General features: G+C 72.7%; 106 protein-coding genes and 3 pseudogenes (1 of these 109 running past the window's edge). 80 read left to right on the top strand and 29 right to left on the bottom strand.

What is annotated here, in order from left to right; translation table 11 throughout:
- From ABD332_RS27200 to ABD332_RS27180, 5 genes are all read left to right on the top strand, one after another.
- On the top strand, positions 1 to 387 hold the end of the coding sequence (locus ABD332_RS27200; protein WP_344504977.1) for an SDR family NAD(P)-dependent oxidoreductase. 516 nt of this gene lie to the left of the window's left edge; 387 of the gene's 903 nt are visible here — the last part of the coding sequence; its start codon lies beyond the left edge, outside the window; its stop codon occupies positions 385 to 387.
- 7 nt (positions 388 to 394) lie between these two features.
- On the top strand, positions 395 to 889 hold the full coding sequence (locus ABD332_RS27195; protein ID WP_344504976.1) for a VOC family protein: 495 nt from the start codon (positions 395 to 397) through the stop codon (positions 887 to 889).
- A complete protein-coding gene (locus tag ABD332_RS27190; protein WP_344504975.1) occupies positions 889 to 2,400 on the top strand; it encodes a class I adenylate-forming enzyme family protein in 1,512 nt (503 codons plus the stop codon). Before ABD332_RS27195 ends, ABD332_RS27190 begins: the two co-directional genes overlap by 1 nt.
- A 168-nt stretch (positions 2,401 to 2,568) precedes the next feature.
- Complete coding sequence (locus tag ABD332_RS27185; protein WP_344504973.1) at positions 2,569 to 4,113, top strand: class I adenylate-forming enzyme family protein; 1,545 nt, start codon at positions 2,569 to 2,571, stop codon at positions 4,111 to 4,113.
- 402 nt (positions 4,114 to 4,515) lie between these two features.
- Positions 4,516 to 7,167: a discoidin domain-containing protein gene (locus ABD332_RS27180; RefSeq protein WP_344504971.1), complete on the top strand. Its 2,652-nt coding sequence runs from the start codon at positions 4,516 to 4,518 to the stop codon at positions 7,165 to 7,167.
- Positions 7,168 to 7,438: 271 nt separating this feature from the next.
- Here ABD332_RS27180 and ABD332_RS27175 read toward each other — a convergent pair whose 3' ends face one another.
- A complete protein-coding gene (locus ABD332_RS27175; protein ID WP_344504970.1) occupies positions 7,439 to 8,776 on the bottom strand; it encodes a tetratricopeptide repeat protein in 1,338 nt (445 codons plus the stop codon).
- Between the two features lie 216 nt (positions 8,777 to 8,992).
- Here ABD332_RS27175 and ABD332_RS27170 point away from each other — a divergent pair, with 216 nt between their 5' ends.
- From ABD332_RS27170 to ABD332_RS27145, 6 genes are all read left to right on the top strand, one after another.
- Positions 8,993 to 10,195, top strand: coding sequence for an FAD-dependent monooxygenase (locus tag ABD332_RS27170; protein ID WP_344504969.1), 1,203 nt, complete (start codon positions 8,993 to 8,995; stop codon positions 10,193 to 10,195).
- Between the two features lie 117 nt (positions 10,196 to 10,312).
- A complete protein-coding gene (locus tag ABD332_RS27165) occupies positions 10,313 to 12,967 on the top strand; it encodes a hypothetical protein (RefSeq protein WP_344504968.1) in 2,655 nt (884 codons plus the stop codon).
- On the top strand, positions 12,954 to 13,637 hold the full coding sequence (locus ABD332_RS27160; RefSeq protein WP_344504967.1) for an ABC transporter ATP-binding protein: 684 nt from the start codon (positions 12,954 to 12,956) through the stop codon (positions 13,635 to 13,637). The genes ABD332_RS27165 and ABD332_RS27160 overlap by 14 nt, the downstream gene beginning before the upstream one ends.
- Positions 13,634 to 14,296 (top strand): ABC transporter ATP-binding protein, encoded by a 663-nt coding sequence (locus tag ABD332_RS27155; protein WP_344504966.1) that lies wholly within the window; start codon positions 13,634 to 13,636, stop codon positions 14,294 to 14,296. The genes ABD332_RS27160 and ABD332_RS27155 overlap by 4 nt, the downstream gene beginning before the upstream one ends.
- Before the next feature lie 77 nt (positions 14,297 to 14,373).
- A complete protein-coding gene (locus ABD332_RS27150; protein WP_344504964.1) occupies positions 14,374 to 15,270 on the top strand; it encodes a hypothetical protein in 897 nt (298 codons plus the stop codon).
- A 153-nt stretch (positions 15,271 to 15,423) separates the two neighbouring features.
- A complete protein-coding gene (locus tag ABD332_RS27145) occupies positions 15,424 to 17,916 on the top strand; it encodes a trypsin-like serine protease (protein WP_344504963.1) in 2,493 nt (830 codons plus the stop codon).
- Positions 17,917 to 17,956: 40 nt separating this feature from the next.
- Here the strand turns inward: ABD332_RS27145 and ABD332_RS27140 are convergent, their stop codons facing one another.
- Positions 17,957 to 18,928 (bottom strand): MBL fold metallo-hydrolase, encoded by a 972-nt coding sequence (locus ABD332_RS27140; RefSeq protein ID WP_344504962.1) that lies wholly within the window; start codon positions 18,926 to 18,928, stop codon positions 17,957 to 17,959.
- Positions 18,929 to 18,995: 67 nt separating this feature from the next.
- Between ABD332_RS27140 and ABD332_RS27135 the strand changes: the two genes are divergently transcribed.
- From ABD332_RS27135 to ABD332_RS27080, 12 genes are all read left to right on the top strand, one after another.
- A complete protein-coding gene (locus tag ABD332_RS27135; RefSeq protein WP_344504961.1) occupies positions 18,996 to 20,528 on the top strand; it encodes an AMP-binding protein in 1,533 nt (510 codons plus the stop codon).
- Complete coding sequence (locus ABD332_RS27130) at positions 20,515 to 21,666, top strand: acyl-CoA dehydrogenase family protein (protein ID WP_344504959.1); 1,152 nt, start codon at positions 20,515 to 20,517, stop codon at positions 21,664 to 21,666. The genes ABD332_RS27135 and ABD332_RS27130 overlap by 14 nt, the downstream gene beginning before the upstream one ends.
- A 12-nt stretch (positions 21,667 to 21,678) precedes the next feature.
- Entirely contained in the window at positions 21,679 to 22,650 is a 972-nt protein-coding gene (locus ABD332_RS27125) for an acyl-CoA dehydrogenase family protein (RefSeq protein ID WP_344504958.1), read from the top strand.
- Between the two features lie 97 nt (positions 22,651 to 22,747).
- Entirely contained in the window at positions 22,748 to 23,872 is a 1,125-nt protein-coding gene (locus ABD332_RS27120; RefSeq protein WP_344504957.1) for an LLM class flavin-dependent oxidoreductase, read from the top strand.
- On the top strand, positions 23,869 to 24,867 hold the full coding sequence (locus ABD332_RS27115) for an LLM class flavin-dependent oxidoreductase (protein ID WP_344504956.1): 999 nt from the start codon (positions 23,869 to 23,871) through the stop codon (positions 24,865 to 24,867). The genes ABD332_RS27120 and ABD332_RS27115 overlap by 4 nt, the downstream gene beginning before the upstream one ends.
- A complete protein-coding gene (locus tag ABD332_RS27110; protein ID WP_344504954.1) occupies positions 24,864 to 26,396 on the top strand; it encodes a class I adenylate-forming enzyme family protein in 1,533 nt (510 codons plus the stop codon). The genes ABD332_RS27115 and ABD332_RS27110 overlap by 4 nt, the downstream gene beginning before the upstream one ends.
- Positions 26,393 to 27,382 (top strand): LLM class flavin-dependent oxidoreductase, encoded by a 990-nt coding sequence (locus tag ABD332_RS27105; protein ID WP_344504952.1) that lies wholly within the window; start codon positions 26,393 to 26,395, stop codon positions 27,380 to 27,382. The genes ABD332_RS27110 and ABD332_RS27105 overlap by 4 nt, the downstream gene beginning before the upstream one ends.
- 10 nt (positions 27,383 to 27,392) lie before the next feature.
- Complete coding sequence (locus ABD332_RS27100) at positions 27,393 to 28,370, top strand: enoyl-CoA hydratase/isomerase family protein (RefSeq protein ID WP_344504951.1); 978 nt, start codon at positions 27,393 to 27,395, stop codon at positions 28,368 to 28,370.
- Entirely contained in the window at positions 28,367 to 29,350 is a 984-nt protein-coding gene (locus ABD332_RS27095) for an LLM class flavin-dependent oxidoreductase (protein WP_344504950.1), read from the top strand. Before ABD332_RS27100 ends, ABD332_RS27095 begins: the two co-directional genes overlap by 4 nt.
- Positions 29,347 to 29,661, top strand: coding sequence for a VOC family protein (locus ABD332_RS27090; RefSeq protein WP_344504948.1), 315 nt, complete (start codon positions 29,347 to 29,349; stop codon positions 29,659 to 29,661). Before ABD332_RS27095 ends, ABD332_RS27090 begins: the two co-directional genes overlap by 4 nt.
- The gene (locus ABD332_RS27085) at positions 29,658 to 29,789 is read left to right on the top strand and encodes a hypothetical protein (RefSeq protein ID WP_344504946.1); all 132 of its coding nucleotides are present in this window, start codon (positions 29,658 to 29,660) and stop codon (positions 29,787 to 29,789) included. The genes ABD332_RS27090 and ABD332_RS27085 overlap by 4 nt, the downstream gene beginning before the upstream one ends.
- A gap of 19 nt (positions 29,790 to 29,808) precedes the next feature.
- A complete protein-coding gene (locus tag ABD332_RS27080) occupies positions 29,809 to 30,537 on the top strand; it encodes an SDR family NAD(P)-dependent oxidoreductase (protein ID WP_344504945.1) in 729 nt (242 codons plus the stop codon).
- A gap of 255 nt (positions 30,538 to 30,792) precedes the next feature.
- Here the strand turns inward: ABD332_RS27080 and ABD332_RS27075 are convergent, their stop codons facing one another.
- Positions 30,793 to 31,254 carry a hypothetical protein gene (locus ABD332_RS27075; protein ID WP_344504944.1) on the bottom strand — a complete coding sequence of 154 codons (462 nt, stop codon included), beginning with the start codon at positions 31,252 to 31,254 and terminating at the stop codon, positions 30,793 to 30,795.
- Positions 31,255 to 32,658: a KamA family radical SAM protein gene (locus ABD332_RS27070; protein ID WP_344505254.1), complete on the bottom strand. Its 1,404-nt coding sequence runs from the start codon at positions 32,656 to 32,658 to the stop codon at positions 31,255 to 31,257. It abuts the gene before it with no gap.
- Positions 32,659 to 32,802: 144 nt separating this feature from the next.
- Between ABD332_RS27070 and ABD332_RS27065 the strand changes: the two genes are divergently transcribed.
- From ABD332_RS27065 to ABD332_RS26970, 20 genes and pseudogenes are all read left to right on the top strand, one after another.
- Complete coding sequence (locus ABD332_RS27065) at positions 32,803 to 35,301, top strand: sensor histidine kinase (RefSeq protein WP_344504943.1); 2,499 nt, start codon at positions 32,803 to 32,805, stop codon at positions 35,299 to 35,301.
- The gene (locus tag ABD332_RS27060; RefSeq protein ID WP_344504941.1) at positions 35,298 to 35,708 is read left to right on the top strand and encodes a roadblock/LC7 domain-containing protein; all 411 of its coding nucleotides are present in this window, start codon (positions 35,298 to 35,300) and stop codon (positions 35,706 to 35,708) included. Before ABD332_RS27065 ends, ABD332_RS27060 begins: the two co-directional genes overlap by 4 nt.
- 281 nt (positions 35,709 to 35,989) lie before the next feature.
- A complete protein-coding gene (locus ABD332_RS27055; protein ID WP_425552299.1) occupies positions 35,990 to 36,376 on the top strand; it encodes a DUF742 domain-containing protein in 387 nt (128 codons plus the stop codon).
- Complete coding sequence (locus ABD332_RS27050; RefSeq protein WP_344504939.1) at positions 36,357 to 36,938, top strand: GTP-binding protein; 582 nt, start codon at positions 36,357 to 36,359, stop codon at positions 36,936 to 36,938. Before ABD332_RS27055 ends, ABD332_RS27050 begins: the two co-directional genes overlap by 20 nt.
- Positions 36,939 to 37,000: 62 nt before the next feature.
- A pseudogene (gene kdd, locus ABD332_RS60475) lies at positions 37,001 to 37,541 on the top strand (L-erythro-3,5-diaminohexanoate dehydrogenase); the annotation flags it as partial.
- 832 nt (positions 37,542 to 38,373) lie between these two features.
- Positions 38,374 to 39,930 carry an amidohydrolase gene (locus ABD332_RS27040; protein ID WP_344505252.1) on the top strand — a complete coding sequence of 519 codons (1,557 nt, stop codon included), beginning with the start codon at positions 38,374 to 38,376 and terminating at the stop codon, positions 39,928 to 39,930.
- Between the two features lie 34 nt (positions 39,931 to 39,964).
- Positions 39,965 to 41,527 (top strand): lysine 5,6-aminomutase subunit alpha, encoded by a 1,563-nt coding sequence (kamD, locus tag ABD332_RS27035; RefSeq protein ID WP_344504937.1) that lies wholly within the window; start codon positions 39,965 to 39,967, stop codon positions 41,525 to 41,527.
- A gap of 8 nt (positions 41,528 to 41,535) precedes the next feature.
- Positions 41,536 to 42,258 (top strand): lysine 5,6-aminomutase subunit beta, encoded by a 723-nt coding sequence (gene kamE / locus ABD332_RS27030; RefSeq protein ID WP_425552291.1) that lies wholly within the window; start codon positions 41,536 to 41,538, stop codon positions 42,256 to 42,258.
- A 20-nt stretch (positions 42,259 to 42,278) separates the two neighbouring features.
- Entirely contained in the window at positions 42,279 to 42,668 is a 390-nt protein-coding gene (kal, locus tag ABD332_RS27025; RefSeq protein WP_344505251.1) for a 3-aminobutyryl-CoA ammonia lyase, read from the top strand.
- An 11-nt stretch (positions 42,669 to 42,679) separates the two neighbouring features.
- Positions 42,680 to 43,885 carry a glutamate mutase L gene (locus ABD332_RS27020; protein ID WP_344504934.1) on the top strand — a complete coding sequence of 402 codons (1,206 nt, stop codon included), beginning with the start codon at positions 42,680 to 42,682 and terminating at the stop codon, positions 43,883 to 43,885.
- Between the two features lie 745 nt (positions 43,886 to 44,630).
- Positions 44,631 to 46,328: an apolipoprotein N-acyltransferase gene (gene lnt, locus ABD332_RS27015; protein WP_425552290.1), complete on the top strand. Its 1,698-nt coding sequence runs from the start codon at positions 44,631 to 44,633 to the stop codon at positions 46,326 to 46,328.
- Positions 46,325 to 47,119 carry a polyprenol monophosphomannose synthase gene (locus ABD332_RS27010; protein WP_344504933.1) on the top strand — a complete coding sequence of 265 codons (795 nt, stop codon included), beginning with the start codon at positions 46,325 to 46,327 and terminating at the stop codon, positions 47,117 to 47,119. Before lnt ends, ABD332_RS27010 begins: the two co-directional genes overlap by 4 nt.
- Positions 47,120 to 47,128: 9 nt before the next feature.
- On the top strand, positions 47,129 to 47,656 hold the full coding sequence (locus ABD332_RS27005; RefSeq protein ID WP_344504932.1) for an FxsA family protein: 528 nt from the start codon (positions 47,129 to 47,131) through the stop codon (positions 47,654 to 47,656).
- Positions 47,657 to 47,687: 31 nt separating this feature from the next.
- Positions 47,688 to 48,302 (top strand): nucleoside/nucleotide kinase family protein, encoded by a 615-nt coding sequence (locus ABD332_RS27000; protein ID WP_344504931.1) that lies wholly within the window; start codon positions 47,688 to 47,690, stop codon positions 48,300 to 48,302.
- A 5-nt stretch (positions 48,303 to 48,307) separates the two neighbouring features.
- Entirely contained in the window at positions 48,308 to 48,460 is a 153-nt protein-coding gene (locus ABD332_RS26995) for a hypothetical protein (RefSeq protein WP_344504930.1), read from the top strand.
- Positions 48,457 to 48,627 carry a hypothetical protein gene (locus ABD332_RS26990; protein ID WP_344504929.1) on the top strand — a complete coding sequence of 57 codons (171 nt, stop codon included), beginning with the start codon at positions 48,457 to 48,459 and terminating at the stop codon, positions 48,625 to 48,627. Before ABD332_RS26995 ends, ABD332_RS26990 begins: the two co-directional genes overlap by 4 nt.
- A gap of 49 nt (positions 48,628 to 48,676) precedes the next feature.
- A complete protein-coding gene (locus tag ABD332_RS26985; RefSeq protein ID WP_344504927.1) occupies positions 48,677 to 49,222 on the top strand; it encodes a hypothetical protein in 546 nt (181 codons plus the stop codon).
- A gap of 44 nt (positions 49,223 to 49,266) precedes the next feature.
- Positions 49,267 to 49,743: a GNAT family N-acetyltransferase gene (locus ABD332_RS26980; RefSeq protein WP_344504926.1), complete on the top strand. Its 477-nt coding sequence runs from the start codon at positions 49,267 to 49,269 to the stop codon at positions 49,741 to 49,743.
- A 184-nt stretch (positions 49,744 to 49,927) separates the two neighbouring features.
- Positions 49,928 to 50,434, top strand: a complete 507-nt coding sequence (locus ABD332_RS26975) for a hypothetical protein (protein ID WP_344504925.1) — start codon at positions 49,928 to 49,930, stop codon at positions 50,432 to 50,434.
- Between the two features lie 164 nt (positions 50,435 to 50,598).
- A complete protein-coding gene (locus ABD332_RS26970) occupies positions 50,599 to 51,840 on the top strand; it encodes an amidase (RefSeq protein ID WP_344505249.1) in 1,242 nt (413 codons plus the stop codon).
- Between the two features lie 65 nt (positions 51,841 to 51,905).
- Here ABD332_RS26970 and ABD332_RS26965 read toward each other — a convergent pair whose 3' ends face one another.
- Positions 51,906 to 53,234 (bottom strand): MFS transporter, encoded by a 1,329-nt coding sequence (locus ABD332_RS26965; RefSeq protein ID WP_344504924.1) that lies wholly within the window; start codon positions 53,232 to 53,234, stop codon positions 51,906 to 51,908.
- 129 nt (positions 53,235 to 53,363) lie between these two features.
- On the opposite strand from ABD332_RS26965, the gene ABD332_RS26960 reads away from it, so the two are divergent.
- Positions 53,364 to 53,756 (top strand): STAS domain-containing protein, encoded by a 393-nt coding sequence (locus tag ABD332_RS26960; RefSeq protein WP_344504923.1) that lies wholly within the window; start codon positions 53,364 to 53,366, stop codon positions 53,754 to 53,756.
- Here ABD332_RS26960 and ABD332_RS26955 read toward each other — a convergent pair.
- The 3 genes from ABD332_RS26955 to ABD332_RS26945 all read right to left on the bottom strand — a co-directional run bounded on the left by ABD332_RS26955 (position 53,674) and on the right by ABD332_RS26945 (position 56,265).
- The gene (locus ABD332_RS26955; RefSeq protein ID WP_344505248.1) at positions 53,674 to 54,519 is read right to left on the bottom strand and encodes a pentapeptide repeat-containing protein; all 846 of its coding nucleotides are present in this window, start codon (positions 54,517 to 54,519) and stop codon (positions 53,674 to 53,676) included. The two genes, ABD332_RS26960 and ABD332_RS26955, sit on opposite strands and share 83 nt — an antisense overlap.
- A gap of 65 nt (positions 54,520 to 54,584) precedes the next feature.
- The gene (locus ABD332_RS26950) at positions 54,585 to 54,929 is read right to left on the bottom strand and encodes an RNA polymerase-binding protein RbpA (RefSeq protein ID WP_033364323.1); all 345 of its coding nucleotides are present in this window, start codon (positions 54,927 to 54,929) and stop codon (positions 54,585 to 54,587) included.
- Between the two features lie 154 nt (positions 54,930 to 55,083).
- Complete coding sequence (locus ABD332_RS26945; RefSeq protein ID WP_344504922.1) at positions 55,084 to 56,265, bottom strand: coiled-coil domain-containing protein; 1,182 nt, start codon at positions 56,263 to 56,265, stop codon at positions 55,084 to 55,086.
- A 496-nt stretch (positions 56,266 to 56,761) separates the two neighbouring features.
- On the opposite strand from ABD332_RS26945, the gene ABD332_RS26940 reads away from it, so the two are divergent.
- Entirely contained in the window at positions 56,762 to 58,513 is a 1,752-nt protein-coding gene (locus ABD332_RS26940) for an ABC-F family ATP-binding cassette domain-containing protein (RefSeq protein WP_425552298.1), read from the top strand.
- Between the two features lie 10 nt (positions 58,514 to 58,523).
- A complete protein-coding gene (locus tag ABD332_RS26935) occupies positions 58,524 to 59,261 on the top strand; it encodes a VOC family protein (protein WP_344504920.1) in 738 nt (245 codons plus the stop codon).
- 8 nt (positions 59,262 to 59,269) lie between these two features.
- On the opposite strand, the gene ABD332_RS26930 is transcribed toward ABD332_RS26935, so the two are convergent.
- On the bottom strand, positions 59,270 to 60,403 hold the full coding sequence (locus ABD332_RS26930; protein WP_344504918.1) for a hypothetical protein: 1,134 nt from the start codon (positions 60,401 to 60,403) through the stop codon (positions 59,270 to 59,272).
- A gap of 205 nt (positions 60,404 to 60,608) precedes the next feature.
- Between ABD332_RS26930 and ABD332_RS26925 the strand changes: the two genes are divergently transcribed.
- Positions 60,609 to 60,977, top strand: coding sequence for an integrase (locus tag ABD332_RS26925; protein ID WP_344504917.1), 369 nt, complete (start codon positions 60,609 to 60,611; stop codon positions 60,975 to 60,977).
- An 82-nt stretch (positions 60,978 to 61,059) separates the two neighbouring features.
- Complete coding sequence (locus ABD332_RS26920) at positions 61,060 to 61,449, top strand: tautomerase family protein (RefSeq protein WP_344504916.1); 390 nt, start codon at positions 61,060 to 61,062, stop codon at positions 61,447 to 61,449.
- A gap of 73 nt (positions 61,450 to 61,522) precedes the next feature.
- Here the strand turns inward: ABD332_RS26920 and ABD332_RS26915 are convergent, their stop codons facing one another.
- Positions 61,523 to 61,924, bottom strand: a complete 402-nt coding sequence (locus ABD332_RS26915; protein WP_344504915.1) for a RidA family protein — start codon at positions 61,922 to 61,924, stop codon at positions 61,523 to 61,525.
- Positions 61,925 to 62,026: 102 nt separating this feature from the next.
- On the opposite strand from ABD332_RS26915, the gene ABD332_RS26910 reads away from it, so the two are divergent.
- From ABD332_RS26910 to ABD332_RS26885, 6 genes are all read left to right on the top strand, one after another.
- Positions 62,027 to 63,001, top strand: a complete 975-nt coding sequence (locus ABD332_RS26910; RefSeq protein WP_344504914.1) for a helix-turn-helix transcriptional regulator — start codon at positions 62,027 to 62,029, stop codon at positions 62,999 to 63,001.
- A gap of 126 nt (positions 63,002 to 63,127) precedes the next feature.
- Positions 63,128 to 63,646: a GNAT family N-acetyltransferase gene (locus ABD332_RS26905; RefSeq protein WP_344504913.1), complete on the top strand. Its 519-nt coding sequence runs from the start codon at positions 63,128 to 63,130 to the stop codon at positions 63,644 to 63,646.
- Between the two features lie 21 nt (positions 63,647 to 63,667).
- Positions 63,668 to 63,967: a nucleoside triphosphate pyrophosphohydrolase family protein gene (locus ABD332_RS26900; RefSeq protein WP_344504912.1), complete on the top strand. Its 300-nt coding sequence runs from the start codon at positions 63,668 to 63,670 to the stop codon at positions 63,965 to 63,967.
- 154 nt (positions 63,968 to 64,121) lie between these two features.
- The gene (gene rox, locus ABD332_RS26895) at positions 64,122 to 65,546 is read left to right on the top strand and encodes a rifampin monooxygenase (RefSeq protein WP_344504911.1); all 1,425 of its coding nucleotides are present in this window, start codon (positions 64,122 to 64,124) and stop codon (positions 65,544 to 65,546) included.
- 86 nt (positions 65,547 to 65,632) lie between these two features.
- Positions 65,633 to 66,490, top strand: a complete 858-nt coding sequence (locus tag ABD332_RS26890; protein WP_344504910.1) for a sugar nucleotide-binding protein — start codon at positions 65,633 to 65,635, stop codon at positions 66,488 to 66,490.
- A 117-nt stretch (positions 66,491 to 66,607) separates the two neighbouring features.
- On the top strand, positions 66,608 to 67,294 hold the full coding sequence (locus ABD332_RS26885; protein ID WP_425552289.1) for an alpha/beta hydrolase: 687 nt from the start codon (positions 66,608 to 66,610) through the stop codon (positions 67,292 to 67,294).
- Here the strand turns inward: ABD332_RS26885 and ABD332_RS26880 are convergent.
- Positions 67,250 to 67,837, bottom strand: a complete 588-nt coding sequence (locus ABD332_RS26880; RefSeq protein WP_344504909.1) for a GNAT family N-acetyltransferase — start codon at positions 67,835 to 67,837, stop codon at positions 67,250 to 67,252. The genes ABD332_RS26885 and ABD332_RS26880 overlap by 45 nt on opposite strands.
- Before the next feature lie 118 nt (positions 67,838 to 67,955).
- Positions 67,956 to 68,330: a MerR family transcriptional regulator gene (locus ABD332_RS26875; RefSeq protein ID WP_344504907.1), complete on the bottom strand. Its 375-nt coding sequence runs from the start codon at positions 68,328 to 68,330 to the stop codon at positions 67,956 to 67,958.
- A gap of 66 nt (positions 68,331 to 68,396) precedes the next feature.
- Between ABD332_RS26875 and ABD332_RS26870 the strand changes: the two genes are divergently transcribed.
- A complete protein-coding gene (locus ABD332_RS26870; RefSeq protein ID WP_344504906.1) occupies positions 68,397 to 69,065 on the top strand; it encodes an SDR family oxidoreductase in 669 nt (222 codons plus the stop codon).
- 79 nt (positions 69,066 to 69,144) lie between these two features.
- On the opposite strand, the gene ABD332_RS26865 is transcribed toward ABD332_RS26870, so the two are convergent.
- From ABD332_RS26865 to ABD332_RS26855, 3 genes are all read right to left on the bottom strand, one after another.
- Positions 69,145 to 70,323 (bottom strand): tetratricopeptide repeat protein, encoded by a 1,179-nt coding sequence (locus tag ABD332_RS26865; RefSeq protein ID WP_344504904.1) that lies wholly within the window; start codon positions 70,321 to 70,323, stop codon positions 69,145 to 69,147.
- Positions 70,324 to 70,444: 121 nt separating this feature from the next.
- Positions 70,445 to 71,038, bottom strand: a complete 594-nt coding sequence (locus ABD332_RS26860; protein WP_344504903.1) for a LysE/ArgO family amino acid transporter — start codon at positions 71,036 to 71,038, stop codon at positions 70,445 to 70,447.
- A 5-nt stretch (positions 71,039 to 71,043) separates the two neighbouring features.
- The gene (locus ABD332_RS26855; protein WP_344504902.1) at positions 71,044 to 71,412 is read right to left on the bottom strand and encodes a MerR family transcriptional regulator; all 369 of its coding nucleotides are present in this window, start codon (positions 71,410 to 71,412) and stop codon (positions 71,044 to 71,046) included.
- 49 nt (positions 71,413 to 71,461) lie between these two features.
- Between ABD332_RS26855 and ABD332_RS26850 the strand changes: the two genes are divergently transcribed.
- The 5 genes and pseudogenes from ABD332_RS26850 to ABD332_RS26825 all read left to right on the top strand — a co-directional run bounded on the left by ABD332_RS26850 (position 71,462) and on the right by ABD332_RS26825 (position 73,659).
- Complete coding sequence (locus ABD332_RS26850; protein ID WP_344504901.1) at positions 71,462 to 71,884, top strand: PPOX class F420-dependent oxidoreductase; 423 nt, start codon at positions 71,462 to 71,464, stop codon at positions 71,882 to 71,884.
- A 196-nt stretch (positions 71,885 to 72,080) separates the two neighbouring features.
- Positions 72,081 to 72,555 (top strand): annotated as a pseudogene (locus ABD332_RS60100) (fluoride efflux transporter FluC).
- Positions 72,552 to 72,650, top strand: a pseudogene (locus ABD332_RS26835) (fluoride efflux transporter CrcB); the annotation flags it as partial. The pseudogenes ABD332_RS60100 and ABD332_RS26835, both read left to right, overlap by 4 nt.
- Positions 72,651 to 72,764: 114 nt before the next feature.
- A complete protein-coding gene (locus ABD332_RS26830) occupies positions 72,765 to 73,496 on the top strand; it encodes a sulfite exporter TauE/SafE family protein (protein ID WP_344505246.1) in 732 nt (243 codons plus the stop codon).
- Positions 73,471 to 73,659: a pyridoxamine 5'-phosphate oxidase family protein gene (locus ABD332_RS26825; RefSeq protein WP_344504898.1), complete on the top strand. Its 189-nt coding sequence runs from the start codon at positions 73,471 to 73,473 to the stop codon at positions 73,657 to 73,659. The genes ABD332_RS26830 and ABD332_RS26825 overlap by 26 nt, the downstream gene beginning before the upstream one ends.
- A gap of 136 nt (positions 73,660 to 73,795) precedes the next feature.
- Here the strand turns inward: ABD332_RS26825 and ABD332_RS26820 are convergent, their stop codons facing one another.
- Entirely contained in the window at positions 73,796 to 75,091 is a 1,296-nt protein-coding gene (locus ABD332_RS26820) for a GNAT family N-acetyltransferase (protein ID WP_344504897.1), read from the bottom strand.
- Between the two features lie 177 nt (positions 75,092 to 75,268).
- On the opposite strand from ABD332_RS26820, the gene ABD332_RS26815 reads away from it, so the two are divergent.
- From ABD332_RS26815 to ABD332_RS26805, 3 genes are read left to right on the top strand one after another with little or no spacing between them, the layout of a single operon-like run.
- Positions 75,269 to 75,616 (top strand): molybdopterin oxidoreductase, encoded by a 348-nt coding sequence (locus ABD332_RS26815; RefSeq protein ID WP_344504896.1) that lies wholly within the window; start codon positions 75,269 to 75,271, stop codon positions 75,614 to 75,616.
- Complete coding sequence (gene nirB / locus ABD332_RS26810) at positions 75,616 to 78,066, top strand: nitrite reductase large subunit NirB (RefSeq protein ID WP_344504895.1); 2,451 nt, start codon at positions 75,616 to 75,618, stop codon at positions 78,064 to 78,066. The genes ABD332_RS26815 and nirB overlap by 1 nt, the downstream gene beginning before the upstream one ends.
- On the top strand, positions 78,063 to 78,395 hold the full coding sequence (locus ABD332_RS26805) for a Rieske (2Fe-2S) protein (protein WP_344504894.1): 333 nt from the start codon (positions 78,063 to 78,065) through the stop codon (positions 78,393 to 78,395). The genes nirB and ABD332_RS26805 overlap by 4 nt, the downstream gene beginning before the upstream one ends.
- Positions 78,396 to 78,474: 79 nt before the next feature.
- On the opposite strand, the gene ABD332_RS26800 is transcribed toward ABD332_RS26805, so the two are convergent.
- Positions 78,475 to 79,362, bottom strand: a complete 888-nt coding sequence (locus ABD332_RS26800) for a hypothetical protein (protein ID WP_344504893.1) — start codon at positions 79,360 to 79,362, stop codon at positions 78,475 to 78,477.
- A complete protein-coding gene (locus ABD332_RS26795) occupies positions 79,359 to 80,249 on the bottom strand; it encodes an aminoglycoside phosphotransferase family protein (protein ID WP_344504892.1) in 891 nt (296 codons plus the stop codon). The genes ABD332_RS26800 and ABD332_RS26795 overlap by 4 nt, the downstream gene beginning before the upstream one ends.
- A 78-nt stretch (positions 80,250 to 80,327) precedes the next feature.
- On the opposite strand from ABD332_RS26795, the gene ABD332_RS26790 reads away from it, so the two are divergent.
- Positions 80,328 to 81,287, top strand: a complete 960-nt coding sequence (locus tag ABD332_RS26790; RefSeq protein ID WP_344504891.1) for a hypothetical protein — start codon at positions 80,328 to 80,330, stop codon at positions 81,285 to 81,287.
- On the opposite strand, the gene ABD332_RS26785 is transcribed toward ABD332_RS26790, so the two are convergent.
- Entirely contained in the window at positions 81,279 to 81,872 is a 594-nt protein-coding gene (locus ABD332_RS26785; protein ID WP_344504890.1) for a TetR/AcrR family transcriptional regulator, read from the bottom strand. The genes ABD332_RS26790 and ABD332_RS26785 overlap by 9 nt on opposite strands.
- Before the next feature lie 58 nt (positions 81,873 to 81,930).
- Here ABD332_RS26785 and ABD332_RS26780 point away from each other — a divergent pair, with 58 nt between their 5' ends.
- The 3 genes from ABD332_RS26780 to ABD332_RS26770 are packed head-to-tail and all read left to right on the top strand — an operon-like array spanning position 81,931 to position 85,010.
- Positions 81,931 to 83,454 carry a cation:proton antiporter gene (locus tag ABD332_RS26780; protein WP_344504889.1) on the top strand — a complete coding sequence of 508 codons (1,524 nt, stop codon included), beginning with the start codon at positions 81,931 to 81,933 and terminating at the stop codon, positions 83,452 to 83,454.
- Positions 83,455 to 83,508: 54 nt separating this feature from the next.
- On the top strand, positions 83,509 to 84,444 hold the full coding sequence (locus ABD332_RS26775) for a ketopantoate reductase family protein (protein ID WP_344504888.1): 936 nt from the start codon (positions 83,509 to 83,511) through the stop codon (positions 84,442 to 84,444).
- A gap of 47 nt (positions 84,445 to 84,491) precedes the next feature.
- Complete coding sequence (locus ABD332_RS26770) at positions 84,492 to 85,010, top strand: DUF6882 domain-containing protein (protein ID WP_344504887.1); 519 nt, start codon at positions 84,492 to 84,494, stop codon at positions 85,008 to 85,010.
- 35 nt (positions 85,011 to 85,045) lie between these two features.
- Here the strand turns inward: ABD332_RS26770 and ABD332_RS26765 are convergent, their stop codons facing one another.
- Positions 85,046 to 85,603 (bottom strand): hypothetical protein, encoded by a 558-nt coding sequence (locus tag ABD332_RS26765; protein ID WP_344504886.1) that lies wholly within the window; start codon positions 85,601 to 85,603, stop codon positions 85,046 to 85,048.
- Between the two features lie 106 nt (positions 85,604 to 85,709).
- Here ABD332_RS26765 and ABD332_RS26760 point away from each other — a divergent pair, with 106 nt between their 5' ends.
- Positions 85,710 to 86,201, top strand: a complete 492-nt coding sequence (locus tag ABD332_RS26760; protein WP_344504885.1) for a nuclear transport factor 2 family protein — start codon at positions 85,710 to 85,712, stop codon at positions 86,199 to 86,201.
- A gap of 69 nt (positions 86,202 to 86,270) precedes the next feature.
- Here the strand turns inward: ABD332_RS26760 and ABD332_RS26755 are convergent, their stop codons facing one another.
- Positions 86,271 to 86,708 carry a nuclear transport factor 2 family protein gene (locus ABD332_RS26755; protein WP_344504884.1) on the bottom strand — a complete coding sequence of 146 codons (438 nt, stop codon included), beginning with the start codon at positions 86,706 to 86,708 and terminating at the stop codon, positions 86,271 to 86,273.
- 69 nt (positions 86,709 to 86,777) lie between these two features.
- Here ABD332_RS26755 and ABD332_RS26750 point away from each other — a divergent pair, with 69 nt between their 5' ends.
- A complete protein-coding gene (locus tag ABD332_RS26750; protein ID WP_344504883.1) occupies positions 86,778 to 87,317 on the top strand; it encodes a TetR/AcrR family transcriptional regulator in 540 nt (179 codons plus the stop codon).
- A 12-nt stretch (positions 87,318 to 87,329) separates the two neighbouring features.
- Here the strand turns inward: ABD332_RS26750 and ABD332_RS26745 are convergent, their stop codons facing one another.
- Positions 87,330 to 88,490, bottom strand: a complete 1,161-nt coding sequence (locus tag ABD332_RS26745) for a serine hydrolase domain-containing protein (protein ID WP_344504882.1) — start codon at positions 88,488 to 88,490, stop codon at positions 87,330 to 87,332.
- Between the two features lie 83 nt (positions 88,491 to 88,573).
- On the opposite strand from ABD332_RS26745, the gene ABD332_RS26740 reads away from it, so the two are divergent.
- A complete protein-coding gene (locus tag ABD332_RS26740) occupies positions 88,574 to 89,674 on the top strand; it encodes a CaiB/BaiF CoA transferase family protein (protein ID WP_344504881.1) in 1,101 nt (366 codons plus the stop codon).
- On the opposite strand, the gene ABD332_RS26735 is transcribed toward ABD332_RS26740, so the two are convergent.
- Entirely contained in the window at positions 89,662 to 90,279 is a 618-nt protein-coding gene (locus ABD332_RS26735; protein WP_344504880.1) for a hypothetical protein, read from the bottom strand. The genes ABD332_RS26740 and ABD332_RS26735 overlap by 13 nt on opposite strands.
- A gap of 72 nt (positions 90,280 to 90,351) precedes the next feature.
- On the opposite strand from ABD332_RS26735, the gene ABD332_RS26730 reads away from it, so the two are divergent.
- The 3 genes from ABD332_RS26730 to ABD332_RS26720 all read left to right on the top strand — a co-directional run bounded on the left by ABD332_RS26730 (position 90,352) and on the right by ABD332_RS26720 (position 96,936).
- The gene (locus tag ABD332_RS26730; protein WP_344504879.1) at positions 90,352 to 91,563 is read left to right on the top strand and encodes an acetyl-CoA C-acetyltransferase; all 1,212 of its coding nucleotides are present in this window, start codon (positions 90,352 to 90,354) and stop codon (positions 91,561 to 91,563) included.
- Positions 91,564 to 91,577: 14 nt separating this feature from the next.
- Complete coding sequence (locus ABD332_RS26725) at positions 91,578 to 93,680, top strand: 3-hydroxyacyl-CoA dehydrogenase NAD-binding domain-containing protein (RefSeq protein WP_344504878.1); 2,103 nt, start codon at positions 91,578 to 91,580, stop codon at positions 93,678 to 93,680.
- Positions 93,681 to 93,795: 115 nt separating this feature from the next.
- Positions 93,796 to 96,936, top strand: coding sequence for a hypothetical protein (locus tag ABD332_RS26720; protein WP_344504877.1), 3,141 nt, complete (start codon positions 93,796 to 93,798; stop codon positions 96,934 to 96,936).
- A 136-nt stretch (positions 96,937 to 97,072) separates the two neighbouring features.
- Here ABD332_RS26720 and ABD332_RS26715 read toward each other — a convergent pair whose 3' ends face one another.
- The gene (locus ABD332_RS26715) at positions 97,073 to 99,667 is read right to left on the bottom strand and encodes an Hsp70 family protein (RefSeq protein ID WP_344504876.1); all 2,595 of its coding nucleotides are present in this window, start codon (positions 99,665 to 99,667) and stop codon (positions 97,073 to 97,075) included.
- Positions 99,668 to 99,763: 96 nt separating this feature from the next.
- On the opposite strand from ABD332_RS26715, the gene ABD332_RS26710 reads away from it, so the two are divergent.
- Complete coding sequence (locus tag ABD332_RS26710; RefSeq protein WP_344504875.1) at positions 99,764 to 100,234, top strand: MarR family winged helix-turn-helix transcriptional regulator; 471 nt, start codon at positions 99,764 to 99,766, stop codon at positions 100,232 to 100,234.
- A gap of 47 nt (positions 100,235 to 100,281) precedes the next feature.
- Entirely contained in the window at positions 100,282 to 101,757 is a 1,476-nt protein-coding gene (locus tag ABD332_RS26705; protein ID WP_344504874.1) for an MFS transporter, read from the top strand.
- 217 nt (positions 101,758 to 101,974) lie between these two features.
- Here the strand turns inward: ABD332_RS26705 and ABD332_RS26700 are convergent, their stop codons facing one another.
- The gene (locus ABD332_RS26700; RefSeq protein ID WP_344504873.1) at positions 101,975 to 102,916 is read right to left on the bottom strand and encodes a phosphotransferase; all 942 of its coding nucleotides are present in this window, start codon (positions 102,914 to 102,916) and stop codon (positions 101,975 to 101,977) included.
- Between the two features lie 21 nt (positions 102,917 to 102,937).
- On the opposite strand from ABD332_RS26700, the gene ABD332_RS26695 reads away from it, so the two are divergent.
- The 3 genes from ABD332_RS26695 to ABD332_RS26685 all read left to right on the top strand — a co-directional run bounded on the left by ABD332_RS26695 (position 102,938) and on the right by ABD332_RS26685 (position 107,454).
- Positions 102,938 to 103,828: an ATP-binding cassette domain-containing protein gene (locus tag ABD332_RS26695; protein ID WP_425552297.1), complete on the top strand. Its 891-nt coding sequence runs from the start codon at positions 102,938 to 102,940 to the stop codon at positions 103,826 to 103,828.
- Complete coding sequence (locus ABD332_RS26690) at positions 103,825 to 104,583, top strand: ABC transporter permease (RefSeq protein ID WP_344504871.1); 759 nt, start codon at positions 103,825 to 103,827, stop codon at positions 104,581 to 104,583. Before ABD332_RS26695 ends, ABD332_RS26690 begins: the two co-directional genes overlap by 4 nt.
- A gap of 483 nt (positions 104,584 to 105,066) precedes the next feature.
- Positions 105,067 to 107,454 carry a HelD family protein gene (locus ABD332_RS26685; protein WP_344504870.1) on the top strand — a complete coding sequence of 796 codons (2,388 nt, stop codon included), beginning with the start codon at positions 105,067 to 105,069 and terminating at the stop codon, positions 107,452 to 107,454.
- Positions 107,455 to 107,541: 87 nt separating this feature from the next.
- Here the strand turns inward: ABD332_RS26685 and ABD332_RS26680 are convergent, their stop codons facing one another.
- Entirely contained in the window at positions 107,542 to 108,210 is a 669-nt protein-coding gene (locus ABD332_RS26680; protein ID WP_344504869.1) for a class I SAM-dependent methyltransferase, read from the bottom strand.
- Positions 108,210 to 108,860, bottom strand: a complete 651-nt coding sequence (locus ABD332_RS26675) for a response regulator transcription factor (protein ID WP_344504868.1) — start codon at positions 108,858 to 108,860, stop codon at positions 108,210 to 108,212. Before ABD332_RS26675 ends, ABD332_RS26680 begins: the two co-directional genes overlap by 1 nt.
- A 41-nt stretch (positions 108,861 to 108,901) precedes the next feature.
- On the opposite strand from ABD332_RS26675, the gene ABD332_RS26670 reads away from it, so the two are divergent.
- Entirely contained in the window at positions 108,902 to 110,692 is a 1,791-nt protein-coding gene (locus ABD332_RS26670; RefSeq protein ID WP_344504867.1) for a sensor histidine kinase, read from the top strand.
- Here the strand turns inward: ABD332_RS26670 and ABD332_RS26665 are convergent.
- Positions 110,679 to 111,383 (bottom strand): TioE family transcriptional regulator, encoded by a 705-nt coding sequence (locus ABD332_RS26665; RefSeq protein ID WP_344504866.1) that lies wholly within the window; start codon positions 111,381 to 111,383, stop codon positions 110,679 to 110,681. The two genes, ABD332_RS26670 and ABD332_RS26665, sit on opposite strands and share 14 nt — an antisense overlap.
- Positions 111,384 to 111,435: 52 nt before the next feature.
- Between ABD332_RS26665 and ABD332_RS26660 the strand changes: the two genes are divergently transcribed.
- Positions 111,436 to 112,629 carry an erythromycin esterase family protein gene (locus ABD332_RS26660; RefSeq protein ID WP_344504865.1) on the top strand — a complete coding sequence of 398 codons (1,194 nt, stop codon included), beginning with the start codon at positions 111,436 to 111,438 and terminating at the stop codon, positions 112,627 to 112,629.
- Positions 112,630 to 112,961: 332 nt separating this feature from the next.
- Here the strand turns inward: ABD332_RS26660 and ABD332_RS26655 are convergent, their stop codons facing one another.
- The gene (locus tag ABD332_RS26655; RefSeq protein ID WP_344504864.1) at positions 112,962 to 113,777 is read right to left on the bottom strand and encodes a transglutaminase domain-containing protein; all 816 of its coding nucleotides are present in this window, start codon (positions 113,775 to 113,777) and stop codon (positions 112,962 to 112,964) included.
- Positions 113,778 to 114,070 lie beyond the last annotated feature (293 nt).

The following is a 114,070-nucleotide window of genomic DNA, read 5'->3' as shown; positions in this document are numbered from 1 at the left end:
GCCGGGCTGATGCAGGTGCTGTCCCTGGAAGGCGCCCGCCGTGGCATCCTGGTCAACACCATCGCCCCGACCGCCGCGACCCGGATGACCGACGGCCTGCTCGGCGAGCTCGCCGACCGGTTCGACCCGCGGCACGTCGCCGCCGTCGGCACGTTCCTCGCCTCGGAGCAGTGCACCCTGACCCGGCACATCCTCACCGTCGGCGGCGGCCGCGTCGGCCGGATCTTCCTGGGCGTCACCCCCGGCTGGTACGGCGGCGAAACCCCGGCGACCCCCGACGACATCCTCGGCGCCCTCGACGAGATCTGCTCCCTGGACGGCTTCATCGTCCCGGACAGCGGCGCCGACGAGGTCGAACTGATCCAGCAGGTACTTTCCGGAAAGTGAGCGATTGATGCCGGTCAGCGAAGTGCATCACGTGGCCATGACCGTGTCCGACGTGGACCGGGCCGCCGACTTCTACGAGAAGGCCCTCGGCTACCGCAGGACCCTGCGCAGCGACGTCGGCGGGCCGGGGATCGAGGTGTCCCTCGGCCTGCCGCCCGGCACCACCGGCAAGGTGCAGTACATGCAGGGCCCCAGCAAGATCGGGCAGCTCGAGCTCATCGAGTGGAACGGCACCAAGACCCGGACCGCGACCGGCGGGCACCTGGAGCTCGGCACGTTCCTGCTCAGCTTCGAGGTGCCCGTCGAGGAGATCGGCGACCTGCACCGGAAGATGACGGAGCTCGGCGCGGAATGCCTCGGCGAACCCAACCGGGTGCTGCTGGAGAACTACGGCTACATCACCGCGTTCGCGGCCCGCGACCTCGACGGCAACCTCCTCGAGTTCGTGTCGCTGCCCAGCCGGGAGGAGATCCTGGCGTACCGGAACGGCACCGCGAACTGATGGGCGCCGCGAACTTCGCCGAGACCCTGCGGCTGCAGGCGCTGCGGCGCGCGGACCGGGAAGCCCTCGTCGACGGCGCCGACCGCTGGACCTACGCCCAGCTCGACGCCGACGTCGACCGGCACGCCGCGGCCCTGCTGTCCGCCGGCATCGGTGCTTCGGACCTGGTCGGGGTGCTCGGCCGCAACACCGCCACCTACGTCCTGGAGCTGCTCGCCATCGCCCGGATCGGCGCGATCTCGGTGCCGCTGAACTGGCGGCTGCACGTCACCGAGCAGGCCTACGTCATCAACCAGGCCGGCATCACCTGCCTGCTCTACGACGACGACTTCGCCGACACCGCCGCGGAGCTCTGCGCCAAGACCGGGATCGCGACCGCGGTCGCCAACGGCGCGCAGGTGGTCGGCGACGCGCAGCCGCTGTCCGCGCTCCTCGACCGGCAGCCGGCCGGGATCCGGGTCCCCGACGCGGAGAAGGCACCCGAGGACATCCACCGGCTGCTGTACACCTCCGGCACCACCGCACACCCGAAGGGCGTCATCCACACCTGCGGGAACCTCACCGCCAACCACCTCGCCCAGGTCCTCGAACTGGAGCTGACCCAGCACGACCGGATCCTGATCTCGGCGCCGCTCTTCCACGTCAGCGGGCTGGAAGCACCCGGGCTGGCGATCTTCACCGCTGGCGCGACGATGGTGCTCACGCCGACGTTCAAGGCCGCCGACATCGCCCGGATCGCGACCGGGGAACGCATCACCGGCATGGTCCTCGCCGCGCAGATCCTGTTCGGCCTGCTCGACCTGCCGGAGCCGCCGGACCTGTCGGCGCTGCGGTACCTGCTGTTCGCCGGGGTCGCGCCCACCGTGCGGCGCGACGTGAAGCGGCGCCTGCCGCACGTCCGGCTCATCGACACGTTCGGGATGACCGAACTGTGCAACGGCGTCTGCTACATGGACGCCGCGCACGAGGAGAGCAAGATGGGCGCGCTCGGCGCCCCGTTCCCCGGCGTGCACATCAGGATCGTCGACGAACAGTTCCGGCAGGTCCCGCCCGGCACCGAAGGGGAGATCATCATCCGTGGCGCGAAGATCTCACCCGGGTACTGGAACGATGAGGAGACCAACCGGCGCACCCGCCGCGACGGCTGGTTCCTGACCGGCGACGTCGGCCGGATCGACGAGGACGGCTACCTGTGGTTCGTCGACCGGCGCACCGACCTCATCAAGTCCGGCGGGGAGAACGTCGCCGGCGCCGAGATCGAGCGGGTCATCGCGCAGCACCCGGACGTCGCCGAGGTCGCCGTCATCGGCGTCCCCGACCCGCAGTGGGACGAGGTGCCGAAGGCGTTCGTCATCCTCCGCGACGGCGCCACGGCCACCGGCGCCGACATCCGCGAGCACTGCCGCGCCAACCTCGCCGGGTTCAAGGTGCCCAAGTACGTCGACGTGGTGGAGTCGCTGCCGCGCAACGACTCCGGCAAGGTCCTCAAGCGCGAGCTGAGGTCGGCATGAGTGGCCAGCGGAGCGTCTCGGGCCGCTCATCATGTGGCAGGTTTGGCTCAGGCCGGCGCCGGAGCGCAGCGGAGGTGACGGTATGAGTGGCCAGCGGAGCGTCTCGGGCCGCTCATCATGTGGCAGGTTTGGCTCAGGCCGGCGCCGGAGCGCAGCGGAGGTGACGGCGTGAGCACCGCGAACATCGCCGCGATGCTGGGCGGCAACGCGCTGCGGTTCGGCGACGCCGACGCGCTCGTCTTCGAGGGCCGGCGGTGGACCCACCGGCAGCTGAACGAGGACGTCAACGCCCTCGCCGCGGGCCTGACCGCCGAGGGCGTCGGGCACGGCAGCCGGGTCGCGATCGTGGCCAACAACGTGCCCGAGTTCCTCATCCTGTCCCTCGCCCTGTCGAAGCTCGGCGCCGTGTTCGTCCCGCTCAACTACCGGCTCACCGCGGGCGAGCTCGCCCAGCTGCTCGGCCACGCCCGGGTGCAGTCGGTCGCGACCGTGCCGGAGTTCGCCGAGCTGACCGCCGCCGCGATCACCGACCTGCCCGGCGTGCGGAAGCTCGCGCTGGAGCCGATCGACGGGTGGATCGACCTGCGGGCGCTCGTCGAGGCGCACCGCGGCGCACGGGTCGCCGACGCCGAGCTGGCCGACGACGCCCTGCAGCGCATCATCTACACGTCCGGCACGACGAGCCTGCCCAAGGGTGTCATGCTCACCCACGGCAACGTGAACATGAACATGCACGCCCAGATCGTCGAGCTCGGCCTTCGCCCGACCGACCGGATCCTCAACTTCGCGCCGCTGTACCACGTCGGCGGCACCGACCTGCCCGGCTACGGCATCTGGCACGTCGGCGGCTGCATGGTGCTGCAACGCCGCTTCGACCCCGCCGCGGTGCGGCAGGCCATCGAGGCCGAGCGCATCACCGGCATGGTCATGGCCGCCACGATGCTCGACATGGTGCGCCGCTCGGACACGCCCGCGGACCTTTCGTCGGTGCGGTGGCTCATCTACTCGCAGGTGACCTCGGCGCTGTACGCGGTGGCGCGGGAACTGTTCCCCAACGCCCGGCTGATCGAGGGCTACGGCCTGACCGAGACGTGCAGCGGCCTCACGTACCTCGACCGCGCCCACATGGAGTCCAAGCAGGGCTCCGTCGGCATCCCGGTGCCTTGGGTCCAGGTCCGGGTCGTGGACGCCGACGACAACGACGTGCCGGTGGGGGAGAACGGCGAGGTCGTCGCCCGCGGCCCGAAGGTGAGCCCCGGCTACCTCGACGACCCGGAGGCCACCGCGCACGCGTTCCGCGGCGGCTGGTTCCACACCGGCGACGTCGGCTGCTTCGACGCCGACGGCTACCTGTACATCCGCGACCGCCTCAAGGACATGATCCGCAGCGGCGGCGAGAACATGGCAAGCGCCGAGATCGAGAACGTCCTCGCCGACCACCCGCTCGTCCTCGCCGTCTCGGTGATCGGCGCGCCGCACCCGAAGTGGCAGGAGGTCCCGGTCGCGTTCGTCATCGGCCGGCCCGGCCTGACCGCGGAGTCGCTCATCGAACACGCCCGGCAGCGCCTCGGCAAGTTCAAGGTCCCGAAGGAGCTCTACCTCGTCGACGAGTTCCCGACCAACCCGTCCGGCAAGGTACTGAAGCGAACCCTGCGCGACCAGCGCCCCACGCTGCGTCCCGACTGGACCTACGAGTCGCTGCCGCACGACTGACGGCCATCAGCTCCCGTGGCAACTCGCCGGCAGAAGGCGGAGATCCTGGGCCTGCCGGCGCTTCGGCCTGGGGGTGTGCGGCCCAGTTCGGCTCGCATTGAACCCGGACGCGTCCGGTCGTGGCCAAGCATTTCAGAGAGCGCTCCCAGGTGCCGGGCGGGCGGCGGGTGTTGCTGGTCAGGGTTCCTTGCGGTGCCCTGGCCTGCGCGTGGGGCAGCAGTGTTCAGAGGTCGTTCGTTCCTCGCGAGGCATTGACACCCATCCAGGGTTGGTTCAAAGTGACGTCTGCGAGAGCGCTCTCTCACACCCCTGACACACCGCCGACACCCGAGCGTCACGAAGGAGTCCCCTATGGAGTGGTCGGAACCCGCCCCCGGCCATCGACGCCCATCCCGATCACCGATGAGCCGGCGCACCCTGCGCATGGCCGCCATCGTGATCGCGGTGGCGGCCATCCTGGTCACCTACATCACCGTCGTCACGACCCGTAACGCCGACGCCGCCGAGACCCTGCTGTCGCAGGGCAAGCCGACGACCGCCTCGTCGACCGAGAACGCCGGCACCCCCGCCAGTGCCGCGACTGACGGCAACACCGGCACCCGCTGGTCCAGCGCCTTCAGCGTCCCGCAGTGGATCCAGGTCGACCTCGGCTCCTCCCAGTCGATCACCCGGGTCGCGCTGAACTGGGAGGGCGCGTACGCCACCGCGTACCAGATCCAGACCTCCGCTGACGGCAACACCTGGACGAACGTCTACACCACTACGACCAGCACCGGCGGCCAGCAGAGCCTGCCGGTCACCGGCACCGGCCGCTACGTGCGGGTCAACGCGACCGCGAAGGCCACCCAGTGGGGCGTGTCGCTGTGGGAGTTCCAGGTCTTCGGCGGTACCCCTGACAACCCCGGCACCTGCGGCACCACCAACGCGGCCCAGGGCAAGCCGGCCACCGCGTCGTCGACGGAGAACGCCGGTACCCCGGCCTCGGCCGCGTTCGACGGCAACACCGGCACCCGCTGGTCCAGCGCGGCCGCTGACCCGCAGTGGCTCCAGGTCGACCTGGGCTCGGCCGTGTCCGTCTGTGGCGTCTCGCTGAACTGGGAGGCCGCGTACGCGACCGCCTACCAGATCCAGGTGTCCACCAACGGCACGAGCTGGACGAACATCTACAGCACGACCGCCGGCACCGGTGGCGTGCAGACCCCGGCCGTCACCACGACGACCGGTCGCTACGTGCGCGTGAACGGCACCGCCCGGGCCACGGTCTACGGCTACTCGCTGTGGGAGTTCCAGGTCTTCACCGGTTCCGGCCCGTCGAACCCGACGTCGCCCTCGCCCTCGACGTCGTCCAGCGGACCGACGCTGCCGACCTCCGACACGCCGGACTTCGGCCCGAACGTGCGGATCTTCGACGGGTCCTCGTCGGCGGCGACCATCCAGGCGGCCGTTGACGCGGCCTTCAACGCGCAGCTGCGCAGCCCGACCGCGCAGTTCGGCACCCAGCGCCACGTGTTCCTGTTCAAGCCCGGCACGTACGGGCGGGTCTGGGCCAACGTCGGCTTCTACACCACGGTCGCCGGTCTCGGCATCAACCCCGACGACGTGACGATCAACGGCGCGGTGAACGTCGACTCCGGCTGGAACTACGGCGACGAGTCCAACGCGACGCAGAACTTCTGGCGCAGCATGGAGAACCTGTCGATCGTGCCGGAGGGCGGCATCAACCGGTGGGCCGTCTCCCAGGCCGCCCCGATGCGCCGCGTGCACATCAAGGGCAACCTGACCCTGGCCCCGTCCAACCAGGACAACGGGCAGGGCTACTCCAGTGGTGGCTACCTCGCCGACTCCGTCGTCGACGGCTACGTGACCTCCGGCTCGCAGCAGCAGTGGTACACCCGCGACAGCCGGATCCAGCGCTGGGACGGCGGCGTCTGGAACATGGTCTACTCCGGCGTGCAGGGCGCCCCGCCCAACGCGTTCCCGAACCCGCCGCACACCACCCTCGCCACCACCCCGGTCACCCGCGAGAAGCCGTACCTGTACGTCGACAGCGCCGGCCTGTACCGCGTCTTCGTGCCGAACATCCGGCGCAACTCCGCGGGCGCCACCTGGCCGAACACGCCCGGCACCTCGATCCCGATGCGGAACTTCTACGTCGCCAAGCCCGGTGACAGCGCCGCCCGGATCAACACCGCCCTCGCCCAGGGCCTGAACCTGTTCTTCACCCCGGGCACCTACTCCCTCGACCAGACGATCCGGGTCACCCGGGCCGACACGGTGGTCACCGGCATCGGCTACCCGACCCTGATCCCGGTCAACGGCGTCGAGGCGCTGAACGTCGCCGACGTCAACGGGGTCAAGGTCAGCGGCCTGACCTTCGACGCCGGCACGACCAACAGCCCCACGCTGATGACGGTCGGCACGGCCGGTGCGCACACCGACCACGCGGCGAACCCGATCAGCATCCAGGACGTGTTCTTCCGCATCGGCAGCAGCGTCCAGGGCAAGGCCACCACCACCCTCGCCGTGCACAGCGATGACACGATCATCGACCACATCTGGGCATGGCGGGCCGACCACGGCGGCGCACCCACCGGCTGGACGGTGAACACCGGCGACACCGGCCTCCTCGTGAACGGCGACGACGTCCTCGCCACCGGCCTGTTCGTCGAGCACTACCAGAAGTACGAAGTGATCTGGAACGGCAACCGCGGCAAGACGATCTTCTTCCAGAACGAGAAGCCGTACGACGTGCCCAACCAGGCAGCCTGGATCGGCCCCCGGGGCAACGGTTACGCCGCCTACAAGGTCGCCGACACCGTCACCGACCACGAACTGTGGGGCGGCGGCGTGTACTGCTACTTCAACGTCAACCCCGCCGTCCGCGTGGACCGAGGCTTCGAGGTGCCCAACCGGACCGGCGTCCGGCTGCACAGCGTCATCACGGTCTCCCTCGGTGACGTCGGCACCATCGCCAACGTCGTCAACGACACCGGCGGCGCCGTCCCCAACCCGGCCGGCAACACCACCCCGCGCCAGGTCGTGAACTACCCCTAACCCTCCAACCCCAACGCAACACTGACGTGAACCAGGCGGCCACCGGTGCAACCCGCACCGGTGGCCGCTCGGCCGCAGGACACCCTTGCACCGAATACCCTGCTTCACTGCCCTTGGCATCCGGACATGCCGCGAGGCGCTCGTCGCCCAACCTGTGGCATGCCCCGGCGGCTGGCGCATGCTTGATCACGTTCCGCGCTGTGCCGTCGACCAACATGTCAGCGGCCGGAACAGCCGTCGCTCGCCGTAGGCCGCACGGACCCAGTCGCGCTCAGACCTGCTCTGGCGCCGGTCTGGCGCGGGTCGCCGCGATCGCCTCCTCGGCTCGGCCCGCGCGGATCAACGCCTTCGCCAACAGCATGCGGGACCATCTTTCGGTGGCCGGGCTGAGCATGGCGATGGCCTCGTCCGGTGGACCGTGGTCGGTCAGCAGGGCGGCCAGGCGTTCGCGGGCGTACCCGCTGCCCGCCTCGGGATCCGCTCGCAGCTCGGCGATCGCCTGCTCGTAGCGGCCGCATTCGACCAACGCCTCGATCCATTCCAGGCGCAGTCTGACCGGGTCCGGCCAGACCTCGGCGACGACCTCGGCCACAGCGGCCCGTGCCTCGTCCAGGCGGTCGTGCTCGATCAGCAGCACGCACAGCGGGCGCAGCACGGCCGGCTTCGCGACGGCCGCCGTCCGCAGCACGGTGACCGCCTCGTCGACCCGACCGTGCCGGGCCAGCAGGTCGGCGAGAAGGCACGGCTCGTCCTGGCGGACAACCCGCCCCAGTTCCGCCGCCGCGGCGTAGTGGGGCAGGCCGTGCTGCTCGTGAGTGCGGCGCACCCGTGCGGCGCGGGGCGCCAGCACCGCCACCGCGTTGTCGATGCGGCCCTGTTCCTCGTACCAGCGAGCGAGTCGATGCGCGCCGTACCTACGTCCGCTACGGCCGTCACCGGCGGCGAACTGCGCGAGCGCCGCGGGGTCGTGACGGGCGAGCAGATCGGCCAGGTGTTCGGCGTCCGCGATGTTGTACGGCCCTTCGCGGCGAAGGCCGTCGGACAGCGCGGCAATCGCCTCCTCCAGCCGGCCGCCGCGTTCCAGCACGGAGGCCAGCAGGCTCTCCAGGCCGAGCCGCCCGGCGTCGATCCGCGACCGCAGCAGCTCGATCACCTCGTCGTCGCGGCCCAGGCCGCGGGTCAGTTCGACCGGCACGTCGATCGGGTACATGTAGTCATCGAGGCCCTGCCGCAGCAAAGCGAGCACGTCGTCGGCACGGCCCCGTTGGATCAGCAGCGTCCCGAGGCGTTCCACGGCCTCGGGATGGCCCTCGTCGGCGTACGGGCGCAGCATCACCATCGCCGCGTCGACGTCGCCGGACTCCGCGAGGTACCCGGCGTAGTCGTCCACGACCCGCGCTGCCCAGTCCGTACCGACGAAGGGCCGCAGCAACGTCAGGGCTGCCGCCGGCGGCTCGCCGCGGGCCCGCAGCAGCCGTGCCAGCATTTCGGCGCATTCGTAGTCGCCGTCGTCAGCCTCGCGGCGCAGCAGGTCCAGATGTCCGTGCTCCGCGAGCAGCCGCACGACCGATTGCGGCAGCCCATCCCATGGGGACTTGGCAGCGTCCATGGGAGGCACCCTAACCTCGCGCCTTCCGTCAAGGATGCAGCGGTGCCGTGGCCGGGAACGGGGACCGTGCCGCGGCCGAGCGAAGCCGATCAGTCCGGCTGGCAGTCCCGGCGGAACGATCGGGTGGCTGGTCGACGATTGACGTCGACCGCGTGGCCACCCAGTCCTGTCAACCAAGGTTGACGGAGGCTCGTGTGTCAAGTTAGGTTGACAGGCATGTCGATCCTGGCTGACGCATCGGTGCTTGACGTGGTCGTTGTCGGGGCCGGGCCGACGGGGCTGCTGCTCGCCGGTGACCTTGCCGGTGCAGGCGTCCGTGCGGTCGTTCTCGACCGAATCGCCGAGCCGGTCCAGATCCCGAAAGGGAACGGCGTTGTCGGTCGGGCCGCGCTGGAGTTGCGGCGGCGCAAGCTCCTGCGGGGCACCGGGCTGCGGGTGGTGCGGCCACCGCGGTTTCGCTTCGGCCCGCTCACCCTCAAGCTCGGCCTGCTGCGCGGTCCGCTGCACGTGCTCCCGGTGCCACAGCACCGCCTGGAGAGCCTGCTGGCGGAGCGCGCCGTGCGCCTCGGTGCCACAGTACTGCGTGGGCGCGAGGTCACCGGGTTCGAGCAGGACGGCAACGGGGTGACCGTCCAGGCCACCGCCGAAGGCTCGTCCGTCGAGCTGCGCGCCCGGTACCTCGTAGGTTGCGACGGCGCACACAGCTTTGTGCGCAAGAGCCTCGGCATCGGCTTCCCCGGCAGCACGAGCACCAACATCTCCCGGCTGGCCCGGGTCACCATCCCGGCGGGAGCCGTGGCCCGGGTCGGCGATCGCATCGACCTGCGCGGCATCGGCCGGCTCGTGCCCTTCCAGCCCAACCGGACCGCACACGGGTCGATCACCATTGCCCCCGCCGATGTGCTCGACCGCGCTGCCCCGGATGACCTGTACATCGTCAGCACGCACGAACCGCGCGGTGACAGCGAGCCGACCAACGAGCTGAGCGACGACGAGCTGCGGGCGAGCCTTCGCCGCGTCCTGGGTGCCGATCTGCCGTACACGACGGCCTCTGCCGCGAGGAGCGTCGTCGCGAACAGCCGGCACGCGGAACGGTACCGCGACGGCAGGGTCTTCCTCGCCGGCGACGCCGCGCACATCTTCAGCGCCGGCGGCTCCGCCATCAACGCCGGCCTGCTCGACGCCGTCGCCCTCGGCAAGACCCTCGCCGCGGTACTGCGCGGCGCAGCGCCGCAGACCCAGCTCGATGCCTACGAGTCGGAGCGGCACCCCGCCGCGCGACGCACCCTCGCGCTCACGCGCCTGCAGGTCGCGCTCGAAGCCGGCGACGAGACCGGCGAGGCACTGCGCGACGTGCTCGGCGGGCTGATGCAGGACCGCGCCACCGCGCGCCGGATCGCGACGCTCATCGAAGGCTGAGCGGCCGTCTCCGCGCGGCGCCGCACGGACGGTGGGGCGGGGCAACCTTGAGCGGGTGGTGCGGGTCTATCTCTCCGATGGTCATGTACGTTGCGGGCCGGAGGATGGATGCGCGGGATGGCTCGTGGCGGGTGGCTGTCGCTGGCGCCGTGGCGGCGGGCGCCGTTGTTGCTGCTGCGGCGGCCCAGTGTGGCCGTCGCGATCGCGGTCGCGACGGCGGTGGCGGTCCTGCCGGCGGCGGCCGGTCCGCTGTTCCTGTCGTCGGCCGGCAGCGCGACGCTGCGGGCGAGGACCGCCGCGGTGTGCCCGGCGGCCCTGGGATCGCAGGTGATCGCGCCGGAGCGGGCCGTCGACCCCGCCGTGCTGGCGGCGGCGGTGACGCAGGAGGCGCAGGCTGCGGCGGACGGGCTCGGCGACCCCGCCGTGACCCTGGTCAGCGCGCAGGTGGCGGTCGGCGACAACAGGGTCAACATCGCCGGGCGGAGCGGCTTCGAGGGGCACGTCCAGCGGATCGCCGGCGGTCCCGGCCACGGACTGTGGCTGCCTGACCGGTTCGCGGCCGAGCACGGGCTGCGGCCCGGGGACACCCTCACGATCTCCCCGAACGTCGAGGCGTGGACCGCCGACGGCCGGCGGCAGGTCTGGCAGCCGACGGCGGTGCCGGTCGTGGCGATCTACCGGGACCTGCGCGACCGGTCCGGCGACGACCCGTTCTGGTGCGGCATCTCAACGCTGTACCGCGGCGACCCGGCCCAGCAGGCGGGCGGCCTCGGCAGCGACGTGCCGGTGCTCGACCTGCTCCTCGCCGACCGGGCGACCATGCTGGCGGTCGCGAGCGGCGCGCACATCCAGACCGCCCAGCGCATCGAGCGGGCCCCGGCGACGATCGACCTGACCGCGTCCGAGGCGACCCGGCTCGCCGCCGGCATCACCGCCATGCACGACCGCCTGCGCACCACCGCGTACGACGGCCGGATCCTGTACCGCACCGCCCTGCCGCCGCTGGCGGGCCGGGCGGCGCTGGTCGAGCGGGAGCTGCGCGGGACGGTGCTGCCGATCAGCGCCGGCGGCCTGCTGGTCGGCCTGTCGGTCGTGATGGCGGCCGGCGCGTTCTGGGTCCGCCGCCGCGAACGGGAGCTCGTCGTCCTCGCCACGTTCGGCGCGACCGCGCGCTGGCTGGGGGTCAAGGCCGCCCTGGAGGCGTTGCCCGCCCTCGCCGCCGGCGCCGCGGGCGGCTGGGCACTGGCCCGGCTCCTGGTCACGCAGGTGGGGCCGAGCAGCGACGTGTCGGGCGCGGCGCTGGCGCAGTCGCTGACCGCCGCGGTGTCCGGGTTCCTCGTCGCGACGGCGGTGCTGGGCGTGACCGCGGGCGTCGCCTGCCGGCCCCTGACCGGCGCGCCCAGCCCCGAAGCACGTGCCCGGCGCCGGCTGGCCGCGGCGCCGTGGGAGCTGCTGCTGCTCGCCGCCGCGGCCGGGTACTGGTCGACCGGCGGCGACCGCTCCATGGTGCGGCTCGGCAGCCAGTACGGGACCATGGTGCAGATCCCGGCGAAGCTGCTCGTCGTGCCGATGCTGGCGATCCTGTGCCTCTGCGTCCTCGGCGCGCGCCTGGCGACGGCGGCCGTCAGGCGCCGGACCCGCACGACGACGGCGGCGCGGTCGGCGGTGCGGCTGCTGTACCGGCGGCGGCTGCGACACTCCGCCGCGGCGGCGGTGACCCTCGCCCTCATCACCGCGGTGCCCGTCGCGGTGGCCGTCTACGGCGCGACGGCGACCGGGACCGTCAGCGCCACGCTCGCCGCGCAGGCCAGGCTCGGCGCCGGCAGCGACGTGGTGATCACCCTCGCCGAGCCGGGTGCGGTCCCCGCGGCCCTCGCCGGCCGGGCCACGCCGGTGCTGCGCCTGGACTACGTGCAGCTCGACGACCAGCAGGTGTCGCTGCTGGCGGTCGACCCGGCGACGTTCGCCCGCGACGCGTACTGGGACGACCGCCTCGACGACACCACCCTCGCCGAGGCGACCCGCGCCCTGCGCGCGCCACCCGGCGGCGGTCTCGCGGCGGTCGCGTCCGCGCCGGTGCCGGACGGCGCGGCCACGATGACGTTCGGCGGCGACGCGCCCGTCGAGCTGGACGTCACGTCCCTGGCGGCGCTGCCCGCCCCGCGCGGCGGGTATCCGGTCCTGCTCGTCGACCGGGCGGCGCTCGGCGAGGAGGCGCTCGCTCGGGCCGTGCCGCAGCTGTGGGTGCGCGGCGACCCGGCCCCGATCCGCGCGGCCGTCGACGCGGCGGGCCTGCGGGTCGCGGTGTTCTCCGTCGCCGACGACCGCCACGCGAGCACGTTCTACCAGCCGGTGACGTACACGTTCGCCTACCTGTCCGCGCTGTCGCTGCTCACCGCGACGGTGGCGATGGTGGGGTTCCTGCTGTACCTGGAGTCGCGGCTGCGGGTGCTGCGGCGCGGCTACGTAATGCTCCGGCTGATGGGGCTGCGCTCCGCGGTGCAGGGGTGGCTGCTGCTGGCGGAGTTCGCGGGCTCCCTCGTCGCCGGGTGCGCGGCCGGGCTCGGCCTGGCGGTCACCGCCGCCGTGACGGTCCGCGACCAGCTCAACGTCGACCCGGCCGCGGCGCCGGGCACCGTGCTGTCCTTCCCCTGGTCGGTGATGGCCGGCCTGCTCACGGCGGTCAGCTGCTTCGCCGTCCTGGTGGCGGCGGTGACCCACTGGCGGCTCACCCGCAGCCGGACCTCGGAGGTGCTGCGTGACATCGACTGAACAGGGCGCCGGCTGCGTCGGGGTCTCCCGCTCGTACCGTGTCGACGGTCATCTGGTGCCCGCCCTGGTGGACGTGGACGTCAGCGCCCCCGCCGGCATGATCACCGCGGTGATCGGCCCGTCGGGCTCCGGCAAGTCGACCCTGCTGCGCCTGCTGACCGGCATGGACAGCCCCGACGAGGGCACGGTCACGATCGCCGGGCAGGACCTCGGCACGCTGCCGGCGGCCGGCCGCGCCCGGCTGCGCCGTGAGCGGCTGGGGCTGGTGCGCCAGGACCCCGGCGACAACCTCCTCGCCTATCTGACGGTCCGCCAGCATCTGCGGCTCGCCGCGCAGATCCGTGGCGTGCCCGAGGCGACCGGCGAGGCGCTGCTGGAGCCGCTCGGCATCGCCGGCAGGGCGGACCACCTGCCGCACCAGCTGTCCGGCGGAGAGCGGCAACGGGTCGCGATCGCGTTCGCCGCCGTCGGCCCGCCGTCGGTGCTGGTGGCGGACGAGCCGACCGGCCAGCTCGACCACGGCAACGTCGACGCGGTCGTCACCGCCCTGCGGGTCATCGCCGACGCCGGCGTGGCGGTCATCGCGGCCACCCACGACCCCGCCGTCTGGCAGCGCGCCGACCGGGTGGTCCGGCTCCAGGCCGGCCGGGTCGTACGGGGGATGCTGTGACGACGCCGGTGGTGACGACCCACTCGGTCACGCGCCGCTACCCGGGCGCGGGAAGGGTCACCGCGCTCGACGGGGTCTCGGTGGAGATCCACGCCGGCGAGCTGACCGTCGTGGCGGGCCCGTCCGGCTCGGGCAAGACCACCCTCATCAGCGTCCTGGCCGGGCACGAGCGGCCGGACGCCGGCACGGTGCAGACGCGGCTCGGCAGCCGGTGGCACGAGACGAGCTTCGTGCCGCAGTCCCTCGCCCTCCTGCCGGAGCTGAGCATCCGGGAGAACGTCGAGCTGCCCGCGCTGCTGTCGGACCGCACCGGGTCCGACACCGACGAGCTGCTGCGGACGCTGGACCTCGCCCACCTCGCGGACCGGCTGCCCGCGCAGGTGTCCGGCGGGGAGCAGCAGCGCGCGTCCCTGGCCCGGGCCCTGCGGCTGTCCCCGGCGCTCCTGCTGGCCGACGAGCCGACCGGACACCAGGATCCCGCCCGCGTCCAGCTGCTCCTGGACGTGCTGCGGGCACACGCCCACGCGGGCAACGCCGTGGTCGTCGCCAGCCACGACGAGCAGGTGATCGCCGGCGCCGACCGGGTCCTGACCCTGCGCGACGGCCGGCTCGCCGCGGACACCCGCCCCGCCGCCGGGAGTCCTGCCCCGCGCGGCTGACGGCGGCTTCGCCAAGGGCGGTCCGGGGCAGAAGTCCCGGGCTGGACAGGCCCGCCGGGCGGCGCAACGATCGGGGGATGGTCGAGCCGGATGTCTCGCAGGCGCTGCGGACCGGGCCCTTTGCCGTGGCGTTGGACGTGGCGGTCGAGGCGAGCGGGCTGACCCTGGAGCGGCTCGCCGTGTTGCTGGGGGACCGTGGTGTCGGGCTGTCGCGGGCCACGCTGTCGTACTGGCGGTCCGGCCGGTCGCGGCCCGAACGCGCCGGGTCGCTCGCCGCGTTGCCGGTGCTCGAGGACATCCTCGCGGTGCCGGCCGGGTCGCTGACGGCGCTGCTGCGGGCGCGGGGGAGTGAGCCCCGCTGGGCGCACCGGCCGCGGGGGTCGGTGTCGCGGCGGCGGTTGTGGCCGGGGCGGCCGGCGCTGCTGGTGGACATCGACGCGCCGCCGGACGGGCAACTGGAGTTCCTCGCCATCGACGACCTGTTCGTCGTCGAGAGCGGCGCGACGCGGCTGCTGCAGGTGCGGCTGGTGGTCCGGGCCATGCGCGACAACGTGACCCGGGCCGTCGTGTTCTACGAGGCGGACCACGACGGGCCGCCACCGCAGTGGACCGGCTTCTCGCACTGCCGGCCCGGCCGGGTCCGCACCGAGGGCCGGGTCAGCGTGGCCGAGCTGATCCTCGGGCACCGGCTGCACGTCGGCGAGCACGCCGTGCTGAAGTACGAGCTCCGGTTCGCGGTCGGGCCCGAGGCCACCGACCGGTACTACCGCACGTTCACCCGGCCGTGCCGGCTGTGGGCCTGCCAGGTGGTCTTCACCGGTGCCCTGCCGGCGCGGGTCCTCGGCTACCGGCAGCGCCACCTCGGCGACGACCCGGCCGACGTGACGGAGCTGTGGACCGGCGACGACCGCACCGCGGTGACGGTGGTCGAGGACGTCCGGCCCGGCATCGTCGGCTTGTACTGGCGCACGTAACAGTCGTAACAGTTGCGCGTAACACCGGAAAAGCCTGGTCCGCGCCGTGTCAAGGCGGCGTAACTTACGCGGGACAAAGACCTTCTCCATCGACGTGCGCCGTTCTTAGGGTGTCGGCACCATCCGAGCCACCCGAAGGACGTGACGATCACCATGCGAACCCGTCGCCTGCTCACGGCGGCCGTCGTGACAGTGCTGAGCCTGGCACTGACACCCGGCACCGCCTGGGCCGAACCCGAAGGGACCGTGCGGCACAACGCCAGCAGACCGGTCCCCGGCGCCTATCTGATCTCGTTGAAGACCGGGGCCGTCGCGGCCGCCGACACGCAGGCCGTCGCCGAGGCGGCCGTCGCCCGGTACGGCGGCCGGCTGCACTCCGTCTACCGCAGGACGATGTCCGGCTACGCCGTGGAAGGGCTGTCCGAGCAGGCGGCCCGCCGGATCGCGGCCCGGCCCGAGGTCGCCCGGGTCACCCAGTCCGGCACCGCCGGGATCGGCGCGACCCAGCAGAACCCGCCGAACTGGGGCGTGGACCGCATCGACCAGCGCGACCTGCCGCTGAGCCGCTCGTACACGTACGACGACGCGGCCGCCGGCCAGGGCGTGACCATCTACGTCGTGGACACCGGCATCCGCTTCAGCCACAGCGAGTTCGAGGGCCGCGCGAAGCTCGGCGTGGACTTCGTGTCCCCGTCCACCAACGGCGGCGACTGCCACGGTCACGGCACGCACGTCTCCGGCATCGCGGCCGGCAAGACCTACGGCGTGGCGAAGAAGGCGAACCTGGTCTCGGTGCGGATCCTCGGCTGCCAGGGCACGGGCCAGGACATCGACGTCACCCGCGCCGCCGAGTGGATCACCGCGAACGCGGTCAAGCCCGCCGTGGTGAACCTGTCCGTCTACACCGACGACCCCGACATCGCCGCGGACGGCATCCGCGCCTCGATCGCCTCCGGCGTCCAGTGGTCGCTGATCACCGGCAACAACGGCGGCAACGCGTGCAACTACGGGCCGGGCGGGCAGATCCCGGAAGGGGTCCAGGTCGGCAACGCCACCTCCAGCGACACGAAGGCCGGCGACTCCAACTACGGCACCTGCATGGACCTGTTCGCGCCCGGCAGCAACGTGCTGTCCGCGTACCACACGTCCGACACCGCCAGCACCACGATGTCGGGCACGTCGATGGCGGCGCCGCACGTCGCCGGCGCGGTCGCGACCTACCTGACCGGTCACCCGTCCGCCACGCCGGCGCAGGTCCACGCGTGGGTGACGGACAACGCCAGCACCGGCAAGATGTCCGGGCTGCCGGCGGGCACGCCGAACAAGCTGCTGTACGTCCCGGCCGCCGGCGGCCCGCCGCCGACCGGCGACTACACGCTGTCGGCGAGCCCGGCGTCGGCGACGGTGCAGGCCGGCGGCTCGGCCACCAGTACCATCGCCGCGACCGCGACCGGCACCGCCGTCCCCTCCGTGGTCGGCGGGCAGCCCACCACGGTCGAGCAGTACCCCTACATGGTCTCGCAGCGCCGCGAGGGCAGCAGCTTCCCCGGCCAGCAGTCGTGCTCGTCGACGCTCATGGGGCCGCACACCGTCCTCACCGCAGCGCACTGCCTGATGGAGAACCCGGGCCGCAAGTGGTACGTGTACGGCGCCACCAACGTCAACGACCCGGGGTTCGTCGCGGAGATCGCGTCGTCCTGGGTGCATCCGCAGTACACCGGATGGCAGCAGGGCTATGACGTCGCCGTCGTGACCCTCGACCGGGACGTGCCGGTGCCGGCCGGCATGACCTACCCGACGCTGAACACCTCCACGTCCAACAACACCCCCGGCGCGATGGGCATGGCGATCGGCTGGGGCAGGACCGGCGCCGACACCTACTCGGAGGTGCTGCGCAAGGCCGACGTGCCGGTCGCGCCGGACTCCGGCTGCCAGGGCCGCTACACCGGCCAGTACAAGACGCCGGCGATGCTGTGCACCGGCTACGCCGACGGCCACGCGGGGGCCTGCGTCGGCGACTCCGGCGGCCCGTACATGGTCGGCAACACCGTGGTCGGCGTGTTCTCGTGGATGTCGACCGCCTGCGACTGGTACGCCGTCTACACCAGGGTGTCCACCTACGCCGCCGAGGTTGCGGCCCAGCTGCCCGGTGGCAACCCGCCCCCTGGCGGCGACATCACCCTGTCGGCGACCGGGCTGCCCAGCGGCGCCACCGCGTCGTTCAACCCCGGGAGCGTCAGCACCGGCGGCACGGCCACGCTGACCGTCACCACGTCCGCCGGCACGCCCGCCGGCACCTACCCGATCAGGGTCACCGGGACGAAGGGCGCCACCACCGTCCAGACCACCTTCACCCTCACCGTGCAGGGCGGCGGCACCCCCGGCCCGCTCACGCTGACCAACCCGGGCACGCAGAACTCCGTCGTGGGCAGGCCGGCCACGCTGACCCTGCGGGCCCAGGGCGGCACCACCCCCTACCGCTTCACCGCGTCCGGGCTGCCCACCGGCCTCACCCTGAACCCGTCCACCGGTGTCGTCAGCGGCACCCCGACGACGTTCCAGACCGCGAACGTCACCGTCACGGTGACCGACGCGGCCGGCCGCACCGCGCGGGCGACCTTCTTCTGGTTCGTCATGCCCTTCTGAACCACGCCGGCGCGCCCGGCCACCCCGGGCGCGCCGGCGGTCAGCGGGCGTTGCGGAGCAGGGCCAGGGTGTGCACGAGGGAGAAGCGGCGGGTGCCGCCGCCGAGCTCGTCCCACGGCTTCTTCCACGGCATGCGGCGGGCCACGTCCCAGGCGGTGTCGCCGGGGCCGGCGATGGTCCGGGCCTGGTCGACCTCGGCCTGGTGGAAGGCCTTGAGCTCCTCGGCGCGTCCGCCGACCTCACGGTACGGGAACTGGTGGGCCGGGCAGGCGATCGCGGCGCCGAGGTCCCGGATGCGGTCCAGGGAGCGGAACAGGTCCCCGGCGGGGTCGTCGCCGGGGCGGTTCACGATGGCGAGCTGGGTCGGGCCCTCGGCCATCATCGTGTCGCCGGTGAAGACCAGCCCGCGGGTGTCGAAGTACACGGTGTGCCCGTACGTGTGGCCGGGGGCGTGCAGGGCGCGGATCGTCACGTCGCCGAAGCGGAGCTCGGTGTCGCCGGTCAGCGCGGTGTCCAGGCGCAGCGACTCGTGGTGCTCGGCGACCTTCACCGCGTCGGCGTACATGCCGTCGATGACGTCGCGCGGCGCGCCGGTCAGGTCCAGGGCGGTGCGCAGCTGCTCGAGGAAGCCGCCGCGGACGCCGTGCATCGCGGCGAAGTCGTCGGCGGCGCCCATCATCACCCGGGCACCGGACACGGCGCGGACCTGGTCGGCGAACCCGACGTGGTCGGGGTGGTTGTGGGTGATGAGGACGGTGCAGATCGCCTCGACGGAGTGCCCGATCGCGGTCAGGGACCGCCGGAACGACGCCCAGCAGGACGGGTGGTCGTAGCCGGCGTCGATGAGGACCAGCCCCGCCCGGGTCTCGATGAGGAACACGGTGACGGCCCGCAGCGCGCTGCCGTGCAGGGGCACCGGGACGGCCCACACACCGTCGATGACCTGGGCGGGAGTGGGGACCTCACGGGCGCGGTAGCTGGCGGCGTGCGCCTCGCTCACGGGTATGGACATCGCGGGGGCCCTCCCTTACTGTTGGCAAGAACATACCGGATGGTCGGAATTTAGTTCAAGGAGTCCGATGACCGAGGACCGGACCGGTTTCCGGCTGTGGGCAGCCGCCGAACCGGACTTGTGCGCGATCGTGACCGCCGACGACCGGCGGATCTCCTACGGTGCGCTGTTCGCCGAGGTCAACCGGATCTCGCACGGCCTGCGCACCCGCGCGGGGCTGCGGGTCGGCGACACCGTCGCGGCGGTGATGACCAACAGCCCCGGCATGGTCGCGCTGTACCTCGCGGCGATGCAGTCCGGGCTGTACCTGGTGACCCTCAACTACCACCTGACCGAGCCCGAGGTCGCCCACATCCTCGCCGACAGCGGGGCCAAGGTCGTCGTCGCCTCCGAGCGGGTCGAGACGGTGGTGCGAGCCGCCGCTCCGGACGACACCAAGGTCTACATCGACGGTACGACGATGCACGAGCTCACCGACGGGATGCCGGACACCAGCCCGCAGGACACCCCGGCCGGCTCGCTGATGATGTACACCTCCGGCACCACCGGCCGCTCCAAGGGGGTGAAGCGCCCGCTCAGCGGCATCGACGCGGACACCGGCGCGCGCACCTACGTGTGGCTGTTCGCCGAGTTCGGGATGCAGCGCGCCGCGTTCGGGTCGTGGCTGGTGTCGGCGCCGCTCTACCACTCCGCCAACATCACCCCGGCGATGGGCGCGCTGCACGCCGGCGGCACCCTGGTCCTGATGGACGGCTGGACCCCGGAGGGGTTCCTGCGCCGGGTCCAGGCGCAGCGGGTCACCGGCACCAGCATGGTGCCGACGCACTTCTACCGGCTGCTGCAGCTGCCCCGCGAGGTGCGCGACGGCTACGACGTCTCCTCCCTCGCCTACGTGCTGCACGGCGCGGCGCCGTGCCCGCGGGAGGTGAAGCAGCGGATCCTCGACTGGTTCGGCCCGGTGGTGTACGAGTACTACGGCTCGACGGAGGTCGGCACCACCGTCGCCCGGCCGCACGAGTGGCTCGCCCACCCCGGCACCGTCGGCCGGCCCGCCTCGATCTCCACCCTGAAGATCCTCGACGAGCAGGGCGCCGAGGTCCCCGTCGGGCAGACCGGCATCGTGTACATGCGCCAGGGCAACGACAAGGTCGAATACCACAACGACCCGGGCAAGACCGACGGCGCCCGCCGCGACGGCCTCATGACGGTCTGGGACGTCGGGCACGTCGACGAGGACGGCTTCCTGTACATCACGGGCCGGGCCGCCGAGCTGATCCTGGTCGGCGGGGTCAACGTCTACCCGGCCGAGATCGAGGCGGCGCTGCTCACCCACGAGTGGGTCGCCGACGCCGCCGTCATCGGCGCGCCCGACCCCGAGTTCGGCGAGGTCCCGCAGGCGCACCTCGTCCTGCGCGACGGCGCCCCCGACGGGGACACGGTCGTCGCGGCGCTGCGGGCGCACCTGGAGACCCTGCTGGCGAAGCCGAAACGCCCGCGCGACTACGTCGTGCACGACGCGCTGCCGCGGGACCCGAACGGGAAGTTGTACAAGCAGCGGCTCAGGCCGGTAGGGGAGGTCACCGCCCATGGACTTCGATGACAGCGACACCGACCTGGCGTTCCGCCGGGAGGCCGGCGCCTGGCTCGACGAGGCGCTGCGGGACGTGCCCGACCAGGAGGAGCTGACCCAGGAGCAGCGCGAGCACTGGTCCCGGGTCTGGCAGGACCGGCTGTGCGCCGGCAACTGGGCCGGGCTGTCGTGGCCGGCCGAGCACGGCGGCCGCGGCCTGGACTCCCTCGCCCAGGCGATCTTCAACGAGGAGGCGGCCGTCCGAGGCGCCCCCTACCCGCTCAACGGCGTCGGCATGATGCTGGCCGGGCCGACGATCATCGCCCACGGCACCCGCGAGCAGCAGGCCCGGCACCTGCCCGGCATCCTGCGCGGCGACGAGTACTGGTGCCAGGGCTTCAGCGAGCCCGGCTCCGGGTCGGACCTGGCCAGCCTGCGCACCGCCGCGACGAAGGTGGACGGCGGCTGGCTCGTCAACGGGTCGAAGATCTGGACGTCCAACGCGCACAACGCCTCCAAGTGCCTGCTGCTCGCCCGTACCGACGCCGCCGCACCGAAACATCAGGGCATCAGCTACCTGCTGGCCCCGATGGACCGGTTCACGGTCCGGTCCCTGGTGATGATCAACGGGGACACCGAGTTCAACGAGATGTTCCTCGACGACGTGTTCGTGCCCGACGAGGACGTGCTCGGCGGGGTCGGCAACGGGTGGAAGGTCGCCCTCACCACCCTCGCGTTCGAACGCGGCAGCATGGCCCTGAACCTGTGGGTGTGGGCCCGGCAGGCCGTCGACCGGGTCATCGACGTCGCGGTCGAGCGCGGCGTCGCCGGCGACAGCGCGTTCCTCGACGCGGTCGGCCAGCTGCAGTGCGACGCCGAGGCGGTCCGGATCGGCTCGATGCGGATGCTCGGCGAGACCCAGGCCGGCGGGGTGCCCGGACCCGAGACCTCGGCGCTCAAGAGCCTGTGGGCCGGGGTCGTGCAGACCGCCAACCGGCTCGCGGTGCAGCTCGACGACGGCGGCGGGGTGCTGCTGGACGGCGCGGGCGCCGCCGCCCGGATGCGCCGCTACCTGCGCGCCCGCGCGCACACCATCGAGGGCGGCACCGAAGAAGTCCAGAAGTCGATCCTCGCGGAGCGGGTCCTGCACCTGCCCCGTTCACGCTGAGCGGAGCCCGGCATGCGCGCGACATTCACCCAGGAGCAACTGGAGATCGCCAAGACCGTCCGGTCCCTCGCGGAGGGGGAGGGGGTCACCGCCAGGGACGCCCTCGAGAGCGGCTGGCAGGCCCCGGCGTGTGACGGCCCGTTGCTGGACGACTTCGGTCTCCTCGGGGTGTCGGAGCAAGCCGGCGGCATCGGCTCGGACCTCGTCGACCTGCTCGTCGCCGTCGAGGTCCTCGGCGAGCACCTGGTGCCGAGCCGGTTCCCGGCGCACGCCGCCGCGGTGCAGCTGCTCAGCGGCGCCGGCGGCCCGCTGCCCGAGGACGTCCTCGCGGGGGAGCGGGTCCTCACGCCGGCGATGGACGGCGCGGGTCTGGTCCGGTACGCGGCACAGGCCGACGGCCTCGCCGTGCTGTTGCCGGGCCGGGTCGGGATCGCCCCGGTCGAGGGGGTCGTCGCGCGGCAGTCCCTCGACCCGTCGGTGCCGCTGTCCGACGTCACCCTCACCGAACCGGTGAAGGTCACCCCGGCCGGCACCGGGCCGTGGCGGGCCACCCTGGTCGTCGCCGCCGAGCTGTGCGGGGTCGCGCAGGGCGCCATCGACCTCGCCGCCGAGCAGGCCCGCACCCGCGAGCAGTTCGGCCGGGTGATCGGCTCCTACCAGGGGGTCGCGTTCCAGCTCGCCGACGCCGCGACGGTCCGCAAGGCCGCCTGGGACCTCACCCTGTACGCCGCGTGGGCGGTCGACAACGGCCGGCCCGACGCGGAGATCCAGGTGCACGCCGCGAAGGCCGCGGCGGGCCGGGCCGCGGTCTTCGCCGCCGAACGCTGCATCCAGGTGCACGGCGGCATGGGCATCACCATGGAGGCCGATCCGCACCTGTTCCTGCGCCGCGCGCTCGTGCTCGACGCGGTGCTCGGCGCCGGCTCCTGGCACCGCCGCCGCGTCGGAACCCTGCGGGTGCGGGCCCGTCAGGCGCAGTCCTGACAGCAGTCCTGACATAGGCGCTGGCCTGCGAACATCTTGCGAATGCCGGCGCGGTACCAGTAACATACCGGCTGGTCGGAATAAACGAGGAGAGATCGTGAAGTTCGGCATCATGAACCTGTTCCCGGTGAACGAAGGCACATCGGACCACCAGGTGCTGCGGGAGACGCTCGACGAGATCCAGCTGGCCGACGAGCTCGGCTTCGACTCGATCTGGCTGGCCGAGCATCACTTCTCCAAGTACGGCATCCTCGGCAGCCCGATCAACTTCGGCATGGCCGTCGCGGAGCGGACCAAGCGCATCACCATCGGCACCGCCGTCCTCGTCCTGCCGCTGCACCACCCGCTGCGCCTGGCCGAGGACATCGCCGCCCTCGACGTGCTCAGCGGCGGACGGGTGTCGATCGGCGTCGGCCGCGGCTACCAGCCGTCGGAGTTCGCCGGGTTCGGCGTGCCGCTGGAGGAGTCGAAGCAGCGCTACCAGGAGACCCTGGAGATCCTGCGGCTCGCCCTGTCGCAGGAGAACTTCTCCTACCACGGTGAGATCTTCCACTACGACAACGTCACCACCTACCCGCGGCCGTTCACCCCCGGCGGGCCGCCGATTCTGCAGGGCACCGTCTCCCCGGACAGCTTCCGCGAACGCGGCGCCGTCGGCGAGTCGATCATCACCTCGCCCAACTTCACGCCGCTGGGCATCATGCAGAAGAACTTCAGCCTGTACCAGCAGGCCATGCGCGACAATGGCTTCGACATCACCACCTACGACCTGCCGTTCATGCAGCAGGTCTGGTGCGGCGACGGCGAGGCCGGGCTGCGCCAGGCCGCGCAGGCCGCGATGCAGTACTACAAGTCGGTCGGCAAGGTCATCCCCGGCTCGGAGGAGGCGATCGAGAAGGAGCGCTCCTACTACGCGGCCGTCGCCAAGAACATCGAGCTGCTGACCCTGGAGCAGACGCTGACCCACGGCGGCAACTTCGGCTCGGCGCAGCAGGTCATCGACACCATCGAGATGCTCCGCGAGCAGCTCGGGATCAACCACTACATCGGCTGGCTGCGGATCCCGACGCTGGACCGCGCGGCCGCGCTGCGTTCCATGGAGGAGTTCGCCGGCAAGGTGATCCCGCACTTCCGTGCTCAGGCCCAGGCCCAGCGCCAGGCCCAGCAGCAGTCCCCGTCCCCGTCCCAGTCTCAGGACAAGGCCGCGGCGGTCGTCGGGTGAGGATCAGCTGCTTCCTCAGCGCCCAGTTCGACCCGTCGGCCTCCGCCGCCGACGGCATCGACGACGTGCTCGCCCAGGCGGCCGCGGCCGAGGCGGCCGGGTTCCACGCCGTCTACCTCGGCCACCACTACCTGGCCAAGTCCGCGTTCGTCCAGCCGGTCCCGCTCGCCGGCTATCTCGCCAGCGCCACCACCCGGGTCCGGATCGGCTTCGGCGTCCTGCTCGCCCCGCTGCTCAACCCGATCGCGCTCGCCGAGGACCTCGCGTCGCTGGACGTGCTGTCCCGCGGCCGGCTCACCGTCGGCCTCGGCGCCGGCTACCGCAAGCGCGAGACCGCCGCCTTCGGTGTCGCGTGGGACGACCGGCTGCGCCGGCTCAGCGACTACGTCCCGCTGCTGCGGGCCCTGTGGAGCGGCGCCACCGTCGACGCGCACGGCAGCTGGGGCGAGGTCCCCGGCGCCTCCCTGGCGCTGCGGCCCGTGCAGCCCGGCGGGCCGCCGCTGTGGATCGGCGCGTTCGCCGAGGCCGCCGTGCGCCGCGCCGCCCGCCTCGACGCCCCGTGGCTGATCGGCCCGAAGGGCGACGACACGGAGCTCGCCCGGCTGCTCGGCGTTTACCGCGACGTCCTCGCCGAACACGGCCACAGCCTGGACCGGGAGTACCCGATGAGCCGTGAGGCGTGCGTCGGCGACACCTACGCGACGGCCGTCGCCGCCGTCCGGCCGCACCTGCAGCGCCAGTACGCCGGCTACAAGTCGTGGGACGACGCCCAGGCCATCGACGTCGACCGGTACCTTGCCGAGGACTGCCTGGTCGGGTCCGCGGACGAGATCGTGGCGAAGCTGCGCCGCTGGGAGACCGAGCTCGGCATCACCGAGGTGTCACTGCGGCACCAGTTCGTCGGCGCCGGCCAGGACGAGGCCATGGAGCAGCTCGCCCGCTTCGGCGCCGAGATCATCCCGCGGGTCGCCACCCCGGCGGAGGTGACGACGTGAGCAACCTTGCCCGCATCCTGGAGCACCGCGCCGCCGACCGGCCGCGGGTGCCCGCACTGTACGGCGACGACGGCCGGTCCTGGACGTTCGAGGAGGTCGACCGGCTCGCCGGGGGCGTCGCCACGGCCCTGCGCGCCGAGGGGATCGGCGCGGGCGACCGGGTCGCCTGCTACCTCACCAACGGCCCCGAGATCGTGTTCTTCCTGTTCGGCGCCTGGAAGATCGGCGCCGTCCCGGTCACCGTCAGCAGCCTGTACAACGCCGCCGAACTCGCCGAGTCCCTCACCAAGACCGCGCCCCGGCTGCTGGTCGTGGACGACCGGCGCCCGGACGTCATCGCGGGGCTGCTCGCCGGCGGCCCGGACATCGAGGTCCGGTCCGCCGGCGGGACGGTCGCCGGGGTGCCCGACCTGGACTGGCGGCAGCAGGTCACCGTGCCCGCCGTGGACGTCGCCGGCGACGCCGAGGCCTGCATCCTGTCCACCGGCGGCACCACCGGCCGGCCGAAGTCGGTCAGCGTCACCCACGGCGGCACCCGCGCCTCCCTCGAACGCCTCGCCCGGGTCTCCACCGGCAGCGACGCCGAAGGCACCGCCGCCACCGACGCCAAGGCCAACCTCATCGCCCTGCCGCTGTTCCACAGCGGGGGCCAGCACTCGCTGCTCTTCGCGTTCTTCGTCGGCCGGCCCGCGGTCGTCTGGGAGCGGTTCGGCGTCGACCGGCTCGCCGAGCTGATGGACCGGTTCGCGTTCGACAACTTCTTCTTCCTGCCCACCATGGTCTTCGACATCGTGCACTCCGACCGGGACCTGCCCTTCGCAGGGGTCAAGTCCGTCCTGGTCGCCGGGCAGGCGATCTCGTGGTCGGTCCGGCGCGCCTTCGAGGAGCGCTACCACGTGCCGATCCTGGTCAACTACGGCTCGACCGAGGCCGGCCACATCGCCGGCTGGAACGGCCGTGACATGAAGGCCGGCCGGTGGAAACCCGGCTCAGCCGGCCGGGTCTACCCCGGCGTGGAGCTGGAGATCCGCGACGGCGACGGCACGGCCCTGCCGACCGGCGCCGAGGGCGAGGTCGTCGTGCGGTCCGAGCTGACCAAGGGCTACGTCGACGACGCCGAGGCGTCCCGCGAACTGGTCCAGGACGGCTGGGTCCACACCGGCGACATGGGGTACGTCGACGCGGACGGCGTGCTGTTCCTCGTCGGACGCAAGCGCGACATGATCAAGTGCGGCGGGTTCCAGGTGTGGCCCGAGGAGATCGAGGACGAGCTGCGGGAGCACCCGCTCGTCCGCGACGTGCGGGTGCTCGGCCGGCCCGACGACCGGCTCGGCGAGATCCCGGTGGCGCTCGTCGTGCGCGCCGCCGACGACACCGTCGCCGACGGCGAGCTCGCCGACCGGATCGTCGCGTTCGCCCGGGACCGGCTCGCGCACTTCAAGACACCGCGGCGGATCGAGTTCGTGCCCGAGCTGGAACGCAGCAGCACCGGCAAGATCAGCCGGGCCGCCGGAGAGGGGCACCGATGAAGTTTGGGATCATGGCGTCGCACCAGTACCCGCACGGCGACGACCTCGGCAAACACCTCAGCGACCTGTTCGGCACCGTCGAACTGGCCGCCGAGCTCGGCTACGACTCGGTCTGGACGATCAACCACTTCCAGTCCAACCTCAACACCCCGCAGCCGATCTCGATGACGGCGAGCCTCATCCCGCGCTCCGGGAACATGCTCATCGGCACCGGCATCCTGCTGCTGCCGATGTTCCACCCGGTGCACATCGCCGAGGAGTTCGCCACCCTCGACCATCTGTCTGGCGGCCGGGTGATCCTCGGTGTCGGCGCCGGCTACCGGGAGAACGAGTTCGCCGCGTTCGGCATCGACCCCGAGACCCGCTTCCGCCGCCTCGACGAGAGCCTGCGGCTCATCCGGGCGCTGTGGGGCGGCGAACCGGTCACCACCGACGGCGAGTTCTACCCGCAGAAGGACGCGACCATCGGCATCCGGCCGCTGACCCCGGGCGGGCCGCCGATCTGGATCGGCGCCGGCGGCAAGAAGGCGGTCCGGCGGGCCGCCCGGCTCGGCGACGCCTGGTACGCGCCCGGCAACTCGCCGAGCCGCCGGTTCCTGCCCGAGCACCTCGCCGTCTACAACGACGCCCTCACCGAGTACGGCCGCGACACGTCCCGGATCTCCCGGCCCGTCGGCGTCGAGCTGTACTGCGCCCCGACCACCGAACGGGCCGTCGAGGAGGCGCTGCCGCACGCCCGGGTCGAGTACTCCACCTACGCGGAGTACCCGGCGCTGCGCTGGCAGCGCGACCGCTTCGACGAGCTGGTCCGCAACACCCTGCTGCTCGGCTCGCCCGAGTTCCTCATCGAACGCATCAGCGCGCTGCGCGACCTGGGCTTCGACCATCTCATCTTCCGGCCCGGCTGGCTCGGCATGCCCACCGAGCAGGTCCGTGCCTCCCTGCGCCTGTTCGCCTCCGAAGTGTTCCCCGCCTTCCGTCAGTAAGGAATCCGCCGTGAAGAAGACCGAAGCCGAGCTGCTGGAAAACCAGTGGGACGTCGAGAACATGGAGGTCGACCCGGAGGTCCTCGCCAAGTACGTCCGCTACGACGTCGACGAGGCGCGATCCGTCGCCACCATCACCTTCGACCGCCCGGACCGGCTCAACGCGATCCCGGTCGCCGCGTTCGAACGGGTCGGCGACCTGGTCCGGGAGGCCGAGGCCGACGACCGGGTCAAGGTGATCGTGTTCAAGGGCGAGGGTGAGCACTTCGGCACCGGCGCCGACGCGGCCGAGCTCGGCCACTACATCGGCTACAAGTCCGGCACCGACAAGGCCTCGCGGCGCCGCCCGGCGCAGCGGCAGCGGATCCTGCCGGACCGCAACGTGCTCAGCTCCGGCTTCACCCGGCCCATCATCGAGTCGCTGAAGGCCACCATCTGCCAGGTCCAGGGGTACTGCTACGGCGGCCACTTCCAGATCGCGCTGTCCGCCGACATCGTCATCGCCGCGCCCAACGCCCGCTTCACCCACCCGGCGTTCCGCTACCTCGGCCCGGCCCCGCAGGACATGTACCACTGGATCGAGAAGGTCGGCCTGACCACGATGAAGGACGTCATGCTCACCATGCGCGCCATCGGCGCCGAGGAGGGTGAGCGCAAGGGCCTCGTCACGAAGGTCGTGCCGCTCGAAGACCTGCAGCGCTGGACCGACGACTACGCCGACGCGATCGCCGTCATGCCGCTGGACTCGCTGATGATGGGCAAGTCGATGATGCAGGTCGTCATGGAGGCCCGCGGCAAGGGTCTCGGCGCGATGACCGGCTGGGTCGGGCACGGCTGGGCCACCAACGTCAGCTTCGAAGACGGCGACTGGAACTTCCTCAAGGAGCGCCGCGAGAAGGGCATCCGGCAGGCGCTCGAGGACCGGGACCGGATGGTCGCGCCGTACTTCCGGCTCAGCGAGTCCCGTTCGCAAGAGGAACCCGCGTGAAGTTCGGCATCCTGCTCGACCACCAGTACGAGCCCGGCGACGACCTGCACCGGCGGACCGGCGAGATCGTCGAGTACGTCCAGCACGTCCGCGACCTCGGCTACGACTCGGTCTTCGGCATCCACCACTACCTGTCGTCGCTGTCGACGCCGCAGCCGCTGCCGCTGCTGTCCCGGCTCATCGACCACTCCGGGACGATGGAGCTCGGCACCGGCATCCTCATCCTGCCGCTCGGGCACCCCGTGCACTGGGCCGAGGAGATCGCCACCATCGACCAGATGTCCGGCGGCCGGTTCGTCCTCGGCATCGGCTCCGGCTACCGCGACGACGAGTTCGCCTCGTTCGGCATCGAACGCCGCACCCGGGTGTCCCGGATGAACGAGTCCCTCGACGTGATGCGGCAGCTGTGGACCGGTTCGCCGGTGAACCACAAAGGGCAGCACTTCTCGTTGGACGGCGTGCGGTGCAGCGTGCTGCCGGTGCAGCGGCCACACCCACCGGTGTGGGTCGGCGCCAACGGGCCGATCGGCATCGCCCGGATCGCCCGGCAGGGGCTGCCGTGGCTCGCCCCGTCCAACGTGCGGCGCAACTGGGCCGTCGGCAACCTCGCCGACTACCGCGCCGCGCGCCTGGAGGCCGGGTTCACCGAGGACGGCGCGGTCTTCCCCATCCACCGGGACCTGTGCGTCGCGGACTCGTTCGACGACGCCTACGCCATCGCCGGCGACGCCGTCCAGCGCTCCTACGGCGAGTACGTCCAGTACGGCATGGACTACTTCGAGACCCAGTGGGAAGGCATCAAGGAGAAGGCGCTGTTCTTCGGCTCGCCCGACGACATCGCCGCGAAGGTACGGGACTTCGCCGACGCCGGCTTCAACCACTTCGTGTTCCGGGCCCAGTGGCTCGGGCTGCCGATCGCCCGCTCGATCGAGATCGTCGAACGCTTCGCCCGCGAGGTCATGCCGAGGTTCCGCCCATGAAGATCGGTCACGTCATCGTCCCCGCCGACGCGCTCGACGCGCAGCTGGCGTTCTACACCGCGCTCGGGCTGACGACCCGGTTCCGCGACGGCGACCGGTACGCCGCGGTCACCGACGGCACGGTCACCATCGGCCTCGCCGACGCGTCGCAGCAGCCGGTGCCCGGCCGGACGGTGCTGAGCATCCAGGTCGACGACCTCGCCGCGCTGGGCTACTCCGGCGACGACGTGGTGACCGGGCCGCACGAGCGGCGCGTGCTGGTCACGGACCCGGGCGGCAACCCGGTCGTGCTGTACGAGCGGCTGCCGTGACCGGGGTCCGCGGCGGGCGCGCCGGCCGGCTGGGCGATGATCATCAGGTCGAGGCGGTCACCGCCGACCTCAGCTCGGTCAACCGACCGTACGAGGCCCACGCGGGCCTGCGTATCACCGACATCTGAACTCACGACAGGAGCCTTGGTGGATCTCACCAACACCGCCGCCATCGTCACCGGCGCCGCGTCCGGCCTCGGCGCGGCCACCGCCGCCGCGCTGACCGCGGCGGGCGCGACCGTGCACGGCTTCGACCTGGCCGACTTCGACGGCATCCAGGTCGACGTGACGGACCCGGACGCGGTCCGGGAGGCGGTCGCGGTCGCCGCGGGCGGCCCCGAACCGCTGCGGGTCGTCGTCAACTGCGCCGGGATCGCCCCGTCGGCCCGGATCCTCGGCCGCGGCGGGGTGCACGACCTCGCGATGTACGCCAAGGTGGTGCAGGTCAACCTGATCGGCACATTCAACGTCATGGCCCTCGCGGCGGAGCGGATCGCGGCGACCGAGCCGGACGCGCACGGCCAGCGGGGTGTCATCGTGAACACGGCGTCGGTCGCCGCGTACGAGGGGCAGATCGGGCAGGCGGCGTACTCGTCGTCGAAGGGCGGCATCGTCGGTCTCACCCTGCCCGCCGCCCGCGACCTTGCCCAGCACGGCATCCGGGTCATGACGATCGCGCCGGGGATCATGTTCACCCCGATGCTGGAGACCGTGTCGGAGGAGTACCGGGCCGGTCTCGCCGCCGGCGTGCCCTTCCCGGCCCGGCTCGGCACCCCGGCCGAGTACGCGGCGCTGGCCCTGTCCATCGTCGCCAACGACTACCTCAACGGTGAGGTCATCCGCCTGGACGGCGCCCTGCGGATGGCGCCCCGCTGACTGGTTGCCGCGGCGCTGGGATCGCGCCGCGGCAACCTGGCCGGGTCGGGCGCGGTTCGACCGCCGCACCCTTCACGGCCGTCGATCGTGGTCCGGTCGGGTTGCGCGCCTGGCCGGACCACCGTCGTCTTACTCATCGGGTACACCCAGCTCAACACTCAATTCCTAGCATCCTAGGACGCACTAGGCGACGTGGCTGTCGCCACGCCAGAACAAAGACATGCCGCTGCGCGGCAGACTTCCGTTTTTCCTTGCTCAGGGACCGCTGCTCGGCGCCGTCTGTGGGCCCTGGGGGCTCTGTGGGCTCTGTGGGCCGGAGCGTTGCGTGAGCGGGGACTGGCAGGCGACGACCGCTTCGAGGTGCCAGCCGAGGGGCTCGTGGGAGCGGAACGTGAGCACGGCGACGGTGTGGGCCTTGGCGTCGAACGCGATGTCGATGCGGTCGGGCTGTTCGTACACCGTGTGGAGGCCGGCGAGGAGGGCCTTGGAGCGGACGGTGGCCCAGGCGGTCGCGAGCTGTTCGGGGGTGCGGGTTTCGCGGCTGGTGGGGGCGGCGGTCGCGTAGGCGGCGGCGACGTGGGTGCCGGATGCGCACTGGAGGCGGCTCGCGGGGTCGGGGCCGGTGTCGCCGGAGCCGCCGTCGATCGAGTTGATGAACAGGATGACGGCGGCCGCGGCGAGGCTTACTCCGAGCAGGCGCAGGAGGTTACGGCGCACTCACCCAGCGTAGGCGACGAGGGGGAGTTGTGCTTCGGCTCGCCATTTGGCGATGCCGGAGGCGGGGAGGGTGTCGATGGGGTCGTAGTACGGGTAGGTGCGGTCGAGGTCCATGGAGGAGTCCTCGATGCTGGTGCGGTAGTTCTTGGTCCAGTAGGTGATGCCGCGTTCGCGGTCGTAGTCGGTGACCATGTGGACCCAGCGTTTGCCGACGAAGGGGACGTCGCAGACGATGCGGGGGGTGGCGTAGCCGGGGAGGTAGCCCATGATGTCGTGCTGGAGCTGCTGGGCCTGCCAGACGGCGACGCGCCAGTGTTCGGCGTTGGGGATCATGTCGCACATGTAGAAGTAGTAGGGCAGGATGCCGGCTTCGCCTTGGAGGGCGAAGCAGAGGTCGAGCAGGTCGGCGGCGGTGGCGTTGACGCCGCGCATGAGGACGCCCTGGTTGCGGACGTCGCGGACGCCGACCTCGAGGGCGGTGTGGGCGGCGCGGGCGACGAGTGGGGTGAGGGATTGGGCGTGGTTGACGTGGGTGTGGATGGCGAGGTTGACGCCGCGGCGGGCGGCGGTGCGGGCGACGCGTTCGAGGCCTTCGACGACGGTGGGTTGCAGCCAGTGCTGGGGGAGGCCGGCGAGGGCTTTGGTGGCGAGGCGGATGTCGCGGATGGTGTCGATGTTGAGCAGTCGCATGAGGAAGGTTTCGAGCTGGGGCCAGGGGACGTTGGCGACGTCGCCGCCGGAGACGACGACGTCGCGGACGCCGGGTTGCCCCTTGAGGTAGTTGATCATTGCGTCGTAGCGGTCGACGGGTTTGAGGGTGAGTTTGAGTTTCGCGACTGATGGGGTGCTGTTGCCGACGAGGTCCATGCGGGTGCAGTGGCCGCAGTACTGGGGGCAGGTGGACAGCAGTTCGGCGAGGACTTTGGTGGGGTAGCGGTGGGTGAGGCCTTCGGCGACCCACATGTCGTGTTCGTGGAGTGAGTCGCGGGTGGCGTGGGGGTGGGAGGGGAAGTCGGTGAGCCGGTCGGAGGCGACGGGGAGCATGTAGCGGCGGACGGGGTCTGCGCGCAGGGTTTTGTCGGTGATCTCGCCGGTGGGGACCATGGTGTTGATCATGTGGGGTGGGACGAGCATCGACATGGTGGCCTGGGTGGCCTGGTCGAGTGCGAGGTCGTCGTAGAAGTCGGCGGTGATGAGGTCGCCGTAGACGGTGCGGAGCTGGTTGATGTTCTTGACGCAGTGGGCCCGCTGCCATTGGGCGGATTCCCATTCGTCGCGGGTGACGTCTCGCCAGCCGGGGAGGCGTCGCCAGTCCGGCTCGACGAGCTCGTGGCGTTGATACGCGTACGGCTGCACGACACACCTCCAGAAATCCTGCGCTAGAACTGTCACAGTAGCGAAAATTCTCCGGCTTTTCGAGTCTGGGCGGGAGGATCTTCTGTCTGTCATCCGGCTGGTCGGAAAACGGGACCCGCGGACATGACGGTCGGTTACGTCGCGACCCGCTTACGGTGGCGGTCCGCAACCGAACCGCACCCGAGGTCCTTGATGATTAACCGTTGGTCCATCCGCGCGAAGATCACGGCGATGCTGGCGATCCCGATCGTCATGCTCATCGCGATCTGGTTGTTCGCGGTGAGTTTCACCCTGCAGCCGGCACTCGACCTGCGGAACTCGAAGCTGGTCAGTGACAAGGTCACGGAGCCGGCCGAGGCGATGGTCGAGGAGCTGCAGGTCGAGCGGCAGCTGACGACGGTGTTCATCGCCGGCGGCCGCAAGAACAGCGTGGCGCTGCGGGAGCAGCGGGCGAAGACGGACGTGGAGGTCCAGGAGTTCCGTGACCTGAGCTCCGACAAGGACTTCCTGGCGGTGGCGAGCGACGAGACGAAGGCGGCGATCGCGACGTCGGTGAAGGCCGTGGACGGGCTGGCGGCGCTGCGGCAGCTCGCGGACGGCTCGGGGCAGTCGAGTCAGGTGCGGCAGGCGTACTCGCAGGTCATCACCGGCACGTACGGCATCCCGGAGTCGGTGACGAACCACCAGTCGTCGGAGGTGACGGAGGAGGCGACGGGTGTGTTCGTGCTCGGCCTGTCCCGTGACCTGTTCTCGCAGGAGGACGCGCTGGTCACGGAGGCGGCGGTGAGCGGCGCGTACACGGCGCAGGCGCACACGGAGCTGGTGGCGTTGATCGGTCAGAAGCGGCTGATCCTGCCGTACGGTGTGACGCTGCTGCCGGCGGCGACGCAGCAGCGGTTCGGTGCGATCTCCGGTGGTCAGGCGATGTCGAAGCTGACGCAGCTGGAGAACCAGCTGCTGGGGACGGCGCCGGGGTCGGCGGAGTCGGCGGGGATCGACCTGCAGGCGTGGCGGTCGGCGTTCGACCCGGTGAACGTGGAGCTGAAGAACTTCCGGGCGCAGGTGCAGCGGCACAACGTGCAGGCGGCGCAGGACGCGGCCGACGCGATCTTCTGGCGGCTGGGTGTCGCCGGTGTGCTGGGTCTGCTGGCGGTGGTGCTGTCGCTGCTGCTGTCGGTGCGGATCGGCCGGTCCCTGGCGAGGCGTCTGGACGGGCTGCGGGTCGCGGCGCTGGAGCTGGCGGACGAGCGGCTGCCGTCGGTGGTGTCGCGGCTGCGGCGGGGTGTGCAGGTGGACGTGGCGGTGGAGGCGCCGCCGTTGCGGCTGGGCACGGACGAGATCGGTCAGGTGGGTGAGGCGTTCAACTCGGTGCAGCGCACGGCGGTCGCGTCGGCGGTCGAGGAGTCGTCGGTGCGGCAGGGGATGAACGAGGTGTTCCTGAACATCGCCCGCAGGTCGCAGACGCTGTTGCACCGGCAGTTGTCGCTGCTGGACGGGATGGAGCGGCGGACGTCGGAGCCGGATGACCTGGCGGACCTGTTCCGGGTCGACCATCTGGCGACGCGGATGCGGCGGCACGCGGAGGACCTGGTGATCCTGGCGGGTGCGACGCCCGGCCGGGGTTGGCGGAACCCGGTGTCGGTGATCGACGTGGTGCGTGGCGCGGTGTCGGAGGTCGAGGACTACGCGCGGGTGCAGGTGCAGCAGATCGGTGAGGGCGCGGTCGTCGGCCGGGCGGTCGGTGACGTGATCCACCTGCTGGCTGAGCTGATCGAGAACGCGACGGCGTACTCGCCGCCGCACACGCGGGTGAACGTGACGGGTCAGCTGGTCCCGAACGGTTTCGTGATCGAGATCGAGGACCGCGGGCTGGGGATGTCGGTGGAGGCGATCGCGGAGGCGAACCGGCGTCTGGTGGAGCCGCCGGAGTTCGACCCGGCGAACAGTGCCCGGCTCGGGTTGTTCGTGGTGGCGCAGCTGGCGGTGCGGCACGGGGTGCGGGTGGTGCTGCGGTCCTCGCCGTTCGGTGGGGTGACGGCGGTGGCGTTGCTGCCGACGGACCTCGTGGTGGCGCAGCCGTCGATGGTGCCGTCGCCGTTGCCGCCGGGTGCGCCGGCGGACCTGTCGAACACGCATGAGTTGCGGGTGGTGGCGCGGGAGCCGTTCTCGTGGTTGCCGCACGACGGTGCCGGTGAGGGTGGGGAGCACACGCAGGTGCTGCCGGCGTCGTCGATCGGGCAGCGGCCCGCCCTGTCGGTGGTGCAGTCGGTGGTGCAGTCGGCGGTGCGGGACGATGAGGCGGCGGCGGGTGGTGTACCGGATGGGCGGCGGTCTGGTCCGGGGCCGTTGCCGCGGCAGCGGCCGGCCGGCCGGGACGGTGGTGTGGGTGCGCCGGGTCCGCGGGCGGCGGCGGCCGCGGGTGGGGCGTCCGACGGGCCGCGGCCGGGGGGTCCGCGGGGGTTGCCGAAGCGGGTGCGGCAGCAGAGCCTGGCGCCGCAGTTGCAGCAGGACTCGACGGCGGCGGCTGACGTCGAGGACGTGGAGGCGCCGGAGGCGGGCCGGTCGCCGGAGCAGTTGCGGCGGATGATGTCGTCGTTCCAGGCGGGGACGGCGCGGGGCCGGCATGCGAGTGCCGGTGACGGTGACAGCGATGACCAGAGCAGCACGGGCCGTGACGGGGTGGCGGGATGACGGCGGCGCAGGGAAGCAACATCGGGCTGAACTGGCTGCTTGACGACCTGGTGGATCGGGTGCCGTCGGTGCAGCGGTCGGTGGTGTTGTCGGTGGACGGGTTGATGATGGGCGCGTCGAAGGGCCTGTCGCAGGAGGATGCGGAGCATCTGTCGGCGGTCGCGGCGGGGTTCCAGAGTCTGGCGCGGGGTGCGGGGCGGCATTTCGGTGGTGGCCCGGTCCGGCAGACGATCATCGAGATGGAGTCGGCGTTCCTGTTCGTGACGGCGGCTGGTCGTGGTGCGTGTCTGGCGGTGCTCGCGGAGGCGGACGCGGACATCGGTCTGATCGCGTATGAGATGGCGATGCTGGTGCAGCGGGTGGGGCAGAACCTGTCGACGTCGGTGCGTCCGGCGGCCGGCGGATGACGACGCCGCCGGGCCGGCATGCGGCCGGTCAGCCGGACCGTGGTGATCCTGGCCGTGATCCTGGCCGTGACCCGGGCCGGGAGCTGGGTCTTGAGGTGGGCCGGGAGGTGCCGGGGCGGGCCGAGCAGCAGTGGGTCGAGCAGCAGTGGGCGGAGCAGCAGCGCGCCGACCAGTACCGGGCGACCTGGTCCGCGCAGGGCGCGCAGGGTGGGCCGGACGGGCAGTTCGAGCACGGCGGCGGGTCGGGGGAGCACACGTGGCCGGAGCAGCGGCGCGGTGACCTGTCGGCGGAGCCGTGGACGGACCACACGTGGGTGGACCGGGACGCGGGTCCGGTGGTCCGCCCGTACGCGATGACCGGTGGGCGGGTGACGCCGGTGTCGGGGTCGTTCGACGTGGTCGCGATGGTCGTGGCGAACCGGGCCGCGCTCGCCGACGTCGGGTACGGGCTGCAGCCGGAGCACCGGGCGATCCTCGCGTACGCGCGGGACCCCTTGGCGGTGGCGGAGCTGGCGTCGCACCTGGATCTGGCGTTGGGTGTCGTGCGGGTGCTGCTGGGTGACCTGCTGGGGCAGGGCCTGATCGAGATGTACCACCCTCCGGCGGCGGGCGAGTTGCCGAGCGAGAGCATCCTCAAGGCGGTGATCAATGGACTACGGGCGCTCTAGCCGGCCGGTTCCGACGGCGATCAAGATTCTGGTCGCGGGTGGGTTCGGGGCCGGGAAGACGACCCTCGTGGGTGCGGTGAGCGAGATTCGGCCGTTGCAGACGGAGGAGTCGCTGACGGCGGCCGGGGTCGGCACCGATGACCTGACCGGGGTGGAACGCAAGTCGACGACGACGGTCGCGATGGACTTCGGGCGGATCACGATCGGGCAGGACGTGGTGCTGTACCTGTTCGGGACGCCGGGTCAGGACCGGTTCTGGTTCCTGTGGGACGAGCTGGCGTTGGGTGCGTTGGGTGCGGTGGTGCTCGCGGACACGCGCCGGTTGGCGGACTGCTTCCCGTCGATCGACTACTTCGAGCGGCGGGGGACGCCGTTCGTGGTGGCGGTGAACTGTTTCGACGACGCGTCGTCGTACACGGAGGCGGAGGTGCGGGAGGCGCTGGATCTGGACGGGCATGTGCCGTTGCTGTTGTGTGATGCGCGGGACCGGGAGTCGAGCAAGGCGGTCCTGATCGGTCTGGTGGAGCATGTCCTGACCCTGTCCACAGCCCGTTCACGGTAGTATTTCCCGCACTGCGGCTGGTGCGCCGGAAAATCTTCGGCTAACTTGTGGCAGTGCGGGAAATGACTTCGCCTATCGGGTTGCATCGGGTTCTGGCACCGGCCGGGGTGCTGCCGCAGGCCGCCGACCGTCTCGACCCGGACCCGGTCATCGGCGCCGACGAGGTCCGCATCCGCGTCGAACGTCTCAACCTCGACGCCGCCTCGTTTCACCAGCTGCGCTCCGAGCACGGCGGCGACGGCGGCAAGGTCCGCGCCGCGGTCCTGGACATCGTCCGTAGCCGCGGCAAGATGCACAACCCGGTCACCGGCTCCGGCGGCATGCTCATCGGCACCGTCGACGCCGCCGGCCCCGCGTCGCCGCTCGGGCTGCGACCGGGTGACCGGGTCGCGACGCTCGTGTCGCTGACCCTGACCCCGCTGCACATCGCCGACGACCTCACCCGGTGGGACGGCCTGTCGGAGCAGGTCCCCTGCGACGGCCACGCCATCCTGTTCGCCCGTTCGATCGCCGCCGTCCTGCCCGCCGACCTGGACCCGCAGCTGTCCCTCGCCGTCCTCGACGTGTGCGGCGCCCCCGCCCTCGTCGCCCGCGTCGTCACCCAGGCCCTGCACGCCCGCACCGGGTCCGCTGCCGGGCCTGCTGCCGGGCCTGCTGCCGGGGGGCTCGCCGCGCGGCCGTTGACGGTCGCGGTCCTCGGCGCCGCCGGCAAGAGCGGCTCCCTGTCCCTCGCCGCCGCCCACGACGCCGCCCGCACCTTCACCCACAACCCCACCGCCGGCGCGACGAACACGACCCGACAGGCCACCCCCTCCGTCCTGCCCGCCGTCAGCGGCGGAGCCGCCCCCACCGGACCGTCGGACGCCGCGAGCGCGACGGCCACCGCGACAACCTCCGACGCTGCCGGCGTTGCGGCGAGCGAAACCGGCGCACACTCCCCGGCAGGCGGTCACACCACGGTGGCCGGCAACGGCGGCAGGTCGTACACCGGCGGCGGCGGACAACCCGCGGCGCTGGTGCGGACCGTCGGGGTGGTCCGGGACGCGGCGGAACGGGACCGGCTCGCCGGCACAGGACTCGCCGACGCCATCGTCATCGCCGACGCCCGCGACGCCGTCGGGCTCGCCGCGGCCCTCGACGGAGCCGGTGGCGCGGCGGACGTCACCGTCGTGTGTGTCGACGTCCCCGGGTGTGAGCACGCCGCGGTCCTCGCCACCGCGGCCGGCGGGACCGTCGTGTTCTTCTCCATGGCGACGTCGTTCCCCGCGGCGGCGCTCGGCGCGGAAGGTCTCGCCGCGGACGTGACGATGCTCATCGGCAACGGTTACGTCCCGGGACATGCCGACTACGCACTGCGGCTGCTGCGATCCGACAGCGGTGTCCGGAACCTGTTCCAGGCGCGGTTGCGGGCCGAAGCACCGCCCGGGTTGGCAGACTGAGCCGCATGCGAACCCTCTTCCGTGGCGGCCGCGTCCACACCCCCGCCGACCCGTCCGCGACCGCGTTGCTCGTCGACGGTGCCACGATCGCCTGGCTCGGCCCCGACGCGGACGCGCCGACCCGGGCCGGGGGCGGCGTGGACCGGGTCGTGGACCTCGACGGTGCGCTCGTCACCCCGGCGTTCGTCGACGCGCACGTGCACACCACCGCGACCGGGCTCACCCTGCGCGGCCTGAACCTCGCCCGGACCAGGTCCAGGCAGCAGGTCCTCGACGCGGTCGCCGCGCACGCCGCGACCCTCCCCGCCGACGCGATCGTGATCGGGCACGGGTGGGACGAGTCAGGGTGGGCAGACCAGACGACGCCGTCGGCGGCGGAGCTCGACCGGGCCGGCGGAGGCCGGGCCGTCTACCTGTCCCGGACGTGTGTGCACGCTGCCCTCGTCTCGTCGAAGCTGCTCACCGACGCCGTGAAGGTAACAGCGGGGTATGACAGTTCCGGGTGGCTGCGCCGCGACGCCCACCACCTCGTGCGGGAGGTCGCGTACGGGTCGGTGAGCCGGGCGCAGATCGTGGACGCGCAGCGGGCGGCGCTCACGCACGCGGCGTCGCTGGGGATCGCGTCGGTGCACGAGTGCGGCGGGCCCGGGACGTCCGGTGAGGACGACTTCGTCGCCGCGATGTCGCACGGGTTGTGGCTGCCGGAGGTGTACGGGCTGTGGGGTGAGCCGAACGCGGCGGCGAAGGCGAAGGAGCTGGGTGCGGTCGGCGCCGCCGGTGACCTGTACGCCGACGGTGCGCTCGGCGCCCGGACGGCGCATCTGAGCAGTGCGTACCTGGACGGGCGGGACGAGCACGGGCAGCGGGTGGATGAGCACGGGCACGGGTACCTGACGGCGGGGCAGGTGACGGAGCACGTCGTGGACTGTGTGCGGCACGGGATGCAGGGCGGGTTCCACGCGATCGGCGACCAGGCGATCGTGACGGTCCTGGACGGGTTCGCGGGTGCGGCGAAGCAGGTCGGGGTGGAGCGGATCCGGGCCGGCCGGCACCGGATCGAGCACGTGGAGCTGCTGGACAAGCAGGCGATCGCGCGGCTGGTGGACTTCGGGATCGTGGCGAGCGTCCAGCCGGCGTTCGACCGGTTGTGGGGTGGGGAACGCGGCATGTACGCGCAGCGGCTCGGGAAGGCGCGGTCGCTTGCTTCGAACCCGATCGGTGCGCTCGCCGGGGTGGGGGTGCTGCTGGCGTTCGGGTCGGACTCGCCGGTGACGGACCTGGACCCGTGGGGGTCGTGTCGGGCGGCGATGCGGCACCACAACCCGGTGCAGCGGATCGGGGCGAAGGCGGCGTTCGCGGCGCACACCCGCGGCGGGTGGCGGGCCGTCGGCATCGACGACGAAGGGGTCCTGAACCCCGGCTGGTCGGCGACGTTCGCGGTGTGGGACACAGCCGACGACATCAGTGAGGTGCTGCACACCGACAGCAACCCGCAGGCGCGGGTGACGGTGCTGCGGGGCCGGCCGATCCACTCCCGGCAGGAGCCGCGATGAGCAGGATGAGCAGCAGGAAGGTGAGCGCGCAGCGATGAGCGGCGGGAAACTGAAGCTCGACCAGCGGACCGTGAAGACGGCGCGCCGGCTGGCGGCGGCCGCGGGCCGGCCGGTCGTGGACCTGGCGCGCGGCCACACGACCGTGTCCGTGGAACGGGCCACGCTCAGGTTGGCGGGGATCACGGGCGCGGACCCGGACGGGATCCCGTGGGTGAACCGTCTCGTCGACGTCGTCCGGGACCAGGTCGGGCTCGGCGGTGGCGTGACGGGGCCGGTGTTCCAGGCGCTGACCGACGACGGGCACCAGGACCTGACGCTGCTCGCGCAGAAAGCCGCCGCCGGCAGCGTCACGTTCCGGGGCACGTTCCGGGCGGGGCCCGCCGGTACGGTGGCGAAACGGGCAGCGGTGAAAGCGGTGAGGACCGGGCTGACGCGGATCGACCGGCGGCGGGCGGAACGGGAACGGCTCATCCGGCGGCACGGGGACCCGAAGCAGCGGCCGTGGATCTACCTGATCGTCGCGACCGGTGACATCTACGAGGACATCCCGCAGGCGCAGGCGGCGGCGCGGGCCGGCGCGGACGTCATCGCCGTCATCCGGTCCACCGGGCAGTCGCTGCTGGACTACGTGCCGGAAGGCGCGACCCGGGAAGGGTTCGCCGGGACGTACGCGACGCAGGAGAACTTCAAGCTGATGCGGGCGGCGCTCGACGAGACGTCGAAGCAGGTCGGGCGGTACGTGCGGCTGACGAACTACGCGTCCGGGCTGTGCATGCCGGAGATCGCGGCGCTCGCCGGCCTGGAGCGGCTCGACATGATGCTGAACGACTCCATGTACGGGATCCTGTTCCGGGACATCAACCCGATCCGGACGTTCGTCGACCAGCGGTTCTCCCGGCAGATCCACGCCCGGGCCGGGATCATCATCAACACCGGTGAGGACAACTACCTGACGACCGCGGACGCGGTCGACGCCGCGCACACGGTGACGGTGTCGCAGCTGCTGAACGAGTACTTCGCGCACGAGGCGGGGCTGCAGGACTGGCAGCTGGGGCTCGGGCACGCGTTCGAGATCAACCCGGAGGTGCCGGAGTCGTTCCGGCTGGAGCTCGCGCACGCGCTGCTGGCGCGGGAGCTGTTCCCGGACGCGCCGCTGAAGTGGATGCCGCCGACGAAACACATGACCGGGGACGTGTTCCGCGGGAACCTCCTCGACGGGTTCTTCAACCTCGCCGGTGCGCTCACCGGGCAGGGGATCCTCCTCGTCGGGATGATGACGGAGGCGGTGGTGACGCCGTGGCTGTCGGACCGGGACATCGCGTTGCAGAACGTGCGGTACGTGCTGAACGCCGCCGGGAACCTGCACGAGGACTTCACGCCGGGCGCGTTCATCCGCGGCCGCGCGCACACGGTCCTCGATGAGGCGGTGACGTTGCTGCGGCAGATCGGGGAACAGGGGCTCCTGGACGCGATCGGTGCCGGCACGTTCGGGATCATGCGGCGGCCCGCCGACCGCGGGAAAGGCCTCGACGGGGTCGCGGCCCGGGAGGCCGGGTACTGGAACCCGGCGATCGACCTGCTGGACGGGGGTGTGTGATGGGTGCGGTGATCCGCCCGTACGGCGACACGACCGGCGACGGGATGGTGCAGGTCAGTTTCACGCTGCCGCTGATCGCGGACAAGCGCGGCGAGGGCGCGGCGCTGCAGCTGGCGGGGAAGATGGGGATCGACCCGGCGATGGTCGTGCACGCGAAGCAGATCGGTGACGGGCACACGTTCTTCGTCGTGTACGGGCGGGTCAACCACCTCGTCGAACCCGGGAAGGTCGTCGTCGCCGAACGGGACTATCCGCTGCTGTCGGCGAAGGAGGTCAACGCCGGGATCCGGGCGAAGCTGCGCCGGAAACTCGTCGTCGTCGGTGCGTGCATCGGCACGGACGCGCACACCGTCGGGATCGACGCCATCCTCAACGTGAAAGGGATCGCCGGTGAGAAGGGCCTCGAGTACTACCGGGAGTGCCGGGTGGTGAACCTCGGCGCGCAGGTCGCCGTCCCCGCCCTGGTGGAGCAGGCGCGGGCGGAGAAGGCCGACGCGGTCCTCGTCAGTCAGGTCGTCACGCAACGCGACGCGCACCTGCACAACACGCGGGAGATGTCGGCGGCGTTCCGTGAGGCGTTCCCCGCGGCGCGGCGGCCGCTGCTGGTCGTCGGCGGGCCCAGGTTCGACGAGCTGCAGACCGCGGACCTCGGCGTCGACCGGATCTTCGGGCGGGGCACGACCCCGCGGGAGGTCGCGTCGTATCTCGTCCACGCGGTCGGTGCCCGGTGACCGGCCCGGTGACCGGCCCGGTGACCGGCGCGGCGGTCGGGGTGACGGTGCAGCACCGCCGGTACGTGCCGTACTCGCACGCGCACTACGCGGGGAACCTCGTCGACGGCGCGTACAGCCTCGCGTTGTTCGGTGACGTCGCCACCGAACTGTGCATCCGCACCGACGGCGACGAGGGGTTGTTCGCCGGGTACAGCACGGTCGCGTTCCACGCGCCGGTCCGAGCCGGTGACGTCCTCGAGGTGACGGCGACGGTCGTCAGGGTCGGGACCCGGTCCCGGACCGTCGACTTCACGTGTCACGTCGTCTGCCGCGGTACCCCGGAAGCCGGCGCGTCGGCAGCGGCCGTGGTCGACCCGCCGCTGCTGGCGGTGTCGGCGACCGGCACCGTGGTCGTCCCCGGCAGCTGAAGACGCCCGACATGACGCTCGTCGCTTGCCTGGACGTGGGGTCGACGGACACGAAACTCGCCGTCGTCGACGTCACCGACGGGACCCTGGTACGGACCGGGACGCACCCGACGACCCGTGGTGACGTCCTCGACGGCGTCGACGCGCTCCTCGCCGACGCCGGACCTGTGCAGGACGTGTACTGCTGCTCGTCGGCGGGTGGTGGGTTGCGGCTCGCCGTCGTCGGCTACGAGCACCTCGTGTCCGCCGACGCCGCGCACCGGGTCGCGTTGTCCGCCGGGGCGCGGGTCGTGCACGTCGCCGCCGGGCCGCAGACCCCGGCCGGGATCCGGCAGGTGCGGGCGGCGGCGCCGGACGTGGTGCTGGTCGTCGGCGGAACCGACGGCGGCGACAGCGACGTGCTGCTGCACAACGCGCGCCGGCTCGCCGCCGCCAGATGGCGGGTGCCGGTCGTCGTCGCCGGGAACGCCGACGTCCGCGACACCGCCGTCGACCTGCTCACGGCGCGCAGGGTGCCGGCGGTCGGCGCCGGGAACGTCCTGCCGCGCATCGGTGTCGTCGACCCGGTCCCGGCCCGCGCCGCGATCCGGGACGTGTTCCTGCGGCACGTCATCGGCGGCAAACACCTGTCCCGCGGCCCCCGGTTCGGGCGGCTGGTGCGGATGGCGACCCCGGACGCGGTCCTCACCGGGGTGTCGCTGCACGCCGACACCACCGGCGGGGACCTGCTCGTCGTCGACGTCGGCGGGGCGACGACGGACGTGTACTCGGCGCTCGTCCCCGACGGTGCCGGGACCGCGGTCGCCGGCACCCTGTGGCGGGCCAGGACCGTCGAAGGGGACCTGGGGGTGCGGTGGAACGTCGACGGTGTCCACACCGCCGCCGCCCGGGAACACGTCGCCGTCGGTGACGGGCCGCTCGGCGTCGCCGCCGCCGCGACCGTGATCGCGGTGCGGCGGCACGCGCGCAGCGGACGGGACCTGCGTGACGTCGTGTCGGTCGTCGCGTCCGGCGGCGTGTTCCGGCACGCGGCACGGGCGGCGGCGGTCGCGGCGCTGCGGCCGGTGCTGACCGACCACGCCGGCGGGTGGGCGCTGCCACGGCACCCGACGGTGACCGTCGACGACCGGTACGTCCTCGCCGCCGCCGGGCTCCTCGCCGCCGATCACCCCGGCGCGGCGGCGTCGCTGCTCCGCGAGCACATACACAATGGGTGACGAAGAGCCGGTCGGTGGTCCTTCATCCGCGGCGGGTGAACTTCGGTGGGCGCCGTCCGACACACCGCGACCGACACACCCGACACGCCGACCGCGATGAATTACATCGCGTGCGACGGTTGACAGTCCCCCCGGGACAGCGCGTAACGTCTTTGCGTCCTACTTCGGCGCGGGTGACCACGGTTCGCTACTCCCCAACGCCCACTGATCGGACGTCCCCGCCAACCGGCGGGACGCCACCTGATCCAGCGGGCGGGGGTCGGCGGGGGCCGCGGGCCGGGCATCCACCGGTGTCAGGGCAGGGGGGTCACGCGACCAGTAGACAACGACACGGCCCGGGCAGCCAGCCCGCGCCGCGCCGGAACGAAGGCCGCGCCGTACCCGACCTGCCCACCGGCCGGACAAAGGGCCTGGGAGCGCGGGGCGCGACTCCGGTCGCGCCCCGATTCAGCCCCTGCCGCGCAGCCCGGCACGACGCCCGTCAGGGCGCCGACAGCGCCCCCGTACGGGGTGGGTCAGGGCCGGCGGTCACCGGCAACGGTCGCGAGGGTGTGGTGACGGCCGGTTCGGTTTCGGTCCGGACACAGTCCAGCCACATCCCAGCACATTCACAGCCGCCCGCGCCGCTGCGATGCCGTGTCCGGGGGCAGGTGGCCGCATAATTGGCGCCGCAGGCCGCGACGGCCCTGCACGCCCGCGCACCGGCGGCGGGCGCGGGCGACGACGGCCAGGAGAGTTGGCGCAGGTGACGTTGGTCAGCACCAGCAGCGCAGCGGACGGTTCCGACGAGGCGCCCGCCGCGCGTGTCCCCGCGGACCCGGACCCCGCCCGCACCGCCCGGCCCCTGCCGTTGTGGGCCGCGGTGCTCCTCGCCGCGGTCGCCGGGCCTGTGATGCTCGTCGCGTTCCCGCCGTACGGGTGGTGGTGGGCGGCGCCGGTCGCGGTCGCGCTCGCCGCCGTGTCCGTCCACGGCCGTCGGCTGCGGGCTGGGTTCGGGCTCGGGACCCTCACCGGCGCGTTGTTCTTCACGCCGCTGCTGGAATGGACGAACCTGCACACCGGGATGGTCCCGTGGCTGCTGCTGTCGACGCTGCAGGCGCTGTTCATCGGGCTGCTCGGCGCGGCGACCGCATGGGTCAGCGGGCTGCGGGCCCGGCCGTGGGTGTGGGCGGGAGCGGTCGCGGCGTTGTGGACGGCGCAGGAAGCGTTGCGGGACCGGGCACCGTTCGGTGGGTTCCCGTGGGGGCGGCTCGCGTTCTCGCAGGACACGTCGCCGCTGCTGCGGCTCGCCGCGGTCGGCGGGGCGCCGCTGGTCACGTTCGCGGTCGCGGTCACCGGAGCCCTCCTCGCCGTCCCGTTCGTCAAGACCGTCAGTACATCCCGCACCGCCGGTGAGGACACTGTCACCCGCGGGTGGTTCGAGCGGGTGAAACCAGCCGCCGGGCCGGTCGCCGCCGTGGTCGTCGTCGCCGGGGCGCTGCTCGTGCCCGTCCACCGGGCCACGGGCGCCGGCGTGTACGTGGCGGTCGTGCAGGGCAACGTGCCGCGGCTCGGCCTCGACTTCAACGAGCAACGCCGCGCCGTCCTCGACAACCACGTCCGGGCCACCGTCGAGCTCGGCCGGGAGGTCACCGAAGGCGGGGCACGGCGGCCCGACCTGGTCGTGTGGCCGGAGAACTCATCCGACATCGACCCGCTGCGCAACGCCGACGCCGCCGCCGCGATCGCGACCGCCGCGAGGGCCGTCGGGGTGCCGATCCTCGTCGGAGCCGTCCTCACCGACCCGGCCGTCGGGGTCGAGAACGCGGGGCTCGTGTGGGAGCCGGACGTCGACGCGGCCGGGAACCCGCGGCAGGGCGGCGTGTCCGCCCGGTACACGAAACGGCACCCGGTGCCGTTCGCGGAGACGATGCCGCTGCGGGACATCGCCCGGATGGTGAGCAAAGAGGTCGACCGGGTCTCCGACATGACCCCCGGCGACACGCCAGGCGTCCTGCGGGTCGGGCCCGCCGTCGTCGGTGACGTCATCTGCTTCGAGGTCGCCTACGACGGGCTCGTCCGTGACACCGTCACCGGCGGCGCGCAGCTGCTCGCCGTGCAGACGAACAACGCGACGTTCGACGAGGCAGAGGCCCGGCAGCAGCTGGCGATGGTCCGGTTGCGGGCGGTGGAGCACGGCCGGGACGCGTTGATGGCGTCAACCGTCGGGATCTCCGCGTTCGCGGACCCGTCCGGCGGGACCAGCGACGAGACCCGGTTCAACGAAGGTGCCGTCATCCTGCGGGAGCTGCACCTCGGGTCGGGCAGGACCGTCGCGACCACGGTCGGCGCCGGACCCGAATATGTGATCGTGATGCTGGGTATCGGGGCGTTGGTGGCCGCCGCCGCCGTCCGCAGACGCACCCGTCAGCACCCGGCAGCACCGACCGAGGAGGACGCGTGAACGAATACCCTGGGGTCGGTAGGGTCCTCGTCATCATCCCCACCTACAACGAGGCCGACAACATCCGGCCGATCGTGGACCGGGTCCGGACCGCCAACCCCGCCGTCGACGTGCTGATCGCCGACGACAACAGCCCCGACGGGACCGGCCGGATCGCCGACGAGCTCGCCGCCGCCGACCCGGGCGTGCACGTGCTGCACCGGCCGGGGAAGCAGGGGCTCGGCGCCGCGTACCTGGCGGGGTTCGCGTGGGGCACCGACCACGGGTATGACGCCGTCGTGGAGATGGACGCCGACGGCTCCCACGCGCCGGAGGAGCTGCCGCGGCTGCTGGACGCGCTGAAGGACGCGGACGTCGTCCTCGGCTCCCGGTACGTGAAAGGCGGCAAGACGGTCGGGTGGCCGTGGCACCGGCACCTGATCTCCCGCAGCGGCAACCTGTACGTGCGGATGGCGTTGGGGATGGCGTTGCGGGACGCGACCGGCGGATACCGCGCCTACCGTGTCCCCGTCCTCGACAAGATCGACATCGGGTCGATCGCGTCGCAGGGGTACTGCTTCCAGGTCGACCTCGCGTGGCGGTCCCACCGCAACGGGTTCCGCGTCCAGGAAGTCCCGATCACGTTCGCGGAACGGCAGCGCGGGCACTCGAAGATGAGCTCCAACATCGTCCGGGAAGCGTTGTGGCGGGTCACCGTGTGGGGGGCGTCGCACCGGTGGGCGGCGCTGCGCCGCGGCGTCGCCGGCGGCGGACCCCGCGACGCCCGCGCCGACGCCCGGCAAGGCGGCTGAGGAGCGTTCATGCGGAAACTGGGGTTCGCCGCCGCCGGAGCGTTCCTGCTGGTGATCGCCGAGATCGTCGTGTTCGTGCTGGTCGCGCACGCCATCGGCTGGTGGGTCGCGGTCCTCGCCGGGGTCGCCACCACGATCCTCGGTGGGGTGCTGCTGAAACGCGAAGGGGTCCGGGCGTGGCAGCGGCTGCGGACCGCGGTGAACGAGGGCCGGCCACCCGGCGGCGACGCCGGGACCGGCGTCGCCGGGCTCGCCGCGGCGCTGCTGCTGCTCGCCCCCGGGTTCATCACCGACACCGTCGGGCTGCTGCTGCTGATCCCGCCGGTCCGGACGTTCACCGGCCGGCGGATCCGGCAGGCGACCGAGTCACGGATCTCCGCCGCCGCGGCCGGTGACCTGTTCGGGCCCAGGATCGTGAAAGCGACCCGCGCCGACAACGGCACCGTCCCGACCCAGCCGGGTAGCGGGGAGGTGCTGCAGGGCGAGGTCATCGAAGGTGACGTGATCGACCCGCAGCACCGCCACCACACGCCGTGACCGCCGTCCGCTGGTTCCCCGGGCCGGTTCGGTGAAGGCGCGGCCGGTCACCCTCGGAGGGCTCGCGTCCGACATCGCCGCACGGATCGTCAAGGTGGGTGCGACCCGGGTCGCGGTCGACGGTGCGCCCACCGCCGCCCCCGAGAACCTCGCCGGGCGGATCGTCGACGCCGTCCACGGCGACGGCGGGCACGCCGTCCACATCCCCGCCGGCGGGTTCCTGCGGCAGGCGTCGCTGCGCCTCGAACGGGGCCGGACGAACCCCGACGCGTACTACGAGGACTGGCTCGACCTGCGCGCCATCACCCGGGAAGTCCTCACCCCCGCCGCCCCCGGCGGGACCGGGCGGGTGCTGCCGTCACTGTGGGACCCCGTCACCGACCGGGCGACCCGCGCCCCCTACCTGGACCTGCCCGCCGGGACGGTCGTCGTCGTGTCCGGCACGATGCTGCTCGGCGCCGGCCTCGACTTCGACGTCACCGTCCACCTCACGCAGACCGCGGCCGCGATCGCCCGCCGCACCCCACCCGAGCTGCAGTGGACGCTGCCGGCGTTCCAGCGGTACCACGACGAGGCGATGCCGCACGAGTACGCCGACGTCGTCGTCCGCGCCGACGACCCCCGGCACCCGGCCGTCGTCCTGTGACCCCTGTGACCCCTGTGACTCCTGCGTTCCTGCCGGGGGTGCGGTTGTGCGAGGTGTTCTACACCGACGCGGTCCGGCCGCTGCTGGACGCGCACTACCCGGGGCTGCCGCACGCCGCGGCGAGGACCGGAAGTACCACGACCGGCCGTACGACGTGATCGACGCCGGACGGTACGCGGCGGCGCTCCACGACGCGATCAGCGACCCGGCGCTGCGGAAGCTGCCACCCGTCGGCGGGATCGACCAGTACGTCGACAACACCGACCTGCTGTGCACGCCGGCGCTGCGCCGGGCCGTCGCCGCCGCCGTCCTCGGGTCCCGCTGAACGTCCGGTCGGGGCACGGGCCGGACGCGGACGGGCTACCGTCGGCTACGTGAAGACGTTCTGGCTCGACCGCGACCGGGACCGGTACCTCACCGCCGTCCGGGACCGGGCCGCCGACTTCGCCGACACCATCGGCGACATCGCCCCCGTCGGGTTCGCGTGCGCCGCCTGGGCCGCCGCCACGCCGCCGCTGCTGGACCCCGGGTACGTGCGATGGCACCGGCGGGTCCTGTCCGCGATGTGCGTGCGGAACCCGTTCGACGGTGGGCTCACCGCCCGCGTCGAGCTGGTGTCGCCGCTGCCGGCGCCGCTGACCGTGTCCCGGACGTGGTGGCGGGACCGCGGGTGGCGCGGCTGGCCGGAACTGTTCGGGCAGTTCGTGCAGCCGTCCGCGCAGGACCTGTCCCGGCACCCGCACCTACGCGGCACCCTGCTGCTGGAGACGCCGCTCCCACTGGACGGGCTGCCGGTCCCGACGGAGAACCGGCACATCGACGCCGCCGCCGAACGGGCCGTCGCCGTCCTCGTCCGGCACCTCGACGACGTCGTCCGGCCCGTCGTCGAACAACTCGACACCGACCGCGCGGCACGCTAAAAATCCCAGTTGTGTCCCGGCGGGCGAATCGGCATGGTCCAGTGATGCCCCGCCGCTTCGACACCCGGCAGCTCACCGGCGACGACTGGCAGCTGAAGCGGCAACTGCGGCTCGCGGCGCTGCTGGACAGCCCGGACGCGTTCGCCAGCAGCCACCTGCGGGAAGCGGCCCGGTCCGAGGCCGAATGGCGGGACTGGCCACGGCACGGCAGCTACTTCGCGGCGTTCGACGGCCCCGACCCCGTCGGGATCGCGTGCGGGTGGATCACGCCCGGCGCGCCGGACGTCGCGCACCTGATCAGCATGTGGGTGTGCCCCGCCGCGCGGGGTCGTGGGGCCGCCGGGCGGCTCGTCGCCGCCGTCACCGGATGGGCGCGCGGGCAGGGCACCTGCCGAGTCGAGCTGGAGGTCGCCGGCGGGAACACCGCGGCGCTGCGCACGTATGCGCGGGCCGGGTTCACCATCACCGGCCGGGACCCGTTCACCGCCGGCGGGGCCGTCCTGGAACTCCCGTTCGCGTAGGACTTCCGCTTCCCGCGTGTCGCTCTTGTACTGGTTCGTCCGGTTAACGAGCCACGCCGGCGGGCGTCACGGGCTGCCCTAAAGTCGTCCAGCCTTTGGCTGAAAGGCTGACGCGTTTTGCGCATTTTGTGGCTTTCAACTACATAGTGTTACCGCGTCATCACGACATGAGGGGGAGTCAGAGATGCGCAACACCACACAACGGTTCCTGGCCCTGGCAGGCATGACGTTGGCCGCCGGTGCGGTCCTCGGCATGGGCGCCACCGCCGCTTCGGCCGCACCGTCCGCCGACAGCAACACCACCGCCGTCCAGCCCGGCCCCGGCGGCGGACCCGGCGGTGGCCCCGGCGGGAACAACGGCGGCGGCAACAACCAGGGCGGGAACAACAACCCGGGCGGCAACAACGGCCCCGGCGGGAACAACAACGGCAACCACCACGGGCCCGGCGGCTGGGGCAACGGCAACAACAACGGCAGCTGGAACGGCAACTGGGACGGCCACCGCCGCGACAACCGGTGGGTCCGCTCCTGGGCCGTGAAGACCTACCCGAACAAGAAGGCCTGCAACTTCGCGGGCTGGATCGGCGAGGTCCGCGACCGCTGGGACGACAGCGACTGCTACCGCGTCGGCTCCAACGGCAAGTACCTGCTCGTCGCCCACGTCTACGGCGGCCGGCACCACCACCGCTGACCCAGGCGGCACAACACGGCGGGCGGCACCCCATCACCCGGGGCGCCGCCCGCCGGCGTTTCCGCCCCGCCGCTCAGGCGGCGTGCGACCCCGGCTCTGGCAGTCTGGGCCGCGTGCAAACGACAACGTTTGAGGCGAGCGGTTCGCCGTCCGCGACCGTCGACATGTTGTGCGACCGGATCGACGAGACAGACCGTGCCATCCACGCCTTCGTTGCCGAGTCAGAGACAAGCGCCGCCCGGCGGGAACGCCTTCGCCGGGAGCTCCGCTCGATCCACGAGCGCTGGCCGGTCGCCGCGTCGCGACCGCCGTTGTTCGGCGTCCCGGTAGCGGTGAAGGACATCGTGCGCGTGGACGGACTGCCCACGCGAGGTGGCTCCGCGCTGCCCCCGGAGGTGTTCGAGGGCAGCCAGGCAGGAGCCGTGGACCGGCTCCGGAACGCCGGAGCCCTGATCGCGGGAAAGACCGTGACGGCGGAGTTCGCCATGACCGCGCCGGGCCCGACACGCAATCCACGCGCCCACGACCACACGCCCGGTGGCTCCAGCAGCGGGTCGGCAGCAGCTGTCGCAGCGAGCATGGTGCCGCTGGCCATCGGCACCCAGACGGTCGGGTCGATGATCCGTCCCGCGGCGTACTGCGGCGTCGTGGGGTTCAAGCCGACCGCCCGCCGGATCCCGGTCGACGGCGTGATCGCCAACGCGCCGACCCTCGACACCATCGGGGTCTTCGCCGCGACGACCGCCGCGGCGGCGATCGCGGCAGCCGTGCTGTGCGATGGCTGGCAACCGGTGCGGGACGCCGAGGTGAAGCGCACAGTGCTCGGCGTGCCCGACGGGCCCTACCTGGAGCAGGCCGGAACGGAGGCCCGTGCGGCATTCGAAGCGCAGGTGGCGGCCCTGTCGAACGCCGGGTTCCCCGTGCACCGCGTCCCCATGTTCGCGGACCTCGCACATGACGCTGAAGACCTGCACACGGTGAACCGCTATGAGGCCGCGCAGAGCCACGCTGCGTGGTTCCCCCGGTACGGGGCCCTCTACCGGCAGCAATCCGTGGCCACGGTCCGTCAAGGACAGGCGATCTCACGGGAGCAGTACGAGCGCGGGCTGCGCCGACGGGAAGCCTTCCGGACCAGCCTGGCACAGACGACCGATGAGGCAGACGTCGATGTGTGGATCAGTCCCGCCGCCACCGGTCCCGCACCGAACGGTCTGGCCAGCACGGGCAGCTCTGTCATGTGCCTGCCATGGAGCTACGCCGGCTGGCCTTCCCTCTCCATCCCCGCTGGGCGGGCCGGGAACGGCCTGCCGCTCGGGTTGCAGTGTGTCAGCGTCGCAGGAAGCGACGAGCGGCTGCTGGACTGGTCACAGGCCATCGAAGCGCTGTTCGGCCCGGCGGACTGCTGACAGCCGATCGGTGGTGCTCGACGAGCGGGACCGGCAGCTCTTCCATCGCGGGCCATGGCGGCGTCTCAAGGGCCATCAGGGGCTATCGCCGGTCCAACAGCGGCGGCACGACGGGTCCGCAGCAGCACCACGCCGAGCGCCGCGGCCGCCACGTGCCCCGCGGACAGCACACCGACCAGCGCCGCCGGCGGTGCGTCGGCCAGCAGCGTGAACGTCCCCGCGCCCGCCGACGCCGCCGTCAGCTTGATCCCCGCTCCCAGCGTGAACACCTGCGTCCGGGTCCCCGGCGGTGCCTCCCGCGACCGGACCTCCAACACCGACGACAGCAGCGGCCCGTCGAGCACACCCGTCACCGCGAACAGTCCGACCAGCACCGCCCACGGCGCCCCGGCCGCCACGCCGGCCGCCGCGCAGGCGAGCGCCAACCCGACCGCGACGAGGCACCCCAGCACCACCCGGTGCGCCGGCACCCGCGCCGGGAACCGCGCCACCAGCAGCGACCCGCACAACGCCCCCACACCTAATGCCGTTACCAGCAATCCACCACCCGCCGGACGCCCGGCCGCCACCCCGAGCACCACCGCCACCGGCGTGATCATCCCCGCCGCGTAGGAGGCGACCGCGGTCGCCGCAGTCACCGCCAGCAGCGGCCGGCTGCGTACCATCGCCGCCAACCCGTCCCGGAGCCCCGGCTTCTCCTCACCGGAACGCACGCGGTGAGGGCCGGCGTCGCTTGCCTTGGGACCGTCCGCATCCGCACCGACCGGTGCCGCGTGCATTGTGGACGCGGGCTCCGTCAGTACAGACGCCGTGGCTGCGAGATCCGTCGGTTCGGGCGCGGTGGGCGCGGCGGTTGGGGTGACGGTCAGCAGTGCGCCCGCCGCGAGCAGGCACGCCGCCGACAGGGTCACCGCGGCGACCGGGACACCGAACGCCGCCACCAGCAACGCGCCCGCCGCCGGGCCCGCGATCTCCGCCACGTTGTACGTCGCCGCGTCCAGGCCACGGGCGTGCGAGCGGCGCGGTGCCGGTACCACATCATCGACACGACTCGACAGCCCGCCGAAGATCATCGGACCGCAGGTGCCGGCGACGACGGCCAACGCGAGGACGACCGGTAGCGGCGCCACGCCCGTGAGCAGCAGCACACCGCCGAGGGCAAGGCCGAACACCGCCGCGAACCCCGCGTGGACGAGCCGCGGGCGGCGGGCCCGGTCGGTGACGAGACCGACGACCGGGCCGGCGACGACGTGCGGTCCCAGCAGCGCCGCGAGGACCGACGCGCCGGTCGCCGGGCCGCCGAAGTGCTGGACGGACGCGAGGAGCAGCACGACCGTGGCGCCCGCCTCGGCGGTCCGCGCCAGGACCGCGGCGGTGAGGAGCCGGGCGAGCACCGGGTGACGGTACCCGCCGGGGTGAGCCACGGCAGTACCAGGCCGGACAGCAACCGGGTCGCCGCCGGGTGTGACGGGTGACGCACTCGCTGTCCTGCGCGCCGGGGCGTTCCGGTGCAGGATCGAATCATGGATGTTGCAGTGACGGACTGTGCCGGTGGTGTCGTACTCCTCACGCTGCGCGGGGCCCTGGACATCGACTCCGCCCCGCAGCTGCGTGAGGCGATGCACGGGGCGCTGGACCGCGGCAGGTTCCGGATCGTGGTGGACCTCGGCGACGTCGACTTCTGCGACTCGGTCGGGCTCGGCACGTTCGCGTACAGCCACAACCGGTGCGTCGCCGAGGGTGGTCACCTGCGGTTGGCGGCGCCGTCGCCGTTCCTGGCGCGGTTGCTGGACACGGTCGGGCTCACCGGCCGGATCCCGGTCCACGCAACGGTCAGCGACGCCCTAACCGCGGACCTGCCTGCCGGGCCGCCCGGGGACGCGGGGGCGGCTCCGTCCAGTGCCCCGGACGGGTGAGGGCCGCCGGGAGCCGGGTCGTGGCGTCACCGCGGGCGGCGTCCAGCTGCGACTGGATCAGGAACAGCGCCCGCCGCAGGTCAGCGCCGCGCAGGTCGGCGCCACGCAGATCCGCGCCGGTCACGTCCGCACCGCTCAGATCCGACCCACGCAGGTCGGCGCCGACGGCGACGGCCCCACGCAGGTCAGCGCCGCGCAGGTCGGTGCGGCGCAGGTCCTTGCCGACGAGGTGCCGGCCCTGGAACGGCTGCCGCCCACGCTGATGCTCGGCCCTGGCGAGCTCGCCGGCCCGGCGCAGCAACGGCACGACCCGGGTCCGGTGGGCGTCGACGTCGACGGCGGCGAGGTCGGCGGCCGGCAGGTCCGTGAGCCCGCGGATCGTGGTGAGGGCGGCGTCGAGGTCCGCGTGCACGGGCGCCGCGGCGGGCAGGTCCCGCGCCTCCGACAGGTACCACAGCAGCTCATGCAAATGGCGCATGGTCGCGAACACGTCGAACATGAGCGGCGCGGACCCCGGGTCCTGCCGCCAGTCACGGCCGGCGAACGTCACCTGCGCGACCTTCTGCCCGGCGCCGAAGCAGTCGTAGACGGTGCAGCCGGCGAACCCGCGCTGCCGCAGGTCGGTGTGGATGCCGCAGCCGAACGTGGCACCGAGGTTGGGGCAGGCGTGCCCGGCGGGTTTGTCGATCGCGAAGTCCACGGACCTGGCGAACGCCGGCGCGACGCAGCACAGCCCGAAACAGTTCGCGCAGTCCGCACGCAGAGCGCCCCGGCGGTCGTCGACCGCCGGGGCGTGCGTGCTATCCGGTGTGCTGATGCGGCTGTCGCTTACGCGGAACGGCCGCGGCGGTGGCGGACCTCTTCGAGGCGCTCGTTGAGGATGTCCTCGAGCTCCGCGATCGAGCGCCGCTCCAGCAGCATGTCCCAGTGGGTCCGCGGCGGCTTCGCCTTCTTCGCCTCCGGCTCGTTGCCGTCGACGAGCCGGGCGACACTACCGTCGAACTTGCACTCCCAGGTCATCGGGACCTCAGCGTCGACGGCGAACGGCACCTCGAACTGGTGCCCCTTGGCGCACAGGTATTCTCGGGTCTGACGCGGAGCCAGCTCGGTGTTGCGGTCGGACTCGTAGCTGACGGCTCCGAGACGGCTGCCGCGCAGCATGCGCTCGCCCATGGTCGGTCTTCCCCTTCGAATCGTGTTGCGCTTCGTTGTAACCAACGACACCAGGTGGTCTGACGATTCCCACTGCGGGCGGGCAGATTACACGACCTTCCGGGTCTGGCGGTAGTCCAGTCGCCGGGTCGGTACGGTTATTTTACGTTGGGTTTCAATGATCGACCAGTTTGGCGTCACCGTGGCGCGTCTCACCACCCGTAGTTTCGGCAGGTGACGTCACCGGTTGACGGGAACCGGTCAGTTGCGCCAGCGCGCCGCTGAGCGTCGCCAGCTGCGCCTCCAGCTGCTTCTGGGCGGTGACCTCGCGTTCCACGGCCCGGGTGAGCTGCCCGCGGAGGTCTTCGGCGCGGTCCCTCGCCCGGTCCAGTTCACCCTCGAGCCGGCGGATCTCACCCTGCGAGACGATGGTTTCCTCCTGCAGCCGCTCGGCGCGTTCGTGTGCCGAGTCGAGGCGCCGCCGTAGCCGGGTCGTTTCCTCGGCGCGGCTGTCGAGGGTCCGTTCGAGGGCCTCCCGGTCCCGGACGGCGGTCGCGGCGGCGGCGCGGGCAGTGTCCCGTTCCCGGTACGCCTCCGCGCGCAGCGCCGCCTCGGTCGCCGCTTCCCGGCGGGCGGTGTCACGTTCGACGGCGGCGACCCCGGCTGCGGCGTCGGCGTCGCGAGCGACCCGTTCCGCGGCCTCGACCTGCCGCGCCGCGGCGGCGTTGGCCTCCGCGACCTGCACCCTGGCCTCCTCGGCGACGGCGCGGGCCGCTGCCGCGGCCTGTTCGGCGTCGCTCCTGGCGGCGGCGGTCTCCCGTCTGGCGTTTTCGGCGTCGGTACGGGCGGCGTCACGCTCGGCGTGCGCGGCGCTGACGGCGGCGTCGGCCTGGTCCTGGACCGTCTTCGCGTGCTGTCCGGCGGTGGTGGCGGCCGCCTGGGCGTGCTGCGCGGCGGCGCGGGCGTCGTCGCGTTCGGCGTGCGCGGTCAGGACCGTCGCGGCGGCGTCGGCTCTGGCCTGGGCGATCTGCCGTTCCACGCCGGTCGGGGACACCTCGGCGTGCAGGGCGTCCACGAGCGCCTCCACCACCTGGTCGAGGCGTTCGGCGACCTCGAACGCCCGCGCGACCTGCCCGCTCAGGCCGGGGGAGGACCGGTGCCGCAGCCGGGCGTTGCGTGCCGCTTTCTGGCACGCGTTGTCGTTGTCGCGGCAGTACCGGAACGGCCGGCCGACCGAGTTGCGTTGCGGCACCGGCCGGTGACAGTGCGCGCAGGGCCGTTCTTCGGCGTCGAGCGCCTGCTCGTCCAGCGTTACGTTCCCCGTGTCGCCGGCTGGTTCCTGCACCGCTCTGCTCACGCGACCCTCCCCGGTCTCACCGCGCTGCGTTCGTACACCGATGAGCGTAGGGGTAGTCCAGAACTTCCCCACTCGCAACACGCCGGATTACCGAATTGTTGTTACCGATAATTCGATAATTAGCCACTGGAGGCGTACACCATAATCACCGTTATGTGCGCGACAGCGGTCGATGGGCGGGCGCGGGCAGTGGTTGTCGCGCCGGTTGGCTTGCGCGCCCCTGGGGCGGCGCCTGCCCGTAATTCGCGGGCGTGGCTCGGGCCCGCTGGGTAGCCTCGTCGTCGTGGGTTCACTGTTCCTCTAGTACGGGACACCGCGTTGAGGCTTTCTCCGCGGTGAGTCCCTTGCGCGCTCGCCAGCCACTGCGCCGGCCGCGCGAGGTCCCCGTCCATCCATGTGCCCGACAGCGGCACGTGTTCCGCGACGGCAGGTCCTGATCACCTGCGTGTCGCGGGGAGGAGTTCCCGTGACCCATTCCCCGAGTTCCCTGTCCCCGATGCAGCCGACCGCGCCGCGGCCGCACCGGGTGTGCGCGATCCGCGGCGGGACCGTCCGGTTCGCCGAACGGGTCGTCCTGGCCGGGATCGACCTCGTGGTCGGTCCGGCCGAGCGGATCGCCGTGATCGGTGACAACGGCGCCGGCAAGTCGACGCTGCTGCGCGTGCTCGCCGGGACCGTGGAGCTGACCGCCGGCGAGCGGGCGGTCGAACTGCCCGGCGGTGTCGCGTTCGCCGAACAACAACCCCGGATCCGGCCCGATGCGACCGTCACGGACGCGCTCGACGACCTGCTCGGCGACATCCGTGCACTCGAGGCCGAGACCCAGCGCGCCGCCGAACGACTGGCGGCGGCCGGCCCCGACGAGCGCGGCGGACTGCTCGCGCAGCTCAGCGCCGCCGTCGACCGGTTCGAGGCCCGCGACGGGTATCGGCTCGACCAGCGGGTGGACGCGGGCCTCGACCGGCTGGGGCTCGGCGGCCTCGACCGGTCCCGGCCCGTGCACACACTCTCCGGCGGCGAACGGGCCCGGCTTGCGCTCGCCGCCGCGCTGGCGTCCGAGGCGGAGCTGCTGCTGCTCGACGAGCCGACCAACGACCTCGACGACGCCGGCATCGCCTGGCTGGAGGACCGCCTGGACGCACACCGCGGCGCGCTGGTGGTCGTCACCCACGACCGCGCGCTACTGGACCGGCTCGCGACCGACATCGTGCACGTCGAGGACGGCACGCTGCGCCGATACGGCGACGGCTACACCGGATACCTCACCGCACGGGCGAGCGAACGCCGCCGGCTCCTCGACGAGTACGAGGCATGGCGGCAGGACCTCGCCCGTCAGCAGGCAATCGTCGCCGCCAACGCGTTCCGGCTCGACGCGATACCGCGGAAGGCGGAACGTGCGGTCTTCGGCCACGGCGCGTTCCGGGCCCGCGGCCGGGACCACGGCGCGATGGGACGGATCCGGATGGCGAAGGAGCGGCTCGCGCGGCTGCGCGGCGACCCCGCACCACGGCCCGCCGACCCGCTCCGGTTCACACCCGCCTTCACCTCCATTCCGACCTCCACCTTGACCTCCACCGCGGCCTTCAACGGACCGGCCGCCGCGTCCGCCGGTGCCGCCGAGGAGAAGGCCGTGCTGATCCGGGCGGACGGTGTCCGCCTGGACGACGGCGGGCCGAGGCTGCGGCTGGACGCGCTCGAGGTGGCGCCCGGCGACCGGCTGCTGATCTCCGGACCCAACGGCGCCGGGAAGACGACGCTGCTGAACGTCCTGGCGGGCGAGCTCACACCCCGGCTGGGGACCGTCTGGCGGCGAACCGGCATCCGCGTCGCCTGGCTGCGGCAGGACGTCACAACCGGTACACCGGCGACGCTCCTCGACGCGTTCGCCGACGCCACCGCCGCCTACCGGGACGACGCCGCCGGCGCACTGCTGCGGCTCGGCCTGTTCCACCCCGACGACCTGCACCGGCAGGTGGCGCAGCTGTCGGTCGGGCAGCGCCGGCGCCTCGAGGTCGCGCTCGCCGTCACCCGCCCCAGCGACGTGCTGCTGCTCGACGAGCCGACCAACCACCTGGCCCCCGAACTGCTCGAACAGCTGGAGGACGCATTGCGTGACTACCCCGGCGCCGTACTCACCGTCACCCACGACCGGCGGTGGCGCTCGCGGGCCGGCGCCTCGGCCGCGACACGGCAGGTCCACGTCGCGCCGGGCGGCCTGGTTCGTATGTCCGGCTCCGCGCTTGCATAGGGTGGGCGGCGTGGCGCTGCGACTGGTCCAGGTGAACCTCAAAGCCCGCGACGACGCGGCACTCGGCCGGTTCTGGGCGGCGGCGCTCGGCTGGGTCGCCCGCGGTGGGCACGGCGCGACCAGCGCCGCACCCGAAGGGTTCGACTGGACCGACCCCGACGCGCCCGTCTGCGTCGACGCCATTGCCGTCCCGGACCCCTCGACGGTGCACTACCGCGCGCACCTCGAACTCGCCACCACCTCCGGTGCCCATTACCTGCAACTGGTCGCACGCCTGCAGGAAATCGGTGCGACGCTCGCCGACGTGGGGCAGGGGGACGGCCGGCGGACGGTGCTGGCGGACCCGGAGGGCAACGAGTTCTGCGTCCTGGAGCCTCGGGAGCTGTACCGGGGCACCGGGCCGATCGGCGCGGTCGCCGTCGACTGCGCCGACCCGCAGATCATGGCCCGCTTCTGGGGCGAGGCGATGGGCTGGACCGTGCACGAGGCGACCGGCGACCGTGCGCTGCTGCGATCGGCGAACGGCACCGGACCGTTCCTGGAGTTCGCTCGCACACCCCACCTGCCAGGCGCACGGCACCGGGCGCACCTCGACGTCGTGCCGTACTGCGGCGACACCCAGCAGGCGGAGGTGGCCCGCCTGCTGGGCCTGGGCGCCTCTCCCGCGGACGTCGGGCAGGGCGATGTCTCGTGGGTCGTTCTCACCGACCCGGAAGGCAACGAGTTCTGCGTCCTCGCCCCCGCGTGACGTTCAGCTCACACCCGTGGCCCCGGGACGTAGTGGGCGAGGTACGCGAGCAGCTCCGGGTCGAGGTCACCGGCGCGGCGCTGCTCATCGATCGCGGTAGCGAGCCGCGCCTCGATCAGGAACCGGTACGCGAACAGCCCCACTGTCGGCGCGCACCAGTACACGGTGTCGCGTCCGTAGTGCGGCCCTGGTTCATAGGTGAAGTCGTCGGCGGAGCACACCACGCAGCTGCCGCCGTCGCGGTGCAGGTACAGGTACCACACGATGCAGCTCTGCTGGTCACGGAGGAACAGGACCATCCGGTCATCCGGATGCACGGGGCTTGGCAGCGGCCCGGTCACGTCGGTCCAGCAGGCGTGGTGCCCTTCGCGGTCCAGGAGGCGGTGCAGGTTCGCGCGGGTGATGAGCGCGACGAAGTCCGCCGGCAGCGTCAGACCGTCCGCGGCCAGGTCCGCCGCGATCGGGTCGGTCACCGCGGTGCGGTAGTCCAGTGGTTCGCCGACGTCGCCGAACCAGGAGAAGTCGCCGGTGAACGACGCCTCGTCCAGTCGCGGCAGCGTGTGCAGCGGGTACGCCTGGAACCAGGCGAAGGTCCGCTGCCGCCTGTCGTACGGCCGGTACTGGCCGAGACCGACCCCCGGCCAGAACGCCTCAAGACGCACCGCGGCCGCCCCGGCACCGACCTGACGGAACCCGTCGTCCACGTCACCGGCGTCACCGGCGTCACCGGCCGGCTGGCCGGTGTCGTCCGCGGCGCGGATGGGGCGGGGAACGACCTGCCCGTTCCGCTGCGGCAGCTCCGGCAACCGCAGGTCCGGGAGGCCGAGCTCATCGGGCGGGCTGACGTGGCCGGGCACGTCCCGGGGGAGCGGCAGGGGAGTGATGTCGACGAAGACGTCACCGACGTCGCGCCGCTGCACCGGCCACCGCGCGTCGATGGCGCGAGCCGCCGCCGTGCACGCCGGGCACTCGCCGGGGCGGCCGCCCCACATGCCGAACTGGGAACCCGTCATGTCCGGCCGCTCGATCCCGCACAGCGTGGCGCGGAACAACCCGTACGCATGCCGGCGCGGGTCGGCCAGCATGTCCGTGCACGCCGCCTCCCACCGCAGATCCCACCGCTGGTAGATCGCCCGCGACACCTCGCCATCCACATGTCCGAGTCGGGTGTCCGCGTGGCACCACGTGCACACCCACGTCTCGCGGAACCACCGCGACGGCGGGAGATCCCACCGCACCATCTCCCGATCACACACATGACAGAGCACGGCGGGATTCTGCCATCACAAACCGGAGCCAACGGGATAACCGGCGGCGGTCTGTGCGGGCCGGTGGGATCATGCGCGGATGAGGTCGAGGCTGCGGAAACTGCACATCGACGAGCAGGAGTACACGTGGACGGCGCAGATCCGCGCCGCGTCCGGCCCGGACGGCCGGCAGCACCGGTGCATCCGCATCCGCGTGTGGGGCGCCGGCCGGACCGGCTGCGCGCTGGAGGCCGACCTGGCCGTTCGACGTCAACCGGTCGCCGCCGAGGAGGACGCGTACCCGTACCCGGCCGCCGCGGACGTCCGGGCGCTCATCGATTACGGATTACGTGCAGGCTGGGAACCGCAATCCCGCGGGGGCACTTTCCAGGTCACGTCGGCCGCTGACGTGGCGCTGCCCGGGTTCGTCGTCACCGACGTGGCGTGGGCCGGCGAACGACACCGGTGACCTGCCGGGAATCGTGGTGCCGGCGGCCGGGCGGGCGACCTATGCTCGTCCGGCGCCGCCGTCCGACATGGAGGAGCCGCCGATGCCCCACGTGACGCTCCACGTTCTCGAAACCGACCTCGCCGGGCGAGAGGCCGGCCTCATCAGGGAACTCACCGACGCCGTCGTGTCCGTGTACGGCGAATGGGCCCGGCCGTCGGTCGACGTCAGGCTCATCGGCATCCCGGCCGGGCGGTGGGCCCGCGGCGGAGTGCCGGTCGCCTCTGCCGCGCCGTCGGTCACCTTCGGCATGCGTGAGGAGGTGTTCGCCCGGCCGGACGCCGCCGGTGTCGTCGCGCGGCTCGTCTCGGCGTTCACCGATGCCGTCACCGCCGTGTTCGGCGACGACTGCCGCGACGAGGTGCTGGTCGAGCTCGTCGGTCAGCCCACGTCCCGGTCGGGTCTCGGCGGCGAGGTGATCAGCGGCGGGTAGCGCGTGCACGCCCCGCCGGATGCCTGCCGCTGTGCTCGTGCCGAGCCGCCGGGCACGAGCACAGCGGGTCGCGTCACGCGACGGCGGTCCCCTCCAGTTCGACGAGCTGACCCGGGATCGCGAGCCGGGTCACGCCGAGCATCGTCGTGGCAGGCGCCACCTTCGCGGCGCCGAGCCGGGAGGCGAGGACGCCGTAGTGCGGGAACAGCAGGTCGACGTCGGTCGTGTACACGTTCAGCCGGACCAGATTCTCCAGGGACATGCCGGCCTCGGCGAGGACGGCCTCCAGGTTGTCGAGGCTCAACGCAAGCTGCGCGGCCATGTCACCGTCGTGCACGGGACGGCCGTCGGCGCTCATCGCGGTCTGCCCGGAGCAGTACAGGGTGCGGGTCTCCCCGGAGACGAGCTCACCCTGGTTGAATCCCATGTCGAGCGACCAGGCGACCGGGTTGACCGCCGTTCGTTGCAATGCCACATCTGCTCCATTCGGATCGGGTGGACGGGCGGGCCGTCCGTGGTGATGAGCCTGCCAACGAATCACGACATCCTGTGTCGTGTATTGCAGGAAGGTTCCCGGATGCGCGCCGACCGGCTGGTTTCGCTGGTGCTGCTGCTCCGCCAGCGCGGACGGCTGTCCGCCGCGACCCTCGCCCATGAGCTGGAGGTGTCGACCCGCACCGTCCTGCGCGACATCGAGGCGCTGTCCGCGGCCGGTGTCCCCGTGTACGCCGAACGCGGCCGGCACGGCGGGTTCATGCTGCTGCCCGGCTTCCAGACCGAGCTCACCGGCCTGAACCACGACGAGGCGCTCGCCCTGCTGGTCGCCGGTTCCCGCAGCGGCGCGCAGGCGTTCGGGCTCGGGTCGGCGCTCGCCTCCGCGATGCGCAAGGTCGTGGACGCGCTGCCGGAGAGCTACCGGACCACCGCGGCGGGCGCGGTCCAGCGGCTGCTGATCGACCCGGAGACCGACCTCCTCGCGCGCCGGCAGGTCGGCGAGGAGGTCCCCGACGCGGTCATGGCCGAGGTGCGCCGCGCGGTCCTCGCCGGCCACAAGCTGCGCATCCACTACGCGCCGGTCCGCCAGAGCCCGACGTGGCGCACCGTCGACCCGGTCGGCCTCGTCACGGTCCGCGACCAGGGATACCTGCTGGCCACGAGATCCGGCGCGGACCGCACCTACCGGCTGTCCCGGATCGTGGCCGCCGAGGAGCTCGACGAGCCTGCCGAGCGGCCCGACCGCATCGACCTGGACCGTGCCTGGCAGGAACGCAGCACCCGGTTCCGGACCGGCGGCGACCAGGTCACCGTCCTGGTCCGGCTGCACCCCGCCCGCCGGGAGGACCTGGCCGGCACCGCCCTGGCCGTCCTCACCGAAACCACCGACGAGGACGGCTGGCTGCGGATGGAGGTCACGTTCCAGGACGCCCGGCACGCCGAATGGGCGCTGTGGCAGCTCGCCACGAACGCCGAAGCCCTGACCCCGCAATGGCTGCGCACGTCCCTGCGCGACCGCGCCGCCGCCATCGCCGCCCGCTACGCGGAACCAGCCTGAGCGGGACGCGACGCCGCGCCCCGTCGCCGGGCAGGCCCGGTCTCGTCGTCCCTGCGCCACGCCACCAGAGGTCGCTTCCGTGGACGCTGAGACCCACGCCAAGGCGTCCCGGCCGAGAATTGTCGAATGCGGCACCCGACAATGCGGCTCCGGCAACCGGACGACCTCGACACCTGCATCGAGATGCTCAGGGCCGTGCACGAGACCGACGGATACCCGCTGCGCTGGCCGGCGGACCCGCGCCGCTGGCTCAACCCGCCGCACCTGCTCCAGGCCTGGCTCGCCGAAGACCCCACCGGTGCCATCGTCGGCCACGTCGCCGTCCGGCACCTGCACGACGGCGGCGGTGACGTTGCCGCGCACACCGGACGGGCGGACCTGTCCCGGCTGTACGTCGCCCCAGGGGCACGCCGCCGCGGCGTCGCCGGGGCGCTGGTTGCCTGCGTGGTGTCGTGGGCGGCCCGGCACGGCCACGTGCTGACGCTCGACGTCACCGAGGAACGGCGGTCCGCGGCCACGGCCTTCTACGAGGCGACCGGCTGGCGGCACCTCACCACGACGGACGCGGACTGGGTCGCCGACGACGGCAGCCCGGTCAGACTGCGCCGCTACGTCCTGGACCCGGCACCGCGGACCCGAATGTAGATTCCGGCAATGGATCTTTCGATGTTGCAGGCACGGGCCGCTGAGATCGCCGCCATGTACGACGAGCACAACACCGCCGCGGGGCGGGGTGCGTGGACGACAGGTGACCTGGCGCTGGGGTTCGTCGGGGATGTCGGGGACCTCGCCAAACTGGTCATGGCGGTGGACGGGCGGCGGGAGATCCCGGACGCCCGGGACCGGCTCGGGCATGAGCTGGCGGACTGCCTGTGGTCGGTGCTCGTGCTCGCCGACCGGTACGGCGTCGACCTGGTCGCGGAGTTCGGGCGGATGACCGACGGGATCGAGCGGCACCTGACCTGACCACCCGGCGGGCGGCAAACGATCCGGGCGCGGAAACAAAGAAAGGCAAGGAGAAACGCTCCCTGCCACTTCCAACGTATATCGCACCCCGGGGCTTGCGGCAAGACCACGGGCGTGCGGCAGAATGCTCCATTCGTGGCGAATGGGGGATTTCATGCGTGACGTGATCATCGCCGGGGGTGGGCCGACGGGGCTGATGCTCGCCGCCGAACTGCGGCTGCACGGCGTCGACGTGATGGTGCTGGAGAAGGAGCCGCAGCCCGCCGCGTACGTGAAAGCGCTCGGGCTGCACGTGCGCAGCATCGAGCTCATGGACCAGCGGGGACTGCTGGAACGGTTTCTCGACAACGGGCGGCGGTCCCCGGTCGGCGGGTTCTTCGCCGGGATCACGAAACCGGCGCCGGCGTTGGACACCGCCCACGGGTACGTCCTCGGCATCCCGCAGCCGGTGACCGAACGGCTCCTCGCCGAGCACGCCACGGACCTCGGCGCCGACATCAGACGCGGCCGTGAGGTCGTCGGGCTCGCGCAGGACCCGGACGGGGTGACCGTCGACCTCGCCGACGGCACCCGGCACACGGCACGGTTCCTGGTCGGATGCGACGGCGGGCGCAGCACCGTCCGCAGGTTGTCAGGTATCGCGTTCCCCGGCGAGCCGAGCCGCGCCGACACGCTGCTCGGCGAGATGGAGGTGACCGCGGCGCCGGAGACGGTGACCAGCATCGTCGCCGAGATCCGTAAGACGCAGCTGCGGTTCGGGCTCGGACGGTCCGGTGACAGCGGCCCGTACCGGGTCGTGGTGCCCGCGGACGGGGTCGCCGAGGACCGCGGCGTGCCGCCGACATTGGAGGATTTCCGGAAACAGTTGCAGGTATTCGCCGGCACCGACTTCGGGGTGCACTCGCCGCGGTGGCTGTCGCGGTTCGGCGACGGCACCCGGCACGCCGAACAGTACCGGGCCGGACGGGTGTTCCTCGCCGGCGACGCCGCGCACGTCCACCCACCGCTCGGCGGGCAGGGACTGAACCTCGGCATCCAGGACGCGGTCAACCTCGGCTGGAAACTCGCCGCGGCCGTCGGCGGGTGGGCGCCGGACGGGCTGCTCGACACGTACCACGCGGAGCGGCACCCGGTCGCCGAGGACGTGCTGGACAACGTCCGGGCGCAGACGGAGCTGCTGCGCACGGAGCCGGGCCCGCAGGCGGTGCGCCGGCTGCTGGCGGAGCTGATGAGCTTCGAGGAGGTCAACCGGCACCTCATCGAGAAGATCACCGCGATCTCCGTCCGGTACGACCTGGGCGGCGGCCACGATCTCGTCGGCCGGCGGCTGCGGGACGTCCCGCTCAAGCAGGGCCGCCTGTACCAGCTGATGCATGCCGGCAGGGGACTGCTGCTCGACCAGACGGGCCGGCTGTCGGCCGGAGGCTGGGCGGACCGCGTCGACCACGTCGTCGACGTCAGCGACGACCTCGACGTGCCGGCGGTGCTGCTGCGCCCCGACGGGTACGTCGCGTGGGCCGGCGACGACCAGACGGACCTCGACAGCCGCCTCGGGACGTGGTTCGGGGCGGCCACCTGACCAGCAGGATGCCACCTCGGCGTCCACCCGCGCTGCCGTGCAGGACCGCGCCAGGATCGGCGCAGCACCGCATAAGATCCATGCCCATGACGGGGACACTCCTGGTGACAGGCGCGACCGGTTCGCTCGGGCGGCGCGTGTACGAGCAGGCCACCGCCGGCGGATGGACCGTCACCGGCACCTGGTTCGCGAACCGGGCCCGCGGCGGCGACGTGCGCCTCGACATCCGCGACCGGCCGGCGATCGGCGCGCTGCTGCGCGACACCCGCCCCGACGTCATCATCCACACGGCCGCGGGACGGGACCGCGGCGACTGGGCGTCCATCGCCGACGGCGCCGCCAACGTCGCGGTCGCCGCCGCCGGCATCCGGCTCGTGCACATGTCCAGCGACGCCGTGTTCTCCGGCCGGGAGATCCACTACGACGAAACCGCATTACCGTACCCGACATACCGGTACGGCGCGGCGAAGGCCGCCGCCGAGACCGCCGTCGCCGCGATCCACCCGGACGCGGTGCTGGTCCGTACCTCGACGATCCTCGGCGACGGCCGGGGCGCGCACGAGGTCCTCACCCACGACCTGGCGTCCGGACGGGTGCAGGGGGCGCTGTTCACCGACGAGATCCGGATGCCGGTCCACGTCGACGACCTCGCCGCCGCGCTGCTCGAGGTCGCCGCCGGCAGCCACCGCGGCGTGCTCAACATCGCCGGTCCGCAGCCGATCAGCCGGCACGAACTCGGCCTGCTCGTCGCCGCCCGCGACGGCCTGGACCCCGCGACGATACCGGCCGCCCGCAGCAGGGACCTGTTCCCGAACCGGCCGCTGGACGTGCGGCTCACCAGCGCTCTCGCCGAGTCGATGCTGCGGGTCAGGCTGCGACCGGCCGGCGAGTTCATGGCCGGGCCTGCTACCGTCGCCGGTGACCGACCCGACCCGAGGAGGTGAGACCCGTGCACGTGGTGACAGGACGGGTGCTCCCTTCCCCGATGGTCGAACGGCTCACCTGACCCAGGTGACCGGCCGGGGCGCCCGCGACACGGCATCCCGGAAGGCAGCACACCTGTGCGGTACATCTCCAGCACGACCGTCGACGGCATCTGCGGCAGGCAGTTCGTCCTCGGCGACATCCCCGGCACCCTGTGGACCCCGGCCGGCGGGGGCGGCGGACCGCTGATCCTCATCGGGCACGGCGGACGCCAGCACAAGGCCGCACCCGCCGTCGTCGCCGGCGCGCGCCGGTTCGTGACCGGGCTCGGCGCGGCCGTCGCCGCGATCGACGCACCCGGGCACGGCGACCGGCCCCCGATCACCCCGCCGTGGCACGGCCGGCGGCCGAGCCTGCCGGAGGTCGTCGCGTTCAACGCGGCGCTCGCGGCGCTCGCCGTGCCCGACTGGCAGGCCGTCATCGACGCGCTGCCGGACGGGCCCGTCGGGTACTGGGGAACGTCCCTCGGCGCCGGGATCGGCATCCCGCTGGCCGCGGCCGAACCCCGCATCGGCGCCGCCGTCCTCGGTCTCGCCGCCGGCCCGCTCGACGCGGCGGCGGAGGTGACGGTGCCGGTGGAGTTCCTGCTGCAGTGGCACGACGAGCTCGTGCCCCGCGAGCAGGCGCTCGCGTTGTTCGACGCGCTCGGGTCCGCGGATAAGACGCTGCACGCGAACCCCGGCGGGCACGGAGACGTCCCGGCGTTCGAGCACGACAGCTCAGTGCGGTTCTTCGCCCGGCACCTCGGCGACCCGCGCGTGTAGGTGCATGTCGTGCCAGCCGTCGGTGTGGCGGGCCTCGCCGCGTTTCGTGCCCTCCAGCGCGTACCCGGCGCGGCCCGCGACCCGGCACGACGGCACGTTCGCCGTCGAGTGGCAGACCTCGACCCGGTGCAGGCCGAGCGTCCCGAACGACCACCCGGTCAGCGCCGCCAGGGCCCGCCCCGCGACGCCCCGGCCACGGGCGGACGGCAGCACCCAGTACGACACCTCCGCCAGCCCTTCGGCGAGGTCGATCGTGCGGAGACTGATCTGCCCGGCGACCCGGCCGCCGGCGGTGACGGCCCAGCCGGCGCCGGTCTCCGCCCGCCAGCGCGCCGGCCAGCGGGCGATCCAGTCGCGGGCCTCCGCGGCATTCATCGACCGGCAGTGCCAGCGTTGAATGTCAGGATCGGAGTAGGCTTCGACCACCGCGTCCACGTCGGCGGGCAGCCACGGCCGCAACCGCAGGCCGTCGCCGTCCAGCACCGGCTGAACGGATGCGGCGAGGGTCCCTACCGGCAGTGCCGGTGTCACGAGCGACGGCATGCCGCCGACGGTAATTGACGGCAATACGGAAATCGAAAATCGGTAACGACGCCGCCCTGCCATCCATCAGCGTAGCGCCGTCGCGGGGCCGGTGACGTCGTCGGACAGAGCGGCGTCGTCAGGCGGTCGCTGGGGGGACGCAGCCGTCGGTGACGCTGGCCTCGGCGGCGGCGATCACCGCGTCGAGTCGGTCCCGGGTGGCGGTGAGACCGGCGACCTGCGCGTCGATCCGGCTCCGCTCCTCCGCCAGCAGCCGCAGGGTTTCCGGGGTCGCGTGGCCGGTGTACACGCACGGCAGCAGGTCCAGGATGCGGCGGCTGGACAGGCCCGCCGCGTACAGCTGCTGCACCAGCATCACCCGGTCGACGGCGCCGTCCGGGTAGTGGCGCTGCCCGGACGGGCTGCGGTCCGCGCCCAGCAGGCCCTGCTCCTCGTAGTAGCGCAGCGCCCGCACGCTGACGCCCGCCCTCGTCGCGAGCTCCCCGATCCGCACCTGCGACCCTCCTCACGCCCAGCACACTTGCCTCTGACGTCAACGTCAGGTTTTAGCGTAACCGGCATGGACATCAACGGATCGGTCGCGCTCGTCACGGGCGCCAACCGCGGCCTCGGCCGGCACTTCGCCCAGGAGCTGCTCAACCGCGGCGCGACCGTGTACGCCACCGCACGCGACCCGCGCACCGTCGACCTGCCCGGCGTGCGGGTGCTGCGGCTGGACGTCACGGACCCCGGCAGCATCGAGGCAGCCGCCGGCGTCGCGAAGGACGTGACACTTCTGGTGAACAACGCGGGCGTCGCGACGTACACCAACCTCCTCGGCAGCCCGCTCGACGCCGTCCGCCTGGAGATGGAGACGCACTACTTCGGGACCCTGCAGGTGATCCGGGCGTTCGCGCCGGTCCTCGCGGCGAACGGCGGCGGCGCGATCCTCAACGTCCTGTCGCTGCTGGCATGGGCGAATTACGACGGCGCGAATTCCTACAGCGCCGCGAAGGCCGCCCAGTGGAGCCTGACCAACGGGGTGCGGCTCGAGCTGGCGAAGCAGGGCACCCACGTCACCGGCGTGCACCTGGGCGCCGCCGACACCGACATGATGGCCGGCTGGGACGTGCCGAAGCTCGACCCCGCGTTCGTCGCGGCGACCGCCCTCGACGGCGTCGCCAATGGCTGGACCGAGGTGCTGGTGGACGACGCGAGCCGCGCGGCGAAGGCCGCACTCACCACCTGACGGCGCGAGCGACGCACTCACCGCCTCATGACGTGAGGCGGCCGGCGAGATCGGCAATCCAGCGTGAAGACGTGCGCGGTCACCGCCTGCGGTCGTGGTAACGGTCCAGGACGTCGAGGGCGTCCTGGACCCGCCCGCGCCGCAGCAGCAGCTCCGCCAGCAACGTCGCCGGCGCAAGCCCGGCCGGGTCCGACAGCGCCGCGATCGCCTCGTCCTCACGGCCCTGCCCGGCGAGCAGCTCACCGAGCCGCGCCCGCACCGACGGCAGGTCATGGTCGGGGCAGGCCCGCAGGGCGGCGACCGCCTCGGGCACCCGACCACGCTCGACGAGCAGCTCCACCCGGATCATGAGCAGATCCACGTCGTGCGTGTCCTCCAGCAACGCCAGGGCCGCGTCCGGGGCGAATCCGCCGAGGGCGTGCAGGGCGCACTCGGGATCGTCGCCGCGGGTGGCGAGCTCGGTCAGGATCGCGACCGCCTCCTCGATCCGGCCGTTGCGGCTGTACAGCTGAGCCAGCGGCACCCCGTCGAACGGTTTGAGCACGTCAGCGGCCCCCTCGACGTCACCCTGCCGCTCCAGCACCTCGGCCAGCCACATCGTGAGGCGGCCGTCGCGGTAGCCGCGGCAGGCGACGTCGGCCGCCCAGTCCCGCAGGTCACCGGCCCGGCCGTGCCGGTGCAGCAGCCGCCCCGCCTGATCCAGCACGTACGGGGCGTGCGGCCGCAGCACCGCGACCGCCTCATCCACCGCGTCCCGCCGCTCCAGCTCCGCCGCGACCACCCCCGCCACGTGCGCCGAACCGCCGGCCAGCGGCTCCAGGACCGCGAACGCCTCGCCGCCGCGACCCGCCGCGGCCGCCACCTCGAACAGAGCGGCGGCCACCCCCGCCTCGCCCAGCCGCGGTACCAACAGCGCGAACACCTCCTCGACGCGGCCCTGCGCACCGAGCAGCGCCGCGACCTCCCGCGCCACCCGGTGATCGTCCACCCACGGGGTGAGCAGCGCCAACGCGTCACCGGTCCGCCCCCGCCCGTGCAGGGCGGCGGCGCGGGCCCGCAGCACCGGCAACCAGCCCGCGTCGGTGAACCGGTCCAGCGCGGCGTCGTCCGGGTCGTGCTCAGCGAGCACCTGCGCGCAGCCCTCGTCGCCCGCGGCGGCCCGGACCCGGAGGATCCCGGCGTGCCCGAGCCCGGCGAGCCGCCGCGCGATGCCGACAGGGACCCGCCGGTCACGGATGAACCGCGCATGCACGTCCATCCCGGCAACATATCGGCACCGGCCGCTGTCCCGTGTCCCCGCCACGGCACCGCCGACGTGTTGGCCACCGCTTGTCCAGTCGTCCTGTGCCGCCGGTGTACGTGGAGCCGGCGCTCCTTGGTCAGGCGCTCACCAGCGAGACGGCCAGCGCCGCCATGACGACGGCGATCGCGGCGTCGACGACCCGCCACGCCGCAGGGCGGGCCAGCAGCGGCGCCAGCCGGCGGGCACCGAAACCGAGTGCGGCGAACCACAGCAGGCTCGCGGCCGCCGCACCAGCGCCGAACGCCCACCGGTCCTGATGCTGGTGCGCGACGGTGCCGAGCAGAACCACCGTGTCGAGGTACACGTGCGGATTGAGAAACGTGAACGCCAGGCACGCCAGCAGCGTCGCCCGCAACGCCGCCGGCGGATGGTCCAGCGGGGTCAACGCGGCCGGTCGCAGCGCCCGGCGGGCGGCGAGGACCGCGTAACCGAGCAGGAACGCGGCACCCGCCCACCGCACGACCGTCAGGACGGCCGGCGCGCCGGCCACGACGACGCCGAGACCCGCGATCCCGGCGCTCATCAGGGTCGCGTCGGCGGCCGCGCAGATCGCCACGACCGGGCCGACGTGCTCGCGGCGCAGCCCCTGCCGCAGCACGAACGCGTTCTGCGCGCCGATGGCGACGATCAGCCCGAGCGAGAAACCGAACCCGGCCAGCGCGGAACCCACGCCGGTCAACGGATGCGCGCCGCCCGCCGCTCGGTGGCGGTGATGTAGCCGCGCAGCGCGTCCCGCGACCGGGACAGCGCGTCGATGTGCCCGTCGAGCCCGTGCAGCCTGGCGCGGAGCGTGTCCAGCAGCTCCGGGCACGGTTCGAGCTCGGGCACGGCACCGGAAGCGCACGGCAGCAGCGCCCGGATCTCCTGCGTCGACAGCCCGGCCTCCAGCAGGTGACGGATCTGCGCGACGGTCACCACCGCGTCGTCGGCGTAGTCGCGGTAGCCGCTCGCGGCCCGGCCCGGCTCCAGGAGGCCCTGCGCCTCGTAGTAGCGCAGCTGGTGCGCGTGCACGCCGGTGCGCCGGCTCAGCTCCCCGATCAGCATGAGCGCCCCCGCTTGACCTTCGACCGGTGTGAACGTTGACGATTCTGTCATGACGTTCGACCCGCGCGACCTGCTCGCCGCCAGCCGGCTCGGGGTCCTGGCCACCATCAAGGCTGACGGCCGCCCGCAACTGTCCCCGGTCATGCCGTTCTACGACCGCGCCGCCGGGGTCATCCTCGTGTCGATGACACAGGGCCGGGCGAAGACCGCGAACCTGCGCCGCGACCCACGGGCGACGCTGGAGGTCACCGGCGCCGACGGCAGGTCGTGGGCGACCGCCGAGGGCATCGCCACCCTCACCGGCCCCGGCACCGACCCGCACGGCCCCGAGGTCGAGGCCCTCGTCGACTACTACCGCCGCGCCGCCGGCGAACACCCCGACTGGGACGAGTACCGTACGGTGATGGTCTCCGACCGCCGGGTGCTGATGTCGATGACCGTCGACCACGTGTACGGCGCCGACCTCGCCTGACCCGACGCCGCTGTCACACCCGCAGCCCCCGTGCCTGCCGGTGTCGGCAGCCGGACCGCAGTAGCGTGACCGTACGTGACCGGGTCAGGCCGGTCGAACCGGCGGTGGGGCCTGCCGACCCCGAACCGGGTGAATCGCGACGACGCCAACGGTCCCTGCAGACAGCTGACGCATGCCTGCAGGGAGGGCCGCCGCGATGCAAGACCCCACAACCAGCCCCGTCGACCCCGACGTCGACCTCCACGTGCCCGCCGAGCTACGCCCGCACGCGCTGCCGGTCCTCGCCGCGATCAGCGCCGGGGGAACGCTCGGCTCCGCCGCCCGCTTCGGCCTCAGCGCCGCCTGGCCGCACCGCTCGGACGGGTTCCCGTGAGCCATCTTCGTGATCAACGTGTCCGGGTGCTCTGCTCATCGGCGTACTCATGGTCATCGTCACCGAGGTCGCCACCCGGCAACGGCTGCTGCGGGCGTTCCTTGGCGTCGGGGTGCTCGGCGGGTACACGACCTTCTCCACCTACGTCGTGGACATCCACCGGGCCGCGGTCGCCGCGCGGCCCGGCATCGGCCTGCTGTACCTCGCGGTCACCGTGCTCGGGGCGCTCCTTGCCGAATGTGCCGCCACCGCCACCATCAGCTGGCTCGTCCGGCGGGCCACGGGTGCGGTCCGGTGACGCTGCTGCTGGTCCTGCTCGGCGCCGCGGTCGGCGCGCCGCTGCGCTATCTCACCGACCGGACCGTGCAGTCCCGCCACGACTCCATCTTCCCGCAGGCCTCGGCGCCGCCTATCTCGGCGCGCTCGCCGCCGCGTTCTCGTGAGTCACACCCACGTACCGGCGCCGGACGTGGACCTGATCCGCCGCGACCTGGCAGGCTGGGTGGGGTGAACCTCGACGACCTGCCGACGTTGGCGGTGGCATCGGCGGCCGCGTTCGGTCTGGCGCTGCTGTCGGCGGTGGCCGGGTTCGGCGGCGGAGTCCTGCTGCTGCCCGTGTTCACGGCACTGTTCGGACTCCGCGTCGCGGTTCCGATGCTGACGTTGACGCAGGTGTCGAGCAACGCCTTCCGAGGGTGGCTGAACCGCCGGGAGCTGCACTGGCGGCTGATCGGCTGGTTCGCTCTGGGTGCGGTGCCACTGGCGGTCGCCGGCGGGCTGCTGCTGGCGCACGCGCCGCTCGGCCCGCTGAAACGGCTGCTGGGCGTGTTTCTCATCGGCGTCGTTGTCTGGCGGCGCCGCAACCCGCAGCCGCGCAAGCCCGCCGAGCAAAGCTTCGCCGTGGTCGGGGCGGCCTCCGGCCTGGGCTCGGCGCTGCTCGGCTCCGTCGGGCCGCTGACCGCCCCGCTCTTCCTCGCCTACGGGCTGACCCGCGCGGCGTACATCGGCACCGAGGCCGTCAGCGCGCTGACGATGCACCTGTCGAAGATCGCCGCGTACGGCACCGGTGATCTGATCACGAGCCGGGTGCTGCTGTTCGGGGCGGCGCTCACACCGGCCACCCTGGCCGGCGCCTGGGTCGGCAGGAAGATCGTCGGGCGGACCAGCGACCGCGTGTTCGTCGTCCTGGTCGAGGCCGGTCTGGTCGCTGCCGGTGTGCTGTTCCTGCTCGGTCTGTGACGCCGCCGATCCCCGCACGCCCCCGAGGCCCTCGTCGACCGCCACGGCCGCGCCGCTCGCGAACAACCCCGACTGGGACGAGTACCGTACGGTGATGGTCTCCGACCGCCGGGTGCTGATGTCGATGACCGTCGACCACGTGTACGGCGCCGACCTCGCCTGACGGCCTTTGCGGATTACCGGAAACCGTAATCCGAAATTCCCGGCAGGTCACACCACCCGTGTTCGCGGCAGCGGTCGTCCGCTGCACCGGCCCGGCGAGGGCGTCTGCATGTTGACCGGTCATGCGGCGGGCGGGGTCAGAAGGCGAAGGAGTTGAACGGCTCCGGGTCGGTGCGGAAGAGCCGGCCGAGGGCGGGGACGGCGCCGTCGTGGTGGGGACGGATGTGGCCGGCGGCGGCCAGCAGCGCCGCGGACATGCCGCCGAGGTACAGGGAGCCGAGCGCCTGGACGGTCAGCGTCAGGTCGGGCCGGGTCCGGGTGGGGGTGCAGGTCGCGCCGTCGGGGGTCGCCGACAGCCGCCACGTGCCGGTGTTGCGGGGGCACATCGGGTCGGCGTCGACGGCGATCGTGAGGTCGGCGGTGGTGTCGTACGACCGTGCGGTGAGCGCCGCCGGCAGGTCGAGGACGCGCAGCCACAGGTTGTCGGACTGGCGGGTGACCCGCAGGGCGCGCGGGTTGCGCAGCATCCACCGCAGCGGCTCGTCGGCGGGCCGGGTCGGGGCGGTGACGCGCCGGGTGAGGTCGAAGTCGGTCAGCAGCATCCACATCGCCCGGTACGCGTCCACGGAAGCCGCCTGCAGCGCGTCGACGACGAGGGTGCCGGTGTGCTCGACGAGCGGCGTCCACGGCAGCCGGAAGTTCGCGACGCCGTCGACGTCTCCCTGTGGGCAGCGGTGGATGAGGTACCGGGTGGGGCCGTCCGGGCCGGTGGCGTCGTCGCTGAGCCCGTCCCACTTGCCGGGCACCGGTCGCAGCTCGCCGACCTGCCGGCGGCGGGCCTCCTCGTGGACGCGGGGCCACGCCTGCCGGGTGGTCGCGGCGTCGACGAGCTCCAGTGACCCCGCGGGCGGGTCCGCGTCGGCGAACGCGGCCTCGGCGCGGTCCAGGTCCCAGCGGGTCCGCCGGGTCGCGGGCGCGAACCCGTACCGGCCGTAGATGCCGCCCTCGCTGGCGCTCAACGCGGCGAGCGGCTCGCCCCGGTCGAGGGCCTCGTCGAACATCGCCTGCATCATGCCGCGCAGCAGGCCCCGCCGCCGGTGGGTCGCGATCACCGCGGTCGCGGTCACCCCGCCGAACGGCACCTCACGCAGGCCGGGGACGGTGATCGCCAGCGACAGCATCGCCGAGCCGCCCACGACCTTGCCGCCGTCGAACGCGGCCTGCGGGTGGAAGTGCCCGGCAGTGACGACCTCCTCGACCCAGCGGGCCACCTGTTCCGGTGTCGCCGGCCGGTTCGGCGGCGGCCACGCCTCGGGCCCGCCGTGCCACGCCGCCGGCGCCGGCTCCCAGTGCGGCAGCCCGTTGACGTACGGCAGCACTCGCAGGTACGCGGGCGCCTCGTCCCGCGTGACGGGCCTGATCTCGATCGTCATAGATCCGATCCTGCGGAGCCGCTCCGGCCGCCGCAACGCAAAAAACGGCTCACAGCCTGCGGTGCGGGTCGAAGAGGAAGGCGGCGACGGCGCGAAACAACAGCGGTATGGGGGTGTAACGGCCGGCGGACACGATCGCGGGAAGTCCGGTGCGGGTCGGTGGAGAGGACGGGTCAGGTGCGGTCGACGCCACGGTTTCTGCAGGGTGTGTACCCGTTCGTCGGGAAAGGGATCGACGCGCCGGTGGCGGTCGACGCGGCGCTCAGCTACACCGTGCCGGTCGGGGTGGTGACGCAGACGGTGTACTTCCGCGGCGGCAACACCACCGACGAGCTGGTGTACGTGGTGCTGACCAGGGACGGCACGCCGATGCGGTACTTCCCGATCGGGGCGAAGAGCGACGTGCACGTGCCGCTGCGGGTCGTCGAGGACCTCGACGCCGGGACGGTCGTGGAGCTGCTCGTCGGCGCCCCGGAAGGCGTCAGCGGGGCGATCGTCGTGGACCTCGGGCTCGTGGAGGTCTGATGCAGCGACTCGTCGTCATCGGCAACGGGATGGCCGGCGCGCGGGTGGTGGAGGAGATCCTGGAGCGCGGCGGGCGGGACCGGTTCACGATCACGATGTACGGGGCGGAGCCGTACGGCAACTACAACCGGATCATGCTGTCGAACGTGCTGTCCGGCGCGGAGGACGAGGACGGCATCTTCCTCAACAGCCTGCCGTGGTACGAGGCGAACGGCATCGACCTGCGCGCCGGCGTACGGGTCGAACGCATCGACCGGTTCGCGAAGGTCGTCCTCGACGACAACGGCGACGAGCTGCGCTACGACAAGCTGATCATCGCCACGGGCAGCCGGCCGTTCATCCCGCCGATCGACAACATGCACCACCCGAAACGCGGCTACCACCAGGGTGTCTTCACGTTCCGGACGATCGACGACACCCGCGGCATGATCCGGTACGCGCGGGACCACGAACGCGCCGTCGTCATCGGCGGCGGGCTGCTCGGCCTGGAGGCCGCCCGCGGCCTGCAGGCGCACGGGGTCGCGGTGACGCTCGTGCACGCCGCCGGGCACCTGATGAACGCGCAGCTGGACGCGCAGGGCGGCGCGATCCTGCGGGCAGGCGTCGAGCGGCTCGGCATCACCGTCGAGCTCACCGCCCGTACCGAAGCGGTCGAAGGCAAGGAGAAGGTGCAGGGTGTCCGGCTCGCCGGCGGCCGGGTGATCCCGTGCGACATGGTCGTCGTCGCCGCCGGTATCCGCCCCGACACGACCCTCGCCGAGGTCAGCGGCCTGACCGTCGAGCGTGGCATCGTCGTGGACGACCAGCTGCGCTGCCTCGACGAACCCGACATCTACGCGGTGGGGGAGTGCGTGCAGCACCGCGGCGAGACGTACGGCCTGGTGGCGCCGCTGTGGGAGCAGGCGCGGGTCCTCGCCGACCACGTGACCGGGCGCGACGTGCACGCCGCCTACCACGGGTCGCGGACCGCGACGAAGCTGAAGGTCGCCGGCGTCGACGTCGCCGCGATGGGGATCAGCACGCCGGCGCCCGGCGACGAGTTCGTGGTGTTCGCCGAGCCGGGCCGCGGCGTGTACAAGAGCGTCATCATCCGCGACGACCGGCTCGTCGGTGCCACCCTCCTCGGCGACGTGTCGAAGGTCGGGTTCCTGATGCAGGCGTACGAGCGGGGGCTGCCGCTGCCGGAGGAACGGGTCCGGCTGCTGTTCGACCTCGGCGGGCCCACCGCCTCGGAAAGCGCCGCGGAGCTGGCCGGCGACGCGCAGGTGTGCAACTGCAACGGCGTCACCAAGAATGCGATCACCGAGGCGGTACAGGCTACGAAGACGCTGTCCGGGGTCATGGAACGCACCAGGGCCGGGAAGGGCTGCGGCTCCTGCAAGTCACTCGTGGCGCAGATCGTCGACTGGGCCGCGGGTGGCGCCGCCGAGCAGGACCCGTCCGCCGACTGGTACGTACCGGGCGTACCGATGCGGAAACCGGACCTCGTCGCGGCGATCCGCGCGCAGAACCTGCGCAGCGTCTCCGCCGTCTTCGACGCGCTCGCCGGCGGCGAGGAGGACGCGAAGAGCAAGATGGGGCTCGTGTCGCTGCTGCGGATGCTGTGGGGCGACGACTACGTCGACGAACGCGACGCCAGGTTCATCAACGACCGCGTCCACGCCAACATCCAGCGCGACGGCACGTTCTCCGTCGTGCCGCAGATGAAGGGCGGCGTCACCACCCCGGACCAGCTGCGCCGCATCGCCGACGTCGCCGACAAGTACGCGGTGCCGCTGGTCAAGCTCACCGGCGGGCAGCGCATCGACCTGCTCGGCATCCGCAAGGAGGACCTGCCGAAGGTGTGGGCCGACCTCGACATGCCGTCCGGGTACGCGTACGGCAAGAGCATGCGCACCGTGAAGACGTGCGTCGGGTCCGACTACTGCCGGTTCGGCCTCGGCGACTCCACCGCGCTCGGCATCGCGATCGAGTCCCGCTTCCAGGGCCTGGAGAGCCCCGGCAAGATGAAGCTCGCCGTCACCGGCTGCCCCCGCAACTGCGCCGAGGCGTACGTGAAGGACCTCGGCGTCGTCGCGATCGACGGCGGCCGCTGGGAGATCTACGTCGGCGGCGCCGCCGGCGCCCACATCCGCAAGGGCGACCTCCTCGCCACCGTCGGCACCCCTGCCGAGGTGATGCGCCTGACGGGCCGTTTCCTGCAGTACTACCGCGAAAATGCGAACTGGCTCGAACGCACCTACGCGTTCGTCCCACGGCTGGGCATCGACCGTCTGCGCGCGCTGATCGTCGAGGACAGCGAAGGGATCGGCGCCGGCCTCGACGAACGGATGGAGGCGGCCGTGGCCGCCTACCGCGACCCGTGGAAGGACGACCTCGACCCGGCCGTCCCCGGCCAGTTCCGCACGTCACTGCCGCTGGTCGCGCTGCCCCAGGTGCCGGTCCGATGACCGCGACCGCCGATCCCGAAACGGCCGCCACCAGCTACCGCCTCGGACCGGTCACGGACATCCCGGTCGGTGAGGGCCGCGCGTACGCCGTCGACGGCCACCAGGTCGCGGTGTTCCGGCTACGGCGCGGCGGCCTGCGGGCCGTGTCCGCCGTCTGCCCCCACGCCGGCGGTCCCCTCGCCGACGGCCTCATCGACGCGAAGGTCGTCATCTGCCCGCTGCATCAGCACGTGTACGACCTGGCGACGGGCTGCTCCACCACCGGCCAGCCCCCGCTGCAGGTGTACGCCATCCACGAGGACGACGGCACCCTGATCCTCACCGTGTGACGCCGGGTCGCCCCTGAACACACCGGTGCCCGAGCCGGGTTGTCCGGCTCGGGCACCGACGGAGTCGCAGCCGGACGTGTCATTGTCGGTCGTCGTTGCCCGTGTCGAGTGCGTGCGGCACCGCCGGTAGAGCGGCCGGGCCGCACGCGGTCAGGACGTGGGCGATCTGGTCGCAGGCGGCGGTGTGGCCGACGGCGGTGTAGCGGGTGAGCAGTTCGACCAGGCGGGACTGCTGGTACACGGCCGCCGGGGTCCGCAGCCGATCCACCAGGTCGCCGGTGGGCCGGCCGGCGTCCAGCAGGGCGACGAGCTCGTCGAGGAGCTGGTCTGCGACGCGGACGGCGTCCGGGGTGAGGTCGAGGTCGGGCAGCACGTCCAGCCACGCGGCGACCTCCGCGGCGAGGGTGGTGTCGGTGATGTCGGAGACGATCGGGCGCAGGTCGCCGAGCATCCTCTCGATGGCGACGAGCTGGTGATGGTCGCGATAGTCGTCGGTACCGCACAGCTCCTCGAACCGCCGGCTCATCTCCGACGCAGACTCACCCGGCTGAATGAAGTCGTCGTCGGTGACCGGCAGGGCACGCAGGCGCGCGGCGGCGGCGACCGCGTCGGCTCTGCTGAACCCGAAGGCGTCGAGTGCCCGCCGGGCCACCTCGTCCGGGTGCAGGATTGCCGGCAATGCAATCGCGGGTGCGAGGGACCGCAGGTACACGAGCTCCCGGACCGCGAACTCGACCGGGTAACCGTCCTCGAGGGCCCAGCTGATCACCGCCGCGGCCAGGGCGACGTCGGCGCGTGGCCGGTTCCGGGGCAGCCCCAGCTGGTCGAAGTGGACGTCGGCGACGGCCGACTCGATCAGCGACAGCCACCAGTACACCGGCTGGTAGTCGGCGGGACGGTGGGCCAGGAGCCACTGGTGTCGGCCGGCCGGGTCGGTGGCGATCAGGTCGGGGATGAGGTCGCTCATGCGGTGAGGCGGCGCAGGGCGGCGTACGCGGGCGGGCCCCAGGTGGGTTTGCCGCCGGGACGGCCGTGGACGCCGTTGTCGCCGATGATGATGCCGGACAGGACGCGCAGGACAGCGCAGCCGCGGGCGCGGCGCAGGGTCGCGGCGTCGGGCCGGTAGGCGTCGAGGCAGCGGTCGGCGGCGCCGTCGGGCAGCAGCAGCCAGGCGGCGGCGAGGTCGTACGCGGGGTCGCCGGCGCACAGGTCGCCGAAGTCGACAACGCCGCAGAGGGCGCCGCCTTCGGTGAGGACGTTCGCCGGATGCAGGTCGGCGTGCAGCCACACCGGCGGCCCCGACCAGCCCGGTGCCGCGACGGCGTCGTCCCACACCGCCTGTACGGCTTCCGGATTGTCGATAAGTCCCTGCTCGGTGACGTACGCGAGTCCCCTCGCGAACCCGGGCGCGCGTTCGGCGAGCGGGCCGCCGCGGTCCCGGCCGGCGGGTGCCTCAGGCGGCGCGGGCTGGTGCAGCGCCGTCAGGAACTCCGCCAGCACCGGCGCCGAACCGGTGACGGGCGCCAGGTCGGCCGGTGTGCCCGGCACCCACGTGGTGATCAGCCACGGGCGCGGGAACAGCGACGACGGCTCGCCGAGCCGCTGCGGGACGGGCACCGGCAGCGGCAGGCGCGGGGCGAGCGACGGCAGCCAGGTGTGCTCCTTGCGGAGCAGGTCGTCCGCGGACCCGGTCGCCCACGGCAGCCGGACGGCGAGGTCGTCGCCGAGCCGCCACAGCTGGTTGTCCCAGCCGCGGGCGCCGAGCCGCACCGGGCGGTCGGCGAGGTCCGGGTGCTGGTCGCGGACCAGGTCCAGGACCAGGTCCGCGGTGATCTCGGTCGTGGCGTGGGTCATGTGGGGTGACAGTAGCGGCTGAGACACCGCTCAGCTGGCCTCAGGGAAGTCACAGTCACCGATGGTGAGACTGTCGGCATGCAACGGGGGCGGACGGTAGCGGGATGGACGGCGGTCGGTGCGGCAGGCGTGTACGTCGCGTTGAAAGGCAGCTGGGTCGCCGGCGGCACGTTCGGGGTCAAGGACCTCGGGAACCTGACCCGCGGCGAGTGGGCCGTGGACAACCTCGTCACGGGCGGGCTCGCGGTCGCCGGGGTCGGGGTGGCGCTCGCCGCGATCCGGCCCTGGGGGATGCGGGTGCCGGTGTGGCTGGTCGCGGTGCCGATGTGGGTCGGGGCGGGCCTGCTCGCGCCGTTCGTGGTGCTGATGCCGGCGGCCGCGGCGTTGAAGGCCGCCGGCTGGTGGGAGCCGCCGCCCCCGCCGGACGGTGACCCGACGCTGCGGCCGTGGACGTTCGTCATCGTGTACGGCAGCTTCGTCGTCCTCGGTGTCGCCCTGGCGGTCGCGTTGCTGCTGTACGCCCGGGACCGGTTCAGGCCGGTCGTCGCCGGGAGCGTCGGGCAGGCGCCACGCGGGTTGACGCACGCGGCGCAGGTGCCGCTGGCGTGGGTCGCGGCGGTCATCGCGGCCGGGCTCGCGGTCCTGCGGTTGTCGTGGGTGCTCGGCGGCACGGCCGGGCTCCGCTCGGGCGCCGGTCGCGACGCGTGGCTGCGGCTGCAGGACACGGTGACGGCGGCGCAGTTCCTGTGCGCGGCGATCGGCCTGCTGGTCATGGTGCACCGGTGGGGGCCGCGGCGGCGGTTCGCGGTGCCGCTGGTCGCGACGTGGCTCGGGGCCGGCGGGATGGTCGCCGGCGGGTTCCTGAGCATGCCGACGATCCTCGCCGGGCAGCGGTGGACGGCGCACGGGCAGACCTTCGCCGGGTACGCGACCGCCACGTTCCTCACCTGCGTCGCCGGCGCCCTGATCAGTGTCGTCGCCCTGTTCCTGCTGGTGGAGCGGGCCGGGACGGTCAAGCGCGACCAGCTTTCAGCCTGACGGTACGGGGGACGGCTCGTCGCGGACCGCGCCGTGCAGGAACACCTCGACGATGTCGGCGGGGTCGCCGCCGGCCATGACGAGGTGCTGGAACATGCGGGCGAGGTATTCGGGGTCGCGGCGCAGCCGGTCCTGTTCGGGTTCGAACAGGACCGCGAGGGCGTCGACGGTCGCGGTCATCGAGTCGCGCCGCCGGTCGCGGACCGGGGCGGCGGTCGGGTCGAGGCGGCCGGTGGTGAGGTGCCGGACGGCGCCGGCGACCGCGCCCATGCGGCTCATGTACGCCCGGAGCGTCTCGACCGCCTCGATGAGCCGGTCGGCGAGCGGCTGGTCGAGGTCGATGGCGCGGACGTGGGCGAGGGTGTCGTCGTGCCGGAGCGCCTCGGCCATGCAGGCGGCGAGCAGGGCGTCCTTGTCGGCGAACACGCGGAAGATCGTGCCCTCGCCGATGCCGGCGGCGCGGGCGACCTGGGCGGTGGTGACGCTGGATCCGTGCTCGACGACGAGGGGCAGCGCGGCGGCGACGATCATCGCGCGGCGGTCGTCGGGGGTCATCGGCGAGGAGCGTTTCCGGGGTTCGGTCATACCTCCATCCTGAGGAGTGAGTACTCACTCCGTCAAGGGTGTCCTATCGTGATCCTTTGTGAACGGTGTGCAGCTGCTCCTGATCATCTTCGGCGGGATCACCGTCGCGGCCGTCGCGCACCGGCGCGGCGCCCAGCCCGGCCTCGTCGTCGTCATCCTCGCCGCCGCCGCGTCGTTCATCCCCGGCGTACCGCGGCTGCAGCTGGACAGCGAGCTCATCCTCGCCGTCGTCGTGCCGCCCCTGCTCTACTCCGCGACCAGGGGCGCGTCCGCCTCCAGCTTCTCCGCGAACTTCCGGCCGATCTTCACCCTCGGCGTCACGCTCGTCGTGCTCACCACCGGCGTCGCCGGGTACACCGGGTCGCTGCTGCTGCCCGCGATCGGCCTGCCCGCCGCGATGGTCCTCGGCGCCGTCCTCGCCCCGCCGGACACCATCACCACCGTCACCCACGGCGAGGCGCTCGGCCTGCCCCGCCGCGTCACCGCGATCCTCACCGGCGAGAGCCTCGTCAACGACGCGACCGCCCTGACCCTGTTCAGCCTCGCCGTCGCCGCGACCGGCGCCGGGCACACCCTGTTCGACAACGGGTTCGTGCTGTTCCTGTACAACGCCGTCACCGGCATGGCGGTCGGCGCGGCCCTCGCCGTCGCGACCCTGTGGCTGCGCAAACGCCTGCACGACCCGGTCCTGGAGACGTCGGTGTCGCTGCTGCTGCCGTTCACCGCGTTCCTGCTCGCCGAACAGGTCCACGCCTCCGGCATCCTCGCCGTCGTCGTCGCCGCGTTCTCCGTGTCGGTGAACACCGCCCTCGACAAGCGCCACCAGTACCCGGGCGCCTACCGTTCCCGGCTGCAGGAGGCGACCGTCTGGCCCGTCGTCGACTTCCTGCTCGAGACGTTCGTCTTCGCGTACATCGGACTCCAGCTGAAGTTCGTCGTGCAGAGCCTCGCCTCGTCGGACACGCTGCTGCGCACCGTCGTCACCGCCGCCGTATTGCTGGTAACGGTAATTCTCTTCCGGCTCGGGTTCGTCTCCGGCTCGTTCGCGTGGTGGGGGCTGCGCCGCCGCGGCGTCGAGCACCGCGTCGCCACCGACCCCCGCGCCCAGGAACACTTCGAACGCCGCCGCCAGTGGCGCGCCCGCCGCGGCCGCACCCGCGAGGTCCTCGGCGAACCCACCCCGAAGGAGGCGCTCATCGTCGGCTGGACCGGCATGCGCGGCATCCTCACCCTCGCCGCCGCGGCCGCCGTCCCCGAACGCCTCCACGACGGCACCCCGTTCCCCGGCCGCGACGAGATCCAGGCGATCGCGCTGCTCGTCACCCTCGGCACCCTGCTCATCCAGGGCATGACGATCCCGCTGCTGGTCCGCCGGCTGCGCATCGACACCGCCGCCGAACACGCCCGCGACGCCGACCTGCACGCCCGCGGCGTCGCCATCATCGAGGCCGCCGGCCCCGACTTCGACGCCCAGCGCGAAGCCCTCGCCACCGCCGTCTACAAGGAGGAGCTCGACGACGCCACCGCCCGCAGCCTCATCCACGACGTCGACCTCCGCCAGGCCGCCCACGACACCCAGTGACGGATCAGCGCGCCCGCTGACGGCGGCGCCGGCCGGCAGGCGGATGATGGGCGGATGATCGACACGAATCCGGATGACGTCCCGGCTGGCGGCGCACGGTGGAGGGTCGCGGTCGTCGGACCCGGCGGCGTCGGCGGCCTGCTGGGCGCGGTGCTCACCCGGGCCGGCAACCCCGTGCGGTACGTCGCGACGCCCGGCACCGCGGACGCGCTCAACGCCGGCGGTGTCACCGTCGACAGCGCGCAGTTCGGGTCGTTCCACGTGCCCGCCACCGCCGGCACCCGGCTGACCGGGCCGGTCGACCTGTGCGTGCTGGCCGTCAAGGCCACCGCGCTCACCGCCGCCCTCGACGCGCTGCCCGCCGGCGACCTCGGCGACGCCCTGATCCTGCCGCTGCTCAACGGCGTCGAGCACCTGGCGGTGCTGCGGCAGCGGTACCCGGCCGGGCAGGTCCTCGCCGGCGCGATCCGGGTCGAGTCGACCAGGACCGCACCCGGGCGGATCGCGCACACCAGCCCGTTCTCCGGCATCGACGTCGCCGGGCACGCGACACCCCGCGGCCGCCTCGACGCGCTCGCCGCCGAGCTCCGGCACGCCGGGTTCGACGTGACCGTCCGCGACGACGAGACGGCGCTGCTGTGGGGCAAGCTCGCGTTCCTCGCCCCGCTCGCGCTGCTCACCACGCACGCCTCCGCGCCGGCCGGCACCGTGCTCGCCGACCGGCGCGCGGACCTGCACGCGGTCATCGACGAGGTCGCCGCCGTCGCGGCCGCCGCCGGAGCATCCGTCGACCCGGCCGGGATCAGGGCGATGTTCGACCGCCTCCAGCCCGGCATGAAGTCCTCGATGCTCCGCGACGCGGAGGCCGGCCGGCCGACGGAGCTCGACGCGATCGGCGGCGCCGTGCTGCGCGCCGCCGCCGGCCACGGTGTCGCGACCCCGGTCACCGCCCGTATCGTCGCCGACCTGCGAGCCGTTGCGCGGCCGTGACACACGACGTCGACCGCCGCTGACCGCATCGGGCAGACTCGTCCGTCATGGGGATCTTCAACCGCCGCCGCACCGGTACCGACGACGTGGCGCTCCTCGCGTTGCAGGGCGAGGACATGATCGAGCAGCTGGCGCAGGCACACGTCACGTGGGGCCTCGGCACCGCCGACCGGTGGGGCCTCGACCAGCGCACCGGCGTCATCACCTGGACGTTCCCGGACAAGACCGCGTCCGCGCCGGCACAGATCCTGGGCAGCTTCAACGCCTCCACGTCGTCGTGGGTATGGGCGTGGGGCAACGGAAGCATCCTGCCGGAACTGTCCGTGGCCGCCGCCCAGGTCCGCGACTGGGGCGCCGAGCGCGGACTGCCCGCGTTCACGCAGGCCCGCGTCGACGTCGACGAGGAAGGCGCGGCGACCCTCGTCACGGTCGCCGTCCGGGTCACGACGGCGACCGGCTTCTACCGCGCCTCCGGGACCGCGTCGGTGCCGGTCATCACGTTCGGCCCGGTCACGCTGACCGCCGCCGACGGCACCACCTCGACCTTCACCGTCGACGTGTCCTGACCCGCGCCACCGCACCGTGAACCCGATGAGCGGCGTCACGGGCCCCAGAGGCAGCAGGCGAACACCACGATCGCGGTGGTGACGAGGAGGACGGGCACGATCAGGGCAGGCAGCATCCGCGTCTCGCCGCGGGCGTGCGCGGTGGCCCGCCGCCACCGGCGCTCGTCCGCCCGTGACGGCTCGGCCGTGAGCCGCTCGACGCCCGGCCCGCCGGCGAGCCCTGCCAGCAGCGCGTCGACGGCGTCGGCGGTGGCGCCGCGGGCGTCGAGCCAGGCCACGACCTCCGGCGGGCCGATGCGCACCAGGGCGGCGAGCAGGTGCTCGGTGCCGACGTGCCCGGCCCGCTCCTGCGCCGCGACGTGAAACGCCTGCTCCATGACCAGCTTCGCCGCCTGGTCGAACGCCACGCCGGTCGCGGCCGACGCTCCGGCGTCAGCCTGGGCGGGCGGCCACAGGCCAGCGGTGTTGCCCGGAGATCCGGCGAGCGCCGCAGCGAGGTCCTGCGGCGTCATCTCGCGCCGGCCCTCCGACGCCGTCAGCAACGCCATACGTTGCAGGGCTGCCCTGGCCTCGTTCGTCGTCCGCTCGATCACGGACGGAGTTGTACACGACGGCCACCCATGATCGTCAAGCTGGGCTTCACGGTCGCGGCGGAGTTCGGCGTTGATCACGCGCGGGGCGGACGGCAGCGTGGACGGCATGTATGTGACTGACATCCAGGCCCTGACCACGACCGGCGTCGAAGCGCTGCGGGACCGCACCGAGATCGTCGACGCGCTGTACCGGTTCGGGCTCGGCCAGGACCTCAAGGACCGCGACCTGTTCGCGTCCGCGTTCGCCGCAGACGCCGAGCTGGACTTCCGCCCGGCGGCGGCCCGCTGGGGCGCCGACGTGCCGCTCATGACCGGCCGGGACGCGATCGTCGGGCAGATCCTTGCCCTGTTTGCCGGGCGGGTCGACACCACCCACACCGTCACCAACCCGCGCGTGCGGATCGACGGCGACCGGGCCGACCTCACCGCCATCGTCGAGGCGCAGCACCTGCTGAGCGCCGACCACGGGACGTTCGCGCTGCTGAAGAACCTCTACGACGTGGAGCTGGTCCGCGACGGCGGCCGCTGGGTCGTGCACCGGATGCGGATCGCGAACGTCTGGTACACCGGCGACCCCGCTGCGATCTTCAACGGGTAGCCAAGCCCCGGAGCCAGTCGAGGACGAGCTAGCCGACAGGACGGCATCGCCAAACCGGGCTCCACGGTACTAACTGCCGGTGAGGGCGGCAGCGAGGTCGGCGGACCGGCCGAGGAGGCGGGCGGTGGCGATCGGATCCATGTAGTCCTGGTACAACACGATCTCGCCGGCCCGGACGCGCATGACGCCGAGGGCGCGGAACCGGTACGGCCCGCCGGTCACCGCGGACCGCCCGTGGTGCTCGATCTGCGCGACGACGACTTCCGGGTCGGTGGTCTCGTGCACGACCGCGTCGACGCCGTCCATCTCGAACAGGCCGCGGGACGCCGCGGCGCCGCCGTGGTACGCGCGGATCGCGTCGCGACCCCGCAGCTCGCGGGGCTGGCCTGGCAGCGCGAACGGGTACTCCAGGACGCCGTCGGCGGCGAACAGGTCGGCGAAGGGCCCGCCCTCACCCGCGACCATTCGCCGGACCTCCTCGGCCACCTCGCGTGGCGTTCTCACCATGTCTGCCTCCACCTAGAATCGGAACGATGACCCCGGTTAGACGATACGGAACGGTGGCCCCGGTTAGCAATGGCTGAGCAACCCCTGCGCGCCGACGCCCGGCGCAACCGCGACCGCATCCTGCTCGCGGCCCGCGACGCGTTCGCCGAGGCCGGGTTCGCGGTGCCCCTCGACGAGATCGCCGCCCGCGCCGGCGTCGGCCCCGGCACCGTCTACCGCCACTTCCCGACCAAGGAGGCGCTGTTCCAGGCGGTTATCGCCGACCGGGTCGCCGGGCTCGTCGCCGAGGCGCGCGACCGGGCGGGCGACCCCGACGCCGGCGCGGCGTTCTTCGCGATGCTGTCCCGGCTCGGGGGTGAGGGCGCCGCCAAGCGGGACGCGTCCGAGGCGATGACCGTCCCCGGCCCAGTCGTCGCGGAGCTGCACGAGGCGGTCGGGGTCCTGCTGCACCGGGCGCAGACGGCCGGAGCGGTCCGCGCCCACATCACCGTCGAAGACCTGTTCGCGCTGCTGAAGGGGCTTTTCACCGGCATGCACGACAGCGACGACCCGGGCCGCGCCCAACGGCTCCTCGCCGTTGTCACCGCCGGCCTGCGCCCGCCGCACTGATCGGCGGCGAGGTCAGCCGGTCGCGTCGTAGGCCGCCGCCCACAGCCCGGCCCACAGCGGGAGCCGCTGGTCGCCGGAGTGGGCGCGCTGCATCATGACGACGGTCGTCGTGTCCTCGGCGGGGTCGGTGTACCAGACGGTGCCGTAGAAGCCGGGCCAGCCGTAGCTGCCGGGCGACGGGCCGGGCCGGGTGCGGCGGGTCACGACCGCCATCCCGAACCCCCAGCCCATGTCGTCGAAGTACCCGGACCAGAACCCGGAGACCGTCTTCTGCTGCGGCGTCAGGTGATCGGTCGTCATCAGCGCCACCGACGCCTCGGACAGCACCCGCTCGCCGTTGAGGGTGCCGCCGCCGCGCAGCATCGAGGCGAACGTGAGGTAGTCGAGGGCGGTGGAGACGAGCCCGCCGCCGCCGCTCTCGAACACCTGCGGCCGGCTCCACCGCCCGTCGGGGCGGTCCTCGACGACAGGTGCGCCGTTGGTGTCGTTGTCGCGTTCGTACGCGGTGGCGAGCCGGTCGAGGCTGCCCGGCTCGACGACGAAGCCGGTGTCGCGCATCCCGAGCGGACCGCAGATCCGTTCGCGGAGCGCCTCCCCGAAGGTCCTGCCGGTCGCGCGGGCGATGAGGACCCCGGTCACGTTGGCGGCCGTGTCGTACATCCACCGCTCACCCGGCTGGTGCGGCAGCGGCAGCGCGCCGAGCTGGCGCAGCCACGCGTCCGGAGGCAGCTCACCGACCGCGGCGAGGGCGTCGGCGATCGGCACCGTGCCCGGCTCGGCGGGGACCATGCCGGTGCCCAGCGTGTACGTGAGCAGGTGCCGCAGCGTGATCGGCCGGTCCGCCGCGACGACGTCGTCGAGGGGTCCGGCGGGATCGGCGAGGACGGTCATGTCCGCCAGCTCAGGCAGCAGCCTGTCGACCGGGTCGTCGAGGCCGAGGGTGCCGTCGTCGACGAGCGTCATCGCGCACGCCGCGACGACCGGTTTCGACGTGGACCCCATGCGGCAGATCGTGTCGGCGGCCATCGGCGTACCGGCGCCGGCACCGTCGAACGCGAGGTTGCCCACGGCTTCGACGTGGACCTCCCCGCGACGCGCGACGAGAGCGACCATGCCCGGCACGAACCCGGTGTCGACCTCATGCTGCAGGAGCGCTCGCAGTCTGGCGGTCACGCACCGCACGCTACACGCCGTCGGCGCGTCGGGGGCGGCGCTTCGAGGGCGGCGTCTCCGGGGCGGCGGGCAAGATACGTGTCATGAGTGGACCGTTGCGGGGTGTGCGGGTGGTCGAGCTGGCCGGGATCGGGCCGGGGCCGTTCGCGGGGATGATGCTGGCGGATCTCGGCGCGGACGTGGTGCGGGTCGATCGGGTCGGGCCGGGCTCGCCGATCGCGCCGCCGGCGGCGACCGACCTGCTCAACCGGGGCAAGCGGTCCGTCGCCGTCGACCTGAAGGACCCCGACGGGGTCGCGACCGTGCTCGCGTTGGCGCAGCGGGCTCATGTACTGGTCGAAGGCTGGCGGCCGGGGGTCGCGGAGCGGCTCGGTGTCGGGCCGGAGCAGGTCCACGCCGTGAACCCGGCGCTCGTGTACGGGCGGATGACCGGCTGGGGACAGGACGGGCCACGGGCCACGACGGCCGGGCACGACATCACGTACCTGGCGCTGTCGGGGGCGCTGCACGCGATCGGCCGGGCCGGTGGGCCGCCGCAGGTGCCGGTGAACCTCCTCGGCGACTTCGGCGCCGGCGCGATGTACCTCGTCGTCGGCGTCCTCGCCGCGCTGCGGGACGCGGAGCGGACCGGCCGGGGGCAGGTCGTCGACGCGGCGATCACCGACGGCGCCGCGCACATCACCACGATGCTGCACAGCATGCTGGCCGTCGGCCTGTGGCAGGACCGCCGCGGCGTCAACATGATCGACACGGGGGCGCCGTTCTACGACGTGTACGAGACCGCCGACGGCCGTCACGTGGCGGTGGGCGCGTTCGAGCCGCAGTTCTACGCCACGCTCGTCGCCACCCTCGGCCTGACGGATCTGCCGGACCAGCTGGACGTCGCGCAGTGGCCGGTGCTGCGGGAGCGGCTCGCCGCGGCGTTCCTGACGAAGACCCGCGACGAGTGGTCCGCGCTGTTCCACGACGGCGACGGCTGCGTCACCCCCGTACTGTCGCTGCACGAGGCGCCGCAGGACCCGCACCTGCGGGCGCGGGGCACGTTCGCCGACCACCTCGGCGTCGTGCAGCCGGTGCCGCAGCCCCGGTTCTCCACCACCCCCGCGACCCTGACCGGCCCGCCGCCGCTGCCCGGCCAGCACACCGCGGAGGTCTTGAAGGACTGGGGTCTTCAGGACGAGTAGCCGGGCGCCCCGGTGCAGCGGTCGATGACCGGGGTCGTCGGCCGCAGCGTCGCCGGGTCGAACTCGACCCGCCACTCCTGCCCGTCGACGGTCTTCGCGACGAGGCTGTTCCCGACGACCGCGGCGGAGGCGAACGTCCACGCGTCCAGCCCGTGCCCGGCGTACGGATCGTGGACGAAGCAGGCGACGGTCGAGGTGCCGTCGCGGCTGAGCAGCCCGTCACGCGACCGCAGCCGCAGCGTCCGCTCCTGCCGCACGATCACGTCCTGCTCCCACGCGACGACCCGCACGTCCGGGCCCGACGCGACGACCGCGGGCGCGTGCGGGTCGTACTCCTCCGTGGCCACGGACACGAGCCCGGCGGCGCCGACGGCGAGACCGAGCAGGCCGATGCCCGTCTGGGTGAGCAGCCGCCGGGCGCTCTCCGGCATGAGCCCGAGCACCGCGACGATCGCCACCATCGCGGCGAGAAACCCCGTGAGGAACGGGTGCGCGAGCGGCTCGAACGCGACGTACCTGGCGTGCGCGGCCACCGCCGCGGCGACCGTGACCACGACGGCTCCGGCGGCGACACCGAGCATGACGACAGCGGTCCTACGGCCCATGTGGACATTCTCGCAGGACGATGCGAGACGGCGGGGTACCGTGCCGGTCGAGGGCAAGTTACTCTCGGGTAGGTGAGCACTGAGGCTTTCGTTTACGACGCTGTCCGCACCCCGCGCGGGCGTGGCAAACAGAACGGCTCGCTGCACGGGGTGAAGCCCGTGTCGCTGGTCGTCGGGCTGATCGACGAGCTGCGCCGCCGGTATCCCGGGCTCGACCCGGCCGACATCGACGACGTCGTCCTCGGCGTCGTCTCCCCGATCGCGGACCAGGGGTCCGACATCGCCAAGACCGCCGCGATCGCCGCCGGCCTGCCGGACACCGTCGCCGGCGTGCAGCTGAACCGGTTCTGCGCGTCGGGGCTGGAAGCCGTGAACGTCGCCGCGCAGAAGGTCCGCTCCGGCTGGGAGGACCTCGTCCTCGCCGGCGGCGTCGAGTCGATGTCGCGGGTGCCGATGGGCTCCGACGGCGGCGCCTGGGCGATGGACCCGGAGACGAACTACGAGACGCGGTTCGTGCCGCAGGGCATCGGCGCCGACCTGATCGCCACGATCGAGGGCTTCAGCCGCGAGGACGTCGACGCGTACGCCCTGGAGTCGCAGACCCGCGCGGCGAAGGCGTGGGCCGGCGGGTACTTCAACCGGTCCGTCGTGCCCGTCCGGGACCGCAACGGCCTCGTCGTCCTCGACCGGGACGAGCACCTGCGCGCCTCCACCCTCGAAGGACTCGGGCAGCTGCCGGCGTCGTTCGCGATGATCGGTGAGATGGGCGGCTTCGACGCGGTGGCGTTGCAGCGGTACCACTGGGTCGAGCGGATCGAGCACGTGCACACCGCCGGCAACTCCTCCGGCATCGTCGACGGCGCGTCGCTCGTCATGGTCGGCAGCGAGGCCGCCGGGGCGCGGGCCGGCCTCACCCCGCGGGCGAGGATCGTCGCCGCCGCGGTCAGCGGCGCCGACCCGACCATCATGCTCACCGGTCCCGCGCCCGCGACCCGCAAGGCCCTCGCGAAGGCGGGCCTGACCGCCGCCGACATCGACCTCGTGGAGATGAACGAGGCGTTCGCAGCGGTTGTACTGCGCTTCGCCAAGGACATGGACTTCGACCTGGAGAAGGTCAACGTCAACGGTGGCGCCATCGCGATGGGTCACCCGCTCGGCGCGACCGGCGGCATGCTGCTCGGCACGCTCGTCGACGAGCTCGAACGCCGCAGCCTGCGGTACGGCCTGGCCACGCTGTGCATCGGCGGCGGCATGGGCATCGCCACCATCGTCGAGCGAATCTGAAGGGCGCGCAGCACATGACCGACACGATCCGCTGGGACCGTGGGGACGACGGCGTCGTGGTCCTCACCCTCGACGACCCGGCGCACTCCGCCAACACGATGAACGACGCGTTCGCCGCCGACCTCGGCACGACCGTCGACCGGCTGACCGCCGAGAAGGACACCATCACCGGCGTCGTCATCACGTCGGCGAAGAAGACGTTCTTCGCCGGCGGCGACCTGCAACGCCTCGGCAGCCTCGGCCCCGACCAGGCCGCCGACGTGTACGCCTCCTCCATGCACCTCAAGGGTCTCCTGCGCCGCCTGGAAACGCTCGGCCGGCCGGTCGCCGCCGCGATCAACGGCTCCGCGCTCGGCGGCGGCCTGGAGATCGCGCTCGCCTGCCACCACCGCATCGTCGCCGACGACGCCCGCATCGAGATCGGCTTCCCCGAGGTGACGCTCGGGCTACTGCCCGGCGCCGGTGGGGTCGTGCGCACCGTGCGGCTGCTCGGCATCGCGCAGGCGCTGCTCACCGTCCTGCTCCGCGGGCAGCGGCACCGGCCTTCCGCCGCCCTCGAACACGGCCTGGTGCACGAGGTCGCGCCCCGCGACGAGCTGCTCTCCCGGGCCAAGGCGTGGATCGTCGCGAACCCCGGCGCGGTCCAGCCGTACGACGTGAAGGGCTACCGCATCCCCGGCGGCACCCCGGCGCAGGCGTCGTTCGCGGCGAACCTGCCCGCGTTCCCGGCGACGCTGCGCAAGGAGCTCAAGGGCGCCCCCTACCCGGCGCCGCGCAACATCCTCGCCGCCGCCGTCGAAGGCGCCCAGGTCGACCTCGCCACCGCGTTCGCCATCGAGGGCCGGTACTTCACGGAGCTCGCCACCGGGCAGATCGCCAAGAACATGATCAAGGCGTTCTTCTTCGACATGCAGCAGGCGAACTCCCGTGGCGCCTCCGCGGCGCCGTTCGGCAAGGTCGCCGTGCTCGGCGCGGGGATGATGGGCGCGGCGATCGCGTACGTGTGCGCGAAGGCCGGCATGCAGGTGCTGCTCAAGGACGTCACCGTCGAGGCCGCCACCCGCGGCAAGGAGTACTCGGTCCGGGTCCTGGCGAAGAAGCCGTTCCTGCCGGCTGAGGAGATCCTCGGCCGGATCACGCCGACGGCGGACCCGGCTGACCTGGCCGGGTGTGACCTGGTGATCGAGGCGGTGTTCGAGGATCCGGCGCTGAAGCACAAGGTGTTCGCGGAGGTCCAGGACGTCGTGGCGCCGGACGCGTTGCTGTGCTCCAACACCTCGACGCTGCCGATCTCCGCGCTCGCGGAGGGGGTGACGCGGCGCGAGGACTTCGTCGGGCTGCACTTCTTCTCGCCCGTGGACAAGATGCCGCTCGTCGAGGTGATCCGCGGCGCCGGCACGTCGGCTGCCGCTGTCGACCGGGCGCTGGGTGTCGTCCGGCAGCTGAAGAAGACGCCGATCGTCGTCAACGACAGCCGCGGGTTCTTCACCAGCCGGGTCATCGGCACGTTCACCGGTGAAGGGCTGCTCATGCTCGCGGAGGGCGTGGCGGCGCCGTCGATCGAGCAGGCGAGCCTGCAGGCCGGCTACCCGGCGGCGGTGCTCGCGCTGATGGACGAGCTGACCCTGACGCTGCCGCGGAAGATCCGGCTCGCGTACGGCGACGCGTGGACCCCGACGCCCGCCGACGCGCTCATCGACCGGATGATCGACGAGTTCGGCCGGCCGGGGCGCTCCGGCGGGGCGGGCTTCTACGAGTACGTCGACGGCAAGCGCGACCGGTTGTGGCCGGGCCTGCGCGAGCACTTCGCGTCCGCCTCCGCTGAGATGCCGTTCATCGACATGCAGGAGCGGATGCTGTTCGCCGAGGCGCTCGAGTCGGTGAAGTGCCTCGACGAGGGCGTGCTCACCAGCGTCGCGGACGCCAACGTCGGCTCGATCCTCGGCATCGGGTTCCCCGGCTGGACCGGCGGCGTCCTGCAATACATCAACCAGTATTCGGGCGGGCTGCCCGGGTTCGTCGCCCGCAGCCGCGAGCTCGCCGCCCGCTACGGCGCCCGCTTCGAACCGCCGGCGCTGCTGCTGCGCAAGGCGGAGGAGGGCTCGCAGTTCGTCTAGGAGCAGTCCTCTCGATTCTACGTAGTCGCATGATCACTCTACGTTACGGTCTTCGGTTGCGGGGCGGCGGGCCTGTCGTCGCCCTCCAACCGGGGGACGGACGGGGGAGACCGCGATGGCGGCGTTCGGGGTGCTGCTGCGACGAGGCCCGGCACGGACTCTGTCGGCGTTGGCGGCGTCGGTACTGGCCGCGATCGGCGGGACCCTCGCGGTGCCGGGTTCGGCGGCCGCCGCTGAGCTCGCGCAGCAGCACATCACCTGGACGGACACCGCGGACACACCGCTGACCACCGGCACCGTCTCCGTCGCGGCGGTCGCCTCGTCCGGGCTGCCCGTCTCCTACACCAGCACCAGCGGCGATGTGTGCACCGCCGACGGCGACGTCGTCACCCTGCACAGGCAGGGCCGCTGCACGATCCGCGCCACCCAGGCCGGCAACGCCTCCTTTGCCGCCGCGGAACCGTCGAGCTCGTCCTTCGCCGTCCTCGGCCGCGCCCAGAAGATCACGTGGACCCCGACCCCGGACGTCTCGGTCACCGCTGGGACGGTCCGCGTGTCGGCGACTGCGTCGTCGGGGCTCGCCGTCATCTACCGGACCGCGACGCCCCGCACGTGCAAGGTCAAGGGCGGCACCGTCACCCTTGTCGCCGGCGGCACCTGCACCGTGCGCGCCACCCAGCCCGGCAACGACGAGTACGCCCCGGCGCCCCGCGCCGACGACTCGTTCATTGTCGGAAAACTGGCGCAGACAATCCGGTTTTCCCGCCCCGCCGACACGGCGATGACGACCGGCACCGTCCACATCGACGCCACCGCGACGTCCGGGCTCACGGTGACCGTCACCAGCCGCGACCGCACGGTGTGCACCGTGTCGGCCCGCCGGGTGACGCTGGTCGGCGCCGGCACCTGTGTGCTGCGGGCTGCGCAGCCCGGCAACGGCAGGTACGCGCCCGCACCCCGGGTCGAGCGGCGGTTCACCGTCGGCCGGGGCGTTCAGACGATCGAGTTCCCCACGCCGGGCCCGGCGCCACTGCCTGCCGGCACGGTGACGGTCACACCGTCGGCGTCGTCGGGCCTGCCGGTCACCGTCACCAGCGCGAACCTGGCCGTGTGCACCGTCGCGGGCGCCTCTTCCCCAGGACCTTCCTCCTCCGCCGGCTCTTCGTCTGAAGATGCGTCCGTCGGTGACTCATCCGCTCCCGGCACTGCCGCCGACGCACCTGCCGCCGGGGCTTCCACCAGCGGTTCTTCCAGCGGCGGCACCTCCGCGGGGAACTCTTCCACCGGGACCTCCACCGGCGGCACTTCCGCAGGCGGCGCTGCCGCTGGGACGATCGTCACGCTGCACACCGTCGGCACCTGCGTGCTGCGCGCCACCCGGGGTGCCACCGGGGACTGGTCGGCCGCAGCGGCCGTCGAGATCAGTTTCCCCGTCGTCAAGGGCACCCAGACGATCACGTTCCCGCCGCCACCCACGACCGCGGCCGGTGCGACCGTCACGCTGCGGGCGACCGCATCGTCCGGGCTGCCCGTCACCTACACCGCGTCGACCCCTGCCGTCTGCACCGTCGCCGGCGCCGTGGCGACCCTTCGCGTCCCCGGCGCGTGCGCGGTGCGAGCCACCCAACCCGGCGACGGCCGCTGGGACCCGGCACCGGCCGTCGACGCCACCTTCACGGTCACCGGCGACGCGCAGACGATCGCGTTCCCCGCCCCGCCCACCACACCCCTCACCGACGAGACCGTCCACGTGTCCGCGACCGCGACGTCCCGATTGCCGGTCACCATTACCAGCAATACGCCAAAGGTGTGCACCATCGCCGGCACCGCCGTCACGCTCCGCACCCCGGGCAGATGCACGGTGACGGCAACCCAGCACGGCGACGCCACCCATGCCGCCGCCCCGCCGGTGACCCACACGTTCACCGTCGCCCGTGGCGCACAGAGCATCACGTTCCCGCAGCCTGACACCCGGTCCGTGCTCGACGGCCCGCTGACAGTAGCGCCGTCCGCAACGTCATACCTGCCGGTCTCGGTGTCCAGCAGCACCCCGGACGTCTGCACCGTCGCCAGCTCCGTCCGGAACACCGCACCTGGCAGCGCACCCGGCAGCACACCTGACAATGCATCAGACGACACCACGGATGGCGCCGCGGCGGGCAGCGCACCCGGCAGCGCACCAGACGACACCACGGATGGCGCCGCACCAGGCAGCACACGTGGCAGCGCACCAGGTCTCACCACGGATGGCGCCGTGACGGGCAGCGCACCTGGCAGCGCACCAGGCAGCGCACCAGGCCTCACCACGAATGGCGCCGTGACGGGCAACGTGCGGGATGCCGCGGACGGCGCCACGGCGGACAACGCACGGGGCAACGTCGCTGGCGCCATGGGGGGTGCTCTGGCCGGCACCGTGGTCACGCCGCTCGCCGCCGGCGAGTGCAAGCTGCACGCCGTGCAGGCCGGTAACGCCGAGTGGGCGCCTGCCCGGCGGGTCACGCGGACCGTGCGGATCACGGCCGTGCGGCAGGCCATCACGTTCGCGGCGCCGTCGCCGGTGGCGGTGTCCGACGGGCCGGTCGGCCTGGTCGCGGTCGCCTCGTCGGGGCTGCCTGTCACGTTCAGCAGCGGAAGTCCCGACACGTGTTCGGTGGACGGCACGACGGTGACACCGCTCGCCGTCGGTGGATGCGTGCTCGTCGCTCACCAGCGCGGCGACCGGCGGTACGCGCCCGCGCCGGACGTGACCGCGACGCTCGCCGTCCTACAGGAACCGGCGCCGTTGATCATCCCGGCCGCCGCACCACCGACCCATGCCACCGCGGGCCGGATTGTTGATACCGACAATCCGGCTACCGGTGAGGCGGTCACGATCAGCGGCGGCGGCTTCAAGCCCGGCACCGCGGTCGAGGTCGTCGTGTACTCGACCCCGCAACCGCTCGGCACCGCGTACGCCGACGCCGCCGGGACGTTCACGCTGCTGGTCGTCGTGCCGACCGGCCTGCACCGTGGCGGGCACACGTTCGTCGCCGCCGGGTTGGCCGCCGACAACACCCTGCGCTACCTGTCGACCCCGGTCACCGTCCACCACGCCGCGGCGACGCTCCCGGTGACCGGCGGACCCGTCGGCGCCGTTGCCACGCTCGGCGGCTGGGCCGTCCTGATCGGCACCGTCCTGGCCCTGCTCGGCCGGCGCGGGCTGTGGCAGTACCGATGGCTGTACCGCTTCCTGTACCGCGCCCGCCACGCGATCTGACCGGGCAGTCCGTCTCGCCGGCGACTCCGTACCCCGGCGCGGTGCGCAAGGCGCTCGGCATCGCCAGACCGGTCGGTGTGGCCCGAAGCAGCGGCCACCGTCAGCGCCGCGGGGTGCGAGGTGGTCGTGTGGTGGCTCAGTCGTACAGGCCGGTGGTGATCCGGGAGACGGCGACGAGGGCGCCCAGGACGAGGACGACCGCGGCGATGCGGGGGAGCCAGCGGGTGACGGCGGGCATGGTCAGGGCGACGAGCCGGCCGATCGCCGCGGCCAGGCCGGCGAACGCGAGCGTCACCGACGGGCCGAACACGAACCAATGCAGCATCGGCACCTCGTTGATCTTCAGCGCGTCGACGAGGCCGACGTCGCCGGACTCGAACAGCTCGATGAGGTACCGGTACTCGGGGGCGGCGGCGAGGATCGCGACGGTCACGCCGACGATGAGGCCGCCGGCGTCGGTGCGACCGAACACCGGCTTCACCTCCGTGCCGTCCAGCTTCCGACGGGCGGCGAGCAGCGCGACCGTGGCGAGCAGGGCGGCGATGAGCAGCACGAACATGCCGGTGGTGCCGCCCGCCCAGCCGACGACGACCCCGACCTCCGCCATGATGATCATCGCCGGGATGAGCAGCAGGCCGTAGGCGACGGTGCGGACGACGGGGCGGCTGGCCGGCGCCGCGAACAGGTACGCCAGCCACAGCACGAACCCCGGGAACAGGTAGATGCGGGCCTCGCCGATCCACCAGCGCCAGTCGGAGAACTCGAACGGCAGGTGCCATTCGTGGTTGTACGCCTTCCGGCCGAGGAAGCCGAACAGCAGCAGCGCGCCCAGCAACAGTCCGGCGGTGACGAGTGCCGTGCGCACCGCGCCGGGCGCGGGAGTCGTCGCCGCGGCCGGGGACTGCGTCGTCTGTGCCGGTTGTATGGTGGCGGAGGGCGGCGCGCCGGCGCCGAACGCCAGCTCGCGTTCGCCGGCTGGGCTCGCCGGGCTCACCGGGTTCGCCGGGCTCGCCGCACCTCGGCGGGCGGCAGAGTTCGCAGACCCCGCCGGATTACTGATTACCGGATTGCTGATTGCCGGGTAATTGCCTGCGGGGCTCGCTGGGGCGGGCGGGGTGTGGGCGGCTGGGCTCGTCGGGGCGGCGGATCCGGACGCGGCGGGTGAGACGGGCCAGACGGGGCCGTTGTCGGGCCAGGCCTGCTCGGGTGGTGACGGCTCCGGCCTCCCGGCGCCCGGAAGGCCGGACACGGGGAGGCCGGAGCCGGGCGGCGGCGCGGCCGCGGCAGGGCGGCCGGACACCGGTGGGATCGAGAACATCGGGGTCTCGGCGGCGGGCGGACCGGCCGGCGGTGTCCCGGGCCGCGCGGAGGCCGGTGGTGGCGGAGCCGAGCCCTGGGGCGACCGCGCTGCGGGAGCTGCGGCCGCCGGTGTGCCGTACACCGCGCCGGCGGCGGCGCCGGACACGGGCGTCGGTGGCTGGTGCGGCACCGACGGCTGGGCTCGGGGTGCGCGGACGGAGGCGACGCCGCGGATCGAGCCGTCCGCGGCGGCCGCCGGTCCCGTGGCGGGGACGCGTGACGGAGCGGCTTGGGGCCAGAGCGGGTCGGCGGCGGATTGGCGTACATCTGCCGCGTCGCTTGCGGGTTGGGCTCCGGTCGTGGCGAGTGGCCGGGCGCTGCCTTCGGCGACGACGAGCTCCGGCTGCTCCAGGACCGTCGGAGCGATGCCGGTGGCCTGGTGGAGCAGTGTCGCGACGAGGGGCATGCGGCTGGAACCGCCGACGAGGAACAGGCCGGCGAGGGGACGGGCCGATTCGGCGGAGGTGAGGACGGTGCGGGTGAGCGCGACGGTACGGTCGACGACCGGCCGGGCGAGGCGTTCCAGCTGTTCGCGTCCTAGGGGTGCGTCCTGCTCGACGAGCGGAACGTGGATGTATGTCGACGCGGACCGCGACAGGATCTCCTTCGCGGTGCGGACGTCCTCCCACAGGTTGCGGTTGGCGCGGCGGTCGGCGACCGTCTGCGGGCTGGTGAGGCGGCGCATCTCGTCGGGGTGGGCGGTGGAGTGCACGGTGCTGAGGTATCCGACGATCGCGGTGTCGATATCGAGGCCGCCGGCGTCGTCGAGGCCCTCGCTGGCGATGACGTCCCAGCCGGTGGCAGTGCGGGTGACGACGGACGCGTCGAACGTGCCGGCGCCGAAGTCGTAGACGACGACGCGGCTGCCGACGGGAACAGCGGCGTCGGTCGCGGCGACGAAGAACGCGGCCGCGGCGACCGGCTCCGGCACGAGCTGTGGCGTGCCGAGGCCGGCGAGGCGGGCGGCGTCGAGCAGCACGGAGCGCCGGCGCGGGCCCCACGCGGCCGGGTAGGTGATCACGACGGTGCCGGGTCCGTCGCCCATGGTGCGGACCGTCTCGGCCCGGACCCGGGCGAGGGTCGCGGCGATGAGGGTCGCGACCTGGTGTTCGGTGTCGCCGAGCAGGACGGTGCCGTCGTCGATGCGGCGTTTGGGGTGCGGCTCGTAACGCTCCGGATGCACGCGGGCGGCGTGCATCGCCTCCCGGCCGACGAGCAGCCCCTGACCGTCCAGCGCCAGGCACACGCACGACGGCAGCAGCGGGAAGCCGTCGAACAGCACGGGCCGGCTGCGGCCGTCGGTCTCGTGGATGACGGCGACGGTGTTGGACGTGCCGAAGTCGATGCCGAGGCGGTACCGCACAGCAATCACCCGCGCACTGTACGACCACCGGACCAGGACCCGGAGGGTCGCAGACGGTTTACTGACAGATCATCCGCCGGCAGTCGCATTGGTACGCTCGAACGTATGACTGCTCCGTCCCGGGTCGAGCCCGACCTGTCGTTTCTGCTGGACCACACCAGTCACGTGCTGCGCACGCAGATGGCGGCGGCGCTCGGGGAGATCGGGCTGACGCCGCGGATGCACTGCGTCCTCGTGCACGCGCTCGGCGTGGAGCGGACCCAGATCCAGCTCGCCGAGATCGGCGGCATGGACAAGACGACGATGGTCGTGACCGTCGACGCGCTGGAGAAGGCCGGGTACGCGGAGCGCCGGCAGTCCAGCACCGACCGGCGGGCCCGGATCATCGCGGTGACGCCCGCCGGGGCGGAGATCGCGGCGCGGAGCCAGAAGATCGCCGACGGCGTGCACGCGGCGGCCCTGGGCTCACTGCCGGCGGACGAGCGTGACGTGCTGGTCAGGGCCCTGACGCGACTCACCCAGGGGCACTTCGCGACGCCGTCGGAGGCGCCGGGAGTGCGACGAGCACGACAGTAGGTCTCTTGCATATAGTTCTGTAGCGGACGATCTGCTACGGTCGTGCCATGGACACCAACCGTGGGGCGGCGCTCGCCGTCCTCGCCACCGGCATGCTCATGACGATCCTGGACGGCAGCATCGTCACCGTCGCGATGCCCGTCATGCAGACCGACCTCGGCTTCACCCCGTCCGGGCTGACCTGGATCGTCAACGCGTACCTGATCGCGTTCGGCAGCCTGCTGCTGCTGTCCGGACGCCTCGGCGACCTGCTCGGCCGACGCCGCATGCTCATCGCGGGCACGGTCGTCTTCGTCGCCGCGTCCGTCCTCGCCGGACTCGCCACCGGTCCGGAGATGCTCGTCGCGGCCCGGTTCCTGCAGGGCGCCGGGAGCGCGATGGCCAGCGCCGTCAGTCTCGGCATCGTCGTCACGCTGTACCCGGCGCCGGCCGAACGCGCGAAGGCGTTCGGGGTGTTCGCGTTCACCGGCGCGGCGGGCGCCTCCATCGGCCAGGTCCTCGGCGGCGTCCTCACCGACCTGCTGAGCTGGCACTGGATCTTCCTGATCAACGTGCCGATCGGCGTCGCCGCGCTTGCCGGCATGCGGTTCGTCCCCGCCGACCGCGGACTCGGCCTGCGCGCCGGCGCGGACGTCCTCGGCGCGTTCCTGGTCACGGCCGGGCTGATGGCCGGCATCGCGGCGGTCGTCCAGCCCGCCTGGCGCTGGGTGACCGCGGCCGCGGCGGTGCTGCTGCTCGCCGGGTTCGTCGCCCGGCAGGCCACCGCCCGCACCCCGCTGATGCCACTGCGCGTGCTGCGCAACCGGCAGGTCGCCGGCGCCAACATCCTGCAGATCCTGATGATCGGCGCGATGTTCTCCTTCCAGATCCTGGTCGCCCTGTACATGCAGCGCGTCCTGCACTACAGCGCCCTGCAGACCGGCCTGGCGATGCTGCCCGCGGCGCTGTCGATCGCCGTGGTGTCGCTGGTCGTGTCGGCGCGGGTGATCGGGCGCATCGGTGAGCGGGGCGCGTTGATCGCCGGTCTGAGCCTGCTGGTGCTCGCACTGGGGTGGCTGACGCGGCTGCCGGTCGACGCCCGGTTCGTGCCGGACCTGCTGCCGGTGATGCTGCTGATCGCGGGCGGCGGATTGGCATTGCCGGCAATCACGGGCCTGGGCATGTCGGGCGCCCGCCCCGACGACGCGGGCCTGGCGTCCGGGCTGTTCAACACGACGCAGCAGCTCGGGATGGCCCTCGGCGTCGCCGCGCTGTCGACGGCGGCGGCGTCCCGGACGGCCGGGCGGCTCGCGGCGGGGGCGTCGGAGGCCGCCGCACTGACGGCCGGGTACCGGCTCGCGTTCACCGTCGGGGCGGTGCTGCTGCTCGTGTCGATCGGCGTGGCCGCCTTCGTGCTGCACTCGCCCGCACCCCGGCCGGAGGCGACGGCGGCCGGCTCGGCGGCGGTGGAGGCCGGTCCGGCGGACGCTGCGGACGCGCCGGCGTTCAGCGGTCCCGCGCCGTCGGTGTCGGCTCGCCCCTGAACGTCGAGAGCGCCCCCGAGAGTAGGGAGCGCGACCCAAGGTGCCCGCCCCGCCGATCGTCCGGACGGGTCCGGGTCGGGGGGCAGGTCGCGCCGTCGGAGCGTCCCCGGGGGTGCGGAGCACGTCGTGGCAGCTGGTCGGCAGGTCTGTGGCTGGCGGCGGCCCTAACCGGCAGCGGCTCCAGTGCGGTGGCTCCAATTCGGTGGCGGGCTCAGGCTCAGTGGCGGACCCAGGGGGCGGCGTTGGCCTCAGCGGTAGGCCAGGGGGCGGTTTCGGCGACGGTGAGCCAGGCGTCGACCTCGGCGGCGGTGTGGTGGCGGATCGACCAGTCGACCTGGCGGAGTGACATGTGCGCCCAGCAAGCGGCGAGGACGTCCGGGGGCGCGAGCGCGACCGCCGCGTCGCGGATCGGCGCCGTCAGGTGCGGGGCGTGGCGGGACAGCACGAACAGCAGTGTGACCAGGTCGAACGCGCGGTTGCCGCGGCCGGCGCCGTCCCAGTCGACCACGCCGGTCACCGTCACGGCGGCGTCGCTCGCGCCGATGGCGGTGTCGTTGCCCGCGGCGGCAGTGGAATCAATGGCGGCGGCCGTGCCGGCGGGCGACAGGGACGTTCCGGCCGGGCCGGTGGTGGCGTTCGGGGACACCAGGACGTTGCCCGGGTGGAAGTCGAAGTGGACGAGGTCGTCGCCGGGCAGCACCTCCATGGGGTTGGCCTCGATCCTGGCGAGGAGGTCGGCGGAGCGGGCGGAGTGTTCGGCCAGCGAACCGTGGTGGCAGAACCCGGGGCCGTCGCTGTGCAGGTACAGCTGCCGCGGCGGCAATCCGGAATCCCGCAGGAGGCCGGTGCAGCGGGCGCTCACCGCCAGCATCGCGTCGACGACGGCGCGGTCGGTGACCGCCGGGGGCAGGCCGGGCAGGAGCTCCTGGACGACGACCGTCACCCCGGCGACGTCGGTGACGCGCTCGTAGCGGGGTGCCGGGACGCCAGCGGCGCGGGCGATCGTGACCAGCGGGGCGGACGCGGCGTTGCCGCTGGTCAGGACGGCGCGGCGGCCGTCGGGCAGCAGGACGTAGCCGGCGCCGACCTCGCCGCCGGGGCACGGTCCGATGTACGTGAGGCCGAGCGCGGCGGCGCACGCGGGAACGTCGAGTCGCAACTTCCACCCAAACTCTATACACTGTATAACGTGATTGACGCGCGAGACGTTCGCAAACACTACGGCGGGAAGGCGGCCCTCGACGGCCTCGACCTGACCGTCGAGGCAGGGACCGTCCACGGGCTCCTCGGCCCGAACGGTGCCGGCAAGACCACCCTCGTCCGAATCCTCGCCACCCTGGTCCGCCTCGACTCAGGGACCGCCGCCGTCGCCGGGCACGACGTCGCGAAACACCCCGAGCGGGTGCGGGCCGCGATCGGGCTCGTCGGGCAGCACGCCGCCGTCGACGAGCTGCTCGGCGCCCGGCAGAACCTGGTCATGTTCGGCCGGCTCAGCCACCTCGGCAGTACCGTGGCGAAACGGCGCGCGGACGAGCTGCTGGAACAGTTCGGGCTCGCCGACACCGGCGGCAAGCCCGCGGCACAGTTCTCCGGCGGGATGCGGCGCCGGCTCGACCTCGCCGCCGGGATGATCCTCACCCCGAAGGTGCTGTTCCTGGACGAGCCGACCACCGGCCTCGACCCACAGGGCCGCGCCGAGGTGTGGGCCGCGGTCCGGCGGCTCGTCGCCGGCGGCACGACCGTGCTGCTCACCACCCAGTACCTGGACGAGGCGGACCAGCTCGCCGACCGGATCTGCGTCATCGACCACGGCCGGGTGATCGCCGACGGCACGCCCGCCTCGCTGAAGGGCGCCGACCGGCTCGAGGTCGTCACCGCGGGGGACCCCGCACCCGCCGCGGACCGGCTCGGCGTCCTCGGCCCGGTCACCGTCGACGGGCAGCGGGTCGGCGTGCCGGTCCACGACCGGGTCGCCGCCCTCGCGCTCGCCGCCGGCATCCCCGGCGTCGAGGACATCACCCTGCGCCGCCCCACCCTCGACGAGGCCTTCCTGAAACTGGTGACCGCATGAAGTGGGCGCTGCACGACGGCTGGGTGATGACCCAGCGGGAACTGGCGCACCTCGCCCGGCAGCCCGCGCAGATCGTGGTCATGCTGCTGTTTCCCGTATTGCTGGTACTGATGTTCGGGTTCGTCCTCGGCGGCGGGATGAGCGTCGCCGGCGGCGGCGACTACCGCGAGTACCTGCTGCCCGGCATGTTCGCGATGACGATGCTGTTCGGGGTCGAGTCGACGTTCGCGGCGATCGCGACCGACACCGGCAGCGGCGTCACCGACCGGTTCCGGTCCCTGCCGATGGCCGCGTCGGCACAGGTCACCGGCCGGACCCTCGCGGACCTGCTCACCTCGGCGCTCGGTCTGCTGGTCATGCTCGGCTGCGGGCTCGCCGTCGGCTGGCGCTGGCACGACGGGTTCGCCGGGGCGCTGGCCGCGGTCGGGCTGCTGCTGTGGCTGCGGTTCGCGGTCCTGTGGGTCGGCGTGTACCTGGGGCTGCTCAGCGGCAACCCGCAACTGCTCGTCGCGGTGCAGATCCTCGTGTGGCCGGTCGCGTTCCTGTCCAGCGCGCTCGCCTCACCGCAGGACATGCCGGACTGGCTCGGCGCGCTGTCACACTGGAACCCGCTGTCCGCGACCGCGGACGCGACCCGCGCCCTCTTCGGCAACCCCGGCGGCGGCGACACCTGGCCCGCGCTGCTGTGGCCCACGGTGCTGACCGCCGTGTTCGTGCCGCTGTCGATCAGGCAGTACCGTCGCCTGTCGCGCTGACCATCAGGCGCCAAGCGCCACCAAGCACCCGGCGGTTCATCCGGCTGAGCGGTATGGACCTGCCGGCTTGCTGGTTACCGGATTGCTGTAACTGGTAAGTCGGCAAACCTGGGGCGGGGGCAGGAGTGTGGGGCGACGAGCCGCGGCTTGTCGCCCCACAGCTCAGTGGCCGGTGCGCCGGTGCGGCGATTGCCGGCAATACGGTAATCAGTAACCGGCGCGGCGGCGGCAGCCCGCCGAAACGGTAGCGCAGCGGAGTCGGTCGGAGCCGGCCAGATCTGGTCAGACTTGGCCAGGGTGGCGGTACGCACGACAAGCCGGCGCGGGCAGGCGCCACTGGAACGCAGGCGCTACAGTAGAGCGTTCGGGCAACAAAAAAGGCGCCCTTGGGCGCCTGACTGATGGAAATGTTAGCCGACTGGAGACGGGTTGTCAAACGCATCCGACGCATCCGAGCTCGCGATTGAGCAAGCGCATCTCACGATGCTGTACGGGCACCTCGACACGCTGCGGGAGGAAGCGTCCACGCAGCTGCAACGGGCGCTGCTGCAGACCGGCGGCACGCCGGCGGACCGCTCGCACCGCGACTCGGCGACCGCCCTGTACACCGACCGCCTCGCCCAGTACACCGCCGTGGAGAACGGCCTGTGCTTCGGCCGCCTCGACTTCGACCGCAGCGACGCCACCGACCGCGGCCAGGCCGGCAGCGACGAGGACGGCAAGGCCGGCAGCCCTGGCGACCCCGGCGGCGGTCCTGACGGCGGCGCCGCGAAGAACACCGAGGTCCGCTACATCGGCCGGATCGGCATCTTCGACGAGGACAACGACTACGAGCCGCTGCTCATCGACTGGCGGGCACCGGCGTCACGACCGTTCTACCTGGCCACCGCCGCCGCACCCGAAGGGGTCAGGCGACGCCGCCACATCCGCACCGAGCAGCGCACCGTCACCGGCGTCGACGACGAGGTCCTCGACCTCGACGAGGCGCACCACACCGGCCGCGGCGCACACGACGGCGTGGCGGGGGAGGCGGCGCTGCTGTCGGCGCTGAACGCGTCCCGTACCGGCCGGATGAAAGACATCGTCGAGACGATCCAGGCGGAACAGGACCACGTCATCCGCGGGGACCTCAACGGGGTCCTGGTCGTGCAGGGCGGCCCCGGCACCGGCAAGACCGCCGTGGCGCTGCACCGCGCCGCGTACCTGCTGTACACGCACCGGCAGATGCTGTCGTCGCGGGTCGTGCTGATCGTCGGACCGAACCCGACGTTCCTGCGGTACATCAGCCAGGTCCTGCCGTCGCTCGCCGAGACCGGCGTGCTGCTCGGCACGATGGGCGACCTGTTCCCCGGCGTCGTCGCGCACGCCGACGAGCCGGCGACGATCACGGAGATCAAGGGCCGCGCCGAAATGGTCGACGTGCTCGCCGCCGCGGTACAGGACCGGCAGCGGGTCCCGGACGAGCCGATCGCGATCCGCCTCGACATCCTCGACGGCGCGCCGGTCATGCTCGACCCCGAGGTCATCGCCGACGCCCGCGAAAGGGCGCGCCGCTCCGGCAAGCTGCACAACCTGGCCCGGCCCGTGTTCGACACCGAGATCATCCACGCGTTGTCGCTGCTGGTCGCCGACACCATCGGCATCGACCCGTACGCCGACGACCCCCTCGGCGGCGACGACGCCCCCGGCGACCCGCAGATCCTCGACGAGGCCGACCTCGCCGAGATCCGCCGGGAGCTGCGCGGCGAGGCCGAGGTCCTCGGCGCCCTCGACTGGCTGTGGCCGATCCTCACCCCGCAGCAACTGGTTGCCGGATTGTTCGCATCAGAAATCCGGTTAACCGCCGCCGGCGCGCCGCTCGAGCTACGGCGCAGCGCCAGAGCAGCATGGACCCCCGCGGACGTGCCGCTGCTCGACGAGGCCGCGGAACTGCTCGGCGAGGACGAGACGATCCGCGAGATCATCGCCGAACGGCAGCGCAAACGGCAGATCGCCTACGCCGAGGGCGCCCTGGAGATCGCGTTCGGGTCCCGGTCCATCGACGTCGAGGACGAGGACGACCCGGAGCTGCTGTCGGTCACCGACCTGCTCGAGGCCGACCGGCTCGCCGACCGGCAGGACGAGGGCTCCGCGCTCACCCCCGCCGAACGCGCCGCCGCGGACCGCAAGTGGGCGTTCGGGCACGTGATCGTCGACGAGGCGCAGGAGCTGTCGCCGATGGCGTGGAGGCTGCTGATGCGCCGCTGCCCGTCCCGGTCGATGACGGTCGTCGGTGACGTCGCCCAGACCGGTGACCTCGGCGGCGCCGCGTCGTGGGCGTCGGCCCTGGACCCGTACGTGCCGGGCCGGTGGCGGCTGCGGGAGCTCACCGTCAACTACCGCACCCCGACGGAGATCATGGCGGTCGCCGCGGGTGTCCTCGCCGGCATCGACCCGGACCTGGAGCCACCCAGGTCGGTCCGGGAGGCCGGCGTCGACCCGTGGGTCCGCGGTGTCGCACCCGCCCGCCTGCCCGACGCCCTCGCCGAGGCCGCGACCACGGAAGCGGTCGAGGCCGGCGACGGTCGGCTCGGCATCATCCTCCCCGCGGGCACGTTCGCGGACCTGGTGCCGGCGGTGCTGAAGGTCCTCCCCGACGCCGCGGTCGGCGACGAACCCGAGCTCGCCGCGAAGGTCGTCGTCCTCACCGTCAAACAGGCGAAAGGTCTGGAGTTCGACGGCGTCATCGTCGTCGACCCCGACCGGATCGTGGAGGAGTCCCCGCGCGGCGCCAACGACCTGTACGTGGCGCTGACCCGCGCCACCCAGCGGCTCGGCGTGCTGCACCCGGGCGTGCTGCCCGAATCGCTGCTCGCGGTGGTCGGGATCTAGCCGGGGAAAACGCGGGAAAGAAACGCGGTGGGAGCGTGTTGGGTCGGACTCCAGCACGCTCACCGAACCGGCGCCGGCTCCGGATGCCTAGTCCGTTGCCGACCTGCCCGTGAGCGTAGCAACCCCCCGGATGAACCCTTCGCCGGTGGGGTCCACCTGTGCAGTCCACCCCAGTTTCGACAGGTCGGCTGCGAGCCCGGCGGTGTCATGGAAGAGTTTCACGACCTCGTGCTCGCTGCCGTCCCGCAGCCGGCGCAGCACCGTGTCCCTGCCGCCGGGCGCCACCCGCTCCGTCACCCGCTCCGCGGTGCCGGTGTCGACGAACACGACCCGCCCGCCGGGCCGGACCGCGTCGGCGACCGCCGACCAGAACCCGGCGAACCGCTGCGGCGGCACGTGCGACAGCCAGAACGCGAAGAACACCGTGTCGTACCGACGCGACGGCCGCCACCGGAACAGGTCCGCCTGCTCGAACGTCGCGGTCAGGCCCTCATCGCGCAGCCGCCGCCGCGCGATGTCGAGCATCTCCGGCGCCCCGTCGACCGCCGTCAACCGCGCCGCCCGCCCGGCGAGCCGCACGGTCCACTGCCCGGTCCCGCACGCCAGCTCCAGGACGTCACCACCGACCGGCAACTCGTCCAGCACCCCGGTCAGTGCGCTGAACGACCGCTGCCCGTACACCTCGTCGTACTCCGGCGCCCGCGCCCGGTAGTACGCCAGCTGCCCGTCCAGCAGCGGCTCCAGCCCGTCCCGCATTACCGCGCCCGCAAATACGACAACACCGCTCGCACCCGTCGATTGTCCTGCGGACTGTCCTCGATCGCGAGCCGGTCGAAGATCCGCTGGATGTGGGTGCCGACCGTCTTCGGCGACAACGTCAGCCGCTGCGCGATGCCCCGGTCGGTCAGCCCCTCCGCCATCAGCGCCAGCACCTCCCGCTCCCGCTCCGACAGCACCCGCAACGCCACCGGCACCGCCGGTCTGCGCAGCATCGCCTCGACCACGCTGCCGTCCACGACGACCTCCCCGTCGTGGACCCGCCGCACCGCATCCCGCAACGCCGACCGGTCAAGCACCCGGTCCTTCAGCAGATACCCGACGTGGGTGCGCCCGTCGTCGAGGAGCTCCATCGCGTACGCCACCTCCACGTACTGCGACAGCACCAGCACCGCCGTCCCCGGGTACTCCCGCCGGATCCGCACCGCCGCCCGGATCCCCTCGTCGGTGTGCGACGGCGGCATCCGGATGTCGACCACCGCCACGTCCGGCCGCTCCGCGGCGACCAGCCGGAACAACGCCTCCGCGTGCTCCGCCTCGCCGACGACGTCCGCGCCCACCGCCAGCAGCTGGGTCAGCCCCGCCCGGATGATGAGGTTGTCGTCCGCCACGACCACGCGAAGGCTCACCGAGCCAGGATCGCATCACCCGTCGATGCGATAGTTCAGACATGCTGAGCCGGCTCGCCCCGTCGGCACGGGCCGCCTGGATCACCGGCGCCGCCGCCACCATCGCCCTCGCCGCCGCCCAACCCGTGACCTTCCACCTCGACCTGTACGGTGCCGACAACCGGCCCATCACCGTCACCAGTCTCACCGTCATCACCGCCGGCCGCACCGTCGTCGCCGTCGGGGGGCTCGTCGCATGGGCCCGCCGGCCCGACAGCGCCACCGGACCGCTCCTGGTCGTGTGGACCCTGGTCAGCCTCAGCGCCGGCCTCGGCCTGCACGCCAGCGGCGCGCTGCTCGTCTGGTCCTACCTCAGCGGGGTCATCAGCCGCGTCGTGTACGCCTACGCGCTGCTCACGTACCCCGACGGCCGCCCGGAAACGGTGGGGGAGCGCCGCTACCTGCGGGCCGTCGCCGCGATCCCGCTGCTCTGGCTCGGCTATGCCGCCGTCACCCCGTCCGCCGGGATCGACGCCGTCACCTGCCGGCGCGCAGGATGCCCCGCGAACCCGCTGCTGCTGCACGAGTCCGCCACCGCGTCGCGGGCCTTCTGGGCCGCGCAGTTCGTGGCCGCACTCACCGGCGCGGTCTGGCTGCTCGTGCTGCTGTTCCGCCGGTACCGCCGGATGTCCACCTCCCGCCGCCGCGCCAGCGCGCCCGTGCTGTGGGCCGCCGCCGCCCCCGTCGTCGTGTTCATGACCGGGGTCCTGCTCGACACCTGGAAGGCCCCGACCGGATGGCTCTACTGGGCCGACCACCTCACCATCTACACGGTGCCCCTCGCCATGATCGTCGGGCTGCTCGCGTCCCGGCTCGCCCGCGCCGACGTCGCCGCGCTCCTCGTCCGGCTCCGCTCAGCGCCCGTCGACGACCTGCGACCAGGCCTCGCCCAGCTGCTCGGCGACAGCGACGTCCAGATCGCCATCCCACTGTCCACCGGCGACGACGCCCGCTTCGTCGACCCTGCGGGCCGGCCGGTCACCGTGCCCGCCGCGCCCGGCCTCGCCCGCACCGACATCGGCGGCGGTGTCCTGCTCCTGCACCACCCCACGACCCGCACCGAGGACCCCGCCCTGTTCGATGCCGCCGTCGCCGCGGCCCGCCTCACCCTCGACAACGTCCGCCTCGCCGCGCAGGTCCGCGCCCAGCTCGCCGAGGTCGACGCCTCCCGCGAACGGCTCGTCCGCGCCGGCGACGAGGAACGCCGACGCCTGGAACGCGACCTGCACGACGGCGCCCAGCAGCGCCTCATCGGCCTCGGCATGGCCCTGCGGTCCGCCCGTGACGCCGTCGAGGACACCAGCCCCGCCGCCGCGCTGCTCGACGACGCCACCGACCAGCTGCGGCAGTCACTCACCGAGCTGCGCGACCTGGCCCGCGGGCTGCGCCCCGCCCTCCTCGCCGAACGCGGCCTCGCCACCGCCGTGCAGACCCTGCTGCTCACCGTCCCGGTCCGCGTCACCCTCACCGGTGACCTGCCGGACCGCCCAGACCCCGCGACCGAGACCGCCGCGTTCTTCGTCGTCGCCGAGGCCCTGCAGAACATCACCCGCCACGCACCCGACGCCCACGCCACCGTCACCCTGCACGCCGCCGCCGGCCGCCTCACCGTGACGGTCACCGACGACGGCCCCGGCGGCGCCGATCCCCGCCGCGGCACCGGCCTGCGCGGCATCGCCGACCGCGTCGCCGCCGCCGGCGGGCACCTCGACGTCACCAGCGTCCCCGGGCAGGGCACCACGATCAGCGCGGACCTGCCCATGCACCGCCACGACCCTGTCACCGCTCCCTGAGCCGCAGGTACGCGTCCAACGCCGCCGCACCCGCCAGCATCGCCCGGCTCCGGCCCGTCAGCCGCGCCCGCCAGTCACCGAGCATCGCCTCCAGCGCCTCGACGCTTCCCGCCGACCGTACCTGCGCGATCACCGGCGCGACCTGCCGCAACAGGTACCCGCCCCGCCGCAGCTGGTGCGCCAGCAGCGCGTCCCGCACATCCGCGGCGCTGTACACGCGAAACCCCGTCCTCGGGTCCCGGCCCGGCTGCACGACACCGGCCCGCTCCCACTTGCGCAACGTCGCCGGCCGCACCCCGAGCCGCCGCGACAACGGCCCCACGAATGTGTCACCGCGCCCCTGCGGCACCGGCCGCAGATCCTGCAGCGCCGCCTCGACCGCCTGCACCGTCCGCCGGTCCTCCAGCAGCTGCGCGTGCCCCTCGTCGACGATCCGCAACGCGTCGTCGACCGCACCCCGGTGCACCGCCCGCAGGATCTCCGTCGCCGCCTGATGCCCGTGCCCCGGCACCAGCGCCACGAACGCGTCCAACGCCGCCGCGTGCAGCGCCGTGTACCTGCGGTACCCGCTGTCCGTCCGCTCGGCGTCAGGCAGGATCCCGGCGGCCTCATAGTTGCGGATCGCCTGCGTCGACAGCCCGTGGGCCCGCGCCAGGTCGACCGGTCTTTGAAACTTTTCCGGCACGCTCACCGTCTCACTGGATGCAAGGTTCAACTGTCGATGCAACGATACCGTTGACGTAATGACCTGCCCCGTGTCCGCCGCGTCCGTCCACCGCCTCCTGCCGGCCCCGCCGCGCGTCCTCGCCCTCGGCGAACCCACCCACGGCGAGGACGTCCTTCTCGAGGTCCGCAACGACCTGGTCCGCGAGCTCGCCACCACGTCGCCGTTCCGGACGATCGCCCTGGAAACCGACTGCCTGAAGGCCCTCGTCGTCGACGACTACGTCACCACCGGCGCCGGCACCCTCGACGACGCCATGACCAGCGGCTTCAGCCACGGCTGGGGCGCCGCCACCCCGAACCGTGACCTCGTGCGCTGGATCCGCGACCACAACGCCGACCTGCCGCCGTCCCAGCACCTGCACTTCGCCGGCCTCGACGGCCCCCTGGAGCTCACCACCGGCCCAGCCGCCCCGCACCAGGCTGTCACCGCACTCCATGCAGCGTTGGCGGCGTCGGTACCGCCGGAGCTCCTGCCACCCACGGACCTCCTCGACGAGGTGCTCGGCCCCGAGGACCGCTGGACGGACCCGGCCGCGCTGCTCGACCCGTCCCGGTCCATCGGCCAGACCCCGGCCGCCGGCACGCTCCGCCTGCTCTGCGACGACATGGTGGCGCTCCTGGACACCCACACCCCGGCGTTCCCTTCCCGCACCGACCTGGACCTGGTGGCCCTGTACGCGCGCACCGCCACCGGCCTGCTGCGCTACCACCACTGGATGGCCGACCAGACCCCCGCCCGCATGCCCCGCCTCGTCGGCCTCCGCGCCGCCATGATGGCCGCGAACCTCCTCGCCCTCACCGACCGCGGTCCCGCCCTCGTCCACGCCCACAACCTCCACCTGCAACGCCACCGGTCGACGATGCGCCTCGGCGACCAGCACCTGACGTGGTGGAGCGCCGGCGCGCTCGCCGCCACCCACCTCGGCTCCGGCTACGCGTTCCTCGCCACCGCCCTCGGCACCATCCACCACCACGGCGTCCACACCCCACCCCCCGACACCATCGAAGGACAGCTATACGACATGCCGTCGGAGCGGTGCCTGGCCGACCCGCACGCCCTGGCCGCCATGTACGGCGACACGACGCCACCCGCCCGCGAGTCACCGTGGTTCGGCTACTTCCCGCTCGACCCCGCCCACCTGACCGGCCCGTCCGCCCCCGACGGCATCGTCTTCATCAGGGACTCACCACCGGCCGGCCCGGGGGAGTGAACCAGTGAGGGAGCGCACCACCCGGCCGACCTGCCGATCCACCCGTGTCGGGTCCCCGGCATCGGGAGAAGTCCCGATGCCGTCAACTTTCCTCGCTGGTTCCCTGAATCCATGCCACCCCGGCACCCGCCAATCCCACTGCAGCAACGGGGGAGATCCGGACCTCCTTCAGGCGGCCAACCCGGACCCATCGTTGCCCCGCCGTCGCCGCGGCGGGGCAACGATGGCACACCCCGTCCCGCACCTCGTGCCTCGGTCACGCCGTGCGCCCATGCCTTCGCTCGCCGGCTCGTCCGCCGCGGATCGCCGGCGCGCGGTGGAGCCTGCCTCGTCTACCGCACGAGCGCCTCCGGGACCCGCAGGTTCTCGTGCTCGTACAGCGCCATGACCTCGGCGGGGTCGTCGGCGCGGGTCACGTCGGCGATGCGGTCCATCAGCTCGTCGTAGTCGGCGCCGGTCTCACCCCGGTACGCGGCCTCCATCCGCCCCCACTCGTCCCACGGCAACAGCTCGAGCTTGTTCAGCGCGGCAAGGTCCCGCACCGCGTTGCCCTGGATCTCCGCGGGGCCGAAGTTCTCGGTGCCGCCCACACCGAACTGTTTCGCGTCGATTCGGCCTGCCCGCCACGCCGTCCACGCCTCACCGCCGGTCAGGAACAGCCCTTCGTCGAGGTCCTCGGGGTGCGGCAGCACGGTCCCGCCGACGATCTCCGAGTCGGTGCGGACCCACCGCCCGTCCCGGTGGTGCTCGACGACCCAGTGGTCCAGACCGAGACCCTCCTGGAAGTACGTCGCGAACCCGCACCTGGCCCGCGCCGGGATCCCGCGCAGCCGCAGCAGCGCCACCGTCAGCACCGTGAAGTGCCGGCAGGTGCCGACCACCCGCCGGTCGGCAGGGCGTGGCACGTGCAGCGGGTCACCGTCCAGGCGCAGTAACGCGTGGACGATCCGGTCGGCGTGCCGGAGCTGGTTGTCGTCGAACCGTTCGCCGGGCAGCTCAAGCTCGCCGGTCTCGTTGGGGTGCACGATCAGGGCGTGCGCGAGCCTGCAGATGCCGTCGGCGTCACCGGGCACCCCGGCGAGCGCTGCACCCGGCACCGCGGACAGGTCGGTGAGTGGTCCCGGAGTGCGGTAGTCGATCCCCGTCATGCCCAGGACCCTACCGGCCGGGTACGACACAACTCAGGTTGACATAATGTCGATTATCGAACATCCACGAGATCGGCGTGGCCGACGAAACCCCCTTGAAGCTCGCCGGCGCTGAGTACGGACGACATGCTTGAGCGCAAGCGCGGAGCCGTCCGCTACACGGAGCGCCCCGTAACGCGTACGGGCAGCGGACGGTGGAGACGCGCGTCACGGAACGTGAATGGGTACCGGACGGATGTGCCAGATCGACGCAGGTGGGCACGGATGTCCCCCGCGTGGGTGACGCGACGCTA

The sequence above is a fragment of the Dactylosporangium maewongense genome (genome assembly GCF_039531485.1).
Classification (GTDB): Bacteria; Actinomycetota; Actinomycetes; order Mycobacteriales; family Micromonosporaceae; genus Dactylosporangium; species Dactylosporangium maewongense.
This window is presented reverse-complemented; position numbering and strand designations above follow the sequence as displayed.

Excerpts from the sequence above, each read along its gene's own strand:
- ABD332_RS27145 (WP_344504963.1), top strand. The coding sequence starts at position 15,424 with ATGCGAACCCGTCGCCTGCTCACGGCGGCCGTCGTGACAGTGCTGAGC.
- ABD332_RS26970 (WP_344505249.1), top strand. The coding sequence starts at position 50,599 with ATGTTGTGCGACCGGATCGACGAGACAGACCGTGCCATCCACGCCTTC.
- ABD332_RS26910 (WP_344504914.1), top strand. The coding sequence starts at position 62,027 with ATGCGCGCCGACCGGCTGGTTTCGCTGGTGCTGCTGCTCCGCCAGCGC.
- nirB (WP_344504895.1), top strand. The coding sequence starts at position 75,616 with ATGCAGCGACTCGTCGTCATCGGCAACGGGATGGCCGGCGCGCGGGTG.
- ABD332_RS26940 (WP_425552298.1), top strand. The coding sequence starts at position 56,762 with ATGCAGCCGACCGCGCCGCGGCCGCACCGGGTGTGCGCGATCCGCGGC.
- ABD332_RS26740 (WP_344504881.1), top strand. The coding sequence starts at position 88,574 with ATGAGTGGACCGTTGCGGGGTGTGCGGGTGGTCGAGCTGGCCGGGATC.
- ABD332_RS26920 (WP_344504916.1), top strand. The coding sequence starts at position 61,060 with ATGCCCCACGTGACGCTCCACGTTCTCGAAACCGACCTCGCCGGGCGA.
- ABD332_RS26750 (WP_344504883.1), top strand. The coding sequence starts at position 86,778 with ATGGCTGAGCAACCCCTGCGCGCCGACGCCCGGCGCAACCGCGACCGC.
- ABD332_RS26785 (WP_344504890.1), bottom strand. The coding sequence starts at position 81,872 with ATGACCGAACCCCGGAAACGCTCCTCGCCGATGACCCCCGACGACCGC.
- ABD332_RS26760 (WP_344504885.1), top strand. The coding sequence starts at position 85,710 with ATGTATGTGACTGACATCCAGGCCCTGACCACGACCGGCGTCGAAGCG.
- ABD332_RS26980 (WP_344504926.1), top strand. The coding sequence starts at position 49,267 with ATGCCCCGCCGCTTCGACACCCGGCAGCTCACCGGCGACGACTGGCAG.
- ABD332_RS27050 (WP_344504939.1), top strand. The coding sequence starts at position 36,357 with ATGGACTACGGGCGCTCTAGCCGGCCGGTTCCGACGGCGATCAAGATT.
- ABD332_RS26975 (WP_344504925.1), top strand. The coding sequence starts at position 49,928 with ATGCGCAACACCACACAACGGTTCCTGGCCCTGGCAGGCATGACGTTG.
- ABD332_RS26820 (WP_344504897.1), bottom strand. The coding sequence starts at position 75,091 with ATGACGATCGAGATCAGGCCCGTCACGCGGGACGAGGCGCCCGCGTAC.
- ABD332_RS26960 (WP_344504923.1), top strand. The coding sequence starts at position 53,364 with ATGGATGTTGCAGTGACGGACTGTGCCGGTGGTGTCGTACTCCTCACG.
- ABD332_RS27060 (WP_344504941.1), top strand. The coding sequence starts at position 35,298 with ATGACGGCGGCGCAGGGAAGCAACATCGGGCTGAACTGGCTGCTTGAC.
- ABD332_RS26670 (WP_344504867.1), top strand. The coding sequence starts at position 108,902 with ATGCTGAGCCGGCTCGCCCCGTCGGCACGGGCCGCCTGGATCACCGGC.
- ABD332_RS26865 (WP_344504904.1), bottom strand. The coding sequence starts at position 70,323 with ATGGACGTGCATGCGCGGTTCATCCGTGACCGGCGGGTCCCTGTCGGC.
- ABD332_RS27140 (WP_344504962.1), bottom strand. The coding sequence starts at position 18,928 with ATGTCCATACCCGTGAGCGAGGCGCACGCCGCCAGCTACCGCGCCCGT.
- ABD332_RS26755 (WP_344504884.1), bottom strand. The coding sequence starts at position 86,708 with ATGGTGAGAACGCCACGCGAGGTGGCCGAGGAGGTCCGGCGAATGGTC.
- ABD332_RS26685 (WP_344504870.1), top strand. The coding sequence starts at position 105,067 with ATGCTGTACGGGCACCTCGACACGCTGCGGGAGGAAGCGTCCACGCAG.
- ABD332_RS27170 (WP_344504969.1), top strand. The coding sequence starts at position 8,993 with ATGTCGATCCTGGCTGACGCATCGGTGCTTGACGTGGTCGTTGTCGGG.
- ABD332_RS27130 (WP_344504959.1), top strand. The coding sequence starts at position 20,515 with ATGGACTTCGATGACAGCGACACCGACCTGGCGTTCCGCCGGGAGGCC.
- ABD332_RS26705 (WP_344504874.1), top strand. The coding sequence starts at position 100,282 with ATGGACACCAACCGTGGGGCGGCGCTCGCCGTCCTCGCCACCGGCATG.
- ABD332_RS26690 (WP_344504871.1), top strand. The coding sequence starts at position 103,825 with ATGAAGTGGGCGCTGCACGACGGCTGGGTGATGACCCAGCGGGAACTG.
- ABD332_RS27065 (WP_344504943.1), top strand. The coding sequence starts at position 32,803 with ATGATTAACCGTTGGTCCATCCGCGCGAAGATCACGGCGATGCTGGCG.
- ABD332_RS26805 (WP_344504894.1), top strand. The coding sequence starts at position 78,063 with ATGACCGCGACCGCCGATCCCGAAACGGCCGCCACCAGCTACCGCCTC.
- ABD332_RS26850 (WP_344504901.1), top strand. The coding sequence starts at position 71,462 with ATGACGTTCGACCCGCGCGACCTGCTCGCCGCCAGCCGGCTCGGGGTC.
- ABD332_RS27180 (WP_344504971.1), top strand. The coding sequence starts at position 4,516 with ATGAGCCGGCGCACCCTGCGCATGGCCGCCATCGTGATCGCGGTGGCG.
- ABD332_RS26775 (WP_344504888.1), top strand. The coding sequence starts at position 83,509 with ATGATCGACACGAATCCGGATGACGTCCCGGCTGGCGGCGCACGGTGG.
- ABD332_RS26725 (WP_344504878.1), top strand. The coding sequence starts at position 91,578 with ATGACCGACACGATCCGCTGGGACCGTGGGGACGACGGCGTCGTGGTC.
- ABD332_RS26950 (WP_033364323.1), bottom strand. The coding sequence starts at position 54,929 with ATGGGCGAGCGCATGCTGCGCGGCAGCCGTCTCGGAGCCGTCAGCTAC.
- ABD332_RS27165 (WP_344504968.1), top strand. The coding sequence starts at position 10,313 with ATGGCTCGTGGCGGGTGGCTGTCGCTGGCGCCGTGGCGGCGGGCGCCG.
- ABD332_RS26870 (WP_344504906.1), top strand. The coding sequence starts at position 68,397 with ATGGACATCAACGGATCGGTCGCGCTCGTCACGGGCGCCAACCGCGGC.
- rox (WP_344504911.1), top strand. The coding sequence starts at position 64,122 with ATGCGTGACGTGATCATCGCCGGGGGTGGGCCGACGGGGCTGATGCTC.
- ABD332_RS26900 (WP_344504912.1), top strand. The coding sequence starts at position 63,668 with ATGTTGCAGGCACGGGCCGCTGAGATCGCCGCCATGTACGACGAGCAC.
- ABD332_RS26735 (WP_344504880.1), bottom strand. The coding sequence starts at position 90,279 with ATGGGCCGTAGGACCGCTGTCGTCATGCTCGGTGTCGCCGCCGGAGCC.
- ABD332_RS26770 (WP_344504887.1), top strand. The coding sequence starts at position 84,492 with ATGGGGATCTTCAACCGCCGCCGCACCGGTACCGACGACGTGGCGCTC.
- ABD332_RS26720 (WP_344504877.1), top strand. The coding sequence starts at position 93,796 with ATGGCGGCGTTCGGGGTGCTGCTGCGACGAGGCCCGGCACGGACTCTG.
- ABD332_RS27005 (WP_344504932.1), top strand. The coding sequence starts at position 47,129 with ATGCGGAAACTGGGGTTCGCCGCCGCCGGAGCGTTCCTGCTGGTGATC.
- ABD332_RS26880 (WP_344504909.1), bottom strand. The coding sequence starts at position 67,837 with ATGCCGTCGCTCGTGACACCGGCACTGCCGGTAGGGACCCTCGCCGCA.
- ABD332_RS26925 (WP_344504917.1), top strand. The coding sequence starts at position 60,609 with ATGAGGTCGAGGCTGCGGAAACTGCACATCGACGAGCAGGAGTACACG.
- ABD332_RS26890 (WP_344504910.1), top strand. The coding sequence starts at position 65,633 with ATGACGGGGACACTCCTGGTGACAGGCGCGACCGGTTCGCTCGGGCGG.
- ABD332_RS27105 (WP_344504952.1), top strand. The coding sequence starts at position 26,393 with ATGAAGTTTGGGATCATGGCGTCGCACCAGTACCCGCACGGCGACGAC.
- ABD332_RS27125 (WP_344504958.1), top strand. The coding sequence starts at position 21,679 with ATGCGCGCGACATTCACCCAGGAGCAACTGGAGATCGCCAAGACCGTC.
- ABD332_RS26680 (WP_344504869.1), bottom strand. The coding sequence starts at position 108,210 with ATGCGGGACGGGCTGGAGCCGCTGCTGGACGGGCAGCTGGCGTACTAC.
- kamD (WP_344504937.1), top strand. The coding sequence starts at position 39,965 with ATGAGCGGCGGGAAACTGAAGCTCGACCAGCGGACCGTGAAGACGGCG.
- ABD332_RS27190 (WP_344504975.1), top strand. The coding sequence starts at position 889 with ATGGGCGCCGCGAACTTCGCCGAGACCCTGCGGCTGCAGGCGCTGCGG.
- ABD332_RS26800 (WP_344504893.1), bottom strand. The coding sequence starts at position 79,362 with ATGAGCGACCTCATCCCCGACCTGATCGCCACCGACCCGGCCGGCCGA.
- ABD332_RS27150 (WP_344504964.1), top strand. The coding sequence starts at position 14,374 with ATGGTCGAGCCGGATGTCTCGCAGGCGCTGCGGACCGGGCCCTTTGCC.
- ABD332_RS26655 (WP_344504864.1), bottom strand. The coding sequence starts at position 113,777 with ATGACGGGGATCGACTACCGCACTCCGGGACCACTCACCGACCTGTCC.
- ABD332_RS26795 (WP_344504892.1), bottom strand. The coding sequence starts at position 80,249 with ATGACCCACGCCACGACCGAGATCACCGCGGACCTGGTCCTGGACCTG.
- ABD332_RS27175 (WP_344504970.1), bottom strand. The coding sequence starts at position 8,776 with ATGGACGCTGCCAAGTCCCCATGGGATGGGCTGCCGCAATCGGTCGTG.
- ABD332_RS27020 (WP_344504934.1), top strand. The coding sequence starts at position 42,680 with ATGACGCTCGTCGCTTGCCTGGACGTGGGGTCGACGGACACGAAACTC.
- ABD332_RS26790 (WP_344504891.1), top strand. The coding sequence starts at position 80,328 with ATGCAACGGGGGCGGACGGTAGCGGGATGGACGGCGGTCGGTGCGGCA.
- ABD332_RS27195 (WP_344504976.1), top strand. The coding sequence starts at position 395 with ATGCCGGTCAGCGAAGTGCATCACGTGGCCATGACCGTGTCCGACGTG.
- ABD332_RS26660 (WP_344504865.1), top strand. The coding sequence starts at position 111,436 with ATGACCTGCCCCGTGTCCGCCGCGTCCGTCCACCGCCTCCTGCCGGCC.
- ABD332_RS26905 (WP_344504913.1), top strand. The coding sequence starts at position 63,128 with ATGCGGCACCCGACAATGCGGCTCCGGCAACCGGACGACCTCGACACC.
- ABD332_RS26710 (WP_344504875.1), top strand. The coding sequence starts at position 99,764 with ATGACTGCTCCGTCCCGGGTCGAGCCCGACCTGTCGTTTCTGCTGGAC.
- ABD332_RS26855 (WP_344504902.1), bottom strand. The coding sequence starts at position 71,412 with ATGCTGATCGGGGAGCTGAGCCGGCGCACCGGCGTGCACGCGCACCAG.
- ABD332_RS27135 (WP_344504961.1), top strand. The coding sequence starts at position 18,996 with ATGACCGAGGACCGGACCGGTTTCCGGCTGTGGGCAGCCGCCGAACCG.
- ABD332_RS27090 (WP_344504948.1), top strand. The coding sequence starts at position 29,347 with ATGAAGATCGGTCACGTCATCGTCCCCGCCGACGCGCTCGACGCGCAG.